83 protein-coding genes, 8 tRNA genes and 2 pseudogenes are annotated in these 101,145 nt (G+C 46.4%); 47 read left to right on the plus strand and 46 right to left on the minus strand.

The features are described from left to right. Together MKHDV_RS14430 and MKHDV_RS14435 are read right to left on the minus strand one after the other, a co-directional pair. A pseudogene (locus MKHDV_RS14430) lies at positions 1–272 on the minus strand (integration host factor subunit alpha); the annotation flags it as partial. A 32-nt stretch (positions 273–304) separates the two neighbouring features. Beyond that, on the minus strand, positions 305–721 hold the full coding sequence (locus MKHDV_RS14435) for an HIT family protein (protein ID WP_160716516.1): 417 nt from the start codon (positions 719–721) through the stop codon (positions 305–307). 280 nt (positions 722–1,001) lie between these two features. Between MKHDV_RS14435 and MKHDV_RS14440 the strand changes: the two genes are divergently transcribed. Beyond that, positions 1,002–2,012, plus strand: a complete 1,011-nt coding sequence (locus MKHDV_RS14440; protein WP_160716518.1) for an elongator complex protein 3 — start codon at positions 1,002–1,004, stop codon at positions 2,010–2,012. A gap of 181 nt (positions 2,013–2,193) precedes the next feature. Here MKHDV_RS14440 and MKHDV_RS14445 read toward each other — a convergent pair whose 3' ends face one another. Then, entirely contained in the window at positions 2,194–3,528 is a 1,335-nt protein-coding gene (locus tag MKHDV_RS14445; protein WP_160716520.1) for an outer membrane homotrimeric porin, read from the minus strand. Between the two features lie 473 nt (positions 3,529–4,001). Here MKHDV_RS14445 and MKHDV_RS14450 point away from each other — a divergent pair. The 12 genes from MKHDV_RS14450 (at position 4,002) to MKHDV_RS14505 (ending at position 9,321) form a co-directional block, all read left to right on the plus strand. Then, positions 4,002–4,077, plus strand: a tRNA-Val gene (locus tag MKHDV_RS14450). An 8-nt stretch (positions 4,078–4,085) separates the two neighbouring features. After that, positions 4,086–4,162, plus strand: a tRNA-Asp gene (locus tag MKHDV_RS14455). A gap of 229 nt (positions 4,163–4,391) precedes the next feature. After that, positions 4,392–5,021, plus strand: coding sequence for an RluA family pseudouridine synthase (locus MKHDV_RS14460; protein ID WP_160716522.1), 630 nt, complete (start codon positions 4,392–4,394; stop codon positions 5,019–5,021). Positions 5,022–5,220: 199 nt separating this feature from the next. Continuing rightward, positions 5,221–5,296, plus strand: a tRNA-Val gene (locus MKHDV_RS14465). 14 nt (positions 5,297–5,310) lie between these two features. Beyond that, positions 5,311–5,387, plus strand: a tRNA-Asp gene (locus MKHDV_RS14470). A 64-nt stretch (positions 5,388–5,451) separates the two neighbouring features. Continuing rightward, positions 5,452–5,528: transfer RNA gene (locus tag MKHDV_RS14475), tRNA-Asp, on the plus strand. 51 nt (positions 5,529–5,579) lie between these two features. After that, a tRNA-Val gene (locus tag MKHDV_RS14480) sits at positions 5,580–5,655 on the plus strand. 338 nt (positions 5,656–5,993) lie between these two features. Continuing rightward, the gene (locus tag MKHDV_RS14485) at positions 5,994–6,368 is read left to right on the plus strand and encodes a Rid family detoxifying hydrolase (RefSeq protein WP_160716524.1); all 375 of its coding nucleotides are present in this window, start codon (positions 5,994–5,996) and stop codon (positions 6,366–6,368) included. 265 nt (positions 6,369–6,633) lie between these two features. Next, positions 6,634–6,709, plus strand: a tRNA-Val gene (locus tag MKHDV_RS14490). A gap of 7 nt (positions 6,710–6,716) precedes the next feature. Then, positions 6,717–6,793, plus strand: a tRNA-Asp gene (locus tag MKHDV_RS14495). Positions 6,794–7,116: 323 nt separating this feature from the next. Beyond that, on the plus strand, positions 7,117–7,698 hold the full coding sequence (locus MKHDV_RS14500) for a flavodoxin family protein (protein ID WP_160716526.1): 582 nt from the start codon (positions 7,117–7,119) through the stop codon (positions 7,696–7,698). Positions 7,699–7,938: 240 nt separating this feature from the next. Beyond that, positions 7,939–9,321 (plus strand): sensor domain-containing diguanylate cyclase, encoded by a 1,383-nt coding sequence (locus MKHDV_RS14505; protein WP_160716528.1) that lies wholly within the window; start codon positions 7,939–7,941, stop codon positions 9,319–9,321. A 40-nt stretch (positions 9,322–9,361) separates the two neighbouring features. Here MKHDV_RS14505 and MKHDV_RS14510 read toward each other — a convergent pair whose 3' ends face one another. Beyond that, on the minus strand, positions 9,362–10,231 hold the full coding sequence (locus MKHDV_RS14510) for a DMT family transporter (RefSeq protein WP_160716530.1): 870 nt from the start codon (positions 10,229–10,231) through the stop codon (positions 9,362–9,364). A gap of 446 nt (positions 10,232–10,677) precedes the next feature. Here MKHDV_RS14510 and MKHDV_RS14515 point away from each other — a divergent pair, with 446 nt between their 5' ends. The 8 genes from MKHDV_RS14515 to MKHDV_RS14550 all read left to right on the plus strand — a co-directional run bounded on the left by MKHDV_RS14515 (position 10,678) and on the right by MKHDV_RS14550 (position 16,100). After that, a complete protein-coding gene (locus MKHDV_RS14515) occupies positions 10,678–11,001 on the plus strand; it encodes a DUF134 domain-containing protein (protein WP_254060493.1) in 324 nt (107 codons plus the stop codon). An 80-nt stretch (positions 11,002–11,081) separates the two neighbouring features. Further along, positions 11,082–11,639 carry a NifB/NifX family molybdenum-iron cluster-binding protein gene (locus tag MKHDV_RS14520; RefSeq protein WP_174239247.1) on the plus strand — a complete coding sequence of 186 codons (558 nt, stop codon included), beginning with the start codon at positions 11,082–11,084 and terminating at the stop codon, positions 11,637–11,639. Continuing rightward, positions 11,639–12,493, plus strand: coding sequence for a P-loop NTPase (locus MKHDV_RS14525; protein ID WP_160716534.1), 855 nt, complete (start codon positions 11,639–11,641; stop codon positions 12,491–12,493). Before MKHDV_RS14520 ends, MKHDV_RS14525 begins: the two co-directional genes overlap by 1 nt. Further along, a complete protein-coding gene (locus MKHDV_RS14530; protein WP_160716536.1) occupies positions 12,486–13,349 on the plus strand; it encodes a 4Fe-4S dicluster-binding protein in 864 nt (287 codons plus the stop codon). The genes MKHDV_RS14525 and MKHDV_RS14530 overlap by 8 nt, the downstream gene beginning before the upstream one ends. Positions 13,350–13,394: 45 nt before the next feature. Next, positions 13,395–13,808, plus strand: coding sequence for a NifB/NifX family molybdenum-iron cluster-binding protein (locus MKHDV_RS14535; protein ID WP_160716538.1), 414 nt, complete (start codon positions 13,395–13,397; stop codon positions 13,806–13,808). A 467-nt stretch (positions 13,809–14,275) separates the two neighbouring features. After that, on the plus strand, positions 14,276–15,097 hold the full coding sequence (locus MKHDV_RS14540) for a hypothetical protein (RefSeq protein ID WP_160716540.1): 822 nt from the start codon (positions 14,276–14,278) through the stop codon (positions 15,095–15,097). Between the two features lie 14 nt (positions 15,098–15,111). Continuing rightward, complete coding sequence (locus tag MKHDV_RS14545) at positions 15,112–15,771, plus strand: RluA family pseudouridine synthase (protein ID WP_160716542.1); 660 nt, start codon at positions 15,112–15,114, stop codon at positions 15,769–15,771. A 92-nt stretch (positions 15,772–15,863) separates the two neighbouring features. After that, a complete protein-coding gene (locus MKHDV_RS14550) occupies positions 15,864–16,100 on the plus strand; it encodes a hypothetical protein (protein WP_020000856.1) in 237 nt (78 codons plus the stop codon). Between the two features lie 52 nt (positions 16,101–16,152). Here MKHDV_RS14550 and MKHDV_RS14555 read toward each other — a convergent pair whose 3' ends face one another. After that, positions 16,153–16,371, minus strand: coding sequence for a hypothetical protein (locus MKHDV_RS14555; protein WP_160716544.1), 219 nt, complete (start codon positions 16,369–16,371; stop codon positions 16,153–16,155). A gap of 386 nt (positions 16,372–16,757) precedes the next feature. After that, on the minus strand, positions 16,758–18,113 hold the full coding sequence (locus tag MKHDV_RS14560) for an NAD(P)/FAD-dependent oxidoreductase (protein WP_160716546.1): 1,356 nt from the start codon (positions 18,111–18,113) through the stop codon (positions 16,758–16,760). 203 nt (positions 18,114–18,316) lie between these two features. On the opposite strand from MKHDV_RS14560, the gene MKHDV_RS14565 reads away from it, so the two are divergent. After that, on the plus strand, positions 18,317–19,579 hold the full coding sequence (locus MKHDV_RS14565; protein ID WP_160716548.1) for an HDOD domain-containing protein: 1,263 nt from the start codon (positions 18,317–18,319) through the stop codon (positions 19,577–19,579). 157 nt (positions 19,580–19,736) lie between these two features. Continuing rightward, a complete protein-coding gene (locus MKHDV_RS14570) occupies positions 19,737–21,791 on the plus strand; it encodes a sigma-54-dependent Fis family transcriptional regulator (protein WP_160716550.1) in 2,055 nt (684 codons plus the stop codon). 981 nt (positions 21,792–22,772) lie between these two features. Here the strand turns inward: MKHDV_RS14570 and acs are convergent. Further along, positions 22,773–24,770 carry an acetate--CoA ligase gene (acs, locus tag MKHDV_RS14575; protein ID WP_160716552.1) on the minus strand — a complete coding sequence of 666 codons (1,998 nt, stop codon included), beginning with the start codon at positions 24,768–24,770 and terminating at the stop codon, positions 22,773–22,775. Between the two features lie 483 nt (positions 24,771–25,253). Between acs and MKHDV_RS14580 the strand changes: the two genes are divergently transcribed. After that, on the plus strand, positions 25,254–27,965 hold the full coding sequence (locus MKHDV_RS14580) for a bifunctional acetate--CoA ligase family protein/GNAT family N-acetyltransferase (protein WP_160716554.1): 2,712 nt from the start codon (positions 25,254–25,256) through the stop codon (positions 27,963–27,965). 287 nt (positions 27,966–28,252) lie between these two features. Here MKHDV_RS14580 and MKHDV_RS14585 read toward each other — a convergent pair whose 3' ends face one another. Further along, on the minus strand, positions 28,253–28,528 hold the full coding sequence (locus MKHDV_RS14585; RefSeq protein WP_160716556.1) for an HU family DNA-binding protein: 276 nt from the start codon (positions 28,526–28,528) through the stop codon (positions 28,253–28,255). A 297-nt stretch (positions 28,529–28,825) separates the two neighbouring features. Further along, a complete protein-coding gene (locus tag MKHDV_RS14590; protein ID WP_160716558.1) occupies positions 28,826–29,806 on the minus strand; it encodes a DUF523 and DUF1722 domain-containing protein in 981 nt (326 codons plus the stop codon). Between the two features lie 125 nt (positions 29,807–29,931). Here MKHDV_RS14590 and MKHDV_RS14595 point away from each other — a divergent pair, with 125 nt between their 5' ends. The 7 genes from MKHDV_RS14595 to leuB all read left to right on the plus strand — a co-directional run bounded on the left by MKHDV_RS14595 (position 29,932) and on the right by leuB (position 37,231). After that, positions 29,932–30,570, plus strand: a complete 639-nt coding sequence (locus tag MKHDV_RS14595; protein ID WP_160716560.1) for an HAD family phosphatase — start codon at positions 29,932–29,934, stop codon at positions 30,568–30,570. Positions 30,571–30,704: 134 nt separating this feature from the next. Beyond that, positions 30,705–31,352, plus strand: coding sequence for a phosphatidylserine decarboxylase family protein (locus MKHDV_RS14600; protein WP_160716562.1), 648 nt, complete (start codon positions 30,705–30,707; stop codon positions 31,350–31,352). 61 nt (positions 31,353–31,413) lie between these two features. Next, positions 31,414–32,163, plus strand: coding sequence for a CDP-diacylglycerol--serine O-phosphatidyltransferase (gene pssA, locus MKHDV_RS14605; RefSeq protein ID WP_160716564.1), 750 nt, complete (start codon positions 31,414–31,416; stop codon positions 32,161–32,163). Positions 32,164–32,484: 321 nt separating this feature from the next. Further along, on the plus strand, positions 32,485–34,005 hold the full coding sequence (locus MKHDV_RS14610) for a 2-isopropylmalate synthase (protein WP_160716566.1): 1,521 nt from the start codon (positions 32,485–32,487) through the stop codon (positions 34,003–34,005). Positions 34,006–34,010: 5 nt separating this feature from the next. Then, on the plus strand, positions 34,011–35,267 hold the full coding sequence (gene leuC / locus MKHDV_RS14615) for a 3-isopropylmalate dehydratase large subunit (RefSeq protein WP_160716568.1): 1,257 nt from the start codon (positions 34,011–34,013) through the stop codon (positions 35,265–35,267). A gap of 179 nt (positions 35,268–35,446) precedes the next feature. Continuing rightward, a complete protein-coding gene (locus MKHDV_RS14620; protein ID WP_160716666.1) occupies positions 35,447–35,944 on the plus strand; it encodes a 3-isopropylmalate dehydratase small subunit in 498 nt (165 codons plus the stop codon). Positions 35,945–36,157: 213 nt separating this feature from the next. After that, complete coding sequence (leuB, locus tag MKHDV_RS14625) at positions 36,158–37,231, plus strand: 3-isopropylmalate dehydrogenase (RefSeq protein ID WP_160716570.1); 1,074 nt, start codon at positions 36,158–36,160, stop codon at positions 37,229–37,231. A gap of 114 nt (positions 37,232–37,345) precedes the next feature. Here leuB and MKHDV_RS14630 read toward each other — a convergent pair whose 3' ends face one another. From MKHDV_RS14630 to MKHDV_RS14665, 8 genes are all read right to left on the minus strand, one after another. Then, on the minus strand, positions 37,346–38,089 hold the full coding sequence (locus MKHDV_RS14630; RefSeq protein ID WP_160716572.1) for a metallophosphoesterase: 744 nt from the start codon (positions 38,087–38,089) through the stop codon (positions 37,346–37,348). A 63-nt stretch (positions 38,090–38,152) separates the two neighbouring features. Next, positions 38,153–39,004, minus strand: a complete 852-nt coding sequence (speB, locus tag MKHDV_RS14635; RefSeq protein WP_160716574.1) for an agmatinase — start codon at positions 39,002–39,004, stop codon at positions 38,153–38,155. A gap of 610 nt (positions 39,005–39,614) precedes the next feature. Next, complete coding sequence (gene nspC, locus MKHDV_RS14640; RefSeq protein WP_160716576.1) at positions 39,615–40,772, minus strand: carboxynorspermidine decarboxylase; 1,158 nt, start codon at positions 40,770–40,772, stop codon at positions 39,615–39,617. Then, positions 40,745–41,941, minus strand: coding sequence for a saccharopine dehydrogenase family protein (locus MKHDV_RS14645; RefSeq protein ID WP_160716578.1), 1,197 nt, complete (start codon positions 41,939–41,941; stop codon positions 40,745–40,747). The genes nspC and MKHDV_RS14645 overlap by 28 nt, the downstream gene beginning before the upstream one ends. A gap of 77 nt (positions 41,942–42,018) precedes the next feature. After that, positions 42,019–43,956 carry a biosynthetic arginine decarboxylase gene (speA, locus tag MKHDV_RS14650; protein WP_160716580.1) on the minus strand — a complete coding sequence of 646 codons (1,938 nt, stop codon included), beginning with the start codon at positions 43,954–43,956 and terminating at the stop codon, positions 42,019–42,021. Between the two features lie 200 nt (positions 43,957–44,156). Further along, positions 44,157–44,564: a VOC family protein gene (locus tag MKHDV_RS14655; RefSeq protein ID WP_160716582.1), complete on the minus strand. Its 408-nt coding sequence runs from the start codon at positions 44,562–44,564 to the stop codon at positions 44,157–44,159. Positions 44,565–44,792: 228 nt separating this feature from the next. Then, positions 44,793–46,277, minus strand: a complete 1,485-nt coding sequence (locus MKHDV_RS14660; protein WP_160716584.1) for a leucyl aminopeptidase — start codon at positions 46,275–46,277, stop codon at positions 44,793–44,795. A gap of 155 nt (positions 46,278–46,432) precedes the next feature. Further along, a complete protein-coding gene (locus tag MKHDV_RS14665) occupies positions 46,433–47,752 on the minus strand; it encodes a malic enzyme-like NAD(P)-binding protein (RefSeq protein WP_160716667.1) in 1,320 nt (439 codons plus the stop codon). A gap of 757 nt (positions 47,753–48,509) precedes the next feature. On the opposite strand from MKHDV_RS14665, the gene MKHDV_RS14670 reads away from it, so the two are divergent. The 5 genes from MKHDV_RS14670 (at position 48,510) to MKHDV_RS14690 (ending at position 52,131) form a co-directional block, all read left to right on the plus strand. After that, positions 48,510–49,112 carry a hypothetical protein gene (locus tag MKHDV_RS14670; protein ID WP_160716586.1) on the plus strand — a complete coding sequence of 201 codons (603 nt, stop codon included), beginning with the start codon at positions 48,510–48,512 and terminating at the stop codon, positions 49,110–49,112. Positions 49,113–49,117: 5 nt separating this feature from the next. Next, entirely contained in the window at positions 49,118–49,471 is a 354-nt protein-coding gene (locus MKHDV_RS14675; protein WP_160716588.1) for a hypothetical protein, read from the plus strand. Between the two features lie 630 nt (positions 49,472–50,101). Next, a complete protein-coding gene (locus MKHDV_RS14680; RefSeq protein WP_160716590.1) occupies positions 50,102–50,695 on the plus strand; it encodes a hypothetical protein in 594 nt (197 codons plus the stop codon). An 80-nt stretch (positions 50,696–50,775) separates the two neighbouring features. Then, a complete protein-coding gene (locus tag MKHDV_RS14685; RefSeq protein ID WP_160716592.1) occupies positions 50,776–51,495 on the plus strand; it encodes a hypothetical protein in 720 nt (239 codons plus the stop codon). Between the two features lie 54 nt (positions 51,496–51,549). Beyond that, the gene (locus tag MKHDV_RS14690; RefSeq protein ID WP_160716594.1) at positions 51,550–52,131 is read left to right on the plus strand and encodes a hypothetical protein; all 582 of its coding nucleotides are present in this window, start codon (positions 51,550–51,552) and stop codon (positions 52,129–52,131) included. A gap of 753 nt (positions 52,132–52,884) precedes the next feature. Here the strand turns inward: MKHDV_RS14690 and pnp are convergent. From pnp to hmcA, 16 genes and pseudogenes are all read right to left on the minus strand, one after another. Then, positions 52,885–55,167, minus strand: coding sequence for a polyribonucleotide nucleotidyltransferase (gene pnp / locus MKHDV_RS14695; protein ID WP_160716596.1), 2,283 nt, complete (start codon positions 55,165–55,167; stop codon positions 52,885–52,887). Positions 55,168–55,431: 264 nt separating this feature from the next. After that, positions 55,432–55,701 (minus strand): 30S ribosomal protein S15, encoded by a 270-nt coding sequence (rpsO, locus tag MKHDV_RS14700; RefSeq protein WP_160716598.1) that lies wholly within the window; start codon positions 55,699–55,701, stop codon positions 55,432–55,434. Between the two features lie 30 nt (positions 55,702–55,731). Then, the gene (truB, locus tag MKHDV_RS14705; RefSeq protein WP_160716600.1) at positions 55,732–56,655 is read right to left on the minus strand and encodes a tRNA pseudouridine(55) synthase TruB; all 924 of its coding nucleotides are present in this window, start codon (positions 56,653–56,655) and stop codon (positions 55,732–55,734) included. Positions 56,656–56,661: 6 nt separating this feature from the next. Continuing rightward, on the minus strand, positions 56,662–57,648 hold the full coding sequence (locus tag MKHDV_RS14710; RefSeq protein WP_160716602.1) for a bifunctional oligoribonuclease/PAP phosphatase NrnA: 987 nt from the start codon (positions 57,646–57,648) through the stop codon (positions 56,662–56,664). A gap of 100 nt (positions 57,649–57,748) precedes the next feature. After that, positions 57,749–60,774 (minus strand): annotated as a pseudogene (gene infB, locus MKHDV_RS18990) (translation initiation factor IF-2). Positions 60,775–60,790: 16 nt separating this feature from the next. Further along, positions 60,791–61,018, minus strand: coding sequence for a DUF448 domain-containing protein (locus MKHDV_RS14720; protein WP_160716604.1), 228 nt, complete (start codon positions 61,016–61,018; stop codon positions 60,791–60,793). Positions 61,019–61,024: 6 nt separating this feature from the next. Beyond that, complete coding sequence (gene nusA, locus MKHDV_RS14725) at positions 61,025–62,428, minus strand: transcription termination factor NusA (RefSeq protein WP_160716606.1); 1,404 nt, start codon at positions 62,426–62,428, stop codon at positions 61,025–61,027. 36 nt (positions 62,429–62,464) lie between these two features. After that, positions 62,465–62,968, minus strand: a complete 504-nt coding sequence (locus MKHDV_RS14730) for a ribosome maturation factor (RefSeq protein WP_160716608.1) — start codon at positions 62,966–62,968, stop codon at positions 62,465–62,467. A 342-nt stretch (positions 62,969–63,310) separates the two neighbouring features. Next, positions 63,311–63,760 (minus strand): Rrf2 family transcriptional regulator, encoded by a 450-nt coding sequence (locus tag MKHDV_RS14735; RefSeq protein ID WP_160716610.1) that lies wholly within the window; start codon positions 63,758–63,760, stop codon positions 63,311–63,313. Positions 63,761–63,780: 20 nt separating this feature from the next. Further along, positions 63,781–64,137: a two-component system response regulator gene (locus tag MKHDV_RS14740; RefSeq protein WP_160716612.1), complete on the minus strand. Its 357-nt coding sequence runs from the start codon at positions 64,135–64,137 to the stop codon at positions 63,781–63,783. 248 nt (positions 64,138–64,385) lie between these two features. Then, positions 64,386–65,771, minus strand: a complete 1,386-nt coding sequence (hmcF, locus tag MKHDV_RS14745) for a sulfate respiration complex iron-sulfur protein HmcF (protein ID WP_160716614.1) — start codon at positions 65,769–65,771, stop codon at positions 64,386–64,388. A 23-nt stretch (positions 65,772–65,794) separates the two neighbouring features. Then, a complete protein-coding gene (gene hmcE, locus MKHDV_RS14750) occupies positions 65,795–66,475 on the minus strand; it encodes a sulfate respiration complex protein HmcE (RefSeq protein WP_160716616.1) in 681 nt (226 codons plus the stop codon). Positions 66,476–66,517: 42 nt separating this feature from the next. After that, entirely contained in the window at positions 66,518–66,661 is a 144-nt protein-coding gene (hmcD, locus tag MKHDV_RS18610; protein WP_162859877.1) for a sulfate respiration complex protein HmcD, read from the minus strand. Positions 66,662–66,677: 16 nt separating this feature from the next. Beyond that, positions 66,678–67,838, minus strand: coding sequence for a sulfate respiration complex protein HmcC (hmcC, locus tag MKHDV_RS14755; RefSeq protein WP_160716618.1), 1,161 nt, complete (start codon positions 67,836–67,838; stop codon positions 66,678–66,680). Beyond that, positions 67,838–68,944, minus strand: coding sequence for a sulfate respiration complex iron-sulfur protein HmcB (gene hmcB / locus MKHDV_RS14760; protein WP_160716620.1), 1,107 nt, complete (start codon positions 68,942–68,944; stop codon positions 67,838–67,840). Before hmcB ends, hmcC begins: the two co-directional genes overlap by 1 nt. A gap of 16 nt (positions 68,945–68,960) precedes the next feature. Then, positions 68,961–70,517 (minus strand): sulfate respiration complex hexadecaheme cytochrome HmcA, encoded by a 1,557-nt coding sequence (gene hmcA, locus MKHDV_RS14765; protein ID WP_160716622.1) that lies wholly within the window; start codon positions 70,515–70,517, stop codon positions 68,961–68,963. Between the two features lie 535 nt (positions 70,518–71,052). Here hmcA and MKHDV_RS14770 point away from each other — a divergent pair. Next, positions 71,053–71,859 carry a sugar phosphate isomerase/epimerase gene (locus tag MKHDV_RS14770; RefSeq protein ID WP_160716624.1) on the plus strand — a complete coding sequence of 269 codons (807 nt, stop codon included), beginning with the start codon at positions 71,053–71,055 and terminating at the stop codon, positions 71,857–71,859. A 421-nt stretch (positions 71,860–72,280) separates the two neighbouring features. Here MKHDV_RS14770 and MKHDV_RS14775 read toward each other — a convergent pair whose 3' ends face one another. The 3 genes from MKHDV_RS14775 to MKHDV_RS14785 are packed head-to-tail and all read right to left on the minus strand — an operon-like array spanning position 72,281 to position 78,173. Further along, positions 72,281–75,451 carry an efflux RND transporter permease subunit gene (locus MKHDV_RS14775; protein WP_160716626.1) on the minus strand — a complete coding sequence of 1,057 codons (3,171 nt, stop codon included), beginning with the start codon at positions 75,449–75,451 and terminating at the stop codon, positions 72,281–72,283. Between the two features lie 5 nt (positions 75,452–75,456). Beyond that, positions 75,457–76,728, minus strand: a complete 1,272-nt coding sequence (locus MKHDV_RS14780; RefSeq protein WP_160716628.1) for an efflux RND transporter periplasmic adaptor subunit — start codon at positions 76,726–76,728, stop codon at positions 75,457–75,459. Positions 76,729–76,733: 5 nt separating this feature from the next. Then, positions 76,734–78,173 carry an efflux transporter outer membrane subunit gene (locus MKHDV_RS14785; protein ID WP_160716630.1) on the minus strand — a complete coding sequence of 480 codons (1,440 nt, stop codon included), beginning with the start codon at positions 78,171–78,173 and terminating at the stop codon, positions 76,734–76,736. A 344-nt stretch (positions 78,174–78,517) separates the two neighbouring features. On the opposite strand from MKHDV_RS14785, the gene MKHDV_RS14790 reads away from it, so the two are divergent. Next, a complete protein-coding gene (locus MKHDV_RS14790) occupies positions 78,518–79,573 on the plus strand; it encodes a glycosyltransferase family 9 protein (RefSeq protein WP_160716632.1) in 1,056 nt (351 codons plus the stop codon). A 103-nt stretch (positions 79,574–79,676) separates the two neighbouring features. Beyond that, the gene (locus tag MKHDV_RS14795) at positions 79,677–80,060 is read left to right on the plus strand and encodes a Spy/CpxP family protein refolding chaperone (protein WP_160716634.1); all 384 of its coding nucleotides are present in this window, start codon (positions 79,677–79,679) and stop codon (positions 80,058–80,060) included. A 58-nt stretch (positions 80,061–80,118) separates the two neighbouring features. Here the strand turns inward: MKHDV_RS14795 and MKHDV_RS14800 are convergent, their stop codons facing one another. The 5 genes from MKHDV_RS14800 to MKHDV_RS14820 form a co-directional block, all read right to left on the minus strand. Continuing rightward, positions 80,119–80,682, minus strand: coding sequence for a TetR/AcrR family transcriptional regulator (locus MKHDV_RS14800; protein WP_160716636.1), 564 nt, complete (start codon positions 80,680–80,682; stop codon positions 80,119–80,121). Between the two features lie 95 nt (positions 80,683–80,777). Continuing rightward, the gene (buk, locus tag MKHDV_RS14805) at positions 80,778–81,896 is read right to left on the minus strand and encodes a butyrate kinase (RefSeq protein WP_160716638.1); all 1,119 of its coding nucleotides are present in this window, start codon (positions 81,894–81,896) and stop codon (positions 80,778–80,780) included. Beyond that, positions 81,896–82,822 carry a bifunctional enoyl-CoA hydratase/phosphate acetyltransferase gene (locus tag MKHDV_RS14810; RefSeq protein WP_160716640.1) on the minus strand — a complete coding sequence of 309 codons (927 nt, stop codon included), beginning with the start codon at positions 82,820–82,822 and terminating at the stop codon, positions 81,896–81,898. The genes buk and MKHDV_RS14810 overlap by 1 nt, the downstream gene beginning before the upstream one ends. Positions 82,823–82,843: 21 nt before the next feature. Next, positions 82,844–83,323 (minus strand): acetolactate synthase small subunit, encoded by a 480-nt coding sequence (gene ilvN, locus MKHDV_RS14815; RefSeq protein ID WP_160716642.1) that lies wholly within the window; start codon positions 83,321–83,323, stop codon positions 82,844–82,846. A 254-nt stretch (positions 83,324–83,577) separates the two neighbouring features. Further along, complete coding sequence (locus tag MKHDV_RS14820; RefSeq protein ID WP_160716644.1) at positions 83,578–83,883, minus strand: hypothetical protein; 306 nt, start codon at positions 83,881–83,883, stop codon at positions 83,578–83,580. A 130-nt stretch (positions 83,884–84,013) separates the two neighbouring features. Between MKHDV_RS14820 and MKHDV_RS14825 the strand changes: the two genes are divergently transcribed. The 4 genes from MKHDV_RS14825 (at position 84,014) to MKHDV_RS14840 (ending at position 88,570) form a co-directional block, all read left to right on the plus strand. Next, positions 84,014–84,403 carry a rhodanese-like domain-containing protein gene (locus tag MKHDV_RS14825; RefSeq protein ID WP_160716646.1) on the plus strand — a complete coding sequence of 130 codons (390 nt, stop codon included), beginning with the start codon at positions 84,014–84,016 and terminating at the stop codon, positions 84,401–84,403. 88 nt (positions 84,404–84,491) lie between these two features. Further along, complete coding sequence (gene glmS, locus MKHDV_RS14830; protein WP_160716648.1) at positions 84,492–86,315, plus strand: glutamine--fructose-6-phosphate transaminase (isomerizing); 1,824 nt, start codon at positions 84,492–84,494, stop codon at positions 86,313–86,315. A gap of 291 nt (positions 86,316–86,606) precedes the next feature. Continuing rightward, on the plus strand, positions 86,607–87,746 hold the full coding sequence (gene alr, locus MKHDV_RS14835; protein ID WP_160716650.1) for an alanine racemase: 1,140 nt from the start codon (positions 86,607–86,609) through the stop codon (positions 87,744–87,746). 173 nt (positions 87,747–87,919) lie between these two features. After that, positions 87,920–88,570, plus strand: a complete 651-nt coding sequence (locus MKHDV_RS14840) for a PilZ domain-containing protein (protein WP_216846934.1) — start codon at positions 87,920–87,922, stop codon at positions 88,568–88,570. A 428-nt stretch (positions 88,571–88,998) separates the two neighbouring features. Here the strand turns inward: MKHDV_RS14840 and MKHDV_RS14845 are convergent, their stop codons facing one another. The 3 genes from MKHDV_RS14845 to MKHDV_RS14855 form a co-directional block, all read right to left on the minus strand. Beyond that, positions 88,999–90,564: an NAD(P)/FAD-dependent oxidoreductase gene (locus MKHDV_RS14845; protein WP_160716654.1), complete on the minus strand. Its 1,566-nt coding sequence runs from the start codon at positions 90,562–90,564 to the stop codon at positions 88,999–89,001. A 185-nt stretch (positions 90,565–90,749) separates the two neighbouring features. Then, on the minus strand, positions 90,750–91,838 hold the full coding sequence (locus MKHDV_RS14850; RefSeq protein WP_160716656.1) for a S1C family serine protease: 1,089 nt from the start codon (positions 91,836–91,838) through the stop codon (positions 90,750–90,752). A 210-nt stretch (positions 91,839–92,048) separates the two neighbouring features. Then, positions 92,049–93,788, minus strand: a complete 1,740-nt coding sequence (locus MKHDV_RS14855; RefSeq protein ID WP_160716658.1) for a sigma-54-dependent Fis family transcriptional regulator — start codon at positions 93,786–93,788, stop codon at positions 92,049–92,051. 332 nt (positions 93,789–94,120) lie between these two features. Between MKHDV_RS14855 and MKHDV_RS14860 the strand changes: the two genes are divergently transcribed. The 4 genes from MKHDV_RS14860 (at position 94,121) to ald (ending at position 99,414) form a co-directional block, all read left to right on the plus strand. Beyond that, entirely contained in the window at positions 94,121–95,566 is a 1,446-nt protein-coding gene (locus tag MKHDV_RS14860; RefSeq protein ID WP_160716660.1) for an APC family permease, read from the plus strand. Between the two features lie 48 nt (positions 95,567–95,614). Then, complete coding sequence (locus MKHDV_RS14865) at positions 95,615–96,766, plus strand: iron-containing alcohol dehydrogenase (RefSeq protein WP_160716668.1); 1,152 nt, start codon at positions 95,615–95,617, stop codon at positions 96,764–96,766. 125 nt (positions 96,767–96,891) lie between these two features. Then, a complete protein-coding gene (locus MKHDV_RS14870; RefSeq protein WP_160716662.1) occupies positions 96,892–98,268 on the plus strand; it encodes an aspartate aminotransferase family protein in 1,377 nt (458 codons plus the stop codon). 33 nt (positions 98,269–98,301) lie between these two features. Further along, positions 98,302–99,414, plus strand: coding sequence for an alanine dehydrogenase (ald, locus tag MKHDV_RS14875; protein ID WP_160716664.1), 1,113 nt, complete (start codon positions 98,302–98,304; stop codon positions 99,412–99,414). A gap of 914 nt (positions 99,415–100,328) precedes the next feature. Here ald and MKHDV_RS18740 read toward each other — a convergent pair. Continuing rightward, on the minus strand, positions 100,329–100,886 hold the full coding sequence (locus MKHDV_RS18740; RefSeq protein WP_371416034.1) for a methylated-DNA--[protein]-cysteine S-methyltransferase: 558 nt from the start codon (positions 100,884–100,886) through the stop codon (positions 100,329–100,331). Positions 100,887–100,890: 4 nt separating this feature from the next. Then, positions 100,891–101,145: AraC family transcriptional regulator (locus MKHDV_RS18745; protein WP_216846936.1), on the minus strand; the 255-nt coding region annotated here is incomplete at its 5' end.

A 101,145-nucleotide genomic window follows, 5' to 3' on the forward strand; every position in this document is an offset into this window, starting at 1 on the left:
GGAATTTGCGGGACAGACGGAATACTACAACTTTGCGCGGTGGCAGAGTGATAGTCTCGTCGGTCTGCGGGTTGCGGCCCTTACGAGCTTTTTTTGTCGTAAGCTTCAAGTTTTCCGAATCCGCTGATGAGAAGTGCGTGATCTTTTTTGATCGCGCTCTTCATGATATCTAACAGGGATTCTACGAGGTTTTTAACTTCTGCGCGGTTCCTGTCAGTTTTTTCGTAGATAGAATCTACTATGTCAGCTTTTGTAAGGGTTTTCCCTTCCATGTTATCCTCCCATTTTCGTGGGGTAACGGCTCTTATATGTGCTGCCGAATGCTGGTGGCTAAATGCTGTGCCTCTTTAATAGAGTCGTATGCTACCTGTGGCCAATGCTTCAGGCCATCATCACTGAAGCGGGGTATCAGGTGCCAGTGAGCGTGAAAAACAAGCTGACCGGCATCTGGATGGTTGTTCATGAATATATTCAACCCTGTTGCCCCCGTAGTGGCAAGTATAGCTTTGCCAACAACCTGTTGTGCTTTGATGATGGCAGGGGCAAGTTCAGCTGGAATATCAAAGATATTCGCATAATGCTGCTTAGGGATAATAAGCGTGTGGCCTTTGCTTACCGGACCAATGTCTAGAAAAGCCAATACGTTGTCATCTGAGTAAAGTTCCGCGCAGGGAATCTCACCGTTGATGATCTTGCAAAAAATACAATCTTGAGTACTCATAGTGCTGTAATGATTTTTTGTTACATTGTTCTGGTAATCGTCTGGATGATTTTATCTTTTCCAGTCATGTGCCGCGCTGTGTATATACTCAATGTCCATGAGCAATCAAGTTTTTTTACGTAATTTTATATGTTTACACTGTTGACGTGTAAATAGTCGGTTATTTTATGGGAAATTACCCCAGAACCTGCGGGCGTTTCGTCCATTTCTCAATCTTATATATTTTTTTCTTAAAGAAAAAAACTAAAAAAATTAATACATAAAGGTGGTTACGTTCGGAATGATTTTTTCTCACCCAGAACCAGTAAGCCGCAAGACACGGATTCTGCCTGTTTTCATGCCTTTTGCCGGATGCAGAACTCGGTGTGTGTATTGTTCACAAACGGTTCAGACTGGAACAGCTGAATCACAATTGGAAAATATTTACACGTTGTTGCAGCAGACTCTTGCAAGCGCGGAAGACGGTGCCGGGTACGAGGTTGCATTCTATGGCGGAACATTTACTGCAATTCCATTTGAATGGCAGGAACGTCTGGTTTCCCTTGCTGGACAATATATTGCGTCCGGAAAGGTTACAGGTGTTCGCTGTTCAACCCGTCCTGATGCTGTTGATTCAGAACGTTTATCGCAACTACGAAATTTAGGTCTTAAAACTGTCGAGCTAGGCGTACAAACCTATAATAACACAGTTTTAACCAATAGCAAGCGTGGGTATACGGAAGAGGTGATAGTAAGTGCTTGCAATATCGTTAAAAAAAGTTCTCTGAATCTCGGAATTCAGCTGCTTCCCGGTCTTCCGGGAATGGATAAAAAAATATTTCAGACCGATATAGAAAAGACATGTGCCTTGGCTCCGGCAGTTGTTCGTCTCTATCCATGTCTTGTCTTTGAAAATACTGTTTTGGCTCGCTGGTATGCTCGTGGTGAGTTTGCGCCATGGGGATTAGATGAAACAGTTGAGGCTCTGGGAATGGGGGTACTAAAGCTTTGGCAGCATGGTATCCGTGTTATCCGAATAGGAGTTGCTCAGGAAGACGGGCTGACTGACAGCCTCATTGCAGGACCTTTTCATCCGGCTATGGGGAATATGGTGCGGAGTGAAGCGTTGCGATGTTTGCTTGTTGAAAAAATGGAACAGCTTAATAAGCCGTTCTCACGACTTATTTTGCCAAAGCGTTATCAGGGTGAGCTTTGGGGGTACAAAGGGTCGCATAGAGAGTTTTGGAGTCAGCAAGGTATGTCTCCAGAAAATGCTCTGGGTTGGAAACTTCCTGTTTTTCAAATGGATTAGTTTTATATAGCTAGCTTTGAAAGTTGCTGGTTTGAATTGTGGACGAATATCTTGAATGGTTAATCCGTATATTGCTCTTGGGTGGTGTGCGGATTTTTTGCATAAAAAAAGCCGGAGGATTAAATCCTCCGGCTGGAACTGCGTTGTTTGCGCGGCTATGCGCTGACCACAGGGATGCGAACTAGTAAGAGTACTGGAAACCTAAAGCTGCTTTGAATACAGCTTCTTCGCCGGAAACAGATTTGTAATCCGGATTCAGGTAACCGAGTTCTACGATAGCTGCGAGGTTTTCGTACATCTGCCAGTTAGTATCAATGTTGAATTCCCAAGCTCTGTCTTCGTCAGTTGGGAAGGTGTCAACTACAGCAGTGCTAGAGTAATCAGATGTACCCTGCATCCATGCAACTTTAAAGTCATGAGTTACGTTCTCAATGAAGGTAACTTCAGTAATGCCGAGAACAACACCCATGGTGCCGATACCGGAAAGAGTAAATGCGTTATCTGTGGTGTCAAAGAAGCCACCGTCAGTACCGAGGTTGGTCAGAGCAAGACCACCAGCGGAGATTTCTGGCAAGTAGTTACCATCGCCTGTTTCGCTGTCATCATCACCGGATGCATACCAGAGGTCGATAGTAGGAGTGTAGTTTTCCATTTTGTAGTCAGCGTGGAGGAGTGCGTAGAAGCCACTCTGGTCACGGCTGTTAACATTGGTTAAACCAGCAGGCATGTCGGAACCGTTAGACTGACCCCAAACGAAATCAAAAGCTAAATTGAGGCGTTCCCAACAAGCTGACTGAGCAGAAACACCGAGCCACCATACGTCACGATCGTCTGTAGCTAAAGGAATGCCTAAAGGAATTCCTGAGTTAACGTCTGCGTTACGTCCGATTGTAGCGTAAGCAATGTAAGGTACAACAGTAACTGGTTCGAAGTTCAAACCACCGATGATGGTGAATACGTCGTACTTTGTTTTGCTAGTAGGTGTTGCAGGAGTGTAGTTTTCAGTATCTGCTGCACGAGCCCATGCTGCTACAACGTTGAAACGATCTGAGAAAGCGTAGTTAGCAACTACAGCTGCTACGTCGTCATCGAGAACGGGGTTGTTGTTAGCGAGGCCAGGAAATGCGAGACCCTGAAGACCCATACGAAGTGAAAGGGAAGTATGAGGCATCTGGAAATCGAGGTAGAGACGTTTAGTTTCTACGTTTACACCGTCGGTGCCGATAGCACCACCGCTTCCGCGGCCGAAGGTGTCTGTATCACCCCAACGGATGGTACCAACTTCAAGGTAGTAAACACCTTTCAGTGATTCGTTAGCGATGATGTCAATTTTGGTACGCAGACGCTGAATGGCAGTAAAGTAGTCGCCATTGCTAGCTTCGCGTGGATTTGGGTTGTCCAGCCACTCGAAAGCCATGTCGAGAGTACCGGAAGCCTTAAATTCGGTAGCTGAACTTGAAACTACGGCACCAAATACCATAGTACAAGCGAGCATCAGGATAATAATGCGTTTCATGTGTGAAAATCCTTCTTTCTTTAAAACTGCTACAAAGATTATGGTCAGTAATCTTTTGAGATTGTGGTCAATAATCCCAACACAGGTCTGAAGATGTTGTAGCGTAAAATATGGAATGCGCACAAGTTTTTTCTCATTATTTTAAGTAATTATAATAGGTCTCTAATGTCTCGACCCTGATTTGACGCGGTTTTTAGCAAGTAAAAAAAATTAAACGGGGCTAGATTTGCAGTGCTGAATGAGTGAACAGTGGTGGAAAGAGGGCGCTAAAATAAAGTCAATTTAATTAGGTAGTTATGATGTATTTAAATGAAAAGAATATAAAAAAATAAAAAAAAAGACTTGCGGGTAAATTTGAAATTACGTAGAAGCTTTTTCGCTTGAGAGAAACAGCTTTTAGCAAATGCTTATTGCATTGAAAGAAAGAGGTTGACTCATCAAGTTGGATTCACTAATTAGTGTTTCCTTATAGTGGGCGGTTAGCTCAGTTGGGAGAGCATCGGCCTTACAAGCCGAGGGTCACAAGTTCGAGCCTTGTACCGCCCACCATATAATGCGGAGCCGTAGTTAAGTCGGTTATAACGCCGGCCTGTCACGCCGGAGGCCGCGAGTTCGAGTCTCGTCGGCTCCGCCATGAAATTTTAGCGCTTAAGCGAAAGCTTAAGCGCTTTTTTCTATTTCTAGCCCTTAGTTGGCGCTTCAATGTGCTTTCTTTCAAAAGTTCTCTAGAGAACACATGAAGGCAGTCCTCCTTTTCATTGCCTGATCTTCTATCAGATGAAACAATTCTTCATTCGACTGCTTGCTTCACCTTTCCTTCCTTACTACATAAGAATCCAACAACGATATTTATTGGAGTGTGTATGCTTTCCCTTACTTTTGTTTACGAAGACACCAAGCTTGTGGTGGTAAATAAGCCCAGCGGGTTGCTTTCTGTGCCGGGAAAAGGGGAAGAAAATCAAGATTCCGTGGAAACACGAATTCGTGAGCGTTATCCGCACTGCACTAAAATCCCAACTGTTCATCGGCTTGATATGGACACTTCCGGGTTGCTTGTGCTGGCTTTGACAAAGCGTACAAAGCGTGAGCTGTCTGAGCAGTTTCAAAATAGAGAAGTAAGCAAGCGATATATAGCCCTCATTGAAGGGCAGCTTGAAGAAGAAGGCGGTACGATATCTTTGCCGCTGAGGATGGATTTAGCCAACCGGCCTTATAGTGTTGTTGATCTCGAAAATGGAAAGCAGGCTTTGACAGAGTGGCGCAATCTTGGTGTTGAAGGTGTGTATACTCGTGTAGAATTTATTTTGCATACAGGCAGAACACATCAATTGCGTCTACATGCTCTTCATGGCTTGGGTTTTCCTATTGTGGGCGACCGGCTCTATGGAAATGGTACTCAGGCAGGGCAGATGAAGCTACATGCAGCGTACCTGCGTTTTGTGCATCCTAAGACACAAGAAGTGTTAGAGTTTATTTCAGAGCCAGATTTTTAAGGGCAAGCTTACGTTGCGTGATTCTTTTCTGTAATTGCTTGGCAAAGCAGCTTTTTTTATCTGTTGAGAGCCTGTTTGATTGTAGAAAAACACGAAGCGTGCGGGGCTTGCGAAAGAATAGAGAATAAAAAAAGTACTTTTTTCAAGCTTTCTTGTTGACACCTGAGCGGGTTTTCCCTAAAACGTGTCCTCGTTGAATGGGCGGTTAGCTCAGTTGGGAGAGCATCGGCCTTACAAGCCGAGGGTCACAAGTTCGAGCCTTGTACCGCCCACCATTCGATAACGAAGCGGAGCCGTAGTTAAGTCGGTTATAACGCCGGCCTGTCACGCCGGAGGCCGCGAGTTCGAGTCTCGTCGGCTCCGCCACTTGAAAGCAAGAGGCGAAAGCTTCATACAATTGAATATATATTTTTTCTCGTAAGAGAAATGCGGAGCCGTAGTTAAGTCGGTTATAACGCCGGCCTGTCACGCCGGAGGCCGCGAGTTCGAGTCTCGTCGGCTCCGCCACTTTTTAGTAAAGCGGACTATATATAGTCTTGTTTTACGACCGAAAATTTCGGGCGGTTAGCTCAGTTGGGAGAGCATCGGCCTTACAAGCCGAGGGTCACAAGTTCGAGCCTTGTACCGCCCACCATTTTTAAGGACTGGATTTTTATCCAGTCCTTTTTTTTGTCCAATTTATGTTTGCAACGGATTTATGTTTACAGTTGCTCGATAAGAAAATGATTTGGCTCATTGACGATACGTATAGCCATGGCGTTTTTATTGTCGATAAACAGTAGGCTACGTATGTTTCTTATAGAGAAATCCGTTGAAGTAATGTTTCTTCCATATTATGTAGTACGATAGAGTTATGCTGAACACTCTGTCACAGGAATACACTCGAGTTTACTTTTGCGAAGGCTTAATGCACTTCGCTTTTTAACTTACTGTATTTTTTATTATATTTTTGAATTTTTGGAGAATAATCGAATGGCAACCGTAATTACAAGCGATAAAGCACCAGCTGCTGCAGGTCCATACTCACACGCAATCAAAGCTGCAGGTCTTGTCTTCACTGCCGGTCAGCTCGCTATTGATCCTGAAACAGGAAAAGTAGCTGGAGATGCTGAAACGCAGGCTCGCCAGACTCTTACAAATATTAAGCATGTTCTGGAAGCCGCAGGCACTTCATTGGATAGAGTCATTAAAGTTACTGTGTTTGCAACTAAGTTGGAATACTTTGCAGACCTTGCAAAAGTGTACACAGACTTCTTTAACGAGCCGTTCCCTGCACGCAGTGGAATGGAAGTTTCCCGTCTTCCAATGGATTCCATGTTTGAGATCGAAGTTATCGCTGAGAAGTAAGTTAGTTTGTGTGCATGTTGGTTCAGAATAGTTTTTGAATCAGCCAGAGTTATATGTAAACGGCAGTGACGAAAGTTGCTGTCGTTTTTTTGTTATGAGCCTACGGAAATCGAGAGTGTTGCGGGTGGATATTGTGAAGGTGCAGCCATTATATAATGTTCAGGCTCAAAAGACTTTAGTAGGTACTGTAGTTCGGAGAAAAAGTGCATAGAAGTTCGAATTTCTGTTGACTTCGGAGGGCTGTGCATATAGAAACTTCTCCATCGGGCGGTTAGCTCAGTTGGGAGAGCATCGGCCTTACAAGCCGAGGGTCACAAGTTCGAGCCTTGTACCGCCCACCATTTTTGCGGAGCCGTAGTTAAGTCGGTTATAACGCCGGCCTGTCACGCCGGAGGCCGCGAGTTCGAGTCTCGTCGGCTCCGCCACGCAAATTTAGTCCTCATACGTAAGTATGAGGACTTTTTTTATGTCCAAATTTTATCTCTTACGACTGAACCACTACCTCTGTCAGTTGTGACGCTTTCATATTGTCCTTTCTTCATCTGGTTAATTTTGCACGCAGATAAAGCCCTCTGGGATGACATCCATCATCCCAGAGGGCTTTGTTAGTCTTTATTAACAGATAATAGTCCTAAAAGGTGATATTAAATAGTATGCAACTATTTAGGATTATATATGAAATTGTTTGCGATGTGCATTGGTTAACCCAATTTTGCCCTAGCAAACAGAAAATGGTTCGGAGAATAATATGAAAAAAGTAGTAAGCATTCTCGGAAGTCCACGAATCAAAGGATCAAGCAGCCGGATTGCGGCTTCTTTTACAGAAGAGGCAAAACGTTTGGGTGCCGATATTGAGATTTTTCCTTTGAACAGTATGAAGTACCGCGGCTGTCAGGGATGTGAGGCGTGCCACACTAAGCTTGATCATTGTGCATTTGAAGATGACGGAAAAAAAGCTTTAGATTCCATGCGTACCGCTGATGTTGTGGTGTTTGCCAGTCCAGTTTACATGGGCGACACCTCAGGTCAGTTTAAATTGCTTATGGATCGTACGTGGTCGCATGTGGCGGTCGATTATTCCAAGGATTATCCTTTTGTGAATCGCATTCCTGAGGGGAAAGTTGCCGTGCTCATTTTAAGTCAGGCAAGTGATGAAAATACACATCTTGATGTTGTTGAAAGGTATACAGAAACATTAGCAATGCTTGGGTTTGACGTAAAAGTGCTTCGGGCAACCGGGCAGTCGATGGAAGTTGAGAACGATGTCTCAGTAATAGAAGCTGAAGCCTCTGCACTTGCCAGAATGTTGTGTGAGGCAAGCAACGGTTAGTTTGAAAATTTGTTTTGCAACGTGTGCAGGGTACCTATTGAGATCGTGCTTGGTGCAACATTTGTCATGTATTTAGGAGTGTTTTATTGTTGAATTACTAAAATCGCTATTGCTTTAGGAATAGTTACTGTTGTAAGAATCCTGATTCTTTAGCAGCAGATTCGTTATCTGAGGATGGAGCAGCTTTACTGGCTTCATCTGAATCTGTTGAAAAACTATTCTTAGCTGAGTGAGCGTTATATGCAGAGAAAAGATAATGTTAAGATATTTGGCACTGCGATTCTCTGTATCTGCATGACATTGATTTCGATAAGTCTTGTCGAAGTGCTTATCCGTCGGGATACAGAGCATGAAACAGCACTTATCCATGATACCCTCCTTAATACAGGCGCTTTGATCGGTCAGGAAATTCAACGCAATCTTTCCTACGGTATTGTTGTCACTGAAACACTTCATGCTCTTCTTGAATCTAATCACTATCAGGTTGCGAATTTCTCCAAATGGGGTGAGCGGTTGTTCGCTCTTGACTCTGGTGCCAGTTCTATTCAACTCGCACCAAATGGTGTTGTGTCTTACATATATCCGTTGAAAGGGAATGAGCGTGCTCTCGGGCATGACTTATTGCTTGATAAAAGACGTGATGACGGTGCCAACCTTGCAATACAGAGTCGTGAGATTACTTTTGTTGGTCCCTTAAAGCTTATCCAAAACGGTAAATATGCCGTGATTGCCAGAAAGCCTGTGTTTAGAAAAGTAGACGGTGTAGATACGTTCTGGGGCTTTACCATAGCCATTCTTTTGGTGGAAGATGTGTTGCCGGATAGAGTGCGGCAGTTGGAAAAGCAGGGATTGTATATAACGTTGGAAGGTGAGAACCCTGATTCTCAAGATCCGGCTGTGTTGTTTTCGTCGGAGAAGTGGGTTGAAGGCAATGATGTTGCCATGACTATTGAAGTCCCTAACGGTACTTGGACACTCAAGCTTGGACACGACCCTATAACGAATAAATACTACTCGTTGAGTAGGATTTTTGCAGCATTTTTCTCAATAACAATTTCGATCTATATTTTTGTTCAGCAATGCATGATGAGCGTAAAGCAGGAAGAAATTTCTTTTCTGAATGAGCGCCTCATGGAATTGTCCTTAAAGGATGAACTGACAGGTGTTGGAAACCGCAGGGCTGGCATGCAAGCGCTGGAACGTGGAATTCAAAAGTCAAAATATACGAAAAAGACATTGTCAGTCCTCATGCTTGATATTGACCTGTTCAAAGAGGTTAATGACCAACACGGACATCCGGCAGGTGATCATCTTCTAAAGCATTCTGTCTTTTGTCTTAATGCGTCAGCACAGCGGTGTAATTCTGTGTTCAGGATAGGTGGAGATGAATTTCTTATGCATCTTCCTGAGATGGGATTGGATGAATGCATGGATGTTGCCGATGCCATTCAAAAGTTTGTGGAGAAGATGCCTTGCGAATATGGGGGAACTGAATTGCCCATGAGCTTTTCAATCGGTCTTGCGGAGCATCATCCTGACGAGACAATTGATTCCTTGTTGCACCGCGTGGACATAAAGCTTTACGAAGCAAAGAACGCCGGTAGGAATATGATAAAATATTAAAAAAAGCCTTCATACAAATGTATGAAGGCTTTTTTTGTTCTTAATTCGACGTTGCAACTTGGGGCTGGCTGGTTCGCCATTTAACAAGGCCGTGGAGTAAGAGTGTTCCCACAACCAGAGTGCCCCCTTCGACAGCTCTCTGGCTCGGCATTTCGTTAAGGCAGAGCCATATCCATAGCGGGCCTATTGCTGTTTCTAAAAGCATCAGCATGCCTACTTCTGCTGCCGGAATGCGTTTAGGGCCTAAGGTTATGAGGACGAACGATATTGGAACGATGATGATGCAATGCAGGAGCATCCATCCCCATCCGTTATTGATAATTTCCATCGGCTGTCCCGCAGCACCGCTGATACATGCTGTAATAGCTCCCGAAAGAATAAGACCGGGCGTCATGTCTCTCGTACCGGCCGCACGATCGCTTACAAACTTACCTGCTAAAGCAATGCTGCATCCCAGCCCGATTACGTCACCGATAATGTTAGGGCTGTGCCATGAATCTAAAAGTACCCACGATATTCCTATCATTGATACAAAAATGGCTACCCATGTTATGGGCGGCGGGTTTTCTTTAAGAAAAATCCGTCCAAAGACTGCCGCAAACAGCGGCTGGGTACTGATCATAACCAAGACGTTTGTTACTGATGTTAGTGAAATGGCAGAAACAAAACAAATAGTGCTGACAGTAAAGAGCAGTGCCGATCTGATCAAAGCACGGTCGAATGATAAAATAGGCTGCTTTGGGAGGCTGTATCGGCACCAGAGGAAAACCATAAGGCTTAAGAGAAGCCCTCGCCAGAAGAGCAGGTCAAACGATTGTGCTCCTATGAGCCGGATCATAAGAGAATCGAAGCTCAGTACAAGCACGCCTAATGCGGTCAGGAGTAGGCCTTTCATATATTCAGAATGCATTTGTGTCTCGAAGCTGAAGTTGGCAGGTATCGTGTACCTTGCATGGTCTTACTGCGGGCGGAAATACTCTTTTTTCAAAATCAAGTCACCAGATATTCAGGAAAAAGCTTTTGAAAATATAGTGCAGTCGAAGCAGGGGAATGAAATCTTCGGAAATATTTTGTTTTTAGAATGAGGTAGTTGAGGGGGGCGGTTGTAACACAGTGTCCACCATCTCAAAAGGTGGTGTTGCGATTATAAAGAAGACTCGTTTCTTTAAACGAGCGAGATGACGACAAAAAAGTTTCGAGCGTATGTTCATTATAAAACAGATAGTTATGAATTTTTTTGAACCTACGCTCATTTTTTCTGTTGACTTTGAGAAGCGGATGCATAAATTGTGAGTACTTACTAACCGAACAGGAGAATTTGTGGGCAGACGAAAAATAACCCGTGTTGTCAGGAGGATGCCCCATGTGGTGTTTTACAAGCCGCAGGGAATTCCGATGATGGACTTAACAACATTAGAGATATCTGTAGATGAGTTTGAAGCACTACAGTTGATCGATGCCGAAGGGTTTTTGCAAGAAGAAGCTGCCACACAAATGGGTGTTTCCCGTCCTACACTCGGACGCATTTTAGCAGGAGCACGAAAAACAGTTGCGACTGCCCTTTCAAACGGATGCGCCATTCGAGTTGAAGGTGGAGACTATAAATTTGAAGCAGACTTACAAGCTAAGAACGAAACAGGACAGCCTTGTTGTTCTGGTGGTAAGCAAACAGAGAGGTAAGCCCGATGCACAGTTACGTGTGCTTGCGGCGTTAAAAATGACCATTTTCTGATGCAACGACATCACCAAGGAGTAACACGATGGAATCAATTAAAATAGCAATCAGCACCAATGGCCCAACACTTGATGATACTGTTAACCCTCGTTTCGGACGAGCGCCTGGTTTTTTGATTGTAGATTCTCAGAGCCTTGAGTTTACTTACTTGGATAATGGTCTTTCACAGACAATGTCTCAAGGGGCAGGCATTCAGGCTGCTCAGAATGTAGCAGGTAGCGGCGCACAGGTTGTGCTTACCGGTTATGTTGGTCCTAAAGCCTTTACAGCACTTGAAGCAGCGAAAGTTCAGATTGGACAGGACGTTGAAAACATGACTGTGCGTAAAGCAGTAGAAGAATTTAACAGTGGCAATATCACTATTGCTTCCACACCTAACTCTCAGGGCAAAAGTGGAATGAGCGGCGGGGCTGCTCAGTCTACTCAGCAGGCTCAACCTACTCAACCGGCTCAGGGAGCTGGTCAGGGTGCCGGTCGCGGACAGGGCGGCGGCGGACGTGGTCAGGGTGGCCAAGGCGGCGGACGTTGTGGCGGCCAAGGTGGCGGTCAGGGCGGCGGCCGTAAAGGCGGAGGTCGTTTCTAGTGATTATTGCAGTGGCTAGCGGCAAAGGCGGTACTGGTAAAACAACAGTTACAGCTGCATTGGCAGCGAACTGGAAAACCCCCGTTGCTGCGGTTGATCTGGATGTTGAAGAGCCTAATCTTCATCTATTTTTACATCCTAGCATCACCGGAACAGAAAAAGGTTATATCGAAATTCCCGAAGCAGACGAGAGGATGTGCACCTCTTGTGGTGCCTGTGCTGAGTTGTGCCAGTTTAAGGCAATTGCATTAATTGGGGATACGTTATTAACATTTCCTGAAATGTGTCATGGTTGTGGCGGTTGTATTGCTGTGTGTCCAACCGGTGCATTAACAGAGAGTTCTCGCGAATTGGGCGAGCTGTGCCATGGCACTTCCGGTGATATTGCGTTCCATATGGGTCGACTTCGCATCGGTGAGGCGATGTGTCCTCCACTAATGAAGTTGGTTAAGAACGAAGTCTTCTCATCCTATGAGAATGACTCTCGTGACGTTATACTAGATTCTCCTCCCGGTGCGAGTTGCCCTGCGATTTGCGCAGTGGCAGATGCGGACTGCGTAGTACTGGTAACGGAGCCGACCCCATTTGGATTTTACGATTTTAAAATTGCTTACGAAGCCTTTTCTGTTTTCAACAAGCCAACGGGTGTTGTTGTAAACAAAGCTGGCATCGGCGACATGCAGGTTTATGCCTTCTGTGAAGAACACAATATCCCTATCTGGGCGGAAATTCCGTACGATAGAGGCATTGCAGAAGCGTATTCTATGGGATCAGTAATTACAGAAGCTGTTCCTTCACTTAAACCTGTGTTCGAAGAGCTGACCCGTTCTATTCAGGAGTCCGTCCATGCATGAGATTCTCGTAATCAGCGGTAAGGGCGGAGCTGGTAAAACATCAGTTACCGGTGCCTTTGCCCACCTTTCAGACAATGCAATCCTTTGCGATCTGGATGTTGATGCACCGGATTTCCATCTTCTCAGCCAGCCTGAAAAGTATCAGACTCATGAGTTCTGGTCCGGTTATGAAGCTCATATCCGTCAGGACGATTGTATGCAATGCGGTGACTGTTTAGAACGTTGTCGTTTTGATGCAATCAAAGAAGAAGATGGGCTGTATACAGTTGACCCGATCAAGTGCGAAGGCTGTAAAGTCTGCGTTGCTTTGTGTCCGGGTGACGCTATTGATTTTAATTTAAAAAAATGTGGCGAATGGTACAGATCACATACCCGTTTCGGGCAGTTGGTTCATGCACAGTTGTATCCCGGAGAAGAAAACTCCGGCAGACTGGTAGCACTGCTGAAAGATGAAGCTCGTAAGACCGCCAAAGAGTATGGCTACGAGATTATGCTTGCAGACGGCGCACCGGGCATCGGCTGTCCTGTTATCAGCTCACTTTCCGGAACTGATCTTGCCGTGTTCGTAACCGAGCCGACTCCATCGGGCCTGCACGATTTAGAACGCGTTGCCGCATTATGTGACCACTTCCGAGTTAAAGGATGTGTGGTCATCAATAAATACGATTTAAATACCGACATGACAGAAAAGATTGAATCATTCTGCGAGCAAAAGGGGTACCCAGTTGCTGGTCGAGTTCCGCATTCCAATGCTGTTACAGCAGCAATGGTGGAGCGTAAGACCGTTACAGAATATGATTCATCTATGTACACTGATTTTGCCGGTATCTGGAACAATGTACTCTCACAGCTGTAATTACCCTTGCAGCACCGAATTTTTGACAGGTTACAAGGAGACAATATGTCCTCAACTCTCGTAGCAGTTCCATCTGCAGCACCAGGTGGACTTGAAGCAGGCGTAGACGCACACTTTGGCCATTGCCAGATGTACACCCTTATTTCCGTAGAAAACGGCAGCATTGCTAATGTTGAAATCATTCCTAACATCCCGCATGAGCAGGGTGGCTGTATGGCTCCTGTTAACTACCTTGCAGGCCACAAAGTTCAGGCTATCATTTCCGGTGGCATGGGCATGCGTCCTCTGATGGGCTTTAATCAGGTTGGTATCGAAGTTCTGCACGGCAACGGCGCAGCAAGCGTTCAGGATGCAGTAAGCGCATTCATCGCTGGTACTCTTCCACATTTCTCTCAGGAATTCACTTGTGGCGGCGGCGCAGACCATAGTCACGACACAGAAGGCTGCGGCAGCCACTAGAAAAAATATTGCATAGGGTCTGGAACAGGTAATGCGTGCGAGCTGGAAAACAGCGCTGCAAGTTTAGGCTTTCTGAGTTTGCATTTTCTGGCCGCGGATACGGGTTTCCAATCCCTCCAAACCTATTTGCAACGCAATCGATGGCAACATCGAGCAACTACCGGAGTTTTCTTTAAATAAATGGATTTCCTCTGCTGAGGATTATTGCTGCACGGCATTCGCCAACGCAAGTTTTCGTCGTCAGCCAGAGGCTTTTTGTCGGATATACTGATTTTATCCGGTAGGTTTGCAACAGAAAACGAGATGTTTATCATCTCGTTTTTCTGCGTTTGCAGGGTAGCAGTTGTGCCGCCTTGTCTGCCAGCTGTCCCTGCGCCTATCTTTTCTTGCTGTTCTTGCATTCAGTGCCTATATACCTTTCGGTGCAGAGCGGTGAATTCCGCCATATTGAGCGCAAGGAGATGCGAGTGTTTATCCCATTGGATACGTGTACAGATGAGTTTTCTGAAGAAGCATCCGCATTCGGACATTGTGTCGCGTGTGGTGTTTCGCATTCGCTACCGTACGGTCATGCGAAATTTTATGCACATGAATTGCGGCAGCAGCTTGAGGCTAAAGGCGACATGCTTCTCCCTATTCCCGACGGTGTTGCGGATCAGCAGAAAATTCAGGCACAGGTGGACGCACTTGCGGGAAACCCTCGCTACAGTATGGATTATTTATGGGGCTCCGCGCTAGGGCAGATGCTTGGCGTTATGGTTTGTAGAACGCAGGATGGTACCGTGGGTGTTGTGCGTGCTTTTTCCGGTCAGTATGACAGGTTGTATGAAATCCCCGGCTGGGCACCACCAGTAATGGATTTAGCGCAGTACAATGCGGTAAATTCTGTGGGGAATAAGATCGTTAACGATTATACGGATCAGATTAATGCTCTTGCTCCTTCTGATAAGGCACTTCTGCAACAGCTTAAGCAGGAGCGAAAAGCTCGCTCTCGTTCTTTAATGGATGAACTGTACGGATTGTATATTCTGGGGAATTTTTCAGGCGGGCAAAAGCCGCTTAAAGAAGTTTTCTACAGCAAACAGGGTATGCGAACCGGTACGGCAGATTGTTGTGCTCCTAAGCTGATTCATTATGCGCAGCAGAATCAGTTGACTCCGCTTGGAATCGCAGAGTTTTTCTATGGAGCTGAAAATAAATCGCAAACGCGGCAGCACGGTAAATTTTACGAAGCGTGTGAAGAAAAATGCCAGCCGATTCTCGGCTTTATGCTTTGCGGGTTACAATAACGATGGATAAGTTTATGTTTGAAACATATGATGCGTCGCATCTTTCAATAGACGTTTTATACGCAGATGAACATTGCGTAGTAGTATATAAGCCTGCGGGGCTGCTTTCTGTACCCGGAAAAGGGCCGGAAAAAGCTGACTGTGTTGTCAGCCGAGTGCGCGAAATGTTTCCCGGATGTATTGAACATCCAGAAGCGCATCGCCTCGATATGTCTACATCCGGCATTCTGATTCTTGGGCTTACAACTGAAGCCAAGCGCGATTTGTCCACAGAATTTCGTGAACGTCGCGTAGGGAAAAAGTACGAAGCAATTCTTGATGGTGAAGTGCGCGGGGACAGTGGTACAATTGATCTGCCATTGCGTCTGGACTGGTTTAACAGCCCTATTCGCATTTATGATCCACTTCAGGGTAAGCGTTGTCTTACGTTGTGGGAAAAGCTTGATTACTCTGACGGGCAGACTCGAATGTCGTTTGACCTCGTTACAGGGCGTACACATCAGCTTCGTGTGCATTCATCCCATAAATTCGGGCTCGGATGTCCAATCGTCGGGGATAATCTGTACGGCACACGTAACCCCGGTGAACGTCTTATGTTGCACTCTCGTTATTTAAAGATTGCACACCCTACTTCCGGTGAAACTCTTGAATTTGACAGAGCACCTGATTTTTAATTTATTGTAGTATGCCGCGATGAGCTGATGTGTTGCATACATTGCAGTGCCTTGGTTCAAAAGGCTTGCGTATATACTTCGGGAGGATGCTAATGCTGACATTTAAGTGTGCCGCGTGCCGTAGAAAACTCTGGAAGTATTTTAAGATCGGCAAGGGCGAAGTCGTCCGATGTCATAAAGATCGGATAAAAAAAATCTTTGAGATAGATGAACGCGACGGGAAGGTGTTTTGCCTGTGCGGGCGTCCTATCGGAGTAGATAAAGAAGGGCATTACAGAATGATCCGCAATGCCTGCACATACTCCGGAACAAAAGATCCGAAGAAATAAAAAAAAGGAAAGGGTACTCCCTTTCCTTTTTTTGTGTTCGGTGAACTTTACGCTAGACTTCTTCTTCCAGTGCTTTTTTCATAATTTCAATGACGTTGCCGCGTTCCTGCGCAAGACGTTTCCATTTTTTCTTTTCTTTCTTAGTTGCTTCGATTGTATGAAGCAAATCTCGTATCGTCTGTGCAGGGTAGCCGTAGCTTTGTGGTTCTTTGCGCAGCTCTTCATCATTGCGTTGGCGCAGTGCAGTCAGTTGATTAGCATTTAAAATCATAAGCACATCCTCTCAGGTTGATGACAAACTCGCACAAGGACACATATCTCGGGGATAGGTACTGTACAGCTTAAAAATACACCGCCTGTTGGCTGTCAGTTCAGGAAGCTATTTGAAATGCATACGTTTTCCTATGTATTTCAAAATGATTATTTCCGGAAACGTTCAGGCAACTACAAGCAGAATCAGCAAGATTCCTGCCCGCTCGGGTGCGTCTTTCGTTGCATCGTGTTGTCTCAATCTGCCTAAAAAAGGCTCTGTCGGTACTCTGTAGCTTTTACAGAGAGCGATCGGGGCAGTTAGTTATATGGCATCGTTAAGAGAACCATTATCATGACTGTATACTGCCTGTACTTTTTATACTTATCAACCTTAGCAGGCTATATTCATTTTTCTTTTGTAGAGCGTTCGTTCAATGCCGCGCCCTCGGCGCCTGAAGGTTCATACTCATCAGCTTTTCCGTGCGGAATTGTATCTTTTGCTTTTGGCATAATGAGCCGTACACCGCGTTCGAAAAAGAGATACTCGAACGACCAGTTAATAAATACAATGATGCGGTTACGGAACCCAATAAGATACAGCAGGTGAACAATGAGCCATGTCACCCATGCGAAGAAGCCTGTGATCTTGAATTTTCCAAGATGAACAACTGCGCTGGATCGCCCGATGGTGGCAAGTGAGCCTTTGTCGAAGTAGGAGAACGGCTCAAGCTTTGTACCATCAAAAAGATTCATGAGGTTTTTGGCTGCCAGTGCGCCCTGCTGAATTGCGTTTGGGGCAACAGTCGGGCCAATGACTGGAGTGTCTCCATCCATCGGTAACGCAAGGTCTCCGGCAACAAATACCTCAGGGTTATCTGCGAGATTAAGCTCAGGTGTTGTTATAATGCGGTTTGCATGTCCTAGCGGCATCCCCATTTTTTCGGCAACATTGTTGCCGCGAATACCGGCTGTCCAAAGGACTGTTCGTGTGGAAATGACATCACCGGATTTCAGGGTGATTTTGTCCGCTTCAACCTGCACCACATGCTGTTTGTAGTTGCCGTGCACATCAAGATGCTCAAGTCTTTTTTTTGCGTAGCTGCGTAATTTTTCAGGAAAGCCTTTAAGAGGGCCGTCTTCTCCCTCGATGAGCATGATTTTTACATCACTCTTATCGAGTCCTCTAAAATCTCTGCGCAGTGAAGTGTGCACTAGTTCGGCAAGAGCGCCCGCGTATTCAACGCCTGTTGGGCCGCCGCCTACAATCGCAAAGGTGAGCAGTTGTTCCCGTATTGCAGGGTCTGGCTCGTGCTGTGCGTATTCGAAGCAGGAAAGAATATGGTTACGGATGTCGATGGCTTCTTCCGCACTTTTGAGCGAGAAGGCAAACTCCTCTGCACCGGGAACGCCGAAGTAGCTGGTCACGCTGCCGAGAGCGATAATAAGACCATCATAGTGGATAGGTCCTACATCGCTGAGGAGAACTTTTCTTTTTAAATCAAGTCCGGTCACCTCGGCCATGCGGAAATCTACATTCAGCATTTTACGGAAGGTTCCGCGGAGTGGATATGAAATTTGCTCCGGCTCCAGGCCTGCGGACGCAACTTGATAAAGCAGAGGTTGAAATAGATGATAGTTGTTACGGTCGATAACTGTAACTTGGTATCCATCTTTTTTTCCGAACTCTTTTGCGGCCCAGAGTCCAGCGAATCCACCGCCTAGAATAACAATTTGCTTAGCTTTACTGCTGTGTTCTGACATGACTACACCATTGTGCGTGATTGTTTACTATATTTATGAATCTGGAATTGTAGCATACAAGTTACAAGATGGTCCTTCTATACCTATGTATGATTTTACCAACAGTGTATAGAGTTTTTTACGGCAATGAGGACTATGAATTATATCATATTTTAGATAGATAAGTTACGTTGCATTGTGATTATTTATAGCAGGAGATGGTTGTGGGAAAACTCAGTATTGACCTGCTTCAATCCGGTATGGTGCTTCAAGACGAAGTTCGGGGGATGAAGGGAAAACGTCTGTTTCCTGCCGGTGTAGAGCTGGATGAACAAAAGATTACAATTCTTAAAGCATGGGGAGTGGTAGAGGCCGATATAATAGGGGGTACACGCGAAAGTTCACGTCAGGCTCAGCTGGAAAAAGAGTCTGTTGCGGATGAAGCGCAATTACTTGCCAAACGGTATGTTACACAGGCATTCCGCGGGCAGGAAGCTGGTTCTAGCTTTATGCGCCAGTTTAAAGTTCAGTGTATAAAGCGCACAACGAAGGCTATACGCAGCCGAAATTTTTCTGTGATGACAGCGGAGAACATGCGTGATCTATACGATCAGGCAGCAAAGAGTACTCTGCGTCCGGGTATGGTTACGCCTCAGGATCTTGTTGAAACACAACTGGAGCTGGTATCGTTTCCGGATATTTATTATGAGATTGTTCGTGAATTGGAGTTTCCGTTCACGACATCACGTAGGCTTGCTGGTATCGTGTCTAAAGATACCGGACTTGCCGCCCGCATTTTGAAACTGGTTAACAGCCCGTTTTATGGGTTTCCATCCCGTATCGAAAGCATTGAACGTGCGTTGACAATTCTTGGTTCTAACGAACTGACGACACTGACCTTGGGGCTGAGTGTTGTACACATCTTCTCCGGGGTTCCGGATACTGTCTTTAACGTTCAAGACTTTTGGGAATATGCGATTTCCTGTGGTATTCTGTCTCGTCTGCTTGGTGCACACTGCACGGATTTGATGGAAGAACGCTTGTTTGTCGGCGGGTTGCTACAGCCTGTCGGAATGTTGCTTATGATCAGCTATGACCCTGCATCTATGTGTAAGGCCGTACTGCTGAGCCGCAAAAAAGGTGTTTCCCTTCCGGTTGCTGAACGTGCGGTGTTTGGCTTTAACCATGCGGAAGTGGGAGCGGCTTTGTTGGAGTCATGGAATATTCCGGAAACTCTGACAAATATTGTTCGTCATTGCTACACGCCTCTGTCGTCACCATTGCCGACAGATTCGGGCATTGTGCATTTGGCAACGATTATGGCGACCGGATTGCGTAGAAAGGATTTCTGCACATTCCATTTGCCGGACTTTTTTTCAGCTACATTGGATGAAACAAAGATTTCTCCTTCTGTGCTCGCGCCTATTCTTTCGCAATATGATAGGCAGTTTGCAGATACTCTGGAGATTTTGACCGACGGTATGTAGCCATGCGGGTGTTGCAGCCTTGGTGTAGCTGGTGTAATTCAAGAGAGAAAGGCAACGGATTGCGCTTGCGCAGTTTACGAGTTGCCGAGGGCATGAGAGCCGGAGAGTGCGTGCTTTTCGGTTGATGAAGTCGTACTTATAAGCAAAGTTGGGTGAGATGGTAGAGCATGAAGCATTTGTTTCTCCAGATAAAAACAATACTCCGGAGAGCCGGCAGGCGTTGTTAAAGATTCTGGAGGCAGCAACAGGAATGGGGCATTTTGGATATCGGCTAAGTGAAGTTGCCGATGTTTCAAGCATGCTCACAGAAATTGCTGCCAATGTAGAGGCTATCCACCCCTTTAAAACGATGGCATTTTTGCTGGTGGATGAAGAATCACATGATTTCGTTATGTCATGGTGTTCATCTAAAACAGAAGAAGCCAGCATTACCGATGCCTGCCGTGTGCTCATGGAAGACCATATGTTTTCCTGGGCGCTGCGTCGCAATCAGCCAACCACTGTTACCTCCGAAGGACTTGGAGACGTGTTGCTGCATCCACTGCAGACTTCTTCAGGGCCTGTGGGGATGTTTGTGGGCGTTTTGCAGGGCGATGAGCCGGCAGAAGATGTATCATTTTATCTCCTTTCTATGACGCTTGTTGCAGCAAGCATCGCCATTGAAAACTTTTTTCTCTACAAGCAGCTTTCTGAAAGCAACAGCGAACTGGAAGGAAAAGTTACCAGCCGTACAGAAGAATTGAGCGCTTCCAATAGACAGCTCAGACGTACTCTTCAAGAAAAAGAAACATACAAACAGCATTTAGAGCTGTTGTTCTCGTCCATGCAGGACGTGATGATTTCTGTTGATCCGGAACTTACCGTGCAAAGCATTAACCGTGCGGGTGAAGATTTGTTCGGTGTTATGCAGGATGATGTTGTGGGTAAGCTGCTGCCGCAGGTTATGCCTGACCTTGCATTGCGCTGTGATGAATTTTTCCACGACGTTCTTTCATACGGTGAACGCATCGTTGAAGAGCGAGTCGAGTTACTGTTAGATGCTGATGCGAGACATATCTTTATGATCAACTGCTCGCCGTTTGCATCCGGTGCTGATGGGCAACGTGGCGCTATGCTTATGCTGCGCGACATTACCCGCCTTGTTTCTCTGGAAGAACAGTTGCAGGAGCGACGTTCCTTCAAGAACATTATCGGTACCAGCAAAAGTATGCTCAACTTGTATTCAATGCTTGAAAACCTTGTTGATCTGGACACAACTGTTCTTGTTACCGGTGAATCCGGTACGGGCAAAGAGCTTGTGGCAGAAGCGTTGCACCATAATGGTGCCCGTGCAAACGGACCGCTTGTTCGTGTGAACTGCTCGGCATTGTCTGAAAATTTGCTGGAAAGCGAGTTGTTCGGCCATGTGCGCGGAGCATTTACCGGTGCAACCAAAGACAAGGTCGGTCGTTTTGAAGCCGCTGAAGGCGGTACAATTTTTCTTGATGAAATCGGTGACGTGTCATTACGTATTCAGGTTCTTTTGCTCAGATTCCTTGAGTCACACGAATTTGAACGCGTAGGTGATACTGTAACCCGTAAAGCTAACGTACGTATTGTGGCTGCAACCAATGCAGACTTGCAGCAGCGTGTGGCACAGGGCGTGTTCCGCTCAGATTTGTTTTACAGACTGAATGTTATGAACGTGCATCTTCCGCCGTTGCGTGAGCGTCTGGATGATTTGGCGCTGTTGGTGCAGTTCTTTATTGATATGTTCAACGATACGTTGGGGGTTTCGATCTCCGGTTTGTCAGAGCAAGTTATGCAAGTTTTCATGAACCATCCTTGGCCGGGTAATATTCGAGAATTGAAACATACTATCGAGCATGCTTCTATTCTTGCTCGAACCGGACGTATTACGCCGGATCACCTGCCAGTTCAGATCCTGGGTGCAGATCCGTTGTCCAGTTCTGATACTGTTCGTTATCCGCCGTACGGTGGTGGTTATGGCGGCGGGTATGGTTCACATTACTCCCCGCAGCCGCTCATCAGTCCGAATGCCTATATGCCAGCTTCCATGCAACAGGCGCGTGTGCCTTGTCATACCGTTTCTGTTGAAGAAGTTCAGGCGGCGATTGCTTCTGCTAATGGTAATAAAACAGCGGCAGCTAAATTGCTTGGTATGGGCAGAGCGACCTTGTACCGAAAATTAAAAGAACTTGGTTTGGGATAATTATCCCGAAATAAAAATACTGAAGGCGTCTCAGGATGTCTCTAAGTGTCTCATGAGACGTCTCATGAGACACTTTTTTGTTTTGTCACTTTTTTTTTACGAATCATAACTATTTGAAATATTATAATTAATTAATTTTGAAAAGTTGGCATTGTGCTTGCTATAGTAGAAATACAAAGACTGCTCGTCACAATGCAACAGTTGACGACGGGATTACAAATTTCGGTCAGCAGTATCCTATACGATACTGTACTACGCCTGAAGGTGTAAAATCTTCCGACAATCTTGGGGAAAAGGTTGTTCGAGCCCCGCTGGGGAATAGTAAGGCTCATGGAAGGTTTTGCACGCATTTGTCTGCACCTCAGGGTGCAGAACAGGGGATAGCCGGGTGAAGATTTATCTTCATCGGGGCACGGGGGGGTATAGTACTCAAACTATACCACAAATAGAGTAGGTAATATCTCACTCTATTTCGCAGAAAAATCTTTTGATTTTGTGACTGCGGGGGAAACTGGTGGACGGTCTTACCGTCACAGTTAACGCAACGTACTGCGAGAATGTTATTCGGCTAAATAGCCGTTAGTGAGTGCTATAGAAAAAAAGCTGAGTATCTGTCTCGATACTCAGCTTTTTTCTGTAACCATTGTTTAGCGATCTACAAAAAAATTTCATCGCTCTTCGCTGGTGAATCAGAGCATGCCGCGTTACGCCCGTTGGTATGCTCTACTTGATAACATTTCTGCACATGGAATCGTCTCATTCCGTGTGCAGAGTTTGTTATCAAAAAAAGCACTGAACAAATGTTACCATCTGTTCAGTGCCCAAAATTAATTCAAGGGGGGGAATGCTATGAATGTTTTCATGCATCCCTTGAGCAAAGGTACGCAATCAAAGCCTCCAACATGTGCTGATAAGCTGTGCACGATTGAAGCAGTCAGATTGCGTCCTTTGTCTCCGGGAAGAGCGGTAGAAGACTGAAGCCTAGCTTCCAGTCAGTTCTGTACGACCCTCAACGAGTTCGGTGATGACACTTGGGTCGGCCAAAGTGGATGTGTCACCAAAATCGCCAGTACTTCCTGAAGCAATTTTCCGCAAAATTCTCCGCATAATTTTACCACTTCGAGTTTTTGGCAGTTCTTCTGCAAACTGCAATACTTCCGGCGTAGCAATCGGTCCGATTTCTTTTCGAACCCAGGTGCGAAGTAACGCGCGCAATTCTTCAGTCTCATCTTCATCTGCCTTTAAGGTCACGTAGGCATAAATGCTTTCACCTTTGATAGCGTGCGGCATTCCTACTACTGCTGCCTCTGCAACCGTAGGATGAGCAACCAGTGCTGATTCAATTTCAGCTGTGCCCATACGGTGGCCGGATACGTTGATTACGTCATCAAGGCGTCCCATGATCCAGAAATAGCCGTCACTATCTACGCGAGCACCATCACCGGATTCATACATTCCGGGGAATTTTTCAAAATAGGTGCTTTTGTAGCGTTCCGGATCACCAAATACGCCGCGAAGCATACCCGGCCATGGTTTACGGATAACAAGATGTCCACCTTCATTCGGCTCAGCATCTGTTCCGTCAGAACGCACGATCCGAGCATCAACTCCCGGAAGTGGAAGGGTCGCAGACCCCGGTTTCAATGGAGTTGCAAACGGGAGTGCAGCAATCATAATGCCGCCTGTCTCTGTCTGCCACCAGGTATCAACGATAGGAGTTTTACCTTTGCCTATTTCATCGTGATACCACATCCATGCTTCAGGGTTAATCGGTTCACCAACGGATCCAAGTACCCGCAATGAAGAAAGGTCGTGGCGTTGGGTCCACTCTGTCCCTTCGCGCATAAGGGCGCGGATAACTGTCGGGGCAGTGTAGAAAATAGAAACGCCGAATTTTTCTACGATGCTCCAGAAACGGTCCGGGCTAGGATAGCTTGGAACACCTTCAAACATAAGGGTTGTGGCACCGAGGGACAACGGGCCATATACTATGTAAGAATGACCGGTAATCCAGCCGATATCAGCGGTACACCAGTACACGTCAGATTCTTGAATATCAAAAACCCACTGTGATGTGTGTGCTGTATAGGTAAGGTACCCGCCAGTAGTATGCACAACGCCTTTTGGTTTTCCTGTTGATCCACTTGTATAAAGAATAAACAACGGATCTTCAGAATCCATAGGCTCGCACTCGCAGAAAGGCTTGATGTCAGGCTGTTGCATTGCCTGATGCCACCAGATATCCCGCTCGTCCGTCCATTCCAGTTTGCCTTGTTCTGCAATACCTGCACGGTCTACAACAACAACGTGTTCAACACTCGGGCAGGATTTCAGTGCGTCGTCTGCATTTGCTTTAAGGGGAATTACGCGACCGGAGCGTAAAACAGCATCTGCGGTAACAAGCACTTTTGCTTCACAATCTATCATACGACTTTGCAGGCTGAGGGCAGAAAAGCCCGCAAAAACGATTGAATGCACTGCACCAATACGAACACAGGCAAGCATGGCAATGGATAATTCCGGAATCATCGGCATGTACAAGGCTACTCGGTCGCCTTTGCCTACTCCGTATTTTTTTAACACGTTAGCAAATTTACATACTTCTTCGTAGAGTTCCTCATACGTGAATGTAATTACATCTCCTTCCGGCTCCCCTTGCCAGATAAGAGCTGCTTTATCCTTACGACCAAGTCCCAGATGTCTATCAAGACAGTTATGGGCAACGTTCAACTTGCCGCCGGTAAACCAGCGGATGTCCGGTGTGTCCATGTCTGCTTCAAGCACACTGGTGAACGGGGAGAACCAGTCAATCAATTCATTTGCCCGTCCCGCCCAGAACCCTTCATTGTCTTCAATAGAGCGCTTATACTGACGCTCATATTCTTCCAGGGACTGGATATGAGTTCCTACGCCTACGGATTTTGAAGGGGTGAACAGACGCTGCTCATCTTGCATGGAAATGATGTTGTTTTGGCTCATGGGATTCTCCTCGAAATAAATGGTGACATCATACGGCAGTGGTCTTCCAGATGCTTCTGCATCGCATGTTGACCCGAAAATTTGTATGTTCCGGTTGTGGCGTATACTGGTGCTGCAAGGAATAGTATTCGCCACAACCGCAAACAAACCATAAGGGAAAGGTGGAAACATTTTATATGTAACCTGCGAGAGCATTTCGGTTTGTTAATGAACAACTGCATTATGCAACCATCTGTTTCAAAAAAGACATTCTTTTTCGGTGAACGGTATGAATCGAAAGGTGAATAACATGGCTACCGGTAAGCGGTAGAAAAAGGCATAGTGAATGGCATAACAATGGGATGGCGGAAGGCTGGATTTAGGGGGAATCATCTTGGCAGAGCTAAAAGCAATACAACTGTTTGAACTTACCATGAGTTTCAACTACAGTGTTTTTTACTTGCTGTTGCATAATCCCAACCGGAACCAATCGTAGGAGTCTGTGTGAGTCATTCGACGCTAAAACAGATGTTTCGACCGACCTCTGTGGTAATAATTGGTGCTTCTGAAGAGTCTGGAACCCCTGCCTGTGACTGTATGCAAAACTTGCTCGGCGGTACGTTTCTGGGACCAATACTTCCGGTTGTGACACAGCCGGATTCGCCGGATACCATTTTCGGTCAGCCCGTTTACACCGCCATTGATACACTCCCTATTACACCGGACCTTGCCATCATTTGCGTTGATGCAGACGAGGTTCCTTTTTACATAGAAGAGCTTGGTAAGCGTGGAACACAGAACGCAATTCTGTTTTCTTCCGGTTTTTCACGGTTCAACACAAAGCAGGCTACTCGTAAGCGTGAACGACTCGTTGCGCTGGCGCATAAATTTTCTGTACGGTTGCTGGGGCCTAACGGGCTCGGCTTCATCAACCCCTCCCTCGGCATTAATGCCAGTCTTGCTTCATCTCCTTTTACCACGGGCAAAGTTGCCTTTGTCACACAGTCAGATTCCTTGTTTACCTCCGTGCTCGATTGGGCAGTGTCCAAATCTCTTGGCTTTTCTCACGTAATTTCTCTCGGAGATGTGCTTGATGTGGGCTTCAGTGAAGTGCTGGATTATTTGAACAGAGACATGAATACCCGTGCCGTGCTGCTGTACCTTGAGTCAGTTGCCAATGCTCGCGAGTTTATGTCTGCTGCGCGTGCACTTTCGCGGTCAAAGCCTGTCATCGTTGTTAAAGCGGGCAAATTCCATGCGGCAGAGCAAGCTGTGGCTGCACATACAGGTATGATTCTGGGTGCGGACGAAGTGTACGAAGCCGCATTCAAACGAGCCGGTATGCTTCGGATGGATTCCATTGATTCTGTTTTCGACACCATTCAGGCGCTTGCATGGTCAAAGCCGCTGAAAGGTAAACGGTTGGCTATTGTCACAAACGGTGGAGCACCGGCATTTATTGCGACTGACCTGTTGCTAAAGGGAGGCGGAGAGCTTGCTGAGCTGACAGATGAAGCGTGTCAGCATTTGGATGACGCACTTGGAAGCAGTTGGTCGTATTGGAATCCACTAGTAATTGATGCCAAGGCTGATGCAGACATGTACGCAAGCGCTATTAAACCGCTGCTGCGTGACAGTTCTGTGGATGGCATCCTTGTGTTGCATATCCCTACAGCCGGTGTGGACAGTGCTGCTATTGCTGAACAGGTAGTGAAAACCTGCAAGCGCAGTAAAAAGGTAATCCTTACAAGCTGGCTTGGTGGAGGCGATGGTGACATAGCGCGAAACATATTTTTTAAGGCAAAGGTGCCTTCCTACGTTACGCCGGACAGTGCTGTGCGTACCTTCCTGTATCTTGTGCAGTACAGGAGTAACCAGATTAAGCTGGCGGAAGCACCAGAGTCGCGGCCTGATAGCAAAACAGACGTGTTGAAAAGTCGTGCGATTGTTTTGCAGGCGCTCGAAGAGAAGCGTCAGATGCTTACCGTGCAGGAAGTTGAAGCATTACTTGCGGCCTACGACATTAACTGCATCACTACACGCAGTGCAGATTCAGTAGAGCAGATTGCAGCCATTGCAGATGAGGTGGGGTATCCGCTGGCGATAAAAGTGATCTCGCCGGATATTTTCCGTAAGTCACAGGTCGGCGGGGTTATGCTGGATATTCAGGATAGCGCTGAAGCCACAGCCGCTGCTGAATCTATAGTAATGAATGTTGCCCAGTATCAACCATCCGCACGCATTAACGGGTTTGCAGTCCAGCGAATGACGCAGCGTTTGCGTGGGGTAGAGCTTTCTATCGAAATCGAAACTGATCCGCAGTTCGGTCCTGTTATCCGTTTCGGGCAGGGTGGCTCCTTGGCTCATATTATACAGGATACGCAAACAGAGTTGCTACCGTTGAATATGAGCCTTGCAAAAGAGCTTGTAGCCTCTACACATGTGAGCAAGCAACTTGTAGGTAACAAAACAGTTACAGGCGTGGATACGCAGGCTGTATATGAAATGCTTGTATCTATTTCACAGATGTTGATTGATATACCGGAAGTTTTTGAATTAGAGATTAATCCCGTGCAGGCAGATTCCCGTGGAGCGTTTGTTTTCGATGCTGCTGTTCGTGTGGCATGGACAGATATGGGTGGTGCAGATCAACTTGCAATTTGCCCGTACCCTGCTGAACTGGAAGAAATCATACAAGTGGGCGATGACCTGACTGTTCGTCTCCGTCCGATTCGGCCTGAGGATGAACACGCCCACTGGGGTTTTGTGGAGAACCTCAGTCCGCAGGACAGGCGTTTCAGGTTCTTTGGTAATGTTGGCGAGTTGCCGCGTTCTGAAATGGTTAAGCTGACACAGATTGACTACGACAGGGAGATGGCGTTCATTGTTCAGACTATTCCTGAAGATGGAAAAGAGCCGCTTACCATCGGGTCTGCCCGTGCTATGATTTCAACGGACAATGAAACCTCTGAGTTTGCAGTGGTTGTTCGTAGTGACTGGAAGCGCAAGGGGCTGGGGCGCATGTTAATGGCGCACCTCGTGAATTATCTGCGCTCCCGTAATACAAAGCAGATTACAGGCGAAGCTCTTGGCGATAACAAGAATATGGTCGAGCTTGCGCGATCCCTTGGGTTTGTGGTTTCAAAAGATTTTGATGACGATACGTATCACTTCACACTGGATTTAAAAGATGAAGAGCCTGACGACGGGCTATAGTCGTAATTCTTTTCAATAAAAAGAGCGCCCCGTTGCTATCAGCAACACCGGGGCGCTTTTTTTTGAAAACTGAAAATAAAAAGAGTGGGGCTCGCATGCTCCACTCTTTCTTTTGCTTTGCATCGTATACTTGCGAATTCCACAGGAAGGCGAACGCTAATACGAATGTGAGATTTTGTCCGGCGCTATTGCTGGTAACCGCACCATCGTGCATATCCTGCACGGCGCAATTCAGCCGGAGTGTGTGTCTCAGGTTGCAAAGAGTTGGTCTACAGGAAAAAGAAACTCTATTTATTAACCATTTCTTTGAGTTCTTTCCCTGCACGGAAAACAGGTAACTTTTTAGGAGATACCTTCACACTTTCACCAGTTTTAGGGTTACGGCCTTTGTATCCCTTGTACTCTTTCACTTTAAAAGAACCAAATCCACGAATTTCAACTCTGCCTTCTTCGACAAGAGCTTCACGAATGCTGTCAAAAAAGACATTCACAAGCAGTACTGCTTCATCTTTAGACAGGTTATGATCCTCAGCCATCAACTTAACAAGTTCGCTTTTATTCACAAGAACCCCCTATGGAATATCTATTCGTAATTTTGTCCACGATATTAGAGTAGTACCTATTCACTGCAATAGTGACAAGGGGGTGATGGTTATTTCTTCTGTTATTCAAAGGGGTTTTGGTTATAAAACTATAAAACGTACGATCAATGAAGCGTAATGCTTGCATATTCTGACGTTGAAAAAATAGTTCAATTTATAGTGCTAGTTGCAATATATCATCAAACAAACAGTTAGAAGTAAGCAAAAATGCAGTTGGAAAAGCCTACGTCTCGTTAGTCTAACGGGACGTAGCAATGTTTAAACGTGGTTTCGTAGCTTCAATTCTATTGGATGTGGCTTCAAATACCATTGCGATGACAAATATTCTTCATCATATTTTCGGACATAATGGTTGCACAGAGTCAGCGGAACAATAAGAGGCACTAATTGGGAATGGTATTGTTCGATAACTTCCTGAAATTCCTTTTTTTCGTCAGCTGAGAGCGCTTTTTTAAAATATCCGGCGATATGTTGTAATACGTTTGTATGTTTTTTGACCGTTGTTTTTATTTTAAGGGTAGTCAGTAATTCGTTCTGGTACTGCTGAAGCATTTCTAGCGTGTCCATTTGCTTACCGTGTGCTACCAATGAACCCATGGAACGGTAGTGCTCGACGCTATGGGACATGAGCAGCAACTTCTGGCGGGTATGGAATTCTACCAAATTACGGTACGCAAATGGTTGCTTGAGCATTTCCCTCCAACGTTGAAGGGCAAAGATTTGTTCAATAAAATTCTCACGAAACGGTGCATCGCAAAGTCTTCCTTCTTCTTCTACAGGAAGTAGCGGAAAGTGTTCCATAAAGGCTCTGGCAAAGACTCCGATACCTTTTAAGCTTGGTGGGCCGGCGTTTTTAGCTTCTTTTGGATCAACATCTTTATATACTTTTACCCGCTCCATGCCGCTGGAAGGGGATGCACGTTTAAAGACGAATCCACACAAGTGTTCATTTTCAAGTTCTTGAACTCGTTGCGCCGAAAATTCTTTCATTTGTGCGGTGTGATCCAGAAATGTTTTGTTTGTAACAAGTCTCGGGTCTTCAGGTTCTCCTACAAGGCGCATTGCTTCTCGAGGGATGCCGAGACCCATTTCAACCTCAGGACACACTGGGACGTATTCAACATATTCCCCTAGCGTATTTACAAGCCATAAATCTTTTTTATGCCCGCCATCAAAGCGGACAGGGTTGCCAAGTAGGCAGGAAGAAATGCCAATGCGAATTTTTTTTGTGTCCTGCATGTTGCTCTTTCCTCTTTGAGGTATAATATTATGTCTAAGAGTTCGCATTAAGATTGGCTCAGTTGCGTTGTGTATGCAAATATAAAAATTATGAAATGGTGCTTACGTACATTTGGAGTTTCGTTATGACCACTGAACTGACTCAACCAATAGATGTTGTATTTTTTGACTTCAGCGGCGTGTTAGCTGATGAAGGTTTTGTGGAAGGGTTGCGTAAAATTGCTGCGCGTAACGGTTTTGATCAGGACGAATTTCAGTCTGTAGTTACCGAAATTTGTTATGAGGGCGGCTACGCGACTGGCAAAGCAACTGAAGCGGAGTTTTGGGAAGAAGTACGCAAAAAGACAGGTTTAGTTGAGCAAAGCGAACTGCTGCATCTGGAAATTCTGACAGGATTTGCTGTGCGATTATGGATGCTTGAAGTTGTGGATGTTATTCGCGCAAGCGGTGTAAAAACAGCCATTTTAAGCGATCATACGAACTGGCTCGAAGATCTCGACTTTGAACATTCTATTTATTCCCATTTTGATCGGGTGTTTAATTCGTACCGTGAAGGTATCTCCAAACGTTCTCATGATTATTTTCATTACGCCTTGCGTGCAATGGATGTGACTCCTGAACGCTCTTTATTTGTAGATGATAATCCATCGAATTTATTGCGTGCTGGTGAAATTGGAATACAGACACTGCTGTACGATGAACATGACAAAGTGCTCGAACGTCTTCAGGCGTTATTCCCGAATGTCATTTTCCCTACTGTATAATAGCGTGTGTGGAAGGAAGCGGATGAGAGTGCCACACTCTACAAACGTTGCGTTATAGATGAAAATTGCATAACGTGTCCGCTGATTTTCAACAAACAAGCAAGTCCGGAATTTTTGTCCGGCAGAAATATATCATGAGAAAAGCAACAAGCGGCCTTACCCCGGAAGGTATTCCTTCTTTAGTGTTGACCGGTCTTGGTACCCTTGCATTTGCCATTATGGGCTGCTGGGTACTCTCCACTGTATTTTTTATTCTTTTCTGGTTCAGCCTGCACTTCTTCCGTGATCCGGAACGTGTGACACCAACCGCTAAAGGCCTTGCTGTAAGCCCTGCTGACGGCAAAGTAATTAAAATTACTCCAATGGAAGACCCGTTTACTGGTGAGCGTCGTATGTGTGTTTGTGTTTTCATGAACGTTTTTAGCGTACATGTGAACCGCTCCCCGATTGAAGGCACTGTTCGAGGTATTAAATATTTCTCCGGAAAGTACTTCAATGCCGCATGGGACAAGGCTTCAAGCGACAATGAACGTTGTGCATATGACCTTGAGCATGCCGATGGCAGCCGATGGACAATGGTACAGATTGCAGGCCTTATTGCTCGCAGAATTGTGTGCCGTGTTGACGAAGGAGATGCGTTAACCCGTGGAGAACGTTACGGAATGATCAAGTTTGGTTCTCGGGTTGACCTTTACTTACCAGAGGGCTATGCTCCCTCCGTTGCTATTGGTGAGCAGGTTTTTGCAGGTGAAACTGTAATTGCCAGCAAAGACGAAAAGTAATATTCTTAGCAAAGTTCATCACCAATAGACATTTTCGATTTTAATAAGGAAGCACATAAACATGGATCAATCAAAAGCCCGTAAGGGTATTTACATTTTGCCTAACCTTTTCACCACCGCGAGTCTTTTTTCAGGATTCATGGGGTTGATCTGGGCATCTACGGGCAAATTTGAGCTGTGTGCTGCTGCTATTATATTCTCCGCTATCATGGACGGCTTAGATGGTAAGGTTGCACGTCTTACTGGCACTGCCAGTGAATTTGGTGTGCAGTACGACTCATTGTGTGACCTCGTAGCGTTTGGTCTCGTACCAGCCTTTATGATGTACTCAATGTACCTTAACCAGTTCAACCGTCTTGGCATTGCCGTCGCATTCTTGTTTGCAGCATGTGCTGCTCTCAGATTGGCGCGTTTCAACGTATCCACAGCAGTGGTTCCTAAGAAGTTCTTTATCGGACTTCCTTCACCTGCTGGCGGCTGTGCACTTGCTGCTTTCGTATTCTTTACCCAGTACATCCCTGCTGAACTCTCTAGTATTGTCCCTGCGTTTGCGTTGGGTCTTACTTTTGTTTCAGCTTTCTCAATGGTTAGCCGCGTACGTTACTTCTCCTTTAAGGAGTATGGTTTCGTTAAGGCTCGTCCATTTAGCACCCTTGTGTCTGCTATTCTAATATTTACGCTAATAGTTAGCGAGCCGAAGCTACTAGGCTTCATTATTATTGGCGGCTATATTATTAGCGGACCTGTGTATACATTCCTATTTCTATCACGCAGGTCCAATAAGTTACTGGGTGACCTTTCCGAGAGCTAACAGCACGGAGGAAAGGCACGGCGAGTAACACACCGCCCCCTAGCCTTTACTCTTAAAGTACAAGCAAACCAAGCTCCGGTTTCTTCTACACAGAAGGAACCGGAGCTTTTTTCATATTTGGAATAAAACTTAACAATTATGTTATAAAAAGGAGCCTAAATCATGCATTCAGCATACGTCACCAAGCAAATGAACCGATCGAAGAACGAATACCGTCCTTTTGGCCCACTACTATGTACTCTACTAGCGAACTAAGTGAGGTTTTTGTGAAATTAGTTTATGAAATAGAATAAAAAAAGAATAACTCCACAGGAGAATACAATGTCCGATCGCTTATACATTTTCGATACCACTTTGAGGGATGGAGAGCAGTCTCCCGGCGCAACAATGAACCAGAACGAAAAAATTCGTCTTGCGCGGGAACTCGAGAATTTGGGTGTCGATATTATGGAAGCAGGTTTTCCTGCTGCAAGCCAAGGGGATTTTGAAGCAGTTCGCAAAATTGCACAGACCATTAAGCATTCACAGGTTGCTGGTTTGTGTAGGGCGATGGCGGCGGATATTGATAGGTGCTGGGATGCAATCAAAGACGCAGAGCATCCACGAATTCATACATTCTTAGCAACCAGTCCGGTACACATGGAGTACAAGCTCCGTAAGACACCGGAACAGGTTTTGGAAATGACAGAAGCGGCTGTAAAACACGCAGCAAAATACACCTCTAACATTGAGTTTTCTGCAGAAGATGCATCCCGTTCAAATTGGGATTTCCTCGCAAAAGTTGCAGAAACAGCAATCAACGCAGGCGCAACCACCATCAATATTCCTGATACCGTGGGGTATGCACAGCCTCAGGAATTTGGCGATATGGTTCGCTACGTGATTGAAAACACCAGCAACAGCCACAAAGCTGTCTTCAGTGTGCATTGTCATAACGATCTCGGTCTCGGTGTGGCAAACACCCTTGCTGCGATTAATGCAGGCGCAAGGCAGGCAGAAGTGACTATCTCCGGTATCGGAGAACGAGCAGGTAACGCAGCGCTCGAAGAACTCATTATGGCGTTACGTACTCGCAGTGACTACTACGACATTGAAACTCAAGTGAAGTCTGAACAGTTGTTCCCGACATGTCGCTTGCTCTCAATGATCATTGGGCAGCCGATTCCTTCTAACAAAGCAATTGTTGGTGCAAACGCATTTGCGCATGAGTCCGGTATCCATCAGGACGGCATGCTCAAAAACCGCGAAACCTACGAGATTATGACCCCTCAGTCCGTAGGCCGTGAAAAAACAGATATCATCCTTGGTAAGCATTCCGGTCGTAACGCTATTAAAGGCAAAACTACTGAACTCGGTTACCCGTTGGAAGATGACGAATTACAGATTGTTTTCGAGGCCGTTAAGCGCCTCGCGGATAAAAAAGAGAAGGTTTACGACGCAGACATCGAGGCAATTATCCTTGAAGAAGTCTACCGTATTCCGGATAAGTACAGACTGGTACATCTCTCCGTTCAGTCAAGTGATGTGGGAGTGCCACCAACCGCTGCCGTTGTAATGGAAATTAACGGTATCCGTAGGGAGCACACTACATTCGGCGCAGGTCCGATTGATGCAGTATTCAAAACTATTTCCCAGATCGTAGGGCGCTCACCAAAGCTCAAACGATACAGTGTTAACGCCATCACCAGCGGCGGAGATGCACAGGGCGAGGTAACCGTACGCCTCGAAGAGAATGAATGCAGCACAGTTGGACGTGGATCCGATCCTGACATCATTGCCGCTAGCGCAAGAGCATTCCTGAACGCATTAAACAGACTCGATAAAATGAACTCGGAGGGTTAACAGTCATGGCGCACACACTCGCACAAAAAATATTACAGAAGCACACTGATCAAAAAATCGAAGGAATCGGACAGATCGTTCAATGCGACGTATCTTTGGTTCTTGCAAATGATATCACCGCACCGCTTGCCATCAAATCATTTAAGGCAATGGGCGCAACGTCTGTGTTTGATAAAGATAAAGTGGCTCTCGTAATGGACCACTTTACACCGCAAAAAGATATCGCTTCCGCAATTCAGGTGAAAAACACGCGTGAATTTGCTCAGGAGCAAAATATTACTCATTACTACGAAGGTGGCGATTGCGGTGTAGAACACGCTCTCTTGCCAGAACTCGGACTCGTAGGCCCTGGTGACATTGTAATCGGCGCTGACTCTCATACCTGCACCTACGGCGGTCTCGGTGCCTTCGCAACCGGTCTTGGTTCAACAGACGTAGCGGGCGGCATGGCACTTGGTTCCACATGGTTCAAAGTACCGCCGACAATCCGCGCTATCTTCAACGGTGAGCTTCCTGAGTACGTTGGTGCAAAAGATTTAATCTTGCGCCTCATCGGTGAAATCGGTGTATCCGGTGCGCTCTACAAAGCGCTCGAATTTGGCGGTTCCACAATTGATGCTCTCAGCGTTGAAGGCCGTATGACCATTGCTAACATGGCAATTGAAGCCGGTGGTAAATGCGGACTTTTCCCAGTGGATGCAAAGACTCTTGAATACACCGCAGCACGTGGCCGTAACGACGAACTGCTCACTGCGGACGAAGGCGCAGAATACGAACGTGTTCTTAACTTCGACGTATCAAATATGTCGCCAATGGTTGCATGTCCGCATTTGCCGGATAACGTGCATCCAATTGAAAATGTCGAACCTAAAAAGGTCGATCAGGTCGTCATCGGTTCCTGCACCAACGGTCGTATCAGCGACTTACGCGAAGCAGCAGCCGTACTTAAAGGACGTAAAGTCGCATCTCGCACTCGTACTATCGTACTCCCTGCAACGCCTACCATCTGGAAACAGGCATTGCGCGAAGGTCTCATTGAAACCTTCATGGAGTCAGGCTGTATCGTAGGTCCTGCAACATGTGGCCCTTGTCTCGGTGGACATATGGGCATCCTTGCTGACGGTGAAGTGGCAGTAGCTACTACAAACCGTAACTTCAGAGGACGCATGGGCAGCCTTGAGTCAGAAGTCTACCTCTCAAGCCCTGCCGTTGCTGCGGCAAGTGCTTTAGCTGGTGAAATTGCTGATCCTCGCAAAGTGTAGTTGTTATTTTTATTGATGCCTCCGGCGGCTGGTGAAAACCTTTTTGTAAAAAGGTTCTTCCCCAGACCCCTTTCCAAAAACTTTTGTTAGCGAGTGAGTCATAGAGACTCTGCTAGTACTCGGCTTATTAAAGTTTAGGAAAGAGGGGGGTGAGTACATTCTTTTTGGGAGAAATGACCATGACGTTAAAAGGTAAAGCTCACAAAGTGGGCGATCACATAGATACAGATGCCATCATTCCTGCGCGTTTTTTGGTAACGACTGATGAAAAAGAGCTTGGTGCAAACTGCATGGAAGGCCTCGAAGCAGGCTGGGTAGAGCGTGTTTCTGAAGGCGACATCATGGTTGCCGGTGAAAACTTCGGTTGTGGTTCTTCACGTGAGCATGCACCAATTTCAATTCTTGGTGCTGGTATGCAGGTAGTAGTTGCGCATTCTTTTGCGCGTATCTTTTACCGCAACAGCTTTAACATGGGACTCTTGCTCATCGAAATCGGTGAAGAGATCATCCATATTGAAGATGGACATGTTGTTTCCGTGGATATCGAGGCTGGTACCGTCATCAACGTGACCACTGGCAAAGTAATCGAATTCCCGCCGCTTCCACAGTTTATGCGTGATTTTGTCGATAATGGCGGACTTATTCCGCACGTAAGCGAAAAATTAAAAGAAAAGTAATAGGTAAGCGCTTCAGATCGCTGCAAGGTAGTGGAGCGTAAGCCGTTAAGTTGCATAAATAACAAGCGTAGCTCGCAGATAAAAGTTTTAGGAGAGTCCAGAGAAGCCCTTTTTTAAAAGGGTTCTCTGGCCGCCGGAGGCTCGTCGAAGACCCGCCGGATGCACCTATTTTCCTGCTAAACTGCGAAAAAAATTTTCATAGAGGGAAAGATCATGGATATGAATATCGTTTTATTGCCGGGTGACGGCATCGGGCCGGAGATCACCACTCAGGCAGTAGAAGTTTTGAAGACAGTCGCAAACAAGTTTGGCCATAACGTAACCTTCACTGAAGAACAGATTGGTGGTTGCGCTATTGACGCCACAGGCTGCCCGTTACCGAAGGAAACTGTTGAAGCGTGTAAGAAAGCGGATGCAGTCTTTCTTGGCGCTGTAGGCGGCCCTAAATGGGATAATTTAGATGGTGCGACTCGTCCTGAAGCCGGATTGCTTGGCATCCGCAAAGAGCTTGGGCTGTTTGCCAACTTGCGTCCTGCAAAATTATTCCCTGAGCTTTCCAGCGCATGTTTCTTGCGTCCAGATATCGTAGAAGACGGCATCGACGTTATGGTTGTTCGTGAACTCACTGGCGGCATCTACTTCGGACAGCCGCAGGGTCAGGAAGTACGCGACGGTGTTCGTTATGGTTTCAACACCATGGTGTACAACGAAGACGAAGTTCGTCGCATTGCACGCATTGCTTTTGAAGCAGCCATGAAGCGTGACAAGCGCGTTTGTTCTGTAGATAAAGCAAACGTTCTTGAAGTTTCCCGTTTGTGGAGAGCTGTTGTGGAAGAAGTTGCGGCTGATTACCCTGAAGTTGAACTTACTCACATGTACGTTGATAACGCAGCAATGCAGCTTGTTCGTGACCCGAATCAGTTTGACGTCATCGTGACTGGTAACCTTTTCGGTGACATCTTGTCTGATGAAGCAGCAGTAATCACCGGTTCTATCGGTATGCTTCCTTCTGCTTCCCTGAACAAGTCCGGCACTGGCCTTTTTGAGCCGATTCACGGTTCCGCACCGGACATCGCAGGTCAGAACAAAGCTAACCCGCTTGCATCAATCCTTTCCATGGCAATGATGCTGCGTCATTCTTTCAACCTCATCAAAGAGGCGAACGCTATTGAAACAGCCGTTCAGAAAGTATTGCGCGAAGGCTACAGAACAGGTGACATCATGTCCAAAGGTGAAACCCTTGTTGGTTGTAACACCATGGGCAACTTGGTCGTAGAACGCTTGTAGAAAGCAGCTCTTCCTCCTTTGAAAAGACTATTTGATAGATGGGGCTTTTCACCTAAAACAAAAAAAAACGAAGCTACAAATGTAGCTTCGTTTTTTTTTGTTTGTAATTTTGATCTAATCGCCTCTACCCGTTGCAAGGTAGCGCGCCCAGTCGAAACGTTCTTGTCTTGTTGCTGCAGCAACAGCATCTTCCACGGCATATGGAATATTCATTTGCTGAACCTTCCAGCCTGCGGAATCTTGTTCCAGCATTGTGTATGATGCATGTGAAGAATACGTCTGCATAGAGTGCACGACAGGGTGATTGTCAGTATATGCAGGTAGACCAACGCTTCCCGCATTAACTATAAGCTGACCGGATGATAGTTCGACAACTCGCGGAAGATGAGTATGACCACAAAGGATCACATCAGAATCTTCTCCGTCGAGCATCCGTATTATCTCGCCGTCCGAACGAACTTGTGGACTGCCACTGGAAATGTCTTCCAGTAAGTATGTCAAATCGTTGGTTGGCGAGCCATGACAGGCATAAATTTCTCTAGTTATCTGGCAGTCAAAGGGAAGCGTATCAAGCCACTCAACCGGAGCATCACCAAGGTCATTCAACACAAACTGAAGTGTTGGATTTTTTAAAACTTCTTCGGGTGTAACTTCATACAGCAGCCGATCCTGATTCCCGCAAATTGAAATAACATTATATGATGTTAGCAGGTTGTAGGTAGCTCTAGGAGCAAGTGGTCCGTACAGAGTGTCACCCAAATTAACGATATGGTTGGCACCACGAGTCGAGATGTCATCGAGAACAGCCTGTAGGGCATACGCATTACTGTGAATGTCAGAGATAATAGCAAATTTCATACTGTCACCACCAAGATCTAAAAGTGTTGGCTTAAGATAGCAGTAAATTGGGTTCCTGTAGTGTTATATACCAGATCGCTGAATAATTCCCAACATGGAGTATGTGAGCTGAGCAGCAGCAAAATCTGATGCGTGATCGCCTTCCTGCGGTGCAAGTTCCACCACATCACAGCCAATGACATTTCGATCTTTCACAGCTTTTTCAAGCAATGTGATTGCCTGCCACCATTGGATACCACCGGGAACAGGGGTGCCAGTTGCGCGGATAACAGACGGGTCGAGCCCATCCACGTCAAAGGTAATGTAAATATTTTTCGGGAAATCTTCAGGGAGCAGAACGTCGGGCAGTGGTTTAAGTGCCAGATCTTTGGCATCAATATGCGGGATGTTGTGTTTAGCGCGGACTTCAACTTCTTCTATACAGAAAGCGCGAACACCTAGTTGAAAAATAGGTAGTTCAAGCTCAAGTGCGCGATGCATAACAGATGCATGACTATACGGATCGCCCTCATAGGCTTTTCGTAAGTCAGCATGGGCGTCAAATTGAACGATACCGAATGTGCCGTGCTTTTTCTTAAGCGCGCGTAATGCGCCGAGAGTCACAGAATGTTCACCGCCGAGCATAACTGGCAGTCCGTATCGGGAAGCTTCTGTTACCGCTGATTCAATGCGGGAAATCACCTGTTCAGTAGACCCTGTACAGTCGACCGGCTCATGAGTGTAGATGCCATCGTCTGCGGGAATGGATTCACCGTCCCACAATTCAAGCTGATCTGACGCTTCGAGAATTGCGTCAGGCCCATCAGCCGTACCCCCACCATAAGAAACCGTTGCTTCAAAAGGAACAGGAACAATCTGGAATCGACATTGCTCCGGTGTAGTTTCTTCAAGTTCTGATGCTAAAAATCTATTCATGTTGTTACTATACTTTTTGATGAATTTGTTGGCAACACTGTTTGGTTTAGTGATGGGTTAGGGGGAGTGAAGTAGGGCGCGCGAAGTACAGAGGTAGTTTTCTACTTCAGTCTCTCGGGCGAATCACGGAGCTTCTGGATACGACTTGATTATCACTTTTTGCACTAAAAACAGCGCGAGAGTCTTACGCAGAATACTACCTCTGTACTTCGCTGAATTTGGTTTTAAACATCATAGCTGCGACTTATTAATATCAAGCGCTATAAGGTGAAAACTGGTTAACACTGTAAATATAGATAGAAAACATGAAGGGATATGTGTGATTTTCCGGAAAATGAGTTGTGGAAGATATGAGCTTTGTGATCCCGTTTAGGCAATGTGAAATTTATTTGTAAGAAGAAATTCCGATTGAGTACCTCAACTTTTAAATATCGGGAAAAAAAGGTGGAGAGTTGGAATAAGCGTAGAATGAGACTGGTCGTGGCGTAAAAGCCGCGAGGTTACGGAATCAACAGGCTGGACTCGCAAATAAAAAGTTTTTGGAGAGTCCAGAGAACCTTTTTTCAAAAAGGTTCTCTGGTCGCCGAAGGCAAAAAAAAGAAAAAAATTATTACGACAAACGGCACCTAAAATCGTCATATCCAAACTCACGAACGACGTGCAGGTCGCCGGAGCTTGGATTGTAACGTGCGATTGCAGGCAGCTGTAGCCCGTTGAAGGTGTTTGTTTTCACCATGGAGTAGATAGCCATGTCCGTGAACGCGAGGCGGTCGCCTGCTTTGAGCGGGGTATCAAAAGAGTATTCTCCGATGACATCCCCTGCGAGGCAGGATTTACCGGCTAGGCGGTAGGAGTTTACTTTCTCACCTTTTTCAGCGGAATCAATGACGAATGGTCGGTACGGCATCTCTAATACGTCCGGCATGTGACATGCGGCTGACGCGTCGAGGATGGCGATATCCATGTCGGCTTTGATTACGTCGAGGACTGTGGCTACGAGTAGCCCTGCGTCGAGCGCAACGGCTTCACCCGGTTCAAGATACACTTGAACGTTATAACGGGCCTTAGCGCGCTCGATACAAGCACAGAGACGATCTATGTCATACCCTTCGCGGGTGATGTGATGCCCGCCGCCAAAGTTTAGCCATTCCATATTCTGGAGAAGATGACCAAACTGCTTTTCTACGGCTTCAAGCGTGCGATCAAGTGCATCTGCATCTTGTTCACAGAGTGTGTGAAAATGCAGACCGGATACGCCTTCAAGATCGTTCTCATCAAAGTTTTCAAGCCGCACACCTAAGCGTGAACCGGGGGAACACGGGTCATAGATGGGCGTTGCGCCTTCGGAGTGCTGCGGGTTAACGCGTACGCCGATTTTGATGGTGCGCTCTGATGCCTGAATAAGCGGGCGGTATTTGCGCAGTTGTGCAAAAGAGTTGAACACGATGTGGTCAGAGTATTTGATGATCTCTGCCATGTCGTTGTCGGAATAAGCAGCGGCGAAGCTGTGCACTTCGCCGCCGAATTCTTCACGTCCCAGTCTCGCCTCGTGCGGAGAGCTAGCGCAGGTTCCGTGCAGGACGCCGCTCAGTACCGGAAAGGTGCTATATGTGGCGAATCCTTTGAGCGCGAGGAGGATTTTTGCCCCAGTGCGCTGTTGCACGGAATCTAAAATAGCCGCGTTATCCGCAAGCTTTGCCTCATCCACAACAAAGCATGGAGAAGGCAGGCGTTCTGGATTTAATTTTTGAAGGTAACTTCTGTCCATGGGAGACCGTGAATGTTGAGTTTTTCCATGAATGGGTCTGGATCAAGTTCTTCCATGTTGAAGACGCCTTCGCCAGTCCATTTGCCGGTGAGCATAAGCATCGCGCCAATCATAGCTGGTACACCGGTGGTGTATGACACAGCCTGAGAAGCAACTTCTTTGAATGCTTCTTCGTGGTCGCAGATGTTGTAGATGTAGTAATCTTTAGGCTCGCCGTCTTTCATACCTTTCATGCGACAACCGATGCATGTGCGACCTTTTGTGCGCTCGCCGAGTCCTGCTGGTTCTGGAAGAACTTCTTTGAGGAATCGGAGAGGGATGATGTCCTGACCATTGTACTTAACGGTGTCGATACGTGTCATACCAACGTTTTCGAGTACTTGGAGATGGTTCAGGTACTGGTCGGAGAAGGTCATCCAGAAACGGGCACGTTTGAGACCTTTCAAGTGTTTTACGAGAGACTCAAGCTCTTCGTGGTACATAAGAAAACACTTTTTAGGACCAATGCCTTCAGGGAAATCGTAGTTCATGGAGAAGCTGAGCGGATCAGTTTCAAGCCATTCACCGTGTTCCCAGTAGCGACCGTTTGCAGTAACTTCGCGGATGTTGATTTCCGGGTTGAAGTTGGTTGCGAACGGGTGACCGTGGTCGCCTGCGTTGCAGTCAATGATGTCGAGCTGATGAATTTCATCAAACTGGTGTTTCATTGCATGTGCGCAGAAAATATTGGTTACGCCCGGATCGAAGCCGGAACCGAGAAGTGCCATGAGGCCTTTCTCTTTGAAACGCTCCTGGTATTCCCACTGCCATTTGTATTCGAACTTGGCTTCATCAAGCGGTTCGTAGTTGGCAGTATCAAGGTAGTTCACACCTGTTTCCAGACATGCGTCCATGATGGTGAGATCCTGATACGGCAGTGCGAGGTTGATAACAAGAACAGGCTTGTGCTTGTTGATGAGTTCTACAAGCTCAGGCACGTTGTCAGCATCTACTGTGTCGGTAACAATGTCGCGACCGGTACGTTCTTTAACTGAAGAAGCAATTGCATCACATTTTTCAACAGTTCTGGATGCAAGAACGATTTCGGAAAAAACCTCAGGAACCTGTGCACACTTGTGTACACACACGCCGCCGACGCCGCCAGCGCCGATGATCAACACTTTAGACATAGTTGTACTCCTTGCATGGTGCGGTACTGAAATCTACCTCAAAATTGTATTTTTGAGATACGATTTAGCCGCAAAAATTATCTTTCAAAATAAGTATAGCCGCGCAGACCGGCATAGAACGCCTGTAGAAGTTCGAATCGTTCCGCAGCGGTGATTCGTCCTTCGCGCACGGATTGTTCCGCCATAGAGCGCAGGTCTTCCATGATTCTGCGCTGGTCATACTCTACGTATTCGAGCAGCTCGCCCACTGTGTCACCTTCAATCTCACGCACAAATTCGTAACTGCCGTCTTCATACATACGTACGCTGACAACGTTGGTGTCGCCGAACAGGTTGTGCAGATCGCCAAGGGTTTCCTGATATGCACCAACGAGGAAAGCACCCATATAGTACTCATCGCCGTTTTTCATAGGATGCAGGTCAAGCAAGGGCTTCTGGCCTTTAGGGTCAATAAACGAGTCCAGCTTGCCGTCAGAATCACATGTGATGTCTGAAATGATGGCGTAGCGGGACGGCTCTTCCTTCAAGCGATGCAGCGGCATTACCGGGAACAGCTGGTCAATTGCCCATGAGTCCGGAAGGGACTGGAATACGCTGAAGTTAGCGTAATATATATCTGCAAGAGCTGTATCAATTTCTTCCAGCTCTTTAGGTACTATTTTCAGTTTGTCTTTCAGCTTGGCAACAGTTTTGGTGATCGCCCAGAAGAGGTTGTCTGCCAGTGTTCGCTGGCGCAGGTTTACTCTTCCGTCAAGGAACATACGACGCGTTTCATCTCTGTAGAAGAGAGCATCGTTGTATGCTTCCTGAATGTTACGCAGACTGAGAGACTTATATGCCTCGTACATGCTTACAATTGGTTCAGGTGTGTCTTCAGGAATTTCTTCAGGGACATTACCGTCTTCAATTTTGCTTACGTCGAGGATGTTGAAAAGCAGAACAGAATAGTACGCAACCACAGCACGACCGGATTCGGTAATGATGTGTGGATGCGGAATGTCCTGCTTATCAAGTGTTGTCATAACCGCTTCTACAACGTCCATCGCATATTCGTTAACGGTGTAGTTTCGGCTGGAGACATAGTTTGTATGTGAACCATCATAATCCACTGCAAGCCCGCCACCAAGGTCAATGTATCCCATTGGTGCGCCTTCACGAACGAGTTCAGCGTACACGCGGGAAGCTTCCTGAACAGCAGAGCGAATACTGCGGATGTTAGGAATCTGTGAACCTAGATGATAGTGCAGCAGCTTTAAGCAATGCAGCTTGTTATGTTCTTTCAGGGTGTCGATAATGTCGGTGATTTGCGACATTGAAAGCCCGAAAGAGGAACGCTCGCCGCCGGAAGCAGTCCAGTGACCGCCGCCTTGTGCTGAAAGCTTAACACGCACGCCGATTTGTGGCTCTACGCCAAGCAAAGCAGCACGTTCTAACAGTGTAGCCAGTTCCCAGCCCATTTCCATAACGAAAATACAGTTGAAGCCCATGCGCATGGCGTGGAGTCCAAGGTCGATGAATTCCTCATCTTTGTACCCGTTACACACAAGGCATGCAGTATGGTCACGCATTTGAGAGATGGCGGCAATAAGTTCTGCTTTACTGCCAACTTCAAATCCATGATGAAAAGATGAGCCAAAATTGGCTATCTCTTCAAGAACTTGCTGCTGCTGATTGACTTTGATGGGGAAAACGCCTCGGTATTCTGCCTTGTAGCCAAGGCTTTTGATGGCGTCCCTAAAGGAATTGTGAAGAGAGGAAATCTGCGAATCGAGAATGTTTTCAATGCGCAAGAGAACAGGCAGCTCAAGGCCGCGCTCTTTGAGTTCTCTAATAACCTCGGGAATACTGACAGCTACGTTGCTGCCACGTCCAAACGGGTGGATGGCAACGTCGCCATGGTCAGTAATGTCAAAGTAACCGGCACCCCAATTACGGATGCCATACAGTTCAGCGGAGTCATCAATGCTCCACTGCTGGAGGGCTTTCTTGTTGGCCAACTGTCGTACCTCATACATACTCCATTAATGGTGTGTACCACCGGCAACAAAGGAAAATGGTAAGTTGCCGTATCCTCTACAAGTGCATGCCTTATAGAGCCGGATGGCAGGCACACGCACGCGCAAATCTAACACAAAACGCGTGCGAATTTTTAGTGGGCTTACGGTCGTCCTGTCAATACAAATTATGCACTAAAAACTGCGAAAATTAGTTTATGCTAATCGTTATCGTATGTTTTTAATTCGATAGTAAATCCTTCAGGGTCAGTAACAAATATTGATGTCCCCGTTCCGCGTGATCCACCTAGGATAAACGGCCCTCTGATAGTGATTTTATGTTCGCCAAGTCGTTTTAGCAGCGCTTTCCATTCCTTATCCGCAAACGCCAGACACACATGATTTGCTTTGCCCGGTGTGCAGATAAGATCGCCTAGTTCTTCCCACATGTTCGGAGGGAAAAAATGGATCATGTTATGCGTGTTGATTCGCACGGAAGGAAACTTTGCTTTTCCTTCTTTCCATGCATCGTAGTTCTCAGCGGTCAGCCCGATAACCTCGGTATAGAAGGTCACACATACGTCGGGGCTTTCAACATTGAGTGTCAAATGGTCTATTTCAACTTTCATGGTCTGCATCCTTTTTTAGGCTAAATGTATGCAACTAGTGTAGCACATAGGGTAGCACACCCGCATATGGTGCGGCAGTATAGTTGAAAGACTGAACGAACGTGTGTTGGTAATAAAAAAGGCTGCCCCGTTGTGTGGGACAGCCTTTACTAGTTTTTTTGTACATCTTCCGGTTAGCAGAGCATCATACTTGTCGCTCTACCGGAGGATGCCTCGTGCGCAGGGTGATTAAACGCCTTTGCGAACGATTTCGAGCAGGGTACGAACGCCAAAGCCGGTTGCGCCGCCCTTGGTGTTGTATGCAGGGCCTGCGATGTCGAGGTGTGCCCAGCGTACATCTTTTTCAACAAACTGTTTGAGGAATAGTGCTGCGTGGATTGCGCCACCTTCACGGGAACCAACGTTTTTCATATCAGCAACGTCAGATTTGAGGGTCTCGAAGTATGAGTCCCACAATGGCATTGGCCAGTATCTGTCGCCAACGAGCTCACCTGTATCGGTGATTGTTTTTGAAAGCTCATCGTCTGTTGAAAATACTGCTGCTGCGTGAGCGCCGAGAGCTACAACACATGCACCGGTGAGGGTTGCAAGGTTGATGAGTGCTGCCGGTTTAAACTCATTCTGTGCGTAGGTGAGTGCATCAACAAGAATGAGACGACCTTCTGCATCAGTGTTGATAACCTCAATGGTTTTACCGTTGAGGGAGGTTACAACGTCACCCGGGTGGGTAGCTGTTGAGCTTGGCATGTTGTCGGTACATGGAGTGATGCCGATAACGCGACGTTCGATGTCGGAGTTACCAAGTGCTTCGAACAGGCCGAATACTGCGCCTGCGCCGCCCATGTCGCATTTCATTTCATGCATACCGAGTGATGGTTTCAAAGAGATCCCGCCGGTATCAAAGGTAACGCCTTTACCTACGAACACGATAGGATCGTCGGTTTCGGTACCTTTTGGTGCATGTTCAAGAACAATAAATTTTGGTTCGGCATCGGAACCGGCAGCAACGGACATGAATGCGCCCATGCCAGCTTTTTCGATTTCTTTACGACCAAGAATGGTGCGTTTGAAATTGTATTTTTTGCCGAGTTCTTCTGCTTTCTCAGCGAGCACTGCAGGGGTGATGACGTTTGCAGGAGCATTTACGAGATCGCGGGTGTAGTTAACGCCCGCAGCTGCTGCTTCACCACGACGTGCTGCTGCATGAAGTTCGTCCGGGAAATTTTCTTCAGAAGAAAGCAGACCCATCCAGCGAGGTGTGTGTGCAGGTTCTTTCTGAGTAGTTTTGAGCGCGTCGTATGTGTGAAGGGCAATGAGTGCGGAAGCAACGGCTTCTTCGATGAGCACTGCGTTTTCTTCATCAATGGTGTCGATGGTTTCAACAGGAATTGCGCATGTGTCTACTTTGAGTTCTCTGCATTTGAGTGCTGCTGTTTTTACAGCGTCGCGGAGTACTTTAAGAGTAAATGATTTGCGTTCACCAAGGCCGACGATGATAGCGCGTGGCAGTGGGATAGAAGGGTGACCGTATGCAACGGTTACCTGATTCTTTTCGCCTTTTGCATCCTGAATTGCAGGAGTAATGGTAATCCAAGGAATAGTTTCGCTAAGATTAGGGATGCTTTCTGTTACTGCTTCATCTTTGAAATTGAAAAGAAGAACAGTGTTTGCCTGCCACTCAGCGGCTGGTGCCTGTTGGAATCGAAGATCCATGTTTGTCTCCACAGCAGATTGTCCGGGAGGCCCGGTAGTTGATTGGTTTCTATGCACGATAGCGGCGCGTTATGCAGAACATGACGCGCCGCTTTTATTGTCCATCTGGCAGTATAAGGCCGGAACGGCTTGGAGTCCAGATGCGAGACGCAATCTTACTTGGAATAGTAGCTTGCTACAAACGCATCAACGCGTTTGTGTGATGCTTCCAAGCGTGCAGTGAGTTCTTTTTTGTATACGTCAAAGTCGTCAATATCCAGACGCGCTACGCCAGTTTCCATTGCAGTTCTAGCTACTTCAGGAACAACCCATTCAAGAATACGTGGGTCGAGCGGTTTAGGAATAACGTAGTCGGTGCCAAATTCCAAAGAATCTACACCGTATGCTTCACAAATTGACTGCGGTACCGGCTCTTTTGCAAGTTTTGCAAGAGCTGTTGCAGCAGCAATTTTCATAGCTTCGTTGATTTCAGTTGCACATGTATCCAATGCGCCGCGGAAGATGTACGGGAAGCCGGAAACGTTGTTGATCTGGTTCGGGAAGTCGGAACGGCCTGTGCCCATGATGCAATTTGGAGATGCTTCTTTTGCGTCAGGGTAAGGGATTTCCGGATCAGGGTTTGCCATTGCAAAGATGATTGGATTTTCCGCCATGGAAGCAACCATTTTTTTGGAAAGCAAATCTTTTGCGGAAAGGCCGAGGAAGCAGTCTGCACCCTTCAAAACGTCTTCGAGGGAGCCGTGATCTTTTTCCTGTGCGAACTCAGCTTTGTATTTGTTGAGTCCTTCACGACCGGAATGAATAAGGCCGCGGGAGTCAAACATGAAGATGTTTTCACGTTTAACGCCGAGTGCTACGTAGAATTTGGAACATGCAATGCCAGCTGCGCCTGCGCCCACAACAACAACTTTGAGTTTTTCAATGTCGCGGTTGGTGATTTCGCATGCGTTAATGATGGCTGCGCCGGAGATAACTGCGGTGCCGTGCTGATCATCGTGGAAAACAGGGATGTCCATTTCGCGTTTCAGTGTTTCTTCAATGTAGAAACACTCAGGTGCTTTAATGTCTTCGAGGTTGATGCCGCCGAATGTTGGTTCCATTGCCTTAACTGTGGCGATGAACTGGTCTGCATCTTTAATGTCGAGGTTGATGTCGAACACATCAATATCTGCGAAAGTTTTAAACAGAACGCCTTTGCCTTCCATAACAGGCTTTGCTGCTAAGGGGCCGATATTGCCAAGGCCGAGCACGGCTGTGCCGTCTGTAACTACACCGACAAGGTTCGAGCGGTTTGTGTAGAGGGCTGCTGTTTCCGGATCAGCATGAATTGCTTTGCATGCTTCTGCAACACCCGGAGAGTAAGCCAGAGAGAGGTCTTTCTGTGAACCGCATGGTTTTACTGGAACAACTTCAACTTTACCGCAGCGAGGAGCTTTGTGGTACTCCAGCGCTTCTTCTTTTGTGAATAACGCCATTTTTTTGAACCTTTGTTTACCTTGGGCGAGTTGTGCACGCAGTAAGAGGTGTCCGGAGGCGGAACTGATAATCGCAGGGGCTTGTGCTCCCTTGGTTATAAAATCAGTACCGGAGCCGTTACACTGCTTAAAGAATGCGATGAAAATTGCTTTCAAATGGCTTTAAGCATCTTGCCACGTGAAAGCAAGTAAATCCTCATAGTTGTGTTTTATAATTATAAGAAAAGCGATGTAGTTTTATTTTTACAATGCAGGGTGAACCGATGAAGTATTCGAGACGCAATGCTCTTTCCGGGGAGTCGTTTCGTCAAAATACCAGATAAAAAAATGACACGTCCAGCAGTGAGGAATGTTTTTTTGTTCTTTGTAAGTGTGACAGTCGCGGGTTCCCTCGCGAGCCATCACGGTATAGTCGCAGGCAATGACAAAAGACTGTTGTTGCAGTTGGTACGCAGTAGTTATGTCAAAACACTATCAGTGAATCTCGTCAGTAACTTGACGTGAAATATACGAACTGCCTGCTCATCTATACAAGGTATACGGAATGTTTGAACATAATGTAGCGGAGTGATAGAAACAAAAATTCTTGTGAAAGCCTTTAAATTCAAGTGGTTATTTGTTTTGACGTACAAGGGCGATACTCTGTATGCAAAATTACATCGTCCGTTCAGTTTGTGTTGGAATATCCGTGGCATAGAAATTGTATTACTGCGAGTGACGGAAAATTTCGCCTTATCAGGCATCAGGAGGCTCAATAATGATTGTTATTGACGGTAATGCAGCAGAATACAATGTTAACGCTTTTTCAAACCTTGAGGAATTGCTCGTCAAGGTTATGGAGGACGAGCTTGAGGATAGAATTGTTACTGACGTGTTCGTAGACGAGACGCAGTTTCAGGAAGAATATCCAAATCAGGCTGGTCAGGTAGAAACTAGCTCCTTTGAGCGCGTTGAGATTAAAAGCGTTCCTATGAACGAATTTGCTCTCGGTATTGTTGCAGAACTTGATAAAGTTGTTGCACTTATGGAAAACAGCTCCCATCACATCGCGGGCATGTTCCGCAATGGTCAGGAAGCTGAAGCACTCGCGTTATTTACTGAGTTGCTTAACGTATTACACGATTTTATGGGCATGCTCGCCGTACTGCGTAGCGAATACGTGCATGAAAAAGAAGAGCTGTTTGAAACAACAGTTGAAGAAGTTTCTGCCCAGTTCGAAAGTATGGGTGAGTCTACCAGTAAAGAAGATTGGCATGCTCTTGCTGAAATTCTTGATGGTGATTTTGCAACTGCCGTTTCCCGCTGGAAAAGCGTTGTCGCTGTTATGCGTGGGAAATTGGAGAATGTCTGCGAGGAATAAAAGGTATGGCAAACAGCCTTACATTGCTTGACGAAGCCCTCCGGATTGGGGAGCGAGAACTGGAAGCCTTGAAGAATGGTGACATGGATGTTGCTGATGAGGCCGCTGTGGAGCGTGAACGTCTTATTTCTGAGGCGTGGGCAATCCGAACAGGTGATATAGAGGGTGATTTACGACAAAAGCTTCTGAAAATGCAGAATGTTCAATTACTGCTGACAGATGAACTAAAGAAGTTGCACGCCTCATTAAAGTCTCAACTTATAGCAAGTAAGAAAAAGTCATCAGGTTACCGTGGTTACCAGAAGTCGGTAACAAGACCGGGAACTTCAATTTCCAATTGCTTGGACAGGCAAGGGTAGTGGCTGTGTGCTATTGCATACGCACTGCTGCATATTGCTGATGACCTAGAGTATATATTTCCGGACCGCAAGGTTCAGATAATACGTTGAAAGCGTGGTATGCCTTCACACAAAAGTGTGAAGGGGTGCCGCGCTTTTATGCGTTTATCCCGTCAAAACGAGTGTGAGCTGGGAGTTCGCACGGAATTGATTGTGTGGCCGAACCTCCTACTATTATTGTCAGTATTACGTTGCAGGACTATGTGGAGTGACAATCGCATGTATCAATGCCTAATTTGCAGGTTTTATTAACTGTAGATTGGAATTAAGTGCACTAAAATATAGAGAAAGAGTAAAATAGCGACTGTTGTATGTATAAAATAATGAAATAATTACATGTAACAACAGTAAATATAAAAACAATAATGCTTGTTGGACTGTTAAAAACCGTTCCTTGTTGCGTATAAAAAAATGAACAAGCTAGAAGTGTAGTAAGTTATTATAAAGAATGGTGTTAATTGAAAATATTATGGCAATAGATTCGCTATCCGCTATTGTTGGGATGCTGAAAAGAGCAGAGTCCCTTGGCAAGGTATTATAAGTATTATTCTTGCTCAACAGTCTTGTCACATAAATCTAGTGAGGAATGCTATGAAACTAACACGTTGCTTGTTTATTGTAATCGCACTGATGGTGCTTGCAGGCTGCGCTCAAACTCAGGCTGGCGAGCCGATGCGAGTGTACGGCAGTGCAAAAACCGTAGTGCCAAGTGGTTATTCAATGCTTGGTTCCACAACTGTAAGTGTTTTACCTGACACCATAAATGTTCCGGTGGAAGGTATGTACCCATACCAGAGATGGAATTCTGAAATTTACGGAATGGGTGAATGTTACGTCATTGTACAGAAAATGGTGTTCAACAACTCGTTCTACCGCTTTAAATCATTGGTCGGCTCTACCTCAGAAATGTGGGGCACAGCTTGGAGAAAAGGTGACTACACCCTCTCATCGAACACTACGCAAGTAGAATACGCAAAATACTTTGCAAGTATCCGCGAGAATGGCGGACAAGTAGCACCTATGTATAGAGTAACTATGTATGATCAAAAGATCACACCTGCTGTTGTTGCACGTGTAATCAGCCTTACTCCTACCGACGTAGGCGGTCTGGCCGCAATGCCATCCTTTAATGATCTATATCAGTACTACGAGTACGGAAATGGTTTTGGTGGTAGCAATTCGTAGTGGATGTAATCATATAAGTAAAAATTGCCCTCGGAGTATACTTCGGGGGCATTCTTTTTTTTGAAGGGGGTACCGCAGGTATGAAACGACGACAACTGGGGCTCATAGTGTTCCTTCTTTGCTGTGTATCCATGGCAGGGTGTTCAAAAATTTTTCCTTCAGTGTTTGGCGATGATGCGATGTTTGGCAAAACTGTTCAGGAACAACGTGAAGAGGTGTATGGGCATATCATTATTGACCTACCTACTACATTTACCGCTCTCGGTACGGTGGAAGTGCTGTGGAGCCCTGATGTCACTATTCCTGACCTGACTCTTCCTCAGAAGTTAGAAACCAAAGTCTATAAAGATGGCGGCGCTTACTATTTGACGCAATGGACCCGACTTGGAACTGAAAAATATTATTTTGAAACGTTGAAAAATGAAAACACAGATCGATGGGGCTATAAGTGGCAATTGACAACATTTACAGTACCCGCGAATACAGATAATCAAGAATACAGTCAGTATATTAAGTACATGAAGGAACAAGGCGGAAAGTTGGCGCCGGCCTTTGCTGTGAATGTGTATGCAAAACGTTTTTCAGGACGTGTCATTGTGCGGGTGATTGAATTGACACCTTCGAAAGATGAAAACACGCCCATTCCGCAATTTAGTCAATTGTATCCGGTTGTGCCGTTGCAAACGGTTGATAAGTCTGAAGCAGAAAGTACACTTCAAGCAGAAAAGACACTTGAAGTAGATAATACATTGGAAGCAGGAAATTCACTTGAAGCAGAAAATAAACTTATTTCACAATAAAATGGATGTTGCTCTGTGCGACATTGCTTTTTAGCTAAGAGATGAGAGGGAATTATGCAAAAGCTATCGAAGATATGTATGTTGATGGCGGCACTGTTGATTATGTTTGGCTGTGGTCCGACATCTAATGCGCAGGCAGATATGCACACGGTGTACGGCACAGCTAAGGTTGATATACCGAGTGGATATAAAAATATTGGCGGATTGAGTGTCTCGGTTACACCGAAGACATGGGAAAGTGGTAGTTATCCATACCAGAGATTTAATACAACAGTTTTTGGTGACGGTGAGTCATATATTCTTTCTCAAACTATGCAGGTTTCCGGTAACAGATATTATGTCCGTCCACTTAGTGGAACGAATGTTTCCAGATGGGGTACCGGTTGGCGCATGAATACCTACCAGCTTGATCCAGCCACTGCGAGTGCTGAATATGCCCGGTACATTGAGTATATTAGGGGAACTGGCAACCCGGTGGCTGCTAGCTACAGAATGGAAATGTACGACAAATTGATAGGGCGTAAACTTGTAGCGCGTGTGTTAGTTCTGACACCGGACACTATAAGTGGTTATGCGGCAGCTCCACTCGCAAGAGAATTGTATACTCTTGATAGAGATGACTTCCGATCTCGTTAGTATTTGAACCGGACATTGCTCTTGGTTCAGAATTATTCTGGAATAAAAAAAACAAAACATCCTGCCCGTGATACGGGCGGGATGTTTTTTTAGGTGCTTAAAAGAATGGCAAAATTTTTTTGGGAAAAGCCATTCAAAAAGGCGCTAGCGGAACAATTAAAGGAATAATCCTTTAATCTGTGAGAATAATCCGCCGATGCGAGGGGTTTTGACATGTGCTGGGGTTGCATTTGAAATGCTAGTCAAAAGTACCTCATTTAATTCGCTGAAGGCTGCATCAATTTGGTTTAATTGAAATTGTAGTTTGCGAGCACTTTTTTCCTGATCCTTTGAGAGCTTTAGCATTGTCTCAAGATGCTGAGCCTGAAGGTGATCCACTCTGTACATAATATACTCTCTTACCGGTTCCCCCCGGAAACGGCGTGTTGATACTGAACTCTGATAGATGTTCTCCCCTTCGAACATCAAGGACAGGCTACGTTATCTATCAGACATGGTTTATGTCAATTGGATTTACTTTTTATCGAAAGATTTTAGGATACTGAGAGAACTTTTCAATGCTGGGTCTTTTTTTATTTTTTTGAAGAATTGGTTCTTCATAAGGGGCGTGCTTTGCGAAGTTGTTCAGGTAGTGCGGCAGGTTGGGGAAAAGCCGCATTGTTGTACAAAAAATTGAGGGAAAAATTTTCAAGATACCGCAAGTGCAAAAAAAAGAGCGGAAGCAATGCTTCCGCTCTTTTATAATGTCATAGACTATCGACGGCCACCGCGGTCGTCACGACGACCACCATCACGGCCACCACTAGGACGACGGTCATCACGACGGCCACCATCACGGCGATCATCACGACGGCCACCATCACGACGGTCATCACGACCGGCAGGGCGACGCTGTGGGCGTGCAGTGGATTCTGGAGTCCAAGGTGTACCCTGAGCTTCAAGAAGAACTGCTTTGCGGGAAGCACGAACGCGGCCATCGTTAATTTCGATAACCTTAACTTTCATGTCTTCGCCGAGGGATACGAGGTCTTCTACTTTCTCAACGCGAGCAATGTCGAGCTGGGAGATGTGTACAAGAGCCTCAATGTTAGGAAGAATCTCAACAATCGCACCGATTTCGAGAATTTTCTTAACTTTACCCATGTAATCTTTACCAAGATCAGCACGCTGGTCGTAGTACTGAACCATTTCGCGAGCCAGCTCAAGAGAATCGAGAGTAGGAGCGAAGATGGTTACTTTACCGCTGTCTTCAATATCAACGGAAGCACCAGTTGCTGCGGTAATAGCTTTGATGTTTTTGCCACCAGGGCCGATGATAACGCGGATAACGTCCGGGTTAACTTCAACAGTAGCAATCTGAGGAGCAAATTTAGAAAGCTCTTCACGGGAAGAAGCAAGCTCTTTTGCCATTTCATCAAGAATGTGCAGACGAGCGTCTTTAGCCTGATTAAGGGCACGAAGCATTACGTCAGCAGGGATACCAGCGATTTTGATGTCCATCTGAATTGAGGTAATACCTTCGGCAGTACCAGCAATTTTAAAGTCCATGTCGCCGAGTGCATCTTCGTCACCGAGAATGTCGGTAAGAACGATGTAATCGTCGCCTTCTTTGATGAGACCCATTGCGATACCGGCAACAGGAGCTTTAACTGGTACGCCTGCGTCCATAAGGGACATACAACCGCCAGTTACAGCTGCCATGGAAGAAGAACCGTTGGATTCCATAGTTTCAGAAACTACGCGAATTGTGAACGGGAAGTCTTCGCTTGCAGGAAGAATAGGACGAAGAGCTCTTTCAGCAAGTGCACCGTGACCGATTTCGCGGCGGGATACACGAACCATTTTAACTTCGCCAACGCAGTACGGTGCAAAGTTGTAATGGAGCATGAAGCGCTTGGTAACGTCACCCATGAGTGAGTCCATGCGCTGCTCGTCAGTGGTAGAACCAAGAGTTGTAACTACTAAAGACTTGGTTTCGCCACGTGCGAAAATAGAAGAACCGTGAGCACGTGGAAGTACGCCGGTTTCAACGATAATTGGACGTACAGTTTTTACGTCACGACCGTCGATACGCAGACCTTCCTGGTGGATACGGGTACGAACAATAGTTTTTTCGAGTCCGCCGAGAATATCGCCAACTTCTTTAAGTGCGGATGGATCTTCTTCGTACTGAGGTTCAGCAGAAAGAGTTTCCATAACCTTAACTTTAACAGCTTTGCGAGCAACTTTGCGTTCCATTTTATCAGCAACCTGAAGAGCGATTTTCAGATCGTCTGTTGCGATTGCTTCAACGCGAGCTTTGAGCTCTTCGTTAGGAACTGGTGCTGTGAATTCGAGTTTCTCTTTACCACAAAGTTCACGGAGCTTGTCCTGAATGTCGAAAAGAGGTGCGATTTCTTTGTGGCCCCAGCTGAGTGCTTCAGCAACAACAGCTTCAGGAACGAATTGTGCTTCGCCTTCTACCATTACTACAGCGTCACGGGAAGCTGCGAATACGAGGTTAAGATCAGCGCCAACCTGTTCATTAACGTCTGGGTTCAAGATGAACTTATCACCAACGCGACAAACACGTGCGCCAGCAATAGGACCGTTAAAAGGAACAGAGGAGATGCTAAGAGCGGTAGATGCGCCAGTAAGAGCAAGAACGTCAGACTCGTTGAGCTGGTCAGAAGAGATAACGTTAGCAAGAATCTGTACTTCGTCTTTGAACCCTTTAGGGAACATAGGACGGATAGGACGGTCAATTACACGAGCGCAAAGTGTTTCACGTTCGGAAGGACGTCCCATTTCACGGCGGAAAAATGAGCCAGGGATGCGACCCGCAGCGTACATTTTTTCTGAATATTCAACTGTAAGTGGGAAGAAACCGAGATCTCGCTCAGTTGGCTGAGTACATGCAGTTACGAGAACTACAGTGCCGCCGCACTGAACCCATACGGAGCCGTCAGCATGGTTTGCAAGACGACCGGTTTCAAAAGTAATTTCTTTGCCGCCAATTGTGGCGGTAAGGCGCTGTGCGCCAAATTTATTTTCCATAATAAAATCCTCATCGTTTGGCGAAGGGGATTCCGGGGAGAGTGCTTTTAGCAGGTTATATGTAACCTTTCTTATGCTAACTAGCGGGGGAAAAACCTTCTTCCCGGACCCCCCTTTCGCGATACTGCGTAGGTACCTTGGTAAGTATTCAAGCAGGGACTAACCCTGCTTTCCAGAAGGAACTATTGACGTCTTCTGTAAGCTTACCCGGTACAATAAATATATGAGAACAGGGGAATCCATAGGATTCCCCTGTAAAAATGCCTACTTACGAAGGCCAAGTCTTTTGATGAGATCACGGTAGCGCTGAACGTCCTTGTGAGCAAGGTACTTCAGAAGCTTACGACGCTGACCTACGAGTTTCAACAGACCAGTACGGGAGTGATAGTCATGTTTGTGCTCTTTGAAATGGCCAGTAAGGTATTTGATACGGGCAGTCAAAAGGGCTACCTGTACTTCCGGAGAGCCTGTGTCTCCTTCATTCTGGGCAAATTCATTAATAACTGCCTGTTTTGCTTCAGGGGTCATTACCACAGCGATATCCTCCAAGGATAAATGGGTTAATTAGGATTGCCAAAGGCCGCGCATGATGGTCCATACGGGCTGGCGTTGCACGATGTCTGTTTCGGCAAGAGCCAGAGGCGTTCTGTTTGAATCCAAAAGCATTGCAGTAACACCGATAGAAAACGGCATCTGTGCAATTTGTTCCGGATCATACGGAATCGGGTTGCCATTTTTGACCAAAGCAGATTCCTCATCGCTGAGGATAATTTTTGGCCATGTAGGCAATGCTTCTTCCAAAGATATAATCTTTGATTCAAGCAACTCTGGATTTTCGACCAGTTCATCGGGCTCGCAAGCCATGTCCAACGAGAACGGATGGCTGTATTCCCGGATAAGTTCAGTGAGAACTGCCCCGCACTTCAATCGAATCCCCAAGCTGTGGGCCAGGGACCGAATATACGTACCAGTGCTGCACCGCACCCGGAAACGGAGAAACGGCAACTCAACCGATAGAGTTGCTGCTTCGGAAATTTTTACGGTTTTTATCTTAACCGGTGTTTCTTTACCTTCTCGCGCCAGCTTATACAAGGATTTCCCTTTGTGTTTTGCTGCTGAGTACGCAGGAACTTCCTGCTCGGTAGTTTCAAGCCAGTGAGCAACTTCGGCGCGTACATCTTCTTCTGTGATGTGCTGCCAGTCTGCTGTAGCTGTTACTTGACCTTCTGCGTCCCATGTATCAGTCGTTTCACCAAGTTTAATGGTGCCTGAATACACTTTTTCGCCGCCGGCCATTAGGTAGTTGGACAGTTTTGTGCCCTGTCCGAGTAAAACGATCAACAGACCTTGAGCCATAGGATCGAGAGTGCCTGCGTGACCGATTTTCTTTTGCCCGAGACGTTTAATCTTACTGATGCATCCACCAGAAGAAGGTCCCTTAGGCTTATTGAGAAGCAGAATACCGTGCTGCTGTGGTACTTGTGCCATGTAAACTTATGCCTCGTTTAATACCAGATTCTGAGCAATAGTGGCAAGCAAGGTTTCGACTGCTTTTTCCAGTGGAAGGTCAAGGCTGATACCCGCGGCATTTTTATGTCCGCCGCCGCCAAGGCTTGCTGCCATTTTCTGTACATCCACAGCACCATGAGAACGCAAGCTCGCTTTGGAGCCGGAATCAGTCTCACGTACGGTCATTGCAATGTCAACATTCTCTATTTTTCGAAGATAGTTAATGATCGATTCAATGTCTGAATATTCAGTACCGGTACGCTCGAAAAGTGCCTTAGAAAGTGTCAGATATGCTACTTTCCCGTTAACCGCAATTTTAATATGAGCAAAGAGCTCGGCCCAAAGCTTAATCTTATTCAAGCTCCAGTCACTGTCTAGCTTTTCATTAAAATCACCCGGTTTCAAACCGGCATTAATGATCTTGGAAGCAATTTCATGGGAACGGGCAGTGGTGCTGTTAAAGGCAAAACGTCCAGTGTCTGAACTGATGGCCAAATACAACCCTTCTCCGAGAAAGCCGTCATATGCAATCCCGAACTCGTCCACAATGTTTGCAATCAGTTCACCAGTGGAGCTGGACGCAGTATCAACAAGGTTGATGCTACCGAACATAGGGTTATGCAGGTGGTGATCAATGTTGATAACTGGCGCTTCAGTGCGGGAAAGAAAATCAAACATGATGTCGCCGGAGCGCTCTGCATCGCCACAATCCATCACAATGATGCGATCAGGTTTGCACGTTGCCAGTTCTTCCGCTGTGGTGAGAACTGCACAAGGCAACTCTACCCAGTCGAGGTATGCAGGAAGCCCTGATTCCAAAAAGACAATAGGCTTTTTATCAAGCTTGATGAGCAGCCACGCCAGCGCAGAAACAGACCCTATAGCATCACCGTCAGGACCGATGTGGGCTGTAAGGAGAAAGGACTCGTCGTCGCGAATTGCCTGTGCAATCTGTGATACTACGTTTGGCATTACTATGTTCTTTTTGGTTTTGGGATGCCTGCAAAGGCACTTGAAAAATATAAAATCGCGGAGCCGGAGAGAATCCGACTCCGCGATTTGCATGTATTACTTACAGAGTATCAGCTTCTTCTACTTCTTCGAATGCTTCGATAGAGTCACCAATTTTGATGTCATTAAAGCGTTCGAGTCCGATACCACACTCGTAACCCTTCAAGACTTCTTTTGCGTCGTCTTTGAAGCGTTTGAGAGAAGTGATAGTACCAGTGTAGATAACCACACCTTCGCGAAGCAGACGAACCCGAGCATTACGGGTGATTTTACCGTCTTCAACGTGACAACCGGCAATAACGCCAATTTTCGGTACGCTGAATGTGTCACGAACGAGAGCCTGACCGAGGTACTGTTCCTTAACGAGAGGAGCAAGGATACCGGCCATAGCGTCACGAACTTCTTCTACGAGTTTGTAGATGATGTCGTAGAAGCGGATGTCAACGCCTTCCTGTTCAGCAACAGCTTTAACTTTCACTGTTGGGCGAACGTTGAAGCCGATGATAACTGCGTTGGAAGCTGATGCGAGGAGAATGTCAGATTCAGTAATTGAACCTGCGCCGGAGTGGATAACTTCGACTTTAACTTTCTCTGTTGCCTGCTTGCGCAGAGCATCAACGATAGCTTCAACAGAACCCTGTACGTCAGCTTTGAGCACAACGTTAAGGATCTGAGCTTCTTCAGCATCAGCACGGCTTGCGAGGAAGGTTTCGAGAGTAACTTTAGACTCACGAGCAAGAGCGCGTTCGCGTTCTTTAATAGCGCGTGCATCAGCGATGCGGCGTGCTACTTTTTCGTCGTCAAGAGCTACAAATTCTTCACCAGCTTCTGGTACGCCGTCAAAGCCCTGTACTTCTACCGGAGTAGAAGGAGCAGCTACTGCTACTTTCTTACCCTGATCATCGAACATTGCACGAACACGACCGGAGAAGGTGCCACATACGAAGATGTCGCCCTGTTTCAGTGTGCCTTCCTGTACGAGTACAGTAGCAACCGGGCCGCGACCTTTGTCGAGCTTAGCTTCAACAATGTGACCACGAGCTGGTTTGTCCGGGTTAGCTTTCAGTTCGAGAACTTCAGCCTGCAGAGCAAGAGTTTCGAGAAGACCTTCAAGACCAAGACCAGTTTTAGCTGATACGTTGGTAAAGATGGTATCGCCACCCCAGTCTTCGGAAACGAGTCCGATGTCGGAGAGCTCGCGCATTACGCGTTCTGGGTTAGCGCCTTCTTTATCCATTTTGTTAACAGCAACGATGATTGGTACTTCAGCAGCTTTTGCGTGAGATACAGCCTCACGGGTCTGCTCCATTACGCCATCGTCAGCAGCAACAACAAGGATAACAATATCAGTAACCTTAGCACCACGAGCACGCATAGCGGTAAACGCTTCGTGACCAGGAGTATCGAGGAAACAGAGAGCGCCGTTAGGGGTGCTTACGTGGTATGCACCAATGTGCTGAGTAATACCACCTGCTTCACGATCAGTGATGCTGGATTTACGGATTGAGTCAAGCAAAGAAGTTTTACCGTGGTCAACGTGACCCATGATGGTAACAACCGGAGGTCTGATCTGCATGTCCTCTGATTTATCTTCTTCACGCGGTGTGAGGTAATCCTCTTCGGAGAAACCTACTTTTTCGATTTCGTACTGGAACTCGCCAGCAACAACAATCGCGGTATCAAAGTCGAGAGACTGGTTAATGGTAGCCATTACACCAAGCTGCATGAGCACTTTAATGATCTCAGAACCTTTAACACCCATCTGGTGAGCAAGGTCAGATACACGAATGTGATCATCTACTTTAATTTTACGCTTTGCTGCCTTGAGAGGCTGAGTTGAAGGAGCCTGTTCCTGTTTTTTGCGTTTACGCTTGCTGCGTTTCCACTCATCAGAACCAAAAGCATCCTTACCACCGCGTTTTTTTCTTATCGAAAGCATCACGCTGGTTAAAATCTACTGTGCGTTTAGCTTTAGTATATTTCTTGTTACGTGTGGCTGGTTTGTCTGGAGAAGCTGGAGCAGGAGTAAAACCTGGACCAGGACGACCCTGACCACCTGGACGTGGAGCACCACCAGCAGGACGCGGAGCGCCACCGCTAGGACGACCCTGACCGCCGCCACCTGGACGCGGAGCGCCACCGGCAGGACGACCCTGACCACCGCCACCTGGGCGACCTTGACCGCCAGGACGACCCTGACCACCGCCTGGACGTCCACCACCGTTAGGACGACCACCACGATCATCTTGACGCTGTTGTGGACGAGCAGCACGCTGTTCACGTTCTCTGGCTTCTGCTGCAACTACAGCAGGGTCAGGACGGGAAATAATTCGAACCTGAGGTGCAGCCGGTGCCGGTGCTTCCTCACGTTTTTTTAGCAGGCTTTTTCTTTTTCTTAGCGCCTTCAGCGTCAGCAGGAGTTTCAGCTTTGTCCTTAGCAGCAGCCTTTGCAGGTGCAGCTTTTTTAGGAGCAGCTTCAGTTTTCTCAGCTTTTTCAGCTTTGTCTACTTTTTCGGCTTTAGCTTTAGGAGCAGCTTCTTTTTTTGCTTCAGGAGCTGGCTTCTGCTCTTTTTTAGGAGCAGCAGCTTTTGCGGACGGCTGGGGGGTATCAGCAGTCTTTTCTTTAGCTTCTGTTTTTTTAAGCTCTTCAGGTTTCACAACACGCACCTTAGGTGCCTCATCTTTAGCAGACTTGGCACTTGCAGCAGGTTCAGGTTTTGTTGCCTTTTTAGGGGTAACAACTTTAGCTTTTGGAGCTTCTTTCTTAGCTGGAGCTTCTTTCACGTCTTCCTGTACCTTTTCTGCTTCGGCTGCCTGTTTTTCATCTGCAGGCTTTTCGTCCGCGGACTTAGCAGCCGTCTTACGGCGGCGAACAATAACGCCAGAGGAGGTCTCTTTGCGCATTACTTCTTTTTTTGCCGGTCCGTTCTTTATGTGGTCGCGAACCTGCTCAATCATTTCAGTTGGTATAGAGGTCTCACCGCTTTTAGCGGAGACACCAAGCTCGCGCAGAGCTGAGAGGATATCCTTAGTAGGAACATCCAGCTCTGTTTTTAATTCTTTAACTTTAATTTTCTTATCACTCATATAGCAAAAACCCCCTTTACTTCCGCCAGCCTCTGAACTTTGCGAAACGTTTTTCGCACTCTTGGCTGTTGCAGATATAGTAACCTCTACCCGGCATTAACTGCTCTTCATCGAAGATAGGTATTGTATCACCGGATTCTGTCTGTGTGCAGACATATCGTCTAAGTTCACTCTTAGGAAAACTTGTTCGACACATCACACATCTGCGGACGGGTGTATGGTGTTTCCGGATGGCTTTGTGCATCCGGTATTATTCCGTTTCCTTTTTCTCGGTAACGGCTTCCTCAGTTTCGCCTGCTTCTTCAACTTCTTCTTCTGCAGGTGCTTCATCAGCTGCTACAGGAGCTTCGGCAGCGTCATCGGCATCAACAGCTTCAACAGCTTCTTCTTCTGTTTCATCAGAAACAGTTCCTTCGATAGCGGAGGAAAGGAAGTTGATAGCAGTGCGAAGGTCGGTAATTTTAGACTCAGTAAGTCCCTCAACCGTCAGCAGCTCTTCGTCTGAAGCGTCTTGGAGCTTTTCAATGGTCTGGAAACCGGCATCAACAAAGGACTGAAGTGGAACTTCTGCTACGCTTGCGAGCTGGTCGAGACCTTGTCCGATTGCGTGACCTTCGTTATAGCGGGTTTCAGTAAATATATCGATTTTCCAGCCGAGAAGCTTGGATGCAAGCTTAACGTTCTGACCTTTACGACCAATGGCGTTAGTCAGCTGGCTATCAGGTACGATTACTTCCAGCATGTTTTCTTCTTCATCCACAACAATGCGGGTGATAACAGCAGGAGATAATGCGTTACGTGCGTAAGTCGCGATCTCAGCGCTCCAAACAACGATGTCGATACGTTCGCCGCGCAGTTCCTGAACAATGTTCTGGATACGGGAGCCACGAATACCAACACATGCACCTACTGGATCAACATCACGGTCACGAGTCATAACAGCGGCTTTAGCACGGCTGCCTGGATCGCGGGCAATGTTCATGATAACAACGATGCCGTCGTCAACTTCCGGTACTTCACGCTTAAAGAGTAAAGACATGTAATCCGGGTGGGAACGGGAAACAATAACCTGTGGACCACGACCTTCTTTACGAACGTCAATAACCAGTGCCTGAACACGGTCACCACGTTTGTAATGTTCGCGCGGAATTTGTTCATCTTTAGGCAAGAGCGCTTCGGTGCGACCGAGGTTGATAATCCAACCAGCTTTGTCACGGCGTTGTACGATGCCGCTAAGCATTTCGCCTTGTCTGTCTTTATATTCTTCGTATATAATTTCCTGCTCAGCATCACGCATGCGCTGGATAATTACCTGCTTGGCAGACTGTGCAGCAATACGACCAAGGTCTTCTACCTTGAGGCGGAAGCCCATTTCGTCATCGAGCTGAACTGAAGGGTCGTGTTCACGAGCATCTTCAATAGAAATTTGGGTAACGTCGTTTTCGATGTCTTCATCGCGGGTAACGACTTTAAACTGAAACACCTCAATCTCACCGGTGTCTTCATTAAAGCTTACTTCAACATCAAGATCTTCGCCAAATTTGCGAATAACGGATGTGCGAACAGCTTCTTCCAACGTGTCGACCAGCATGCCACGATCAAGGCCGCGGTCTTTACTGATCTGCTCGATGGCTTTTTTAATATCCATGCTCATTTGATTTCCTCCGACTCGCTCTCGCGCTAAGTCTGCCTACTTCTTTTTCTTGCCTTTGCTGGTATCAGGAAAAATATGTACCAAGTGTGCTTTTTTCAGATCATCCCAGTCAATAGTCAGGTCGCCCTCATCATTAGGAAGAGTGAGGACAAGAATGTTGTCTGTTACGGACTTGACTTCGCCTTGGAATTTACGACGTCCCGGCACATCTTCGTGTGGGTCGCGCAGTACTACTAAAACGGGTTTACCAATGTAGTGGGAAACCTGCTCTGCTGTGAAAAACGGGCGTTCAAGGCCTGGTGAAGAAACTTCCAGTGTATATGCATCAGAGAGAACGTCTTCAACTTCGAGCGTCAAACCAATATGTCTGGAAAGCTTGGCACACTGAGCGATGGTTACACCTTCAGGGCCTTCTACATAAATTCGAACCACCATCTTCTGGCCGGAAGCGAGCTCAAAACCCCAAAGGGTGAGTTCAGCATCATCGACGAGTGGGGTAATAATATCTTTAATCTGTTCGTACAGTCCGTTTCCGGTCATTTTTGCTTCCTTATTTCCTGTCGCTCAAATAAAAAAAAGGAGGCCCCTGCAAAAAGGCCACCCCGTAAACGACGGCCTCACGGCCACAGGATGTTTTCAGCAAACAGTGTATAGGGCGAACCCTTTATACCCTGCCTTGGCGCGCAACAATAGCACGACAGCAAACGCTGAACTGGTATTAACTATGCCCTTACGTATGCAAAGTCAAGGGATGGGGCGGAAAGTTTAGGGGTAGTTGTCAAGCTGTTTTTTTTATAAATGTAAGCGGTTTCTGGCTTTTATAAAGTTGTGTCGGGCGGAAGAATATAAAACCGACACACTTATAATGTTATAGGCGGGAATTTAGACCCGAGGTGGAACAGAATCCGGCTGATTTTTAGGGCACAGTGACGTGTCGCGGATAAGGTCAGCTAACGAGAACTGATTGAGCTTGTGGTACATGGCTTTTGATGCTTCTTCCCACATGGTGCGGGTGAGGCATACGTGGATGCGTGGACAGCAGGAATGATTTTCATCACAGCCGTAGCATGGTTCCGTATTTTCCAGTGCCTGTACCAGTTCTCCCAGCCGTATTCTGGATGGGTTGCGTGAGAGGTGGTAGCCACCTTTGGCACCTAACGTGCTGTTAAGGTAGCCTTCCTTTTTAAGGTCACGCATAAGTTTTTCTAAATACTTAATGGATATTTCCTGCCGCATGGCCACGTCTTTAATGGAGACAGGGCCGTCCTCCTCGTTCATTGCGATGTCGAGGAGCATACGTGTTGCGTAGCGGCTTCTTGTGGTGAATTTCATAATTCGAACCGGGGTAAAAGCTATTCGCCGAGAGTCTGTCGGATAATGGTGAGCATTCTGTCGGGATCAAATGGCTTGGTTACTGTCGCCACAGCATTGGGAATGGCCTGATGAATCTCTTTAGGGCCACCCACAAAAATGAACGGAGTTTCCCTGTTGTAATTGCCGGAAGCAAGCTGCTTGTAGACCACTGCGCCAGAGTCGTTGCGCATTTCCATATTCAGGGTGATCAAATCAAACGGTGTTCCGGATGCAAGGTTGAGGGCAGTGTTGCCGTTCTGTGCACCCACAGCATCGTAATCACCAGACTGTAGGAAATTGATCATGTACTCGAGGACATTCGGGTCATCCTCAACAACAAGGATACGTTTTCTCATACCGTACTCTTCGGGATAGACGTTGCGGACACCTGCTGGGCGCCAAAATGAAAAACCGGAGCAGAAAGCGGTGTGGCCTTCCGCTCCGGTGGGCATAGCTAATGGATCGATTGATAACAAACCAGCAAAGTGTGCTACTTCAGCGAAGATTTACTCTTATATACTGTTAAGTATGTTTCGATGGTCTCTTCTCTTTGTATAGTTCACCGCGCAGTGTTGTTTCAACCTAGCTCAATTAGGTCGAGGGGCTATTCTTCCGGAAGCTGCATGTGCTCAGGAACAATCGCCATTTTGATAAGCAGTGGCTTGAGGAATGACCAGCGGATGCCGATTTCGTATTCCTCTTCGAGGTCGCGGATAGCGTCCCAGCAGTTATGGCAAGGTGCAATAACAAGCTTACAGCCAGTTGCAAGAATCTGATCGCGTTTGGTCTGGAGCGCTTTGTTACGTTGCTTACGGTATTTACCGATGCCGTTAAAGCCACCACCACCGCCACAACAGTAGTTGTGTTCACGGTTAGGACCCATTTCGCGGAAGTCTTCAGCAATGTAGCTCATGATTTCACGGGTAGCTTTAGCTAAGCCGTGGTTACGCACGTAGTTACAGGAATCCTGAAGAGTAACAGGTTCTTTAATCTTTTTCTCAGGGTCGATTTTGATTTTACCGGTGCGCAGTGCTTCTGCAACCCATTCAACATAGTGAATGTATGGTGCAGGCGGCAGACCGTCTTCACGACCAGTCCAGTAAGGACCTTCGATTACGGTTGCGCGGTGTGCGTGACCGCACTCGGTACCGATAACACGCTTTGGACGGAGACGTTCAATAGCGTCATATACGGATTGAACCTGCATTTTGCATGCTGCCCAGTCTCCTGCGAACATGGAGAGGGACGTCTGCTCCCAACCTTTACTTGGCACTGTCCAGTTTTCACCTGCAAGGTGGAAAAGGATAGCTGCTTCTGCAAGATCTTCAGGGTAATGTTTTGGCTCACGAGCGTTAAGAGTGTACATGATGTCTGCGTCTTCCTTATCAACAGGAATTTCCAGACCCGGCCACTCTTCGCCGTATTCATCAGCCATCCACTCACAGGTATCAACCCAGTCTTCTGTGGTAACGTCCATCTGTGCGTTGTACACACGGTGCATACCGGAGCCGATTTTCATTTCCCAAGGTACAAAACCCTGAGAGTTAAGAATACCGCGCAGGTAGCTGAACATAATACCCATGTCGATGCCGTGCGGACAGTACATGCCACAACGGTTACAACATGTGCACTGTGACCATGCAACGTCCACGCAATGGCGCATGAACTCGTTGGTCACTTTACCTTTTTTCTTAACCAGTACACCAAGGGTAGACTGGATTTTGTATGCAGGAACCTGTTTAGGATCGCGATCGTTTACGCGGTACAGGAAGCAGGAATCTGCACACATGCCACAGTGGGCACATATTTCGAGCCACGTACGGGTACGGGACTGACAAGTTTTTTCGATTAAGGCAGCAATGGCGTCGGAATCAACGTCGAGTGCTTTCATTTCTTCGTAGTACTGAGCGCCACCTTTGTCGCCAAGCAGAGATTTAAGTTCTGCTTCGCTGCCAATAGGTGTGGTGTTACAAAAAGTACCTTGAGGCATTGTTATCTCCTAGCGGCTTACTGTTACCACGGGAATGCGATATCGCGTTTAGCGCCACCGCGTTTGATGTTGTAATCCATGCCGAGCTGACCACGGGACATGAAGAACAGTACGATGTGGGACAGCTTGGTAAATGGTGCCAGAAGCAGCAGAGCTTCACCGGTAAGGATATGGCAAACAAGCCAGAAATCGTAGTTACCGATATGCAGACGAGCGATAAAGCCGGTTACGAAAGGCGCTACGGAAATAGCGAGAATGAACCAATCGTAAGGTGTTGTAAGAATGCGAACTTCAGGAAGCGCGATACGACGGATAGCAAGCATTAAGCCACCGATGATCGCGAGAACTGTAAGTGCATCTGCAACGCCGGACGGTAACGTCGGCAGGCTGAAGCCGAATGCCATTTTAAGAAGTTCCTGGTGGCCGAGCAGGAAAAGCGGAAGCAACACTGCGCCGATATGGAACAGGAAGAATGCTACTGCCATGAAAGGCTGTTCGCGCCAACCGTAAGTGCCGCCCGGAGTGAGCCAGCAACGGATGGAGTGAAGTGCGCCACGAAGGCCGAGAGACATGTGCGGCTTATATGCTACACGGTCAAGCTGCCAGCTAAGACCGCGTACGTACATTACGGCACGAACTGTGAGACCGCCGAAGAATACCAGCAGTGATATCCACAGCATCGGTCCGGTAAGAAATGCTATCATTGTTATCTCCTTGTCTTGAGGGAGGTTGCCCTCCCGTCATGACTAGTACTTTCTCATTTTTTCTTCTCTGCCGGTCAGGAATGACCAGTAACCGACAAAGCTGACCAGTGCCACACCCATCAACACGTATGTGATGGTCTTGGTGTGGAGCATAAAGTCGTGGAGAGTATAGATAATGTTTTCCATAGTATTAACCTCCGGACTAATGAGCGTCTTTGTACTCCGGATGCTCGAACAAAACAGGCATCCGGGTAGTGATGAAGCGGTACGCTGTAATAATAAGCGTCACGACAAAAATAGAAATGCCGATTTCCATGAGGCTAGGGAAGTAACGTTCAGCAGCCGGGAGCTGCCAGTTGTATGCAACCATGCTCACGTTGAAACGGTTTACTACGATACCAAGTACGCCAAGCACGGATGCGATGCGTACAATCTTCAGATTCCTTTCACGTACGCCGATTGCGTAGAGGAAAGAAGGAAGCAGTACAAAACCGAACATTTCAACAAGGAAGATAGCACCGTAACCAGTTGCAAGGTACTGCCAGTCGTTGTCCATTGTGATGTCGAACAGCTTGATGAAGAAGTAACCGGCGAGAATGAAGGAGGCAGCTTTTGCAAAGCCGAATGCCACGCCGTTAGCTTCTTTAAGATGTGTTTCGTCCATCATACGGTGCAGACCTTTATGAGCCAGAGTGCCTTCAAAAATTACCATGGAAGCACCAGCCACCATGGAGGAGATGAAGAAGAACACCGGCATAAAGCTGGAGTACCAAAGCGGATGAAGCTTACCCGGTGCGATGAGGAACAACGCGCCAAGGGAGCTCTGATGCATGGTGGAAAGTACAACACCCATAATGGTAAGAGGCAGGGTAAGCTTTAATGCAATGTTGCGAAGCTTACGCATACCGAGCCATTCGAATGCTGCAGGTGACCACTCTATAAAAAGTACTGATACGTAGAGGGAAACACACAAGCCAACTTCGAAAAGAAGGGATGTGGTGCCCTGAGAGTATACCAGTGGGTATGGGAGTCTCCATGGGTGACCCAGATCGTACAGAAGAGCAATAACTACAAAGAAGTAGCCAAGAAAAGCGGTAGTGATAGCAGGACGCACTGCGGAATGGTAGTGCTTCATGCCGAAGAGGTAGCAGGATGCGGAGGCTACATAACCACCGGCAGCCAATGCTACACCACACATCAGGTCGAAACCGATCCACAGACCCCAAGGGTTGTTGTCGTCGAGGTTGGTTACGGCGCCGATACCTTTATAGAAACGCAGGAAGGTAAGAACCAGACCACCAGCAATAATGATAGCGGTAAGGATGTTTCCGGCGTGCCAGAAGTTTTTTTGATCGTTACTCATTATGCATCTCCCTCAGGCTTGGAGCTTTCTTCTACTTCTTCGCTCTCAGGGTTCTGAAGTGCAGCAAGCTTTTCCTCAAACTCTTTCTCAGCGTTAGCGACAGCTTTTTTTGTTTCGCGTGTAATGGAAGCTTCTTTATCTTTAGCAGCTTTTGCCATTGCAGCTTTAAGCTTGTCTTCAGCAGCTGACTGAGTTTCGGTAACAGCCTGTGCTACAGCAGTTTTCTGGTCTTCAGCAGCGATTTTTTCTTTACGCTTGCTGATTGCGTATGCACCAGTGAGCAGTACAGGCCAGATGCCTACTACCATTGGTACAGCGCCAAGAGCGCCTGCTGTAAGTTCCGGAGCGGACTTTTTGCCAACTACAGGCTGACCAACTTCGGTATGTTTTACCGGAGCAAGGTAGAGCCAGTTGGTTCCGCCAGCTTCTGTTTCGCCGTAAATTTTCTTTACGTAACGATCAGGGTGCTTGCGGATACGTTCGCGTGCGATATCAATAAGGTCAGAACGCTTACCAAAGGTGAGGGCTTCTTTAGGACATGATTGAACACAGCCTGGAAGTTTGCCTTCTTTAATGAGCGGGTGACACATAGTACATTTCTGAATGAGTGGATCTAATGGATCTTCGTATTCAAAAGTAGGAACGGAGAATGGACACGCGATCATGCAGTAGCGACAACCAACACAAACGTCGCCGTTGTAAGTAACGGAGCCGTCGGAGTTTTTGGTGAACGCTTTAACAAAACATGCGGATGCACATGCTGGTTCCATGCAGTGGTTACACTGCTGTTTACGGAAGATAGGGTGATCCAGACCGGCAACATTGTACTTATTAACTACAGTGTGCGTGGTGGAGTTGGTTCTGCGTTTAGTATCCAAAACTGAGAGGTCATCGAATGGCTTCTCTGGTTTCGGGAAGTTGTTTACTGTATTACAGCCCTCTTCACATTTGCGACAACCGATACAACGGCTGCTGTCGTGCAGCACGCCCATTGCATCTGGGTATCCATCAAATGAAGCGTTGCTGGCAGCTTTCGCCTTAGTAGTTCCCAAGGTGGAAGCAATACCGGCGCCGCCAAGCAGGCTTAGGAATTTTCTGCGATGCATAATTGCTCCTTGATTCCTAGTTAGCGCGTGCGGCGTGGCAGCCTGCGCACTCAGTGTTCTGTGGCTTCTGAATATTCATTTCGGTGTGACAGGTCATGCACTGCTGATGGTAAGCAGCTTTAAGACCCGGACGGTCACCGTTTTTGAATGCTTCGCCATGACAGCTCTGACATTTTGGAGGCTTGATGCTTACAGGGCTCTGATGGTGACAGGCCTGACATACTTTGCCTTTTTCAGCGTGGAAGCTACCAGCAAGTTTGCTGTCCGCAGTTGCGTTAAGCAATGTTGCAACGATTTTGCGGTGCGGCATGTTGGATGCTTCGTACTTGTCTGCAAGAGCGTCAATTTTGACGAATTCAGGGATCTCTTCAGCGGTGTAGGTCACTGTGCCAGCTTCACGAGCGGTAACAACGGAAGCAGCAACTGCGTTACGTTCTTTTTTGCTCATTTTTGCTGCCTGTTCAGTGGTAACGCCGTTAGCGTTATGACAGGTTGCACAAGACTGTTCGTTGAAGTTCTGAACTGGAATCATGGAGTGACAGCCTGCACAAGTAGGATCCTGTGCAACACGCATTGCGTGACAACCAACACAGCTTGCGGAAGACTTAGCGTCGTGCATATCGCCGTAGAGTGGTTTAAAGCCGTCTTTTTCGTTGCCGATGCCGTTAATGTGGCAAGTGCTGCAATCTTTTACGTTAGCTTCATGGAACTTGTGGTTAAATGCCACAGGTGCGATGTCGCTTTTTGCAGAACTGTTCGGAACGATGAGAAGAGTATCCGGCTGACCGCGTTTGAGGCGTTTAGCAGGTACTTTTTTCATTTCTTTCTGGGCAGAAGCGCTGTGACAGCCTGCACAGGTAACAGGACCTGTAAATGCAGCGTCTATTTTCGCTTCGCTCATGTGACAGCTGATACAGCTGCTGTGTGCTGCGGATTTAGGGCTTTCGTATTTTACAAAGCCGTCACCGTAGCCGTTATCGTTGTCTTCAGTGCCCGGTACGTAGGTAGCGGTACCAGCAACAACATCAACGTTCATGTGGCAAGCGCCACAATTTTCGTTCTGCTGTGAAACAACGATCTTTTTAGAAGAAATATGGCGGAAGTGCAGTGACTTATCCATTTTGATAGGCTGGCGTTTTGCCACCATATCAGGGTTTGGATTGTGACATGTACGACATTCGCTTTCCAGAGGACCTGTGTCCTGTCCGGCTTTAGCCATGTCGGCATGACAGCCAATACAGTTTTGGTGGTATACGTCCTGCAATTGTTTTGCAGACATATCACCTGTTCTTTTAAAAGTAAGACTCATGCTGTCGCCGTCTTTTTCATGACAACTAGCACAGTCTTTATCCATTTTTTTCAGCGCATCAGTATGCAAATCGTGGCGATACGTAACGGCTGGCAATTCCATATCACCAAGCTTACCGATAACATCAATTTTAATGATATCAGAATGTTGCTCAGCAGGAGCAGCTGTTACATTAGAGCTGTGTGCTGTAATACCGACGACCGATACAAGCGCTACAACCATCAGCATACCCGCCAAGCGAAGCAGTGATCTTCCCTTCATCATAGTGGCAGTCCTTTCGATGAAATATTAACTCGTCCTCAGACACCCCTTAGCCATCAGCCTCCTGAGAGTTCCCCAACTTCAAGAGAAAAGCAGAACCGCGCAGAACTAACCATGCGGCCTAAGGCACTGTGGCAGTCTGGATATGTATGCGGTTGCACGAGCGTCGCAATAAATGCTTGCTCAATAACTCATCAACAAAGCGTAGATTTTAAAGCCTACCGATTCGGTATGAGTTATTATCATACCGAGGGGGTAGGGTATTTGTAAGGTTTCGTCAAGAGAGCGGGCAGGAGTGTGTGCTTTAGTTTTCAACTGTAAGTGTCTGAAAAAACAATAGAAAAAAAGCTTGTTCTAAATTAGACAAAAAAAGTAGGAATTATTGTCCATCGTCACAGTGGACAATAAAAACGGATTTTTCCAAAAGTAGTGTCTTGGCAAAAAACAGTGTAAAATGCTCGAAAATGATGCTCAGGTACAAGCCCAAAAAAACAGCGTGCTCTGAGCTGTCCTAATATAAAAAAAGGATGACATTGTTATGAGTCTGTTCGTAAATTTGCCGCTTAGTTTCGCAGCTAAAGAACCGCGGTACATTGATATGCTGATAGAGCAAGGTGTTTCGCCCGAACTGGGTATGGATACTTATGCAGTTCAAGATCTCGACATGCACTGGCATACAAAAACCGCCGCACGGTTCGCGGATGCAGGGCTTTCTTGTGGGATTCATCTTCCTTTTTTCGACCTCGCACCGGGCAGCTTGAATGACCACATTTTAGAAGCAACACGGGCAACGCTCCTGAAAGCGATCGAAATTTCACAAGCCTATAAACCAACTCATTTTGTAGGACATCCGAACTATGAAGCAGGGCAACACAATCTCTATTACGGTGATTGGCTTTCCCGCTCTCACGAAACATGGTCACAGTTACTCAAGCAAGATCAGTCCAATGCTCAGTTATTTTTGGAAAACACCTTTGAATTAACACCAAAGCCGCTTGTTGATCTTGTCCAGTCGTTACCAGCGAACCGCGTCGGGCACTGTTTTGACGTCGGGCACTGGCACTCTTTCGCCAAAGGTTACCAAAATAACGACCTTCTCGAGTGGCTTAACGCCTTTTCGCCGCGTCTTGGGCATCTACATCTTCACGACAACGACGGTTCAGGGGATCAGCATCTTGCCCTCGGCACGGGAACAATTCCGCTTCTTGAGCTCTTTGATTACATTCAAGCAAACGAGCTTTCACCATCAGCTACGCTTGAACCGCACACCGAAGATGCGTTCCCAGCGTCCATCGAGTATCTCGAAGCGCACAGCATGTCGGTCTGTTTTCTTGCTGAGGGGTAATTTGTAAGTTTTTCATTATGGCTCCGACGGGTCTGCGACGCAGTTTTTTTATGTCTCCGACGGCTGGGGAAAACCTTGTTGTAACAAGGTTCTTCCCCAGACCCCTTTCCAAAAACTTTTATTATGCGATGGAAGCACGTTTGTTAATTCCTCACGCGGCTTAATCCCACTGACTTGAATAATAAAAAAGGGCTGTCCTAGTTAACTAGGACAGCCCTTTTACAGTTCGCGAAAGGTAATGGTGCAAAAGCCGCGAGGTGGCGTAAAAAACGGAAGAACCTCGCAGGTAATAGTTTTTGGAAGGGGGTCTGGGGGAAACTTTTTTTCAAAAAAGTTTCAGCCCAGCCGTCGGAGACATAAAATTCCCCAAAACTCGTCGAAGACCCGCCGGAGGCATGCGAGGCAGCAGAGAGACATCCTTTTACACAGGATGCTCAGTAGCGCTGGCATCAGGTGCATGTGCCTTTTTGGAAGACACAAGCTCTCCGGCGTCTTCGAATACAAGGTAGAAGCACGGCACGAGCACGAGAGTGATGAACGTTGCGAAGAGGATACCGAACCCGAGCGAAATTGCCATTGGGATAAGGAACCTAGCTTGCCGTGACGTTTCAAGAATCATTGGTGCCAGACCACCACATGTTGTGATGGTGGTGAGTAGAATTGGCCTGAAGCGTTTGATTGCACCGGCAACAACGGCTTCATGCGCTGTGTATCCTTCACGCCGGAGACGGTTGGTGAAATCAACGAGAACGAGCGAATCGTTTACTACTACGCCGGACAGGGCAACAAGTCCGAACATACTCATGAGACTCAGAGAGTAGCCCATAACTACGTGTCCGATAACGGCACCGACCATGCCGAACGGGATACAGAGCAGCACGATAAGCGGCTGCGCGTAACTCTTAAACGGAATGGCGAGAAGTGCATAAATGGCAAGAAGCGTGAGCATCAGGCCGGTTATAAGACTGGTTACGCTGTCGCGCATGTCTGCCTGCTTCCCTTCGAGGGAATAGCTGAGACCGGAATATTTTTGTAACAGATCTGGTAGAATATCAGCGGTAATTGATGATGTCACCTGCTCTGAGAGCTTGCGAGGAGTTACGTTGCCAGTAACGCTTCGAATTCGTCTGCCGTCTTCGCGTTTGATGGAAGTATCAGCGAACGCTCTGGTAATGAGTGCCGCGTCACGCAGCAGCATTTCGCCACCGTTTGGCAGTGTGAGTACCAGATCGTCGAATGTGGCGACGGATGCGCGTTCTGCTTCTGGCAGGCGCACTCGAACTGTGACTTCATCTTGGCCGACCTGTTGTTTGATAGCTTCGGCACCGTAGAAGGCGTTACGAAGTTGATCTGCAACTTCGCGGGAACTTAGTCCGGCGGCTTCACCAGCTGAGAGCAGCTTGATATCAAACTGTCGTTTGCCGCGAGCAGTGCCGTCATCAATATCGCTGACACCATTAATGAGCGCCATCGATGCTGCCAGTTCCATAGAAGCTTGTTCAAGAACGGCATTGTCACGGTGTGAAAGCTGGATTGTTACGCCTTTACCGGAACCCGGGCCTCCTCTGTCCGCCACAAAATCTACTGTCTCTGCACCTGCAACAGAGCCAACGGCCTTACGCCATAGTTCGGTTACTGTTGAAGTTGAGACTGGGCGTACGTCTGGGCCTGTTAGGTAGATACGGGTCGTAAGTTCATTGTTATTTACGATAGTAAACACGCCGGTGCTGAGTAACTCTCCACCGTTGTCAGCAATGACGCTGTTGGCGGACTTGAATAGCTGGTCCTCAACTTCTCGAATGCGTTCCACGGGCGTTCCGTATGGCATTGTGATTGCGCCATATGCATAGTCGGACTCAACTGTCGGGAAGAGCACCATGCCTAGGCGACCGGATAAGGCAAATCCTACGGTAATGAAAAGAACTGCCAATGAGGTGCCGAGAACAGCATAGCGGTATGTAATAAGTTTGCTGATGAATCTGCCGTATTGCTCGGCGATAAAACGTTCAAAACGAGTACTGAAACGTTGCTGGAATCGTATGAGCCAGCCAAGCCCAGGAATAGTAGAGCGTTTACCACTGTGCGCAAGGTGAGCTGGCAAGATAAATAGACTTTCGATGAGCGAAATGAAAAATACGATTCCGACAACAACGGGAATGTATTTGAATATTTTCCCCATAGTTCCCGGTACAAAGTACAATGGGAGGAACGTAATGATGTTCGTGATAACACTGAATGTCACCGGCACCATAACTTCTTTTGCACCGTCGATGGCTGCCTGAACGTTACTTTTGCCGAGATTTCGGTGGTAGAAGACGTTTTCACCCACGACGATTGCATCATCCACAACAATACCAAGCGTGATGATGAATGCAAACATGGTGATCATGTTAATACTAAAATCGGTGAACGGCAGGAACACAAACGCACCAAGGAACGAGATAGGGATACCTAGACTTACCCAGAAGGCAAGACGAATATCTAGAAAGAGTGCCAAGAATATGAATACAAGCGCAAGACCGATATACGCGTTACTGAGAAGTAAGTCTGCGCGGTCCTTGAAGATGATGTAACTGTTGCGATAGGAGCCGATTTTCATACTTGGAGGCAAGTCTGCTCGAAACTCTTCGACCACATCCAGCGCCGCAGTCGCAACACTCATAGGGGTCTGGGAGCCGATTCGGTATACATCTACAGAAGCTGCGCGGTTGCCTTCAAAGCTACTCCAGTTATCGGTATCTTCAAATCCGTCCCATATTTTTGCAATGTCCCCAAGATAAATGGATGCACCTGAACTATCTGTAAGGACAGGGATACGTTTGAAGTCTTTCGCAACAAGCTTACGGTCTGACACACGTACAAGAATTTCACCCTGTGCTGTCTTGATACTACCACCGCCGAGTTCTACAGAAGCTTGTTTAATCTTGCTGGCAACGTCGGAGAGTGTGAGGTTGTATTTGCGAAGAGTATTGCGAGAAATTTCAATATGCGTTTCAAGATCACGAATTCCTATTACATCTGCCTGTGTGATCTCTGGATTTCGCAGCAGCGCATCTTCTAGCTGGTTTGCATAATCGCGCAATACCAGTTCGGAAACATCCCCGCTGATAACAAGGGTAAGTACACTGCGTTTGCGGGAATCAATGGTGATGCGTGGGTCTTCTGCTTCATCAGGGAACGTGGTGATTCTGTCCACTTCTGTTTTAATGTCCTGCCATACGCGGTCAACGTCAGCACCGTCGAGTAGCTCTGCCTGAATAGTGGCGCTGTCCTCGTTGGCGACAGAGGTTATGTCTTCAATACCCTCAATGCCTTCAATTGATTCTTCGACGGCTTGAACAATAGAACGCTCAATTTCTTCCGGACTGGCACCGGGGTACGAAACGGTTACGGACACAGTATCCATTTCAATCTCTGGAAAAACTTCCTGAGTGGTGCTTGCTCCGAGAACGAGACCACCAATGAGGAGTACGAGCATGAGTAAGTTGGCAGCAACAGAGTTACCTGCCATCCATGCTATGGCTCCGCGTGGTTTTTCCGGTTCGGGAGCTTTAGGTTTTCGGTGCTGCGAAGCAAGAGGTGATTTCTGCATACTCTCTACTCCGCCGTAGCGACGTTGTTGTCTTTGCGGACACCATTGTCGGAGTTATTGTGTGGCTTTTTTCTGCGTTCTTCTTTTGGCTGCTCTGCAACTGTCGGAGCACTGCCGGAGTCAAGGGCGAGAGACATACCTGTGTATGCATCGCTTAGATCTGAAGCAATAACTGCATCGGATTCAGAAATTCCGTTGAGGGCGTAAACAGCGTCTTGGGATTTCCAGACAATAGCAATTTTACGGATAACAAGTTCGCCGTCTTTGTACACCCAGATTTCGTTATCGTTATGCACAAGGTTTTGAGGGATTTTGTAGGCGGATTGAATGGTATTACCTTCAATTGTAACGTCTACATAATCGCCGAGCATGAGGGGCATGGTGAACTCTTGAGATTCAAGACCGCGAGGGTCTTTAACTGCTACTACTACACGGGCAAGGCGGGTGGATTCTGTCAGTGTACCCGTAAGACGCAGTACTTCACCGTCCCATCTTGAAATACCGCCTTGGCGGACAACCGTTGCGGTAACTCCGTTACGGGATAATCCAAGATGTTCAAGACGGTCCACTGGTACAGCCGTCTCTACCCAATATTCGTCAATGGCTACAAGTGTGGCAACTGTGGTGGATGTAGTGACACGGGAGCCAAGGTTTGCACCTGTTTCCTGTATCATGACATCGAATGGTGCGCGCAGAACACAGCGGGTGAGATTAAGTTCAGCAAGCTGAATATCGGCTTTTGCACTTTCAAGTTCAGCCTTTGCTTTCATCAACTGAGGTTCGCGCAATGCAAGGGCTGTGCTGTATTTTTCGGAACTTTTGCTCTCGTCCAAAAGGCGTATGCCTTCTCTTGCAACGCGCTGTTGACCTTGTTCCAACATCAATTCTGCTTTGGCAGTAGCGAGTGAACTTTTGCTTTTACGCAGTGCTATGTCGTAATCTCTCGTGTCGATGCGGAGAATGACGTCACCTTTTTTGATGATACCGCCAGCAGCAAATTGTGGGGCAGTCCACGCAACAGTGCCTGAAACCTCAGGCTTTAGTTCAACTTTGCGCGCTGGGATAACAGTGCCGGTTCCTTTGATCTGCATCGGTACGCTGCCTTTTTTAAGGCGGATAACTTTTACAGTGGTAACTTTTTTAACTGGTGCTTTTCTAGCAACCTTGGGTTTTGAACCCATGAAAAATGAATATCCACCAAGGCCTAACGCAATCATAAGTGTGAAAACTACGGCGTTGATAAGTACTTTTTTTCGGGATGTAGGATTGTTCTGCATACCGCTTATATCCCCTCATTTTGATCGTCAGGTGAAGGTTCGTGCACTTTTGCAAGACTGTATGTCCAGCCTCCCCCGAGAGCACGATATAATGAAATTCGGAGCTTAATCAGCTCTGCTTGCTGTTGAATCATTTGTCGTTCCAGACTCTGTACATTTAAGACTTCCTGCAGCAAAGGCAAGTAACCGCTTTGTCCCTGAAGGTATCGTAACTGTGCATCCTCAAGGGTTTTTGCCGTGGCGTCACGCTGTGCACCAATGAGTCGTAAATACTCTTGTTGCTGTTCTTCATTGACCAGCGCATCTTCAACTTCCTGAACTGCTTTTGAGACAGTTTCACTATACAATGCTGCGCGTTCTTCAACAACTGCGCGGGTTCGATCAACTTCCGAAGCACGCAGACCACCGTCTAGAAGTGGCTGCATAATGTTACCGGCAAGTGATGCTGCCCAGTTGTTAAAAAATACGGCGGCAACGGAGCTGTTGAAAGCTGCGTCTGCGTTAAGTGTAAACTGCGGCAACCTGTTTGCTCTTGCTTCAGCAACACTCCATTCTGCGGAGAACAACTGTAATCCTGAAGAACGAATATCCGGTCTGTTTACAAGCAAGTCTGATGGTAACCCTGTTGGGGGCAGCGAAATAAGTTCCGGCAACTCTTTCTGGATAACGGTAGGGCGCTCCAGCGGAGTGCTTCCGATTAATACGGAAAGTGCGTTAAGAAGCACTTGCTCTTTTGCTATCAATAAAGGGAGTTCTGATTGGCTTGATGCTAAAATCTGGCGCTGCTGTAACACATCTACAGATTCTGCAATGCCGTTTGTAAAACGGAATTCCTGAAATACGAGTTGCTTTCTGTTGTTTGCAACCTGTTCATTTAGAATGGCAATTTCTTCGCGAACCCTGAGCAAATCAACCCAGTTTTCGGCGACAGATGCGGCAACAGTAACAGCGGCTGCATCTAAATCTGCCTGTGTTGCATAAAATTGTTGTTCGCTTGCGCTACGCTGGGCTTCAATGCGTCCCCATAAATCAAGTTCGTAAGCAGCGGCTGCGCCAAGGTTATACTGCTGTACGTCGTCGTAACTGCTACGTTTGCCGGTGTTGGTTTTAGTGCCGACTCGTCCAGCCTTGGCTCCGCCTGTAAGATCCAGAGTAGGGTACTGGTCAGCACCGGCGCGTTCCAAGTTTGCAGCAGCTTGCTTTAATCGGGCGTAAGCAACGTTGATAGAGAAGTTATCGGAGAGCGCCTGGTCTATAAGGGCATTCAACTCCGCACTTTCAAAACTTTTCCACCATAGTCTATCTGACTCCTGTCCTTCCACTTGAATTGAGTACGGCTCATCAAGCGACACACCGGGTTGTATGGACTGTGTTGGTGCAAAAGGTGCACATGCGGAGCATAGAAGAATGCTCAGGAGTAGCGCGGGAAATATATACTTCGACATACAATCCTTCTTGAGTGCAATATGAATAATTAGTTAGGTTGAAGTGTCAGTTGTTGACGAGTCAAGTAATGGCAGTTTCTTTGTTGTTATGTCAACAGTGCTGGCAAGAATTTATAAAACCTTATACTCAAGTTAGGATTTTTTAAAGCCGGAAACTGTATTGATTTTATACAGTTTAGCGATATTAACTATGCTAAAATACATGCTATAGTAATCTTTAGTAATTCTTACGTTAGCATCAGGTTCCAATAAATCTGTAGGCCGTCATCCGTTGACGAGGTGTGCCTAGCTCATTATATTGCGAAGTTGCATATCACTTATTGCATTTATCATTTGGAGTATCTGTGACTGACAGCACCCTTGCCCTTGATTCCGCGAAAATAAAAAAAATTCTTGTTTGCCAACTTAGGCAAATTGGCGACGTTATGCTCTCCACACCGGTGGCGGAGTTACTCGCACAGAAATTTCCTGATGCAGAGATTCATTATTTTACAGAAAAAAAATGTGTCCCTGTTCTCCAGAACAACCCGTATATTACAAAAATATGGGCGTTGGATAAAAAAGAACTATCCAACATCATGAAAGAATTTGCTTTTTACAAGAAAGTTGCGCGGCAGGGTTTTGATTTAATGGTGGGATTACAACATCTCCCACGAATCCGCTGGATTTCTTATCTCACTGATGCGCCTGTTAAGCTGAGCTATCGTTCTTCATGGATTAACGACATCGGCTATACCCACCTCATTGATGCTAAGGACGGGTATGCTTCTGAATCCAAGGTCGCAATTCTTGCACCGCTCGGCATTGAGTGGAATTGTACAACGCCGAAGTTGTTCCTTACAGAGGAAGAGCGGGATGCGATGTCTGCACGAATGAAAGAATGGGGTGTAACTGACGAGAATCGGCTTATTACTATAGATGCTACACATCACGACCTTGGCAGAAAATATCCTGCCGAAAATTATGCAAAAGTCATCAGCCTTTTAGCTGAGAAGAATAAAGATCTGCGTTTTGTTTTATTGGCGGGACCGGGGGAAGAAGGGATTTTTGATGAAATTCTTGATAGTTGCGATGCACCGGAAGCAGTAATTGTTCCTTCGCCAAGCTTGCAGTTGCGTGAAGTTGCCGCTTGTCAGGAACGGAGTGTTCTGCACTTTGGTAATTGTTCGGCTCCGCGTCATATGGCTGTTGCGATGGGTACGCCTACTTTGGTTACTCTTGGTTCAAGCAGCGATGCATGGTGTTTCCCTTCTGATGAACACACAACGGTGAACTCTGATATAGACTGCGTCCCATGTAATAACACGACGTGCTCTATTGGCTATAAGTGCCTTACAGAGCTTGATCCAGAGTATGTTGCTGATAAAATTTTAGAGCATATAGACAGCGTAACCCGTTAGCTTCATTAATATACTATCACAACAAGTATCTATGCTTACATACTAGCCTGAGATGTATATGCGGCGAGAATCGCTGCATTAATTTATATATGGAGAGGCCGGTATGAAAAGATTGTTGATAGTGTGTGTGGCTATGTTGACGGTGGCGTTATGTTCTTCTGCTTTTGCGCAAGGTGCTTTCTATAAAGAAACAAGTTCAGAACAGCGCATGGATCATTTAACAAACATGCTTGATTTGACTGTTGATCAGCAGGTTAAGATAAAAGATATTATCAAGCGTAGGGATGCAGAAATGGAGCCGCTCTTTAAGTCGCTTGCTGAAGCAAATGACAAAGAAGAGCAGCGGGAAATTAAGATAGATATTTTAGAGCAGCATCAGCGGTATAGAAAAGAATTGAATGATGTTCTTACTGATGCGCAGGAAAAGAAATATCAGGAATTTCTCCAAAAACGCATGCAAGAACGGAAGATGCAGAAAAAAAGTTAATCACAAAAAAAAGGAGAGCCTAGCAGCTCTCCTTTTTTTATGCGTAAAAACGTACTGTCTAGAAGCCTTTAATAGAATTAAGGCAAAATGTTACAGCAGATTTAGTAATTTCATCACGTTCCGGCCAGAAAATGCGACGGCGGTTAAGCCCTGCAAGTAGCCATGTGATTATTTCAGCGGTATTGTCTACTTCAATATCTTCGCGCACTGTACCGTCTTTGATGCCTCGTTCAAGACAAGCAACGATGGTTTGTTTTAATGCGTCAGTCATATTTTCCATAGCAATTTTTGCGCTTGGAATTGTGGCGTATGTGGTGAGGATAACTTTGTATCCTGTTTCGTTTTCATTAACAAAAACCACGACGTCCTGGATGAGTGTCTCTAAAAGGCAGTAGCCAGATTTCTGGCGGGCCTTTATCTCATCAAGCATACCTTTATACTCAGTAATGAGTTCTTCGATAATCTGATCAAAAATCTGCTGTTTTGACTTGTAGTGTCTGTAAATAGCAGCATCTGTCACATGCGAAAGCTGCGCAATAAGAGCAACGGTTGTTCCCTTAAAGCCTTTTTCTGCGAAGAGTTGGCGTGCATTGTAAAGAATTAGTTCTTTGGATGAACCCATGTCTGCCCCACGGTGTTAAATGATGGTCCTGTAATATACGGGAACCTAACCTTACTTATTAGTGGAAATAAGAAGGAAAATCAATGCGTTGTGATTTACAGAAGATCCTGAGGAGTTCCTGTGTAATCACGGGCGCTTTCTTTGCCCCGAAGTACGCGTAAAACGCCGCCTGCAAGTGCATGCATTTCTTCCACTGCAGGGAAGATAATGGCAGGTGCAAGCGGTGGTAAATTGTTTATGATTGTTTCAACAAGTTTCTTGCTGTTTGCCATACCACCGGTGAGTACAACTCCATCAATGGTAACAGGTGCACTTTCACCTTCATCAAGGTGCATAAGTGCAGGGAGAAGTCCCGAGAGCTCTTTCGCAATAGAGTACGCAAGAGCTTCAAAGACGAGCTGAGCCTTCGTATCGCCAGCGGCCATACGCTTTTCAACTTCGCGCAGATCATTGGTGCCCAGATGAGCCCAAAGACCGCCCGTTTTGAGAATACGTGAACGTAGTTCTTCGTATGTAAAGGTTCCGTTTTTAACGAGATCAAGTACACCTAGTGCTGTCAGGCGGCCAGTTCGTTCAGGTGAGAACGGACCATCGCCTTCCAATGCATTGACTACGTCACAAATTTTACCGTTACGGTGTGCGGCTACAGATACCCCGCCACCCATGTGACATACGAGATAACGGCTGTTTTCATATTCTATTCCCAGCTGCTCCGAGGCTTTTCGTGCTGCTGCCCTTTGTGACAGAGCATGAAAAACACTACGGCGCGGAAGTTCCGGTAGACCACTGAGACGGGCACGGCTGTCCATTTCGTCTGTTACAACGGTATCGACAATAAATGCTCGTACTCCGTGTTCTTTTGCAAATTCGAGTGCTAGCGGTGCACCAAGATTGCATGCGTGCTCTCCGTATTGAGCAGATGCCAGATCGGAAAGCATGGCAGGGGTGACATTCCACGTGCCGCCCTGCATTGGAGCTAGAAGCCCTCCACGGCCTGCAACTCCATCTAATTTGATGGTGTCCATGCCATGTTCTTTGAGAACTGCTTGAATGGTACTGCGACGTAGTTCCATTTCCTCAGTAGCAGTGCTAAAGGCGAGTGTTTCTTGCTTATCATGTTCTGCCGTATGCGAGAAAAGTTCTTTTTCTCCGTCAAAAACAGCAACTTTGGTAGACGTAGAACCCGGATTAATTACCAGAATATGCTCAGCCATTAAGGCGACTCCTTTTCACCCACAGCCATAGCAATGGCCAGTGCAATAGAATAGAATTTTGTACGATCAGTATCGCCACGGGAAGGAAGTACAATCGGTACTTCGCTGCCGGCAACCATGCCGGCCATGTCCAGATTCATAAGTGCGGTAAGTGACTTGTATAAGATGTTTCCGCTCTCAATGTCCGGCGCAACAAGGATATCTGCCTTGCCTGCTACCGGGTTGTCGACGCCTTTGCATTCGACTGCACGCATAGAAACGGCAAGGTCGAGCGCAAACGGACCTGCAACGAGTGCATCGCCGAATTCACCCTGTTCTGCCATTTTAGCAACCATCTGAGCATCGAGGGTTGCGGGCATTGCAGGGTAAATAACTTTTTCTGTGGCTGCGAGCATTGCAACTTTTGGCTGCTCAATTTTGAGTACTTTTGCAACACGCAATGCGTTTTTCACAATATCAACTTTACGTTGCATGTTTGGCGCAATGTTGATGCCGGCATCTGTGATCATCATGAGCCGGTCATCGTTCGGAGCGTTGAAAAGACCAATGTGGGAAAGAACGCCTTTAGGCGGCATACCGGTTTCTTTGTTAAGAATCCCGCGCAGCAGCACGTCGGTATTGACTCTGCCTTTCATAATAGCGCTGGCATGGCCTTCTTTCACCAACTCAATACATTTAGCCACAGCCTCAGCAGGCTCCGGTACGTGATGTTTCTCAAATGGGGTAAGATCAAGATCACGTTCAGCAGCGAGCTTTTCTGTAAGTTCTATATCACCAACAAGAATTGGCTCAGCAATTCCATTTGCATATGCTTCCACACATGCACGTAGCACAAAACCTTCCGCACAAGATGCAACTGCGAGTTTTGTACAAACGTGGCCTTCAATAATATAATCTGCAAGGGACTGAAGGGAATTTATAGGCATAGTGTGTTTTCTCCGGCCTAATTATTCGTCGCCACGTTTAAGGGCTACAACGCCGGTTCTGCACAAACTACAGATGCCGTGTGGGCGTAGCATTTTGATGAGACCGTCAACTTTGTCTTCATCACCTGTAATTTCGACCATGATGGTCTCTTGGCCCATGCTCACAACGTCTGCACGGAATACTTCAAAAATCTGCATGACCTGAGTCATGGTATCTTTAGTAAAGCCAACTTTAATAAGCGCCATCTGACGGTCAACAAAGTCGTTGCGCTCAAGGGTATCAACTTCGGATACCGCAGAGAGGTTTGCGATAACGTCAAGAAGAGTTGTGATAGTTTCAGCGTCGCAATCAACAGTAATAACGAGTCTGGAAACTTCAAATTCTTCTGTTTCTGCACAGGAAATCGATTTGAAATTAACGTTACGGTCTCTAAAGACCGCAGTAACGTCTGCAACAACACCCGGCTGGTTGTTAACCAGCGCTGAGATAGTATAAATCATGTAACACTCCTTACTACCTGTAACTCTTACAGTACGCTAAAATGGGAATAGCGGTGGCACTGCGAAAAAGTTACGCAGCGGTTAGTAACTTCTTCCTAATATATTCAAGAAAGATAGGAAAGCTTGAGTTGAGGGAAGTACGCAAGTTAGTGGATGCAAACAAGCGGGGTAACATTGCTTGTTCTATGGACAAGACAATAGCAGGGCTACCGTAAAAACGATAGCCCTGCGGAAAGTTCTATAATGTTGGATTGTTACAGGTCGAAGCGTCCTTTCTCATCCATGACTGGGCATACAAGATCGACTCCGGAACGAATATGCAGATCCATTAACGTTCTCAGGGAGTAGGGGGTATGTCTTGATAGCCGAATGATGAACGTGCGTAAAAGCGAAGGCGTAGCACGCCCCTGCAAGTAAAGACGACGCATCCATTGCCACCGTGCTCTGTACGGGTAGCATTGCTTTACACCTGTTGCCCGAACAGCTCGATCCATCGATTCAATTGCTAAATCGCCTCGGCGGACGAGTTGAAAGTCAATATCTGGTACTCGCTGCCCCATATCATCACCTCGTGTTTCACTAAAAAGGGGGATTTCCCATCATATATTTTTGCCACCCCCAACGCGCAGGAACAATTATTGTTTCTGAAATCAAAATATGTATACTGAAAATAGTAATAAGGAGAGTGGTATGCGATGTTCCTGTAAGCTTTTTCTTGTGATGGCGTGTTTAGCGGTTGCCTCTGTTGCTTTAGCTGGGAGTTTGGAACGTCTCAGCGCAAGCGAAGTACATTCTTTTTTAACGACGACGCAGAAGCCGATAGTTATTCTGGATGTTCGCACACCGAAAGAATACGCAGCGGGGCATATTCGTGGTGCATTGCTGTATGATTATTATGACGAAGGATTTGAACGAAAATTGTCGCTTTTACCCAAGAATGTTACTTACGTGGTGTACTGTGCAGTAGGATTCAGGAGTCTTCGCGCTGCTCGATTTTTACAAAAAATGAGCAATGATGTTATACACATGGATGGTGGGATAAAAGAGTGGAAACGGTTGGAATATCCAGTTGTTAAGTAGGCTATGTGGTTTTCTTGCCTATTGCTTGGAAAGCATATACATAATCGAAAAATAGACTTGAATCTCTCGAGATTAGGAGACGTATTATATGTGTGGAATTATTGGGTATGCAGGCCACAGACCTGCTGTTCCCCTTGCAGTTAAGGGACTGAAAAGTCTCGAATATCGTGGGTATGATTCTGCCGGTGTGGCGTTTGTTCAAAACAAACAGCTTACAACTGTCCGTGCAGAAGGCAAGCTTATGAATCTTGAATCTAAGCTTGAAACCATGAACATTTCACTTGCTACATCCTGCATGGGACATACCCGTTGGGCAACACATGGCGCGCCAACTGAGCGCAACGCTCATCCGCATAAATCTTGGGATGAATCACTTGCGATGGTTCACAATGGCATCATTGAGAACTATCAAGAGTTGAAAAACATGCTGGCCTCCAAAGGGTATGGTTTCCGCTCTGATACAGATTCTGAAGTCTTTTGTAACCTCATCGCCGAAGGCGTAAAGCAGACCGGTTCCCTTGAAAAAGGATTGAGCTGGGCTGTTAATGAGGCAGAAGGTGCATATTCAGTTTTGGTTATGGAAGTAAGCAATCCGGATATTATTTACGGCGCACGCTGTGCATGTCCGTTTGTCTTGGGTGTCGGGCAGGGTGAAAACTTTGTTGCTTCCGATATTCCGGCATTTCTTGCGTACACACGTAACGTTGTCTTTCTTGAAGACGGCGAAATGGTGCGTATTGATGCGAATAGCTGGGCTGTAAAAGATGCACGTACGCTTGCTCCGATTGAGAAAGAGGTACATCACATTGAATGGGATGTTCAGTCTGCTCAGAAGGACGGCTACAAGCACTTTATGCTTAAAGAAATCTTTGAACAGCCACGGGTTATCAAAGATTGCCTTGCCGGTCGCGTCGATTGGCATAAACAGGAAGCTGTTTTGCCGGAATTAAGCGCTATGCCGATTCCGAAACGCCTGCACATTGTTGCATGCGGCACAAGTTTTAACGCCGGTATGTGGGCACAGCATCTTTTTGAGAGCTGGGCACGTATTCCTGTTTCCGTTGAAATTGCTTCTGAGTTCAGATACCGCGACATGATTCTTGAAGAAGGTGACGTGGTTCTGGTTATTAGTCAGTCCGGTGAAACCGCGGACACCCTTGCTGCACTTCGTATTGCGAAAGCACAGGGTATTCCGGTTGTTGGACTTTGTAACGTTGTCGGTTCATCCATAGCACGTGAATCTGATGTTACAGTCTACACACAGGCCGGACCTGAGATTTCTGTTGCCTCCACCAAGGCTATGTGTTCCCAGATGGCAGTGTTACTGTTGATGGGGCTTGCCTGGGCGGATCGCAAAGACATGCTTGATGCTACACTGCGTCGTGAAATGTTTGACGGCATCCGTAAGCTTCCTGAACTTCTGGAAGCGGAATTGCCGCGTATTCGTGAAGATGCAAAGCGTCTTGCCCGCGAATACTCCACGGCTCGCAGTTTCTTCTTCCTCGGTCGCGGTGTAGGTTACCCGCTTGCCATGGAAGGTGCACTCAAGCTCAAAGAGATTTCGTATATTCATGCTGAAGGGTATGCTGCCGGTGAAATGAAACACGGCCCTATCGCCCTTATTGATCCGGAGTTTCCAACTTTCGCCATTGCGTTACACGACCAGTTCTTTGCCAAGGTTAAATCTAACCTTGAAGAAGTTCAGGCACGCGCAGGCGATGTGATTGCTTTGACGAACCCGAACTCCGATCTTTCTGTGAAACATAAATGGGTTCTGCCGGACTGCGCCTACCCGCTTTCATCATTTTTAGTCCTTCCGGCATTACAGTTGTTCAGCTACGAGTCTGCAGACTATCTTGGCAAAGACGTGGATCAGCCACGTAACCTTGCGAAGAGTGTTACAGTAGAGTAGCGGACGAGATTATTGGTAATTGGAGATAAAGAACCTTCCTATTTTGTTTTCAAATTCGGGAAGGTTCTTTTTATTTATAAAGGATGGTTGAGAAGAGCGAAAGTTGTGTTGCGTTAGAACAATGAAGGTCGCTGCGTATGAATACCTTCAATACAGGACTCGTGTTTTTGTGAACAACATTGTTTGGTTACAGAAACAGGACGGTGCTAACCTGCGTTCTATCGTGCAGACGTTTCGTATGGATAACTTATGGGGGAAAGAGAGAGCTGTCTTACATCTAAGGAAGGAAGTATGCTGCATTCAGAGCCATTGTGGGCTGAAATAGATCTTTCTGTAATTCGTCACAACATTCGGGAAATCCGTCGGGTCGTTGGAGACCAGAAGGCAATGCTCGTTGTTGTTAAAGGTAATGCATATGGCCATGGAGCAATTCAGGTCGCAAATGCCGTTGTTCGAGAAGGTGTTGAGTATCTTGGTGTTGCCCGGTTAAGTGAAGCAATTGTCTTGAGAAACGCAGGCATTAAAGTGCCTATTTTGATTCTCGGCTATACTCCGCCTGATTGTGCACCGCGTTTGGTAGATTTGAAGCTGACGCAGACTGTGCATTCTTGTGAATATGCAGAACGTCTTGCTTCGTTTTTACATTGTGCCAAGGTAAAACTGACTGTCCATATTAAGATTGATACTGGTATGGGCAGGTTGGGTTTGTTGACGGAGAGTGTTCCGGGGCAATCTTCTATTGTAGACCGTGTGCAGGATATCGCGCGTCACGGTGTATTTAATATGGAAGGTATTTATACGCATTTTGCTGCAAGCGATGCTAACTGTCTGGATAATGCATATCATCAGTTAGAGTTGTTCACGCAGACCCTTGATTCTTTGAAAGCCGCAGGATTTGAATTTTCACGTATTCATGCCGCTAACAGTGCTGCGATTATGACCATGCCCGAGTCTCACTTTAATACGGTGCGTCCGGGGATTGTTACGTACGGATTATATCCATCGGATTCCGTGGATAAAAGCTTACTCGACTTGAGACCTGCCATGACGGTTAAGGCCTCTCTTGTGAGTGTGAAAGATGCTCCGAGTGGTACAACCGTGAGTTACGGACACACACATGTGTGTAAAGGTAATACGCGCATTGGTGTTGTCCCTATCGGGTACGCGGACGGATATGACCGTTTCCTTTCTTCTAAAGGGATAATGCTTGTTCATGGCAAGCGTGCTCCCGTTGTAGGCAGGGTCTGTATGGACCAGACCATGATTGATCTTGGACCGAACTCGAGTGCTGAATGTGGTGATGAAGTTGTTATCCTTGGTCGACAAGGTGAAAGCTCCGTCACTGCGGACGATATGGCACAGATACTCGGTACCATCAATTATGAGGTCGTTGCGCGTATTATGGCGCGTGTACGGCGAGTTTATATTTAGCTGTAGAAATTAACTTAATGAATAAAGAAAAGCCGGAACGTATATGCGTTCCGGCTTTTTTCAGTATGTGTGTATGTATTTTTTAAATGCTCGAGTTCATCTTTATTTTTAGTGTGTAATTCAGTATCGTTGCCTGCGAAGAGACTATATTATTGAGAATAGTAGGGGCATAAGTGAACTCGTTTAATATGCATGTTGGTGAAAGTCTTAATATCCAGTTAGCTAGCACAGGGCAACGTTGCTGGGGGGAAGTGGTTGGATTTAAAAAGGATAAGTACCTTCTTGTTGAGACAGGTAAGGCTGCAAATCCTCTCACTTTTTTGCCAGAAGATTCTGTCACAGTGCGCTGTGTTAGTAATGGAGATGGAGTTCTTTGTGGATTTAGAACCAAGGTCGCACGGTATCTAACTGAACCATTTACACAAGTCATCTTGCATTTTCCTCAGGAAATCGAGCGGATGCAATTGCGAAATGAATCACGGTACAATTGCTTTTGTCCAGTGACCGTGTGTCATGAAGATTTGACTTATGAGGGGATGCTTATAAACATTTCCGATCACGGCGGCAAAATCATATTGGCGGGGATTTCAGAGAGCAATGAGCAGGACTCCTGCGAATATCCATTTTTTGAAGATCAAAAAATTACGCTAGATATCAGGCCGTTTGGAACATTATTGCCGGTAAAAATTGATGCTGTAATCAAACGGATACTTATGCGTGATGGTGGTATGTCGCTGGGCGTATTTATCGATGAAGTTTTTGACGAAGAAGCTGTTTTCACTGAATTTTTAGGACGATGCAGAAAATTCAGTGAGCTGACGTGATACGATAACTAGCCTTGTTCGTGAAATAGGATGTTGTTTCGTGGCTCATTTTTTGTTCTGCGTTGGAAACGCTTTAGGCGCTTAGCCCCACTTAGGTAGTGGTTAAGCGTTTTTTTATTGAGAGGGTTGTAGACGAGCCAGTTGCGAACTGGGGAAAAGAGAAAACCCCTTCCGGTGAAGAAGGGGTTTCGAAGAGCGTTTCATAAAGAAATTTATGATTTCGATACCTGCTAAGTGGTGGTGGAGCAGTGATGCAAGCGGAATCACATCGCGTATCTCGATTGATTGCTCAATCAGTAAGAAAAGATGTAGTCCCTCTATTGAACACTGTCAACGTAAAAAATTTAGAATGTATAAAAGTAAGCCCCTATCGTTTTAGATAGGGGCTCAAAATTAGTTATGATGTCAGACGGTAAGATGTTTGAAGCTTATGCACCAAATGCAGTTGCAATGGATGTTGCGACACGTTCGCCGTCAATGGCTGCGGAAACAATGCCACCTGCGTAGCCTGCACCTTCACCACATGGGTAAAGTCCATGTACGGAAGGGTGCTCTAAGGTTATTTTGTCGCGCAGAACGCGTACGGGTGAACTGGTACGGGACTCAACACCCATCATCTGAGCTTCGTTAGAGTCGAAGCCTTTGTATTTTCTTCCGAACACAGGCAGTGCCTTGGCAAGTTTGTCCGCTATGTTGTGCGGTAACAGCTCGTTCAGCGGTGCGGCGTACAGTCCCGGTACATAGGAAGAGTCAGGCAAGGTGTCAGATATTTTACCAGCGAGGAAATCGCCAACACGTTGCGCAGGTGCTTTTTGAGATGTGCCATCGCCAGCTTCAAACATTGTTTTTTCAACAGCAGCCTGAAATGCAAGAGCTGCGAGCGGATCAGAAGGATCACCACCCACATCATCAAGGCGAATTTCGACAACAAGGCCAGCGTTTGCAAAAGGGGCGCTTCGGCTGGACATGCTCATACCATTAAGAACAAGCTCACCTGGAGCAGTTGATGCCGGTACGACAAACCCACCCGGACACATGCAGAAAGAGAATACACCGCGGTCTTCTACCTGCGCTGTGATGCGGTAGCTAGCTGCTGGTAAATTTTCGTGGCGCGGTGACTGGTGGTAGAAAATTTGGTCAATGAGTGGCTGTGGATGTTCAATACGAACACCAAGAGCAAAAGGTTTTGCTTCAACAGGCACATTGTTACGAACGAGCATATGGAAAATGTCACGTGCAGAATGGCCTGTGGCTAAAATCACGGCATCCGCATCAACACGTTCGCCGGAACCAAGGATAACACCTTTAACAGAATCGCTATCTTTGATCAGGTCAGTAACGTGTGCGCCGAAGTGGATTTCACCACCGGCCGCAATAATGGATTCACGCATGCTGGTGACAATACGCGGCAGCATGTTGGAGCCGAGGTGTGGATGCGCATCAAGGCGAATGCCTGCATCAGCACCGTTTTCAATAAATAGATTCAGAATACGCTTTACGTTGCCGCGTTTTGTTGCGCGAGTGAAAAGCTTACCGTCAGAATAGGTGCCAGCGCCACCTTCACCGAAGCAGTAGTTGGAATGCGGATCAACAACGCCGTCAGACTGAACTTTTTTCAGGTCATAACGTCGTGCTGTCACATCTTTACCGCGTTCAAGGATGATTGGCTTAATCCCTTTTTCAAGAAGGGTAAGTGCTGCAAAGTAACCGGCAGGGCCAGCGCCAACGATAGCAACGCGTTTTCCAGTTAATTTTTCTGGACAAAAAACTGATCCAGTTTCTTCTTTTGGTGCTTCGCCTAACAGCACTTGGCATACGAAGTGCGGGCTGCGTGAACGCGCATCAATAGAACGGCGAACTACATGTGACTGAATTTCCGGATCATCTGGAAATCCTGCCTTAAGTAATGCAGCCTTGCGGATTGCTTTTGCGTCGTTAATGTCGCTTGGGTCAATTTTGACCTCAACCGTTTTTTGTTCGGTTACTGGTGTCATTAGGTACTCTTTATCTGAAATATATATGGTGCGAATTGTTGTTACTGGAACGTAGCTCTCTATATAACCATCTTGGGAGGTTCGTCAAAAAATGAAAAACGATCTATATCTATCTGAAATAAAAGAATGATATTAAAAAGCTTTGCGCATTAAATTGTAACCAGTACAAAATATGCGGTAAAACACTAGTAGCGTCTGATTAAGAACACGGAGTTTTTATACTGTGTGTGAATTTCTTCAGGCGAAAAGGATTCATCGATGGATGGCATGGGAGGAATACCTACTTGTGCAAAGAGTAATGCGAGGCAGTTTGTCTTTTTTACGTACCCTATGCCTTCTGTCCCCAAAGCAACTAACTTAGAGCTAACAATTCCGATAGCCACGCCGTTTTTGTTGAAGATGGGGCCACCGCTGTTGCCGCCGTTAATACTGGCGTTGGTTTGGTATTCTGTTGTGTTGTTTTTAAAGCCAAGTATTGAACTGATAATGCCATCTGACATTTTAAGTGAGTTGCCAACTTGCTCCCCCATTGGGAAACCAAGGATGTATACAGGCTCTCCCACATTACTAATAGTGGTGAGAGCAACAGGGATCGGGCGATATTTTTCAGGCAGCGGATCAATTTTGAGAATGGCAATGTCATTTGCCTTATCTGTAAGAACAACGGTCGCAGTGTGGACTGTACCATCTGGCAAAACAACTTCTAATGTCCGCTTGCTTCCTGCAACATGTTCGCACGTAACAAGGTAACCGCGAGAATCTACTAGCCAGCAGGTTCCTGTTCCACGTCCTGTTGAGCCTTTTTCATAGCTTTTTTCAAAGCCGCAAATGACGTTCGTTCGTATTTTCTTTGCGTCAGTATATATCTGCAATTCTCTAGCAAACTCGTCTGCAAGATAACTTGGTACAAATGATTGATTTAGCCCGTAGCTTTTAGCGTAAATTTCGTAGGCAAAACCGGTAGTCGTTTTGTTTTTTTTAGAGCGTAGTTCGATTGGTTCAATGGTGGCCGCAGCATTTCCCATGACGGCCGTAGTGTGTTTGACGTGAATATGTTTAGTGCTCGGTGTTGATTTGACGCTATCAAATGTATTAAGAGCGATGCTCACTCCCATATTCCATGCTTCACTTTCTTCGATATCCAAAACACGGATGCAATCTTTGCTTTCATATGTTTTTTCACCGGAAATGTACTGCCGACTGGAACATCCACAAAGTGTTGTAAGGAATGCTGCAAAAAAAAGAGTGCGGAATAAGAAGCGGATATTGAACATAGAGTGGTCTCCGGTGAATTAAGTCGATCAAACAACAGTTTGCAGATAGCTGTTTCTTTCAAGATTAGAATACTGCTTCATCTACCCAAAATAACACATAAATGCGTATAGTAAAAAAAGGCGAAAGTCGAAAGAAAACCTCCGCACAAGAGTGCGGAGGTTTGATGCAAGAGAATGAATTAGAACAAAACTCGTTCCATATATATAATGTTAGGAGAGGTCGTGGCTCACTTCGACAATCCCGATTCTGTATCGCTGCGCTTTGCGGACGATGGTAGATTGACTTGTGCCGAGAAGCTTAGCTGCCTTGTATGTGCTTCTGCCTGAAATCAGTGCCTGCTTGATGAGCTTGCGTTCAAGTGTCTCTACTTCATCTTTCAAGTTGATGTGGGCTGCACTGGACATGATGGCACTGCCGTCTTCGTTTTCTGAAAGGAAATGCGGCGGCAGATAATCTGGAGTAATTAAGTCCTGATCACTCATTGCAACGAGATAGTCTACTGCTGCGCGTAGTTCCCGAACGTTACCCGGCCATCTGTTTTGAGAAAGCGTTGAAAGTAGATCCGGAGAAAGCGTTTTGCGTAAATTGTATTTCAAGTTTGCACTGGTCAGGAAGTGCTGCACCAGCAACGGGATGTCTTCAGACCGGTCGCGTAATGGTGGAATGGAAACAATAAGTACACGCAGACGGTAGTACAAGTCTTCTCGGAAGGTGCCGGAAGCCAGAAGCTTATCGAATGATTTGTTTGTTGCAGCGATAATGCGGACATTTGGTTTCAACTGGGTTGTGCCACCAACTTTACGGTAGCCGTCACCGTCGAGAACATGCAGAAGTTTAACCTGCATAAGCAATGGAAGCTCTGCTACTTCATCAAGGAAGAGTGTTCCGCCATCCGCAAGTTCAAACAAACCGGCTTTGCCTTTATCAGATGCGCCGGAGAACGCTCCAGCTTCGTATCCGAAAAGTTCTGCCTCAAGCAGTTCACTTGGAATTGCGCCACAGTTGATTGAGATGAAAGCACCTTCGCCGCGTCCACACTGTTTGTGGATTGTGCCTGCTGTGAGTGTTTTACCTGTACCTGTTTCCCCTAACAGTAATACAGGAGCATCAACCTGTGCCGCTCGCTGGATGTCCTGCGAGAGTTGCAGCATGGCTGGGCTGTTCCCCAATACACCCTCAGCTTGACCTTTTTCCAATGTTTTTAATTTATCTTTATATACCTGTGCTTCCAACTCATATTTACTGAGTTTGGTTTGCAAAGTCTTCAGTTCACTGATGTCTCGGATACATGCAATGGCTCGCCATGCTTCACCATTTGCATCAAAAATTGGTGTACTTGTGTTGAGGCAACGCACGCCGTTGCTGTAGTCGTCAAACATTGTTACAGAGTGGCCTGCTTCGAGAGCTCGCAGGGTTACACATGTAGTTGTGTAGCCCATTTCAACCGCTTCTGAAACATGCTTGCCAATTACCCCCTCGGCTTTAATACCGGCAATTCGCTCCATCGCTTTGTTAACGCGTTGTGTGATGCCGTTTCCGTCAATTACCCAAATACCGTCGTGCATGGATTCAAAAAGAACATCGAGTTCTTCTTTATGAAGAGCTGCGTTTTGGAAGCTCTTGTCATTAATGCTGTAGACCGTGACGGAGCGATATTCGGTAGATCGGTCAATCCAGTGCCAGGTGACACAGTAATTTATGCTACGAATTTTTACAAAAACGGTGGCACCTTCAGTCATATTTGCCAATTGCAGGGCATCTGCAGGCAACGCATATTGCTGAATGTGATGCAGAAATGACTTGGGCGCATCTGCTTGTGAAAAGATAGGAAATAGTGTGCAAAGATTGTTAGTATATTTGTCTATAACCCACTCTTTTCCTTTGCAAAGAACGGTTGAGAAAAAATTCTCATTTGCGGGATTTTGTGTCGTGGTTCGATTAGTTGGCATAGTTCCCCTCGTTTTGTGATAATTCATTCTTGCATCGAATTTTCAGAAAATCTACACATCTCATTAAGTTTTTTTTAAAATCAATGCAAGAATGACTTGCTTATTAGTTTGCGTTCATTAGGCGCTCAGTAAAAATCCTTATAATGCGTGAGGTTGCGGGAAATGTGACAATTGGCACAAGGATTGCTTTTAGAGAAGTGTTGCAAAGCAGTAGAATGAACTTCGTGGGACAGGTTACATACTACTCTATAGGTTTGGTGTATTAGGTTACGCCAAAAAAGAGATTACGATAGCGAAGGCTATCGAAAAAGGTTTTGGAGGGCATAAGATTTATGGCTGAGACTCAGACTACGTTAAAAAAGTCGATTAAGCCTAGTCAGGCTTGGGCGCTTGCGCTTGGCGCAATTTTAGGTTGGGGCGCATTTGTATTGCCGGCATTGAGATTTTTGCCAACAGCGGGACCACTTGCAGCTTGCATTGGTTTTGCATTAGGCGGAGCAATGTTAGTTTTTGTTGCCATGAGTTATGGCGACATGATCGGTAAGTACCCTGTTGCTGGTGGCGAATTCGTATTTGCATATGTCGGATTTGGCCCTACAGCCGCATTTATTTGTGGTTGGGCATTAGCGCTCGGTTATATTTGTATTATTGCACTTAACGCGTCAGCGCTAGCGCTGCTCTTTAGATTCCTCCTTCCAGGGGTATTTGAAGTTGGTTATCTGTATACAGTAGTAGGTTGGGACATTTACGCCGGCGAACTTGCAATGCTTATTGCTATCCTCGTAGGCTCAGGTTGGATCAACTACCGCGGTGCGGATCTTGTTGGTAAGATTCAGGTTTTCCTCGCAATTGCTCTGGTTGGTGGCGTATTCGCGCTCTTCGCCGGAACAGTTATGCATGAATCTTCTTCTTTAACTAACTTGCTTCCACTGTACGCTGTAGAACGCAGCCCTATGGCATCAATCATGGCGATCGTAGCTATTGCACCTTGGCTCTACGTTGGCTTTGATACTATTCCACAGGCTGCTGAAGAATTTGATTTCCCGCATGAGATGGCAACAAAACTGATGGTAACCGCGATTCTGTGTGGAGTTTTCCTCTACGCAATGGTTACTCTCTCTGTAGCTGGTCTCATACCTTATAAAGAACTTTTAGCTATGGATGTACCTTGGGCTACTGGCTACGTTGCTCACCTTTCATTAGGTAAAGCAGGTAGTGTGATTCTCGCAATGGCGGTTTCAGCAGCTATCTTCACCGGCATTAACGGTTTCTTCCTCGCATCTTCCCGTTTGCTCTTCAGCATCGGTCGCGCAAGAATCCTTCCTGCATGGTTCGGAGATATTCATCCAAAGTATGGTACTCCGCATAAGTCGATTGTATTTGTAACCCTGCTTACCATTATCGCACCGTTCTTCGGTCGTGAGGTACTGAACTGGGTAGTAGATATGTCAGCGGTTGGTACCGTTATTGGTTACCTCTTCACTTGCCTTGCTGCGTACAAAGTTGCTGTAGCGTTCCGTAGTGAAGAAAAAACCTCTAAGAAGATTATTTTTGCGGCGGTTGGTTCTGTGAGTTCCGTAATCTGTATCCTGCTTCTTACCGTTCCTGGTTCCCCTGGTTCCATCGGCACAGAATCTTGGATCGCATTGGTACTCTGGACTCTTCTCGGCGCAGTTTTCTACAAAATGAAAATGAGCGAATTCAAAGGCCTTGATCTTAAGACTCAGTCATCTTTGATGATGGGCGGTTTAGATCTCCCTACATTCTTCAAGAAATAGAAGAATCCTAATTTCAAGGTATTAAACAAATAAAAAGGATAGAAAGTGATGCATCACACATTCCATTCAGTAAGCAAGACTGTACACGGCGTAGGTTCAATTGCACAGACTGGCGACGAAGTTAAAGCCCTTGGCGGCAAACGTGCAATTATCGTAACTGACCCAGGTCTTGCATCTCTCGGCCTTCATGCGCCGGTAGAAGAAGCTCTCAAAGCTGCAGGCGTTGAGTTTGTTCTCTTCCCAAAAGCAGAACTTGAGCCAAATGCTGACTCTATCCAGGCTTGCGCCAACGCAGCAACCGAATTCAAAGCTGACGTTATGATCGGCTTCGGTGGCGGTAGTGCTCTTGATACTGCAAAAGCAGCTTCTGTTCTCGCAGTTCACGAAGGTCCTATCTCCAAGTACTTCGGCGTAAACGTTGTTCCTGGTCCGTGTATGCCAATGATCGCAATTCCTACAACTGCGGGCACTGGTTCTGAAATGACTTCCATTTCAGTACTGACCAACAACGAAACTGGTGCGAAAATGGGTGTTGTAAGTGATTACCTGTACGCTAACGCTGTTATCCTTGATCCAGCGATCACTACAGGTCTTCCAGCTCACGTAACCGCAATGACCGGCGTAGACGCATTCGTTCACGCAATGGAATCATTTGTTGGACTCCGTGCTACTCCATTTACCGATGCTCAGAACCTTGCAGCAATGAAAATGATCGCTGCGAACATTCGTACAGCGTACACCAATGGTTCTAACCTCGAAGCTCGTGAAGCAATGATTTACGGATCAGCTCTCGCAGGTCTCGGCTTCGGTAACACTCAGAACGGTGTTATCCACGCAGTAGGTACTTCTGTTCCTGCAACATACAAACTGCCTCACGGCCTCCTGATGGCATGTTTCGCTCCAGTTGGTATTAGCTTCAACTACATGGCTAACCCTGAGAAATATGCAATCGTTGCTGACATCCTGAACGGCGAAGACACTTGTGGTCCTGTTCTGGAACGCGCAGAAGGCTGTGCTGAAGCATTCATCAACATGCTCGAAGATCTCGACATTAAAGTTGGTCTTGCTCCTTACGGTGTGCAGGAATCTGATCTTGAAGGCATCGCAACTCGTGCAATGGCTGCAAAACGTCTTATGGACAACAACCCACGCCAGTGTACTGAGAAGCAGCTTCTCGACCACTTACAGAAAACTTTTTAGCGCATAGGGGTCCCCTTAGCAGCGCCGGAGCCGTTATCACCGTCGCGACTAAGGGGTTCCCCCTCCTAAAAGCTGACTATATTTTATTTTATTATTATACTTTGATTTAGTAGAAGGGTAAAAAAATGAGCAATTCAGAAATTACAAAAGCGGTACAGCAAGATAAAGCTAACTGTTGGCACCACCTCACCCAGCACAAACCATTTGACGGTGACGCAAACCCGATGATGATTGTTTCCGGTGAAGGTATGCGTATTAAAGACGCAAACGGCAACGAGTTTCTTGATGCTGTTTCCGGTGGTGTTTGGACTGTTAACGTAGGCTACGGCCGTGAAGAAATTGCGAAAGCAGTTTACGATCAGCTCAAAAAGCTTTGTTACTTCGCTGGTTCTGCCGGTACCATTCCAGGTGCACAGTTTGCTGAAGCTCTCATCGACAAAATGCCTGGCATGAGTCGTGTTTACTACTCAAACTCCGGTTCTGAAGCTAACGAAAAAGCTTACAAAATCGTACGTCAGCTCGCACACCTCAAAGGTGACGGCTCTAAACACAAAATTATTTTCCGCGATCGTGACTACCACGGTACTACCATTGGTGCATTGTCCTCCACTGGTCAGTTCGAGCGTAAAAACCAGTACGGTCCATTCGCTCCTGGTTTTGTAGAGCTTGCTCATTGTAACTGTTACCGTTGCCCATTCGGCAAAGAATACGGTAGCTGTGACATCGAATGTGCTCACGCTCTCGAGACTCTCATCCAGAATGAAGGTCCTGAAAACGTTGGCGGCGTAATCCTCGAGCCAATCACCGCTGGTGGCGGCGTAATCGTACCTGTACCTGAGTACTTCCCGATTATCCGCGAAATATGTGACCGTCACGGCGTTCTTCTTCACATTGATGAAGTTGTATGTGGTCTCGGCCGTACAGGTAAATGGTTCGGTTACCAGCACTTTGACTTCACCCCGGACATGGTAACCATGGCTAAAGGTGTTGCATCTGGTTACGCAGGTATCTCCTGTACCGTAACTACTGAAAAAGTTTTTGATGAGTTCAAAGCTGATCCATCCGATCGCATGCACTACTTCCGCGATATCTCCACTTTCGGTGGTTGTACCGCAGGTCCAGCAGCTGCACTTGCTAACATGGACATCATCATTAAAGAGAACCTTCTTGAAAACGTTGTTACCATGGGTGACTACTTCCAGGATCGTCTCTTTGAGCTCAAAGACAAGTACTCCATTATCGGCGACGTTCGCGGTAAAGGCCTCTTCCAGGGTCTCGAGCTCGTTAAAGATCGTGCAACTAAAGAGCCTGTTGACGAAGCTGTTGCAGCTGGTATCGCAGGAAATTGTGGTAAAGAAGGCGTAATCATCGGCCGTACAAACCGCTCTTTCAAAGAGTTCAACAACACTCTTTGCTTCAGCCCTGCACTGATCGCTGGTAAATCTGAAATTGATGAAATCATTGATGCACTCGATAAATCTTTTGCATCTGTTTCTGCATAACTAAAATAATTCATATTCTTAGGAGATAAGACAATGATCGTAGGCGTACTTAAAGAAATTAAAGTTAAAGAAAATCGCGTTTGTATGACTCCAGCTGGCGTTACCACTATGGTATCCCGTGGTCACGAAGTTCTCGTAGAGAAAAATGCTGGCGTTGGTTCCGGTTTCTCTGATGCAGAATACGTAGCAGCAGGCGCAACTATCATCGATACTCCGCAGGCAATTTGCGACAAAGCTGAAATGGTAATGCACGTTAAAGAACCACAGCCTTCCGAATACGGCATGCTCCGTAAAGGCCAGATCCTCTTTACTTACCTGCACCTTGCTGCTGACAAACCACAGACCGAAGGTCTCATGGCATCCGGCGCAACTTGCATCGCATACGAAACTGTTCAGAAAGCTGACCGTTCCCTTCCACTTCTTACACCAATGTCTGAAGTTGCTGGCCGTATGTCTATCCAGCAGGGTTCTGTTGCTCTCGAAAAAACAAACGGCGGCCTTGGTAAACTCCTCGGTGGCGTACCAGGCGTAGCTCCTGCTAAAGTAATGGTAATCGGCGGCGGCGTTGTTGGCGTTCAGGCTGCTAAAATGGCTTGTGGCCTCGGCGCACAGGTTTACCTCATGGACATCAGCCTTGATCGTCTTCGTTACCTCGCAGACGTAATGCCTGCTAACTGCACCACCCTCATGTCTTCTAAAGGCGCTATCCAGGAACTTCTTCCAGAAATGGATATGGTTGTTGGCGCAGTTCTTATCCCAGGTGCAAAAGCTCCTGCTGTTGTTACTCGTGAAGACCTCAAACTCATGAAAAAAGGCGCAGCACTCGTTGACGTTGCTATCGACCAGGGTGGTTGCTTCGAAACTTCTAAAGCAACAACTCACGAAAACCCAACTTACGAAGTAGAAGGCGTAATCCACTACTGCGTAGCTAACATCCCTGGTGCAGTTCCTGCAACTTCCACCATGGCTCTTACTAACGCTACTCTTCCTTACGCTCTCGAAATCGCCAACAAAGGTTGGAAGAAAGCTTGTCAGGAAAACGAAGAAATCAAACTTGGTCTCAACGTTCACGAAGGCAAACTCACATACAAAGCTGTTTGTGACGCATTTGGCTTCGATTACACTCCAGTTGAAGACGTATTATAAGTTAAATTGCCAATCAGCTTTCGGCTCAGCATAACTCTATAATCCGAAAGCGAATGGTAGTGTAAGGTTTACGCCTTACAAGCGCGTGTAAACGCGTCTAAGTAGCAAATGCTATTTGGGTATATAAGCAGCAGCATGATTTTTCATGCTGCTGCTTTTTTTTGTAACTTTTTTTATTGATATATTGTCTGAGTGAAGAATTTCTTTTATGCAGTACTGCTGCTATAAAGGAATTTTTTTTGTTACTTCCCCTTTTTTTATGTATATATTATTGTACATACATTTTTTTTAAAATATTTCTAATCTTATGAACAGTTGTAACAATAAAATTTATTGCCATTTCATTTTTTATGTGGAGACTCAGTCTTTATCGGTTCTTTTTAGCGTTTTTTGTAAATGTTAAAGCTGTTAGATATAATAAAGATGAAATTTGTTGCGTAACAGTATAGGGGTATTGTTGATTGTTTGGAGTGACACAGATCCTGTGTTGAAAATTTTCCCCGCAGTTTGTGAATAACAGCTCGCGGCGTTCATCAGCGTGCTAGGGCTTTGCAACTTAACGTACGTTGGTGACACAATAAGGATGCGACGAAGGTATGTAGGGTATCTTTGTAACCGCTCTGGGTAGGGTTGGTGTGGCGCAGTGTGGGCTGTGTCGAAATTCGCTGATGCGTCCGCTAATTTGGATCGCATATCCTTGTGGAAGGAAGTGGAAGGGCGTTTCCACTTCCTTCATTTTTTGGTCGGATAAAAAAGCCCTGCATATGAAAATATGCAGGGCTTTTTATTTTTGTTTTTTCCAGAATTAAACTGACACCGCTAAGCTCTTTATGGCTTTACCTGTTAGAGTTTATAACTTTTGATCTGCGGGTGTTTCGTTGTTTCTGCGCTCTTAGATTTTTAGCGATTCTAACTTATAAATTTTCTGCGATTTCTAATGCCCGCTTTCCGGCTTCCCATCCAATAAGTGCTTTTTTTCTTGCTGTGCCCCAACGATAGTTCTTGAGAGCTCCAGTGTTCGTAATGACTCGATGACACGGGATTAGGTACCCTATGGAATTTTTTGCGATAGCAGTGCCGACAGCACGGGAAGCCTTGGGTTTGCCAATGTGTTGCGCGATGTCTTGGTAGCTCACAAGGTTCCCTGAAGGAATAGTGAGAAGGGCACGCCATACGTTAATTTGAAAATTTGTTCCTTTCACGAGCAAGGTAATGGGACGACTTGGTGCCAATGAAGGATAAAAAATTTTTTGTATCTTTGGCTGAATCGTGGATGCGTTCTGAACAAAGGTCGCATTGCACCATTCTGCTTTAAGTTGCTCGAGCAGCTCTTCCTTGTCTTCGTCAACAAAGCCAAGATAGCATACTCCGCGTTCTGTTGTGGCTAACAAGCATACTCCAAATGGAGATGGGGCAAAGCCATACTCTATGGTCAGATTGGCCCCTTGCTTCTTAAAGTCACCAGGAGTCATTGCCTCAAAGTTGATAAATAAATCGTGAAGCCTGCTTGATCCAGACAGTCCGGCAGAGTGTGCAGTGTCGAGAATAGAAGTTTTTTCGGCGAGGCATTTTTTTTGTGTATTCTACAGTGAGAAAATGAAGAAACTGAATCGGAGTGACCCCAACCCATTGTTTAAAAAGACGTGAAAAGTGATGTTTGCTCAAGTGAACATGTGCAGCAATGGTATCCAGCGAAGGCTGTTTCATTGCATTCTGTTCAATGTAGCGGAT

The sequence above is a fragment of the Halodesulfovibrio sp. MK-HDV genome, assembly GCF_009914765.1.
Taxonomy (GTDB): Bacteria; Desulfobacterota; Desulfovibrionia; order Desulfovibrionales; family Desulfovibrionaceae; genus Halodesulfovibrio.

What these genes read in the sequence shown, in the direction of transcription:
- MKHDV_RS14435 (WP_160716516.1), bottom strand. Translation starts at nt 721, where the DNA reads ATGAGTACTCAAGATTGTATTTTTTGCAAGATCATCAACGGTGAGATT.
- MKHDV_RS14440 (WP_160716518.1), top strand. Translation starts at nt 1,002, where the DNA reads ATGATTTTTTCTCACCCAGAACCAGTAAGCCGCAAGACACGGATTCTG.
- MKHDV_RS14445 (WP_160716520.1), bottom strand. Translation starts at nt 3,528, where the DNA reads ATGAAACGCATTATTATCCTGATGCTCGCTTGTACTATGGTATTTGGT.
- MKHDV_RS14460 (WP_160716522.1), top strand. Translation starts at nt 4,392, where the DNA reads ATGCTTTCCCTTACTTTTGTTTACGAAGACACCAAGCTTGTGGTGGTA.
- MKHDV_RS14485 (WP_160716524.1), top strand. Translation starts at nt 5,994, where the DNA reads ATGGCAACCGTAATTACAAGCGATAAAGCACCAGCTGCTGCAGGTCCA.
- MKHDV_RS14500 (WP_160716526.1), top strand. Translation starts at nt 7,117, where the DNA reads ATGAAAAAAGTAGTAAGCATTCTCGGAAGTCCACGAATCAAAGGATCA.
- MKHDV_RS14505 (WP_160716528.1), top strand. Translation starts at nt 7,939, where the DNA reads ATGCAGAGAAAAGATAATGTTAAGATATTTGGCACTGCGATTCTCTGT.
- MKHDV_RS14510 (WP_160716530.1), bottom strand. Translation starts at nt 10,231, where the DNA reads ATGCATTCTGAATATATGAAAGGCCTACTCCTGACCGCATTAGGCGTG.
- MKHDV_RS14515 (WP_254060493.1), top strand. Translation starts at nt 10,678, where the DNA reads ATGCCCCATGTGGTGTTTTACAAGCCGCAGGGAATTCCGATGATGGAC.
- MKHDV_RS14520 (WP_174239247.1), top strand. Translation starts at nt 11,082, where the DNA reads ATGGAATCAATTAAAATAGCAATCAGCACCAATGGCCCAACACTTGAT.
- MKHDV_RS14530 (WP_160716536.1), top strand. Translation starts at nt 12,486, where the DNA reads ATGCATGAGATTCTCGTAATCAGCGGTAAGGGCGGAGCTGGTAAAACA.
- MKHDV_RS14535 (WP_160716538.1), top strand. Translation starts at nt 13,395, where the DNA reads ATGTCCTCAACTCTCGTAGCAGTTCCATCTGCAGCACCAGGTGGACTT.
- MKHDV_RS14545 (WP_160716542.1), top strand. Translation starts at nt 15,112, where the DNA reads ATGTTTGAAACATATGATGCGTCGCATCTTTCAATAGACGTTTTATAC.
- MKHDV_RS14550 (WP_020000856.1), top strand. Translation starts at nt 15,864, where the DNA reads ATGCTGACATTTAAGTGTGCCGCGTGCCGTAGAAAACTCTGGAAGTAT.
- MKHDV_RS14555 (WP_160716544.1), bottom strand. Translation starts at nt 16,371, where the DNA reads ATGATTTTAAATGCTAATCAACTGACTGCACTGCGCCAACGCAATGAT.
- MKHDV_RS14560 (WP_160716546.1), bottom strand. Translation starts at nt 18,113, where the DNA reads ATGTCAGAACACAGCAGTAAAGCTAAGCAAATTGTTATTCTAGGCGGT.
- MKHDV_RS14570 (WP_160716550.1), top strand. Translation starts at nt 19,737, where the DNA reads ATGGTAGAGCATGAAGCATTTGTTTCTCCAGATAAAAACAATACTCCG.
- acs (WP_160716552.1), bottom strand. Translation starts at nt 24,770, where the DNA reads ATGAGCCAAAACAACATCATTTCCATGCAAGATGAGCAGCGTCTGTTC.
- MKHDV_RS14590 (WP_160716558.1), bottom strand. Translation starts at nt 29,806, where the DNA reads ATGCAGGACACAAAAAAAATTCGCATTGGCATTTCTTCCTGCCTACTT.
- MKHDV_RS14595 (WP_160716560.1), top strand. Translation starts at nt 29,932, where the DNA reads ATGACCACTGAACTGACTCAACCAATAGATGTTGTATTTTTTGACTTC.
- MKHDV_RS14600 (WP_160716562.1), top strand. Translation starts at nt 30,705, where the DNA reads ATGAGAAAAGCAACAAGCGGCCTTACCCCGGAAGGTATTCCTTCTTTA.
- pssA (WP_160716564.1), top strand. Translation starts at nt 31,414, where the DNA reads ATGGATCAATCAAAAGCCCGTAAGGGTATTTACATTTTGCCTAACCTT.
- MKHDV_RS14610 (WP_160716566.1), top strand. Translation starts at nt 32,485, where the DNA reads ATGTCCGATCGCTTATACATTTTCGATACCACTTTGAGGGATGGAGAG.
- leuC (WP_160716568.1), top strand. Translation starts at nt 34,011, where the DNA reads ATGGCGCACACACTCGCACAAAAAATATTACAGAAGCACACTGATCAA.
- MKHDV_RS14620 (WP_160716666.1), top strand. Translation starts at nt 35,447, where the DNA reads ATGACGTTAAAAGGTAAAGCTCACAAAGTGGGCGATCACATAGATACA.
- leuB (WP_160716570.1), top strand. Translation starts at nt 36,158, where the DNA reads ATGGATATGAATATCGTTTTATTGCCGGGTGACGGCATCGGGCCGGAG.
- MKHDV_RS14630 (WP_160716572.1), bottom strand. Translation starts at nt 38,089, where the DNA reads ATGAAATTTGCTATTATCTCTGACATTCACAGTAATGCGTATGCCCTA.
- speB (WP_160716574.1), bottom strand. Translation starts at nt 39,004, where the DNA reads ATGAATAGATTTTTAGCATCAGAACTTGAAGAAACTACACCGGAGCAA.
- nspC (WP_160716576.1), bottom strand. Translation starts at nt 40,772, where the DNA reads ATGGACAGAAGTTACCTTCAAAAATTAAATCCAGAACGCCTGCCTTCT.
- MKHDV_RS14645 (WP_160716578.1), bottom strand. Translation starts at nt 41,941, where the DNA reads ATGTCTAAAGTGTTGATCATCGGCGCTGGCGGCGTCGGCGGCGTGTGT.
- speA (WP_160716580.1), bottom strand. Translation starts at nt 43,956, where the DNA reads ATGTATGAGGTACGACAGTTGGCCAACAAGAAAGCCCTCCAGCAGTGG.
- MKHDV_RS14655 (WP_160716582.1), bottom strand. Translation starts at nt 44,564, where the DNA reads ATGAAAGTTGAAATAGACCATTTGACACTCAATGTTGAAAGCCCCGAC.
- MKHDV_RS14660 (WP_160716584.1), bottom strand. Translation starts at nt 46,277, where the DNA reads ATGGATCTTCGATTCCAACAGGCACCAGCCGCTGAGTGGCAGGCAAAC.
- MKHDV_RS14665 (WP_160716667.1), bottom strand. Translation starts at nt 47,752, where the DNA reads ATGGCGTTATTCACAAAAGAAGAAGCGCTGGAGTACCACAAAGCTCCT.
- MKHDV_RS14670 (WP_160716586.1), top strand. Translation starts at nt 48,510, where the DNA reads ATGATTGTTATTGACGGTAATGCAGCAGAATACAATGTTAACGCTTTT.
- MKHDV_RS14675 (WP_160716588.1), top strand. Translation starts at nt 49,118, where the DNA reads ATGGCAAACAGCCTTACATTGCTTGACGAAGCCCTCCGGATTGGGGAG.
- MKHDV_RS14680 (WP_160716590.1), top strand. Translation starts at nt 50,102, where the DNA reads ATGAAACTAACACGTTGCTTGTTTATTGTAATCGCACTGATGGTGCTT.
- MKHDV_RS14685 (WP_160716592.1), top strand. Translation starts at nt 50,776, where the DNA reads ATGAAACGACGACAACTGGGGCTCATAGTGTTCCTTCTTTGCTGTGTA.
- MKHDV_RS14690 (WP_160716594.1), top strand. Translation starts at nt 51,550, where the DNA reads ATGCAAAAGCTATCGAAGATATGTATGTTGATGGCGGCACTGTTGATT.
- pnp (WP_160716596.1), bottom strand. Translation starts at nt 55,167, where the DNA reads ATGGAAAATAAATTTGGCGCACAGCGCCTTACCGCCACAATTGGCGGC.
- truB (WP_160716600.1), bottom strand. Translation starts at nt 56,655, where the DNA reads ATGGCACAAGTACCACAGCAGCACGGTATTCTGCTTCTCAATAAGCCT.
- MKHDV_RS14710 (WP_160716602.1), bottom strand. Translation starts at nt 57,648, where the DNA reads ATGCCAAACGTAGTATCACAGATTGCACAGGCAATTCGCGACGACGAG.
- MKHDV_RS14720 (WP_160716604.1), bottom strand. Translation starts at nt 61,018, where the DNA reads ATGCACAAAGCCATCCGGAAACACCATACACCCGTCCGCAGATGTGTG.
- nusA (WP_160716606.1), bottom strand. Translation starts at nt 62,428, where the DNA reads ATGAGCATGGATATTAAAAAAGCCATCGAGCAGATCAGTAAAGACCGC.
- MKHDV_RS14730 (WP_160716608.1), bottom strand. Translation starts at nt 62,968, where the DNA reads ATGACCGGAAACGGACTGTACGAACAGATTAAAGATATTATTACCCCA.
- MKHDV_RS14735 (WP_160716610.1), bottom strand. Translation starts at nt 63,760, where the DNA reads ATGAAATTCACCACAAGAAGCCGCTACGCAACACGTATGCTCCTCGAC.
- MKHDV_RS14740 (WP_160716612.1), bottom strand. Translation starts at nt 64,137, where the DNA reads ATGAGAAAACGTATCCTTGTTGTTGAGGATGACCCGAATGTCCTCGAG.
- hmcF (WP_160716614.1), bottom strand. Translation starts at nt 65,771, where the DNA reads ATGCCTCAAGGTACTTTTTGTAACACCACACCTATTGGCAGCGAAGCA.
- hmcE (WP_160716616.1), bottom strand. Translation starts at nt 66,475, where the DNA reads ATGATAGCATTTCTTACCGGACCGATGCTGTGGATATCACTGCTGGTA.
- hmcD (WP_162859877.1), bottom strand. Translation starts at nt 66,661, where the DNA reads ATGGAAAACATTATCTATACTCTCCACGACTTTATGCTCCACACCAAG.
- hmcC (WP_160716618.1), bottom strand. Translation starts at nt 67,838, where the DNA reads ATGAGTAACGATCAAAAAAACTTCTGGCACGCCGGAAACATCCTTACC.
- hmcB (WP_160716620.1), bottom strand. Translation starts at nt 68,944, where the DNA reads ATGCATCGCAGAAAATTCCTAAGCCTGCTTGGCGGCGCCGGTATTGCT.
- hmcA (WP_160716622.1), bottom strand. Translation starts at nt 70,517, where the DNA reads ATGATGAAGGGAAGATCACTGCTTCGCTTGGCGGGTATGCTGATGGTT.
- MKHDV_RS14770 (WP_160716624.1), top strand. Translation starts at nt 71,053, where the DNA reads ATGAGTCTGTTCGTAAATTTGCCGCTTAGTTTCGCAGCTAAAGAACCG.
- MKHDV_RS14775 (WP_160716626.1), bottom strand. Translation starts at nt 75,451, where the DNA reads ATGCAGAAATCACCTCTTGCTTCGCAGCACCGAAAACCTAAAGCTCCC.
- MKHDV_RS14780 (WP_160716628.1), bottom strand. Translation starts at nt 76,728, where the DNA reads ATGCAGAACAATCCTACATCCCGAAAAAAAGTACTTATCAACGCCGTA.
- MKHDV_RS14785 (WP_160716630.1), bottom strand. Translation starts at nt 78,173, where the DNA reads ATGTCGAAGTATATATTTCCCGCGCTACTCCTGAGCATTCTTCTATGC.
- MKHDV_RS14795 (WP_160716634.1), top strand. Translation starts at nt 79,677, where the DNA reads ATGAAAAGATTGTTGATAGTGTGTGTGGCTATGTTGACGGTGGCGTTA.
- MKHDV_RS14800 (WP_160716636.1), bottom strand. Translation starts at nt 80,682, where the DNA reads ATGGGTTCATCCAAAGAACTAATTCTTTACAATGCACGCCAACTCTTC.
- buk (WP_160716638.1), bottom strand. Translation starts at nt 81,896, where the DNA reads ATGGCTGAGCATATTCTGGTAATTAATCCGGGTTCTACGTCTACCAAA.
- MKHDV_RS14810 (WP_160716640.1), bottom strand. Translation starts at nt 82,822, where the DNA reads ATGCCTATAAATTCCCTTCAGTCCCTTGCAGATTATATTATTGAAGGC.
- ilvN (WP_160716642.1), bottom strand. Translation starts at nt 83,323, where the DNA reads ATGATTTATACTATCTCAGCGCTGGTTAACAACCAGCCGGGTGTTGTT.
- MKHDV_RS14820 (WP_160716644.1), bottom strand. Translation starts at nt 83,883, where the DNA reads ATGGGGCAGCGAGTACCAGATATTGACTTTCAACTCGTCCGCCGAGGC.
- MKHDV_RS14825 (WP_160716646.1), top strand. Translation starts at nt 84,014, where the DNA reads ATGCGATGTTCCTGTAAGCTTTTTCTTGTGATGGCGTGTTTAGCGGTT.
- glmS (WP_160716648.1), top strand. Translation starts at nt 84,492, where the DNA reads ATGTGTGGAATTATTGGGTATGCAGGCCACAGACCTGCTGTTCCCCTT.
- alr (WP_160716650.1), top strand. Translation starts at nt 86,607, where the DNA reads ATGCTGCATTCAGAGCCATTGTGGGCTGAAATAGATCTTTCTGTAATT.
- MKHDV_RS14845 (WP_160716654.1), bottom strand. Translation starts at nt 90,564, where the DNA reads ATGACACCAGTAACCGAACAAAAAACGGTTGAGGTCAAAATTGACCCA.
- MKHDV_RS14850 (WP_160716656.1), bottom strand. Translation starts at nt 91,838, where the DNA reads ATGTTCAATATCCGCTTCTTATTCCGCACTCTTTTTTTTGCAGCATTC.
- MKHDV_RS14855 (WP_160716658.1), bottom strand. Translation starts at nt 93,788, where the DNA reads ATGCCAACTAATCGAACCACGACACAAAATCCCGCAAATGAGAATTTT.
- MKHDV_RS14860 (WP_160716660.1), top strand. Translation starts at nt 94,121, where the DNA reads ATGGCTGAGACTCAGACTACGTTAAAAAAGTCGATTAAGCCTAGTCAG.
- MKHDV_RS14865 (WP_160716668.1), top strand. Translation starts at nt 95,615, where the DNA reads ATGCATCACACATTCCATTCAGTAAGCAAGACTGTACACGGCGTAGGT.
- MKHDV_RS14870 (WP_160716662.1), top strand. Translation starts at nt 96,892, where the DNA reads ATGAGCAATTCAGAAATTACAAAAGCGGTACAGCAAGATAAAGCTAAC.
- ald (WP_160716664.1), top strand. Translation starts at nt 98,302, where the DNA reads ATGATCGTAGGCGTACTTAAAGAAATTAAAGTTAAAGAAAATCGCGTT.
- MKHDV_RS18740 (WP_371416034.1), bottom strand. Translation starts at nt 100,886, where the DNA reads ATGACTCCTGGTGACTTTAAGAAGCAAGGGGCCAATCTGACCATAGAG.